This is a genomic window from Pseudovibrio denitrificans JCM 12308, from assembly GCF_001310815.1.
Lineage (GTDB): Bacteria > Pseudomonadota > Alphaproteobacteria > Rhizobiales > Stappiaceae > Pseudovibrio > Pseudovibrio denitrificans.
On record NZ_BAZK01000008.1, the window covers coordinates 1 to 113,334 of the forward strand.

108 protein-coding genes and 10 pseudogenes are annotated in these 113,334 nt (G+C 53.9%); 65 read left to right on the top strand and 53 right to left on the bottom strand.

The annotated features are described in order from the left end of the window. Positions 1–218: pseudogene (locus JCM12308_RS11600) on the bottom strand (TRAP transporter substrate-binding protein); the annotation flags it as partial. A 696-nt stretch (positions 219–914) separates the two neighbouring features. Here JCM12308_RS11600 and JCM12308_RS11605 point away from each other — a divergent pair. Both JCM12308_RS11605 and JCM12308_RS11610 read left to right on the top strand, forming a co-directional pair. Next, positions 915–2,015: an NAD(P)/FAD-dependent oxidoreductase gene (locus JCM12308_RS11605; protein ID WP_054783832.1), complete on the top strand. Its 1,101-nt coding sequence runs from the start codon at positions 915–917 to the stop codon at positions 2,013–2,015. Positions 2,016–2,032: 17 nt separating this feature from the next. Further along, positions 2,033–2,386, top strand: coding sequence for a RidA family protein (locus JCM12308_RS11610; RefSeq protein ID WP_054783833.1), 354 nt, complete (start codon positions 2,033–2,035; stop codon positions 2,384–2,386). 52 nt (positions 2,387–2,438) lie between these two features. Here the strand turns inward: JCM12308_RS11610 and JCM12308_RS11615 are convergent, their stop codons facing one another. After that, on the bottom strand, positions 2,439–2,735 hold the full coding sequence (locus tag JCM12308_RS11615) for a hypothetical protein (protein ID WP_054783834.1): 297 nt from the start codon (positions 2,733–2,735) through the stop codon (positions 2,439–2,441). 128 nt (positions 2,736–2,863) lie between these two features. Beyond that, positions 2,864–3,172: a hypothetical protein gene (locus JCM12308_RS11620; protein ID WP_054783835.1), complete on the bottom strand. Its 309-nt coding sequence runs from the start codon at positions 3,170–3,172 to the stop codon at positions 2,864–2,866. 906 nt (positions 3,173–4,078) lie between these two features. Here JCM12308_RS11620 and JCM12308_RS11625 point away from each other — a divergent pair. Next, positions 4,079–5,653, top strand: a complete 1,575-nt coding sequence (locus tag JCM12308_RS11625) for a Re/Si-specific NAD(P)(+) transhydrogenase subunit alpha (RefSeq protein WP_054783836.1) — start codon at positions 4,079–4,081, stop codon at positions 5,651–5,653. A 13-nt stretch (positions 5,654–5,666) separates the two neighbouring features. Further along, positions 5,667–7,100: an NAD(P)(+) transhydrogenase (Re/Si-specific) subunit beta gene (locus JCM12308_RS11630; RefSeq protein ID WP_054783837.1), complete on the top strand. Its 1,434-nt coding sequence runs from the start codon at positions 5,667–5,669 to the stop codon at positions 7,098–7,100. Positions 7,101–7,182: 82 nt separating this feature from the next. On the opposite strand, the gene JCM12308_RS11635 is transcribed toward JCM12308_RS11630, so the two are convergent. From JCM12308_RS11635 to JCM12308_RS11645, 3 genes are all read right to left on the bottom strand, one after another. Then, positions 7,183–7,575, bottom strand: coding sequence for a hypothetical protein (locus JCM12308_RS11635; protein WP_054783838.1), 393 nt, complete (start codon positions 7,573–7,575; stop codon positions 7,183–7,185). A gap of 172 nt (positions 7,576–7,747) precedes the next feature. Further along, the gene (locus JCM12308_RS11640) at positions 7,748–8,641 is read right to left on the bottom strand and encodes a DUF5666 domain-containing protein (RefSeq protein ID WP_054783839.1); all 894 of its coding nucleotides are present in this window, start codon (positions 8,639–8,641) and stop codon (positions 7,748–7,750) included. After that, a complete protein-coding gene (locus JCM12308_RS11645) occupies positions 8,638–9,387 on the bottom strand; it encodes a DUF6502 family protein (RefSeq protein ID WP_208978483.1) in 750 nt (249 codons plus the stop codon). The genes JCM12308_RS11640 and JCM12308_RS11645 overlap by 4 nt, the downstream gene beginning before the upstream one ends. A gap of 220 nt (positions 9,388–9,607) precedes the next feature. On the opposite strand from JCM12308_RS11645, the gene JCM12308_RS29710 reads away from it, so the two are divergent. The 4 genes and pseudogenes from JCM12308_RS29710 to JCM12308_RS11660 all read left to right on the top strand — a co-directional run bounded on the left by JCM12308_RS29710 (position 9,608) and on the right by JCM12308_RS11660 (position 13,346). Then, positions 9,608–10,048 (top strand): AMP-binding protein, encoded by a 441-nt coding sequence (locus tag JCM12308_RS29710; RefSeq protein ID WP_208978484.1) that lies wholly within the window; start codon positions 9,608–9,610, stop codon positions 10,046–10,048. Next, positions 9,937–11,244 (top strand): AMP-binding protein, encoded by a 1,308-nt coding sequence (locus JCM12308_RS11650; RefSeq protein WP_208978485.1) that lies wholly within the window; start codon positions 9,937–9,939, stop codon positions 11,242–11,244. Before JCM12308_RS29710 ends, JCM12308_RS11650 begins: the two co-directional genes overlap by 112 nt. After that, the gene (locus JCM12308_RS11655; protein ID WP_054783840.1) at positions 11,244–12,566 is read left to right on the top strand and encodes an FNR domain-containing protein; all 1,323 of its coding nucleotides are present in this window, start codon (positions 11,244–11,246) and stop codon (positions 12,564–12,566) included. Before JCM12308_RS11650 ends, JCM12308_RS11655 begins: the two co-directional genes overlap by 1 nt. After that, positions 12,559–13,346 (top strand): annotated as a pseudogene (locus JCM12308_RS11660) (enoyl-CoA hydratase-related protein). The gene JCM12308_RS11655 and the pseudogene JCM12308_RS11660 overlap by 8 nt, the downstream one beginning before the upstream one ends. Before the next feature lie 58 nt (positions 13,347–13,404). Here JCM12308_RS11660 and JCM12308_RS11665 read toward each other — a convergent pair. Continuing rightward, the gene (locus JCM12308_RS11665) at positions 13,405–14,304 is read right to left on the bottom strand and encodes a LysR family transcriptional regulator (protein ID WP_054783841.1); all 900 of its coding nucleotides are present in this window, start codon (positions 14,302–14,304) and stop codon (positions 13,405–13,407) included. A 130-nt stretch (positions 14,305–14,434) separates the two neighbouring features. Between JCM12308_RS11665 and JCM12308_RS11670 the strand changes: the two genes are divergently transcribed. From JCM12308_RS11670 to JCM12308_RS11680, 3 genes are read left to right on the top strand one after another with little or no spacing between them, the layout of a single operon-like run. Next, entirely contained in the window at positions 14,435–14,980 is a 546-nt protein-coding gene (locus JCM12308_RS11670) for a carboxymuconolactone decarboxylase family protein (RefSeq protein ID WP_054783842.1), read from the top strand. Between the two features lie 51 nt (positions 14,981–15,031). Next, the gene (locus JCM12308_RS11675) at positions 15,032–15,496 is read left to right on the top strand and encodes a nuclear transport factor 2 family protein (RefSeq protein ID WP_054783843.1); all 465 of its coding nucleotides are present in this window, start codon (positions 15,032–15,034) and stop codon (positions 15,494–15,496) included. A gap of 14 nt (positions 15,497–15,510) precedes the next feature. After that, complete coding sequence (locus JCM12308_RS11680; protein ID WP_054783844.1) at positions 15,511–16,128, top strand: pyridoxamine 5'-phosphate oxidase family protein; 618 nt, start codon at positions 15,511–15,513, stop codon at positions 16,126–16,128. A 50-nt stretch (positions 16,129–16,178) separates the two neighbouring features. On the opposite strand, the gene JCM12308_RS11685 is transcribed toward JCM12308_RS11680, so the two are convergent. After that, the gene (locus JCM12308_RS11685) at positions 16,179–17,159 is read right to left on the bottom strand and encodes a LysR family transcriptional regulator (RefSeq protein ID WP_208978486.1); all 981 of its coding nucleotides are present in this window, start codon (positions 17,157–17,159) and stop codon (positions 16,179–16,181) included. A 29-nt stretch (positions 17,160–17,188) separates the two neighbouring features. Between JCM12308_RS11685 and JCM12308_RS11690 the strand changes: the two genes are divergently transcribed. From JCM12308_RS11690 to JCM12308_RS11720, 8 genes are all read left to right on the top strand, one after another. Next, positions 17,189–17,818, top strand: a complete 630-nt coding sequence (locus JCM12308_RS11690) for a TRAP transporter small permease (protein WP_208978487.1) — start codon at positions 17,189–17,191, stop codon at positions 17,816–17,818. 1 nt (position 17,819) lies between these two features. Beyond that, complete coding sequence (locus JCM12308_RS11695) at positions 17,820–19,118, top strand: TRAP transporter large permease (protein WP_008550834.1); 1,299 nt, start codon at positions 17,820–17,822, stop codon at positions 19,116–19,118. 95 nt (positions 19,119–19,213) lie between these two features. Further along, a complete protein-coding gene (gene dctP, locus JCM12308_RS11700) occupies positions 19,214–20,218 on the top strand; it encodes a TRAP transporter substrate-binding protein DctP (RefSeq protein WP_054783845.1) in 1,005 nt (334 codons plus the stop codon). A gap of 145 nt (positions 20,219–20,363) precedes the next feature. Next, complete coding sequence (locus JCM12308_RS11705) at positions 20,364–20,693, top strand: (2Fe-2S)-binding protein (protein WP_008550871.1); 330 nt, start codon at positions 20,364–20,366, stop codon at positions 20,691–20,693. Beyond that, positions 20,686–21,900, top strand: coding sequence for an FAD-dependent oxidoreductase (locus JCM12308_RS11710; RefSeq protein WP_208978488.1), 1,215 nt, complete (start codon positions 20,686–20,688; stop codon positions 21,898–21,900). The genes JCM12308_RS11705 and JCM12308_RS11710 overlap by 8 nt, the downstream gene beginning before the upstream one ends. A 196-nt stretch (positions 21,901–22,096) precedes the next feature. After that, positions 22,097–22,972: an NAD(P)/FAD-dependent oxidoreductase gene (locus tag JCM12308_RS11715; protein ID WP_208978489.1), complete on the top strand. Its 876-nt coding sequence runs from the start codon at positions 22,097–22,099 to the stop codon at positions 22,970–22,972. Beyond that, positions 22,927–23,211, top strand: a complete 285-nt coding sequence (locus tag JCM12308_RS32255; protein WP_280138374.1) for an NAD(P)/FAD-dependent oxidoreductase — start codon at positions 22,927–22,929, stop codon at positions 23,209–23,211. Before JCM12308_RS11715 ends, JCM12308_RS32255 begins: the two co-directional genes overlap by 46 nt. 35 nt (positions 23,212–23,246) lie before the next feature. Beyond that, the gene (locus JCM12308_RS11720; RefSeq protein WP_014290435.1) at positions 23,247–23,597 is read left to right on the top strand and encodes a RidA family protein; all 351 of its coding nucleotides are present in this window, start codon (positions 23,247–23,249) and stop codon (positions 23,595–23,597) included. A 33-nt stretch (positions 23,598–23,630) separates the two neighbouring features. Here the strand turns inward: JCM12308_RS11720 and JCM12308_RS11725 are convergent, their stop codons facing one another. Beyond that, positions 23,631–24,239: a TetR/AcrR family transcriptional regulator gene (locus JCM12308_RS11725; protein ID WP_008551248.1), complete on the bottom strand. Its 609-nt coding sequence runs from the start codon at positions 24,237–24,239 to the stop codon at positions 23,631–23,633. Positions 24,240–24,522: 283 nt separating this feature from the next. On the opposite strand from JCM12308_RS11725, the gene JCM12308_RS11730 reads away from it, so the two are divergent. The 4 genes from JCM12308_RS11730 to JCM12308_RS11745 all read left to right on the top strand — a co-directional run bounded on the left by JCM12308_RS11730 (position 24,523) and on the right by JCM12308_RS11745 (position 27,827). Continuing rightward, positions 24,523–24,885 (top strand): hypothetical protein, encoded by a 363-nt coding sequence (locus tag JCM12308_RS11730; protein WP_054783846.1) that lies wholly within the window; start codon positions 24,523–24,525, stop codon positions 24,883–24,885. A gap of 131 nt (positions 24,886–25,016) precedes the next feature. After that, a complete protein-coding gene (locus tag JCM12308_RS11735; protein ID WP_008550965.1) occupies positions 25,017–25,694 on the top strand; it encodes a response regulator transcription factor in 678 nt (225 codons plus the stop codon). A 22-nt stretch (positions 25,695–25,716) separates the two neighbouring features. Next, entirely contained in the window at positions 25,717–27,087 is a 1,371-nt protein-coding gene (locus JCM12308_RS11740) for a sensor histidine kinase (RefSeq protein WP_208978490.1), read from the top strand. A gap of 95 nt (positions 27,088–27,182) precedes the next feature. Continuing rightward, positions 27,183–27,827 (top strand): DJ-1/PfpI family protein, encoded by a 645-nt coding sequence (locus JCM12308_RS11745; protein WP_054783848.1) that lies wholly within the window; start codon positions 27,183–27,185, stop codon positions 27,825–27,827. Positions 27,828–27,861: 34 nt separating this feature from the next. Here JCM12308_RS11745 and JCM12308_RS11750 read toward each other — a convergent pair whose 3' ends face one another. From JCM12308_RS11750 to JCM12308_RS11760, 3 genes are all read right to left on the bottom strand, one after another. Then, positions 27,862–29,856: a copper amine oxidase gene (locus JCM12308_RS11750; RefSeq protein ID WP_054783849.1), complete on the bottom strand. Its 1,995-nt coding sequence runs from the start codon at positions 29,854–29,856 to the stop codon at positions 27,862–27,864. 116 nt (positions 29,857–29,972) lie between these two features. Further along, a complete protein-coding gene (locus tag JCM12308_RS11755; protein WP_054783850.1) occupies positions 29,973–30,941 on the bottom strand; it encodes an AraC-like ligand-binding domain-containing protein in 969 nt (322 codons plus the stop codon). Between the two features lie 274 nt (positions 30,942–31,215). Continuing rightward, the gene (locus tag JCM12308_RS11760) at positions 31,216–32,109 is read right to left on the bottom strand and encodes a LysR substrate-binding domain-containing protein (RefSeq protein WP_054783851.1); all 894 of its coding nucleotides are present in this window, start codon (positions 32,107–32,109) and stop codon (positions 31,216–31,218) included. A gap of 155 nt (positions 32,110–32,264) precedes the next feature. Here JCM12308_RS11760 and JCM12308_RS11765 point away from each other — a divergent pair. Next, positions 32,265–33,116: pseudogene (locus tag JCM12308_RS11765) on the top strand (TDT family transporter); the annotation flags it as partial. 120 nt (positions 33,117–33,236) lie between these two features. Here the strand turns inward: JCM12308_RS11765 and JCM12308_RS11770 are convergent. Then, positions 33,237–34,130 (bottom strand): MurR/RpiR family transcriptional regulator, encoded by an 894-nt coding sequence (locus JCM12308_RS11770; RefSeq protein ID WP_050773947.1) that lies wholly within the window; start codon positions 34,128–34,130, stop codon positions 33,237–33,239. Positions 34,131–34,273: 143 nt separating this feature from the next. Here JCM12308_RS11770 and JCM12308_RS11775 point away from each other — a divergent pair, with 143 nt between their 5' ends. The 7 genes and pseudogenes from JCM12308_RS11775 (at position 34,274) to JCM12308_RS11805 (ending at position 42,245) form a co-directional block, all read left to right on the top strand. Next, positions 34,274–35,104, top strand: a complete 831-nt coding sequence (locus tag JCM12308_RS11775; protein WP_054783852.1) for an N-formylglutamate amidohydrolase — start codon at positions 34,274–34,276, stop codon at positions 35,102–35,104. Between the two features lies 1 nt (position 35,105). Beyond that, positions 35,106–35,615 (top strand): TRAP transporter small permease subunit, encoded by a 510-nt coding sequence (locus tag JCM12308_RS11780; RefSeq protein ID WP_008551036.1) that lies wholly within the window; start codon positions 35,106–35,108, stop codon positions 35,613–35,615. After that, positions 35,612–36,937, top strand: a complete 1,326-nt coding sequence (locus tag JCM12308_RS11785; RefSeq protein WP_054783853.1) for a TRAP transporter large permease — start codon at positions 35,612–35,614, stop codon at positions 36,935–36,937. The genes JCM12308_RS11780 and JCM12308_RS11785 overlap by 4 nt, the downstream gene beginning before the upstream one ends. Before the next feature lie 139 nt (positions 36,938–37,076). After that, a pseudogene (locus tag JCM12308_RS11790) lies at positions 37,077–38,131 on the top strand (TRAP transporter substrate-binding protein). A gap of 130 nt (positions 38,132–38,261) precedes the next feature. Then, a complete protein-coding gene (locus tag JCM12308_RS11795; protein WP_054783854.1) occupies positions 38,262–39,659 on the top strand; it encodes a glutamine synthetase family protein in 1,398 nt (465 codons plus the stop codon). A 35-nt stretch (positions 39,660–39,694) separates the two neighbouring features. Beyond that, positions 39,695–41,076, top strand: a pseudogene (locus JCM12308_RS11800) (aldehyde dehydrogenase family protein). A 5-nt stretch (positions 41,077–41,081) separates the two neighbouring features. Continuing rightward, complete coding sequence (locus tag JCM12308_RS11805; protein WP_054783855.1) at positions 41,082–42,245, top strand: iron-containing alcohol dehydrogenase; 1,164 nt, start codon at positions 41,082–41,084, stop codon at positions 42,243–42,245. Positions 42,246–42,323: 78 nt separating this feature from the next. Here JCM12308_RS11805 and JCM12308_RS11810 read toward each other — a convergent pair whose 3' ends face one another. The 8 genes and pseudogenes from JCM12308_RS11810 to JCM12308_RS11845 form a co-directional block, all read right to left on the bottom strand. Further along, positions 42,324–44,129 carry an aminopeptidase P family protein gene (locus JCM12308_RS11810; RefSeq protein WP_054783856.1) on the bottom strand — a complete coding sequence of 602 codons (1,806 nt, stop codon included), beginning with the start codon at positions 44,127–44,129 and terminating at the stop codon, positions 42,324–42,326. Between the two features lie 11 nt (positions 44,130–44,140). Further along, complete coding sequence (locus tag JCM12308_RS11815) at positions 44,141–45,157, bottom strand: ABC transporter ATP-binding protein (protein ID WP_054783857.1); 1,017 nt, start codon at positions 45,155–45,157, stop codon at positions 44,141–44,143. Continuing rightward, positions 45,154–46,149 carry an ABC transporter ATP-binding protein gene (locus JCM12308_RS11820; RefSeq protein ID WP_054783858.1) on the bottom strand — a complete coding sequence of 332 codons (996 nt, stop codon included), beginning with the start codon at positions 46,147–46,149 and terminating at the stop codon, positions 45,154–45,156. The genes JCM12308_RS11815 and JCM12308_RS11820 overlap by 4 nt, the downstream gene beginning before the upstream one ends. After that, positions 46,149–47,022 (bottom strand): annotated as a pseudogene (locus tag JCM12308_RS11825) (ABC transporter permease). Before JCM12308_RS11825 ends, JCM12308_RS11820 begins: the two are co-directional and overlap by 1 nt. Beyond that, positions 47,019–47,960: an ABC transporter permease gene (locus JCM12308_RS11830; protein ID WP_008550998.1), complete on the bottom strand. Its 942-nt coding sequence runs from the start codon at positions 47,958–47,960 to the stop codon at positions 47,019–47,021. Before JCM12308_RS11830 ends, JCM12308_RS11825 begins: the two are co-directional and overlap by 4 nt. A 187-nt stretch (positions 47,961–48,147) precedes the next feature. After that, the gene (locus tag JCM12308_RS11835; RefSeq protein ID WP_008550886.1) at positions 48,148–49,725 is read right to left on the bottom strand and encodes an ABC transporter substrate-binding protein; all 1,578 of its coding nucleotides are present in this window, start codon (positions 49,723–49,725) and stop codon (positions 48,148–48,150) included. Between the two features lie 414 nt (positions 49,726–50,139). Continuing rightward, positions 50,140–50,775 (bottom strand): maleylacetoacetate isomerase, encoded by a 636-nt coding sequence (gene maiA / locus JCM12308_RS11840; RefSeq protein ID WP_054783859.1) that lies wholly within the window; start codon positions 50,773–50,775, stop codon positions 50,140–50,142. 88 nt (positions 50,776–50,863) lie between these two features. Beyond that, positions 50,864–51,364, bottom strand: a complete 501-nt coding sequence (locus JCM12308_RS11845) for a MarR family winged helix-turn-helix transcriptional regulator (RefSeq protein ID WP_164845297.1) — start codon at positions 51,362–51,364, stop codon at positions 50,864–50,866. 310 nt (positions 51,365–51,674) lie between these two features. Here JCM12308_RS11845 and fahA point away from each other — a divergent pair, with 310 nt between their 5' ends. From fahA to map, 11 genes and pseudogenes are all read left to right on the top strand, one after another. Continuing rightward, positions 51,675–52,943, top strand: a complete 1,269-nt coding sequence (gene fahA / locus JCM12308_RS11850; RefSeq protein ID WP_014290457.1) for a fumarylacetoacetase — start codon at positions 51,675–51,677, stop codon at positions 52,941–52,943. Positions 52,944–52,958: 15 nt separating this feature from the next. Further along, positions 52,959–53,909 (top strand): MBL fold metallo-hydrolase, encoded by a 951-nt coding sequence (locus JCM12308_RS11855; protein ID WP_008550826.1) that lies wholly within the window; start codon positions 52,959–52,961, stop codon positions 53,907–53,909. Between the two features lie 310 nt (positions 53,910–54,219). After that, positions 54,220–55,842: an FAD-dependent oxidoreductase gene (locus JCM12308_RS11860; RefSeq protein ID WP_054783860.1), complete on the top strand. Its 1,623-nt coding sequence runs from the start codon at positions 54,220–54,222 to the stop codon at positions 55,840–55,842. Beyond that, positions 55,839–56,048 (top strand): DUF2783 domain-containing protein, encoded by a 210-nt coding sequence (locus tag JCM12308_RS11865; protein WP_014290459.1) that lies wholly within the window; start codon positions 55,839–55,841, stop codon positions 56,046–56,048. The genes JCM12308_RS11860 and JCM12308_RS11865 overlap by 4 nt, the downstream gene beginning before the upstream one ends. Before the next feature lie 19 nt (positions 56,049–56,067). After that, positions 56,068–56,610: a VOC family protein gene (locus JCM12308_RS11870; protein ID WP_054783861.1), complete on the top strand. Its 543-nt coding sequence runs from the start codon at positions 56,068–56,070 to the stop codon at positions 56,608–56,610. 94 nt (positions 56,611–56,704) lie between these two features. Beyond that, entirely contained in the window at positions 56,705–57,754 is a 1,050-nt protein-coding gene (locus JCM12308_RS11875; protein ID WP_008551120.1) for a TRAP transporter substrate-binding protein, read from the top strand. Positions 57,755–57,789: 35 nt separating this feature from the next. Continuing rightward, positions 57,790–58,263 (top strand): TRAP transporter small permease, encoded by a 474-nt coding sequence (locus JCM12308_RS11880; RefSeq protein WP_008550866.1) that lies wholly within the window; start codon positions 57,790–57,792, stop codon positions 58,261–58,263. Between the two features lie 4 nt (positions 58,264–58,267). Continuing rightward, a pseudogene (locus JCM12308_RS11885) lies at positions 58,268–59,583 on the top strand (TRAP transporter large permease). Positions 59,584–59,768: 185 nt separating this feature from the next. Continuing rightward, positions 59,769–61,019 (top strand): NAD(P)-binding domain-containing protein, encoded by a 1,251-nt coding sequence (locus JCM12308_RS11890; protein ID WP_054783862.1) that lies wholly within the window; start codon positions 59,769–59,771, stop codon positions 61,017–61,019. Between the two features lie 81 nt (positions 61,020–61,100). Continuing rightward, a complete protein-coding gene (locus JCM12308_RS11895; protein ID WP_008551251.1) occupies positions 61,101–61,307 on the top strand; it encodes a ParD-like family protein in 207 nt (68 codons plus the stop codon). Next, positions 61,304–62,083, top strand: coding sequence for a type I methionyl aminopeptidase (map, locus tag JCM12308_RS11900; RefSeq protein ID WP_054783863.1), 780 nt, complete (start codon positions 61,304–61,306; stop codon positions 62,081–62,083). The genes JCM12308_RS11895 and map overlap by 4 nt, the downstream gene beginning before the upstream one ends. A 28-nt stretch (positions 62,084–62,111) precedes the next feature. Here map and JCM12308_RS32260 read toward each other — a convergent pair whose 3' ends face one another. The 6 genes from JCM12308_RS32260 to JCM12308_RS29730 form a co-directional block, all read right to left on the bottom strand. After that, positions 62,112–62,642, bottom strand: a complete 531-nt coding sequence (locus JCM12308_RS32260; RefSeq protein ID WP_208978491.1) for an isocitrate lyase/PEP mutase family protein — start codon at positions 62,640–62,642, stop codon at positions 62,112–62,114. Then, positions 62,642–62,965 carry an isocitrate lyase/PEP mutase family protein gene (locus tag JCM12308_RS32265; protein WP_208978492.1) on the bottom strand — a complete coding sequence of 108 codons (324 nt, stop codon included), beginning with the start codon at positions 62,963–62,965 and terminating at the stop codon, positions 62,642–62,644. The genes JCM12308_RS32260 and JCM12308_RS32265 overlap by 1 nt, the downstream gene beginning before the upstream one ends. Positions 62,966–62,983: 18 nt before the next feature. Then, on the bottom strand, positions 62,984–64,255 hold the full coding sequence (locus tag JCM12308_RS11910) for a TRAP transporter large permease (RefSeq protein WP_008550816.1): 1,272 nt from the start codon (positions 64,253–64,255) through the stop codon (positions 62,984–62,986). 9 nt (positions 64,256–64,264) lie between these two features. Further along, the gene (locus tag JCM12308_RS11915) at positions 64,265–64,771 is read right to left on the bottom strand and encodes a TRAP transporter small permease (protein ID WP_054783864.1); all 507 of its coding nucleotides are present in this window, start codon (positions 64,769–64,771) and stop codon (positions 64,265–64,267) included. A 166-nt stretch (positions 64,772–64,937) separates the two neighbouring features. Then, complete coding sequence (gene dctP, locus JCM12308_RS11920; RefSeq protein WP_244271889.1) at positions 64,938–65,708, bottom strand: TRAP transporter substrate-binding protein DctP; 771 nt, start codon at positions 65,706–65,708, stop codon at positions 64,938–64,940. Further along, positions 65,618–65,926: a hypothetical protein gene (locus JCM12308_RS29730; RefSeq protein WP_208978493.1), complete on the bottom strand. Its 309-nt coding sequence runs from the start codon at positions 65,924–65,926 to the stop codon at positions 65,618–65,620. The genes dctP (JCM12308_RS11920) and JCM12308_RS29730 overlap by 91 nt, the downstream gene beginning before the upstream one ends. Positions 65,927–66,515: 589 nt before the next feature. Here JCM12308_RS29730 and JCM12308_RS11925 point away from each other — a divergent pair. Together JCM12308_RS11925 and JCM12308_RS11930 are read left to right on the top strand one after the other, a co-directional pair. Further along, entirely contained in the window at positions 66,516–67,661 is a 1,146-nt protein-coding gene (locus JCM12308_RS11925) for an NAD-dependent epimerase/dehydratase family protein (protein ID WP_054783865.1), read from the top strand. Between the two features lie 18 nt (positions 67,662–67,679). Continuing rightward, a complete protein-coding gene (locus JCM12308_RS11930) occupies positions 67,680–68,741 on the top strand; it encodes a glycosyltransferase family 4 protein (protein WP_054783866.1) in 1,062 nt (353 codons plus the stop codon). Here the strand turns inward: JCM12308_RS11930 and cyoD are convergent. The 5 genes and pseudogenes from cyoD to JCM12308_RS11955 form a co-directional block, all read right to left on the bottom strand. Beyond that, positions 68,710–69,009, bottom strand: a complete 300-nt coding sequence (gene cyoD, locus JCM12308_RS11935) for a cytochrome o ubiquinol oxidase subunit IV (RefSeq protein ID WP_008550819.1) — start codon at positions 69,007–69,009, stop codon at positions 68,710–68,712. The genes JCM12308_RS11930 and cyoD overlap by 32 nt on opposite strands. A gap of 9 nt (positions 69,010–69,018) precedes the next feature. After that, entirely contained in the window at positions 69,019–69,627 is a 609-nt protein-coding gene (gene cyoC, locus JCM12308_RS11940; RefSeq protein WP_054783867.1) for a cytochrome o ubiquinol oxidase subunit III, read from the bottom strand. Then, positions 69,624–71,618: pseudogene (gene cyoB, locus JCM12308_RS11945) on the bottom strand (cytochrome o ubiquinol oxidase subunit I). Before cyoB ends, cyoC begins: the two are co-directional and overlap by 4 nt. Beyond that, positions 71,612–72,538, bottom strand: a complete 927-nt coding sequence (gene cyoA, locus JCM12308_RS11950) for a ubiquinol oxidase subunit II (protein WP_208609168.1) — start codon at positions 72,536–72,538, stop codon at positions 71,612–71,614. Before cyoA ends, cyoB begins: the two are co-directional and overlap by 7 nt. Before the next feature lie 168 nt (positions 72,539–72,706). Then, positions 72,707–73,132: a nuclear transport factor 2 family protein gene (locus JCM12308_RS11955; protein WP_054783869.1), complete on the bottom strand. Its 426-nt coding sequence runs from the start codon at positions 73,130–73,132 to the stop codon at positions 72,707–72,709. A gap of 357 nt (positions 73,133–73,489) precedes the next feature. Here JCM12308_RS11955 and JCM12308_RS11960 point away from each other — a divergent pair, with 357 nt between their 5' ends. Then, the gene (locus tag JCM12308_RS11960; RefSeq protein ID WP_054783870.1) at positions 73,490–74,878 is read left to right on the top strand and encodes a cytochrome P450; all 1,389 of its coding nucleotides are present in this window, start codon (positions 73,490–73,492) and stop codon (positions 74,876–74,878) included. Positions 74,879–74,971: 93 nt separating this feature from the next. Continuing rightward, a complete protein-coding gene (locus JCM12308_RS11965; RefSeq protein WP_054783871.1) occupies positions 74,972–76,693 on the top strand; it encodes an amidohydrolase in 1,722 nt (573 codons plus the stop codon). Between the two features lie 31 nt (positions 76,694–76,724). Here the strand turns inward: JCM12308_RS11965 and JCM12308_RS11970 are convergent, their stop codons facing one another. Both JCM12308_RS11970 and JCM12308_RS11975 read right to left on the bottom strand, forming a co-directional pair. Then, a complete protein-coding gene (locus JCM12308_RS11970; RefSeq protein ID WP_054783872.1) occupies positions 76,725–77,501 on the bottom strand; it encodes an alpha/beta hydrolase in 777 nt (258 codons plus the stop codon). Positions 77,502–77,644: 143 nt separating this feature from the next. Beyond that, a complete protein-coding gene (locus JCM12308_RS11975; RefSeq protein ID WP_208978494.1) occupies positions 77,645–78,139 on the bottom strand; it encodes a hypothetical protein in 495 nt (164 codons plus the stop codon). 342 nt (positions 78,140–78,481) lie between these two features. On the opposite strand from JCM12308_RS11975, the gene JCM12308_RS11980 reads away from it, so the two are divergent. The 5 genes from JCM12308_RS11980 to JCM12308_RS29745 are packed head-to-tail and all read left to right on the top strand — an operon-like array spanning position 78,482 to position 82,049. Next, entirely contained in the window at positions 78,482–79,582 is a 1,101-nt protein-coding gene (locus tag JCM12308_RS11980) for a patatin-like phospholipase family protein (RefSeq protein ID WP_054783874.1), read from the top strand. Then, complete coding sequence (locus JCM12308_RS29735; RefSeq protein ID WP_208978495.1) at positions 79,575–79,718, top strand: hypothetical protein; 144 nt, start codon at positions 79,575–79,577, stop codon at positions 79,716–79,718. The genes JCM12308_RS11980 and JCM12308_RS29735 overlap by 8 nt, the downstream gene beginning before the upstream one ends. Positions 79,719–79,744: 26 nt before the next feature. Further along, entirely contained in the window at positions 79,745–80,473 is a 729-nt protein-coding gene (locus JCM12308_RS11985; protein WP_208978496.1) for an alpha/beta fold hydrolase, read from the top strand. Between the two features lie 23 nt (positions 80,474–80,496). Next, on the top strand, positions 80,497–81,369 hold the full coding sequence (locus JCM12308_RS29740) for an MFS transporter (RefSeq protein ID WP_208978497.1): 873 nt from the start codon (positions 80,497–80,499) through the stop codon (positions 81,367–81,369). After that, positions 81,294–82,049, top strand: a complete 756-nt coding sequence (locus tag JCM12308_RS29745; protein WP_373282360.1) for an MFS transporter — start codon at positions 81,294–81,296, stop codon at positions 82,047–82,049. Before JCM12308_RS29740 ends, JCM12308_RS29745 begins: the two co-directional genes overlap by 76 nt. Positions 82,050–82,091: 42 nt before the next feature. Here the strand turns inward: JCM12308_RS29745 and JCM12308_RS11995 are convergent, their stop codons facing one another. Next, a complete protein-coding gene (locus JCM12308_RS11995; RefSeq protein ID WP_008551103.1) occupies positions 82,092–82,565 on the bottom strand; it encodes a RidA family protein in 474 nt (157 codons plus the stop codon). Positions 82,566–82,946: 381 nt separating this feature from the next. Here JCM12308_RS11995 and JCM12308_RS12000 point away from each other — a divergent pair, with 381 nt between their 5' ends. Together JCM12308_RS12000 and JCM12308_RS32270 are read left to right on the top strand one after the other, a co-directional pair. Beyond that, positions 82,947–83,669, top strand: a complete 723-nt coding sequence (locus JCM12308_RS12000) for a serine hydrolase domain-containing protein (protein WP_164845298.1) — start codon at positions 82,947–82,949, stop codon at positions 83,667–83,669. Continuing rightward, positions 83,666–83,929, top strand: coding sequence for a serine hydrolase (locus tag JCM12308_RS32270; protein WP_128647385.1), 264 nt, complete (start codon positions 83,666–83,668; stop codon positions 83,927–83,929). Before JCM12308_RS12000 ends, JCM12308_RS32270 begins: the two co-directional genes overlap by 4 nt. Here the strand turns inward: JCM12308_RS32270 and JCM12308_RS12010 are convergent, their stop codons facing one another. The 3 genes from JCM12308_RS12010 to JCM12308_RS12020 are packed head-to-tail and all read right to left on the bottom strand — an operon-like array spanning position 83,930 to position 86,381. After that, on the bottom strand, positions 83,930–85,111 hold the full coding sequence (locus JCM12308_RS12010) for a pyridoxal phosphate-dependent aminotransferase (RefSeq protein WP_054783877.1): 1,182 nt from the start codon (positions 85,109–85,111) through the stop codon (positions 83,930–83,932). After that, positions 85,108–85,842 carry an SDR family NAD(P)-dependent oxidoreductase gene (locus JCM12308_RS12015; protein ID WP_054783878.1) on the bottom strand — a complete coding sequence of 245 codons (735 nt, stop codon included), beginning with the start codon at positions 85,840–85,842 and terminating at the stop codon, positions 85,108–85,110. The genes JCM12308_RS12010 and JCM12308_RS12015 overlap by 4 nt, the downstream gene beginning before the upstream one ends. An 8-nt stretch (positions 85,843–85,850) precedes the next feature. After that, positions 85,851–86,381: a 2,4'-dihydroxyacetophenone dioxygenase family protein gene (locus JCM12308_RS12020; protein ID WP_054783879.1), complete on the bottom strand. Its 531-nt coding sequence runs from the start codon at positions 86,379–86,381 to the stop codon at positions 85,851–85,853. A gap of 113 nt (positions 86,382–86,494) precedes the next feature. Between JCM12308_RS12020 and JCM12308_RS12025 the strand changes: the two genes are divergently transcribed. Then, complete coding sequence (locus JCM12308_RS12025; RefSeq protein WP_054783880.1) at positions 86,495–87,262, top strand: IclR family transcriptional regulator; 768 nt, start codon at positions 86,495–86,497, stop codon at positions 87,260–87,262. Positions 87,263–87,497: 235 nt separating this feature from the next. On the opposite strand, the gene JCM12308_RS12030 is transcribed toward JCM12308_RS12025, so the two are convergent. The 9 genes and pseudogenes from JCM12308_RS12030 to JCM12308_RS12070 form a co-directional block, all read right to left on the bottom strand. Then, positions 87,498–88,814, bottom strand: coding sequence for an HlyD family type I secretion periplasmic adaptor subunit (locus JCM12308_RS12030; RefSeq protein ID WP_008551075.1), 1,317 nt, complete (start codon positions 88,812–88,814; stop codon positions 87,498–87,500). Beyond that, positions 88,807–90,531 (bottom strand): type I secretion system permease/ATPase, encoded by a 1,725-nt coding sequence (locus JCM12308_RS12035; protein WP_008551128.1) that lies wholly within the window; start codon positions 90,529–90,531, stop codon positions 88,807–88,809. Before JCM12308_RS12035 ends, JCM12308_RS12030 begins: the two co-directional genes overlap by 8 nt. 79 nt (positions 90,532–90,610) lie before the next feature. Continuing rightward, the gene (locus tag JCM12308_RS12040; protein WP_054783881.1) at positions 90,611–90,964 is read right to left on the bottom strand and encodes a hypothetical protein; all 354 of its coding nucleotides are present in this window, start codon (positions 90,962–90,964) and stop codon (positions 90,611–90,613) included. Between the two features lie 1,026 nt (positions 90,965–91,990). Then, positions 91,991–93,303 (bottom strand): annotated as a pseudogene (locus tag JCM12308_RS12045) (TRAP transporter large permease). 5 nt (positions 93,304–93,308) lie between these two features. Further along, entirely contained in the window at positions 93,309–93,842 is a 534-nt protein-coding gene (locus JCM12308_RS12050) for a TRAP transporter small permease (protein WP_008550825.1), read from the bottom strand. Positions 93,843–93,906: 64 nt separating this feature from the next. After that, on the bottom strand, positions 93,907–94,854 hold the full coding sequence (locus JCM12308_RS12055) for a TRAP transporter substrate-binding protein (RefSeq protein ID WP_306303342.1): 948 nt from the start codon (positions 94,852–94,854) through the stop codon (positions 93,907–93,909). Between the two features lie 64 nt (positions 94,855–94,918). Next, positions 94,919–96,160 (bottom strand): NAD(P)/FAD-dependent oxidoreductase, encoded by a 1,242-nt coding sequence (locus JCM12308_RS12060; RefSeq protein ID WP_054783882.1) that lies wholly within the window; start codon positions 96,158–96,160, stop codon positions 94,919–94,921. Continuing rightward, a complete protein-coding gene (locus tag JCM12308_RS12065) occupies positions 96,157–97,296 on the bottom strand; it encodes an enolase C-terminal domain-like protein (protein ID WP_054783883.1) in 1,140 nt (379 codons plus the stop codon). Before JCM12308_RS12065 ends, JCM12308_RS12060 begins: the two co-directional genes overlap by 4 nt. A 5-nt stretch (positions 97,297–97,301) precedes the next feature. Continuing rightward, positions 97,302–98,993, bottom strand: a complete 1,692-nt coding sequence (locus tag JCM12308_RS12070) for a thiamine pyrophosphate-binding protein (protein WP_054783884.1) — start codon at positions 98,991–98,993, stop codon at positions 97,302–97,304. 206 nt (positions 98,994–99,199) lie between these two features. Between JCM12308_RS12070 and JCM12308_RS12075 the strand changes: the two genes are divergently transcribed. The 10 genes and pseudogenes from JCM12308_RS12075 to JCM12308_RS29770 all read left to right on the top strand — a co-directional run bounded on the left by JCM12308_RS12075 (position 99,200) and on the right by JCM12308_RS29770 (position 106,628). Further along, positions 99,200–99,898, top strand: a complete 699-nt coding sequence (locus JCM12308_RS12075) for a GntR family transcriptional regulator (RefSeq protein ID WP_054783885.1) — start codon at positions 99,200–99,202, stop codon at positions 99,896–99,898. 129 nt (positions 99,899–100,027) lie between these two features. Continuing rightward, the gene (locus tag JCM12308_RS12080; RefSeq protein ID WP_054783886.1) at positions 100,028–100,789 is read left to right on the top strand and encodes an aspartate/glutamate racemase family protein; all 762 of its coding nucleotides are present in this window, start codon (positions 100,028–100,030) and stop codon (positions 100,787–100,789) included. Between the two features lie 3 nt (positions 100,790–100,792). Beyond that, positions 100,793–101,623: a pyrroline-5-carboxylate reductase gene (gene proC, locus JCM12308_RS12085; RefSeq protein ID WP_054783887.1), complete on the top strand. Its 831-nt coding sequence runs from the start codon at positions 100,793–100,795 to the stop codon at positions 101,621–101,623. Between the two features lie 125 nt (positions 101,624–101,748). After that, positions 101,749–102,100: pseudogene (locus JCM12308_RS31515) on the top strand (ArsR/SmtB family transcription factor). Positions 102,101–102,113: 13 nt separating this feature from the next. Beyond that, a complete protein-coding gene (locus JCM12308_RS12095) occupies positions 102,114–102,620 on the top strand; it encodes an SRPBCC family protein (RefSeq protein ID WP_054783888.1) in 507 nt (168 codons plus the stop codon). A 644-nt stretch (positions 102,621–103,264) separates the two neighbouring features. Beyond that, positions 103,265–103,417 carry a hypothetical protein gene (locus tag JCM12308_RS28285; RefSeq protein WP_164845299.1) on the top strand — a complete coding sequence of 51 codons (153 nt, stop codon included), beginning with the start codon at positions 103,265–103,267 and terminating at the stop codon, positions 103,415–103,417. Positions 103,418–103,748: 331 nt separating this feature from the next. Beyond that, entirely contained in the window at positions 103,749–105,194 is a 1,446-nt protein-coding gene (locus JCM12308_RS12105; protein WP_208978500.1) for a methyl-accepting chemotaxis protein, read from the top strand. After that, on the top strand, positions 105,173–105,457 hold the full coding sequence (locus JCM12308_RS29760; RefSeq protein WP_208978501.1) for a hypothetical protein: 285 nt from the start codon (positions 105,173–105,175) through the stop codon (positions 105,455–105,457). Before JCM12308_RS12105 ends, JCM12308_RS29760 begins: the two co-directional genes overlap by 22 nt. A gap of 143 nt (positions 105,458–105,600) precedes the next feature. Then, positions 105,601–106,056, top strand: coding sequence for a hypothetical protein (locus JCM12308_RS29765; RefSeq protein WP_208978502.1), 456 nt, complete (start codon positions 105,601–105,603; stop codon positions 106,054–106,056). After that, the gene (locus tag JCM12308_RS29770; RefSeq protein ID WP_208978503.1) at positions 106,014–106,628 is read left to right on the top strand and encodes an agmatine deiminase family protein; all 615 of its coding nucleotides are present in this window, start codon (positions 106,014–106,016) and stop codon (positions 106,626–106,628) included. Before JCM12308_RS29765 ends, JCM12308_RS29770 begins: the two co-directional genes overlap by 43 nt. Positions 106,629–106,713: 85 nt before the next feature. Here the strand turns inward: JCM12308_RS29770 and JCM12308_RS12115 are convergent, their stop codons facing one another. The 6 genes from JCM12308_RS12115 to JCM12308_RS12140 form a co-directional block, all read right to left on the bottom strand. Beyond that, positions 106,714–107,355 carry a LysE family translocator gene (locus JCM12308_RS12115; protein WP_054783890.1) on the bottom strand — a complete coding sequence of 214 codons (642 nt, stop codon included), beginning with the start codon at positions 107,353–107,355 and terminating at the stop codon, positions 106,714–106,716. Continuing rightward, positions 107,356–108,813, bottom strand: a complete 1,458-nt coding sequence (locus JCM12308_RS12120; protein ID WP_083417262.1) for a radical SAM protein — start codon at positions 108,811–108,813, stop codon at positions 107,356–107,358. It abuts the gene before it with no gap. 473 nt (positions 108,814–109,286) lie between these two features. Next, the gene (locus JCM12308_RS12125) at positions 109,287–110,141 is read right to left on the bottom strand and encodes a methyltransferase domain-containing protein (RefSeq protein WP_054783892.1); all 855 of its coding nucleotides are present in this window, start codon (positions 110,139–110,141) and stop codon (positions 109,287–109,289) included. Between the two features lie 181 nt (positions 110,142–110,322). Further along, entirely contained in the window at positions 110,323–110,613 is a 291-nt protein-coding gene (locus JCM12308_RS12130; RefSeq protein WP_014290134.1) for an SCP2 sterol-binding domain-containing protein, read from the bottom strand. A 116-nt stretch (positions 110,614–110,729) separates the two neighbouring features. Further along, complete coding sequence (gene fghA / locus JCM12308_RS12135; protein ID WP_054783893.1) at positions 110,730–111,566, bottom strand: S-formylglutathione hydrolase; 837 nt, start codon at positions 111,564–111,566, stop codon at positions 110,730–110,732. Between the two features lie 129 nt (positions 111,567–111,695). Then, the gene (locus JCM12308_RS12140; protein WP_008550872.1) at positions 111,696–112,805 is read right to left on the bottom strand and encodes an S-(hydroxymethyl)glutathione dehydrogenase/class III alcohol dehydrogenase; all 1,110 of its coding nucleotides are present in this window, start codon (positions 112,803–112,805) and stop codon (positions 111,696–111,698) included. A gap of 260 nt (positions 112,806–113,065) precedes the next feature. Between JCM12308_RS12140 and JCM12308_RS29775 the strand changes: the two genes are divergently transcribed. Then, a complete protein-coding gene (locus JCM12308_RS29775; RefSeq protein WP_208978504.1) occupies positions 113,066–113,317 on the top strand; it encodes a hypothetical protein in 252 nt (83 codons plus the stop codon). Positions 113,318–113,334: the final 17 nt, after the last annotated feature.

A 113,334-nucleotide genomic window follows, 5' to 3' on the forward strand; every position in this document is an offset into this window, starting at 1 on the left:
CGCTGTGTGCCAAGCTGAGCGTTTGCGAAGATGCGCATTTTCACATCGCCGCCGGAAAGCTCTTTCACACGCTTTGCCATGAACTCCAGAGAGATATGTGCCGGATTGTCAGTCGGCAGGTTGTGGCTGACTTTCAAGGTCTTTGCTTCTGCAACAGTAGCGCCCACCATAAGAGCAGATGTAAGCACAGCACCAATTAAATGAGACTTGCGGAACATTCTTCTAAATTCTCCCTTGAAGTACACAGACAAGAAGCATCTGGTACGGAATTCCCGAATTACGAAATGAGACCGAACTTCCCCTCGGCAACATCTCTTGCTGGTATTTCTGACCAATTTCATTAAAAGGTCAACCAAAATATCAGTTCTAGGTGTTGGCACTGACAATTGGTCGCGCCTCTGACAAACTTGGGATTTTAAATAGAATAAAGATGACGTGGATCACATAAACTACAGCCTTTCTATGCGATCTATGTTGTTTATGTATTTATTGCTAGATAAAAGCTACCCGAAGCACCAACTCGCCCCTATACATCACCTATAACTTCATAAAACTTAGCAATCACTCGTATTATTTGCAGATCAATTACCAAACACTCGGTGCAATCCATCTGGAAATTGCCGACCAATACCCACTTAGATTTCGAGAAATTCTATAAATAGGTCGACCAAATGATATGACCAGTCTGTCTCTCGTTGTGCTGATAGGCAGATAGATTCGGAAATTCAGCGCAGATTCCCTCTCAAAATAATTGGCTGACCAATATTCAAGATAGCCTAACCTCTGGCAGTGCGCAGGCCTTGGCAATTGTATCAGGGACAATATAAGGGTGCGTAAGATCGGTTTTTCCTCGCATCCCCTCACCAAATAGGAGATATATCAGCTTTCTGATTTATCCCTTTGTGAGGCTTTCCATGACACAGCATTGCGATTTTCTGGTTATCGGCGGCGGCATTGCCGGCATCAGCGCGGCCTCACAACTGGCTGAGCACGCCAAAACCATTGTGCTGGAAATGGAAGAGGTGATTGGTCACCATTCCACCGGGCGCTCTGCCGCAATCTTCATTCGCAACTACGGCAATGCAGTCATCCGCGCGCTCAACGCTGCCTCTGAACCAACCCTCATGAATCCGCAAGGCATTTGCGACAGCACCGTCCTTTCCTTACGCGGTCTGCTGATGTTGGCAGAAGAGGGCAAGGAAGATCAACTGGAGACCTTTGAAGAGGACGCCGTTGGTCTGGAAACCCGCAGCGCAGAGCAAGCGTTGGAGATGGTACCAATCCTCGATCCGGATAAAGTCTCCTCCGCCCTTTATGAGCCCAATGCCTTCGATATCGACGTGGATCGGCTGTTTCAGGGCTACGCCCGCCTGCTCAAATCCCGTGGCGGAGAGATCGTGCTCTCCGCGCCAGCAACAACAATTGAGCGCGTCAATGATCTCTGGCAGGTCACCACACCCAAGGGCGTGTTTACTGCACCTGTTCTGATCAACGCTGCTGGCGCGTGGGCAGACAAGATTGCAGAGCTTGCGGGTGTTGCCACTATAGGCCTGACCCCCAAGCGCCGCACCGCAGCCATTCTGCCCCTGCCAGAGGGCGTAGACAGCAGCAACTGGCCTCTGTTTGAAGGCGCAGCGGAACCGTTTTACGCCAAGCCTGAAGCGGGCAAGCTACTCGTTTCACCCGTCGATGCTGACCCAGTTGAGCCGCATGACGCCTTCGTGGACGACATGGTGCTCGCAGAAGGGCTTTATCGTTTTGAAAATGCCGTCAACTTCCCCGTCACACGCGTGGAACACAGTTGGGCCGGCTTACGCAGCTTCGTTGATGACCGCAGCCCCGTCGTCGGCTTTGCACCGGATGCAGACGGCTTCTTCTGGCTCGCCGCTCAAGGCGGCTATGGCATCCAGACCAGCCCGGCGCTTTCCCGCCTCACCGCAGACCTCTGCCTCAATCGCCCCCCCGAACTGCCGGAGGAGATCGTGGCAGCTCTTTCACCACACCGTTTTACGTAAAAGCATAGGACTACCCCATGTCTGACATCACCCGTCTGAACAAAGGCCCACGCATGAGCCAGGCCGTCATTTACAACGGCATCGTGCATCTTTCCGGTCAGGTCGACACCAACGGCAAAACCGCCGCCGACCAGACCCGCGCCATTCTGGCGAACATCGAAACCCTGCTGGAAGAAGCCGGTTCCAACAAATCCCGCATCCTGCAAGCCACCATCTGGCTAAACGATGTTGCTGACTTTGACGAGATGAACTCCGTCTGGGACGCATGGGTTGACCCACAAAACCCACCAGCCCGCGCCTGCGGCGAATGCAAACTCGCCCTAGACAGCCTCAAAGTAGAAATCCTCATCACAGCAGCAATAGCTGCCTGATTGGTGGAACGCTGATCTCAGAGAGAGGGACTTGGTCTTTCTCTCTGAGGGTTCATAAACGGCCATCCGAGTAAAGCTCCAGAAGTGCGAGGAGGGTGGCGTAGAGCCAGATTGTGACAGGCAAGCCGAGGGCGTAGAGGATGCTTGTTGTGAGAAGTCTGGCAGATGCCTGCCTGAACGCGGTATCCTGATTGCGCCAGAAAGCAGGCGTTAGAACAGCGAGCTTATGGCTCTTTCCGAAAGAGTGCTTTCGCAGCAGGTCATATTCTGGCTTCTGAGTAATCTTGTAAAAGGTGAAGAGGCTGCCGATGCAGATCAGGAAGATGCCAATATAGAGCGCGGCGTCCATTTCTTGGTTTTCTCCCTGCAGCCAGTTATCTCTGAGAGCCTATTCATCGATCACATTCCGTTCAAACAGAATGCCACATGCTTGGAGGAGGGGGATAAGTTCTTTCTCTCTGCGGGGGAAGGAAGCGATTAGGTAACTTCCGCCAAAATCTCCAAATCCTGTTGAACTCTGCGAACTGTGCGAGTTGCCCTACTTGTAGTATCTTGTTGCATCCCCATGCCCATATAGTCTCGTTCGATATCGATCAGATAACTGATGACTTCGTTTTCAGAAGCGCCTTGACGCAACCGAGCTACAGCTTGCATCAGATAGGTGTCATATTCGTCAGCGAACGACTGTTGATCCCATTGCTCATCTGAATCTAACAACCCAATCGGATCCCACTCTGCCCACCCAATGTCACGCAGTTTAGATAAGCTGATCTGTGTTCGTTTCATTTTTAGACCTGAAGTAATCTCGGTTTCTTATAGTACTGTCTCTTTGACCCCAGCATAGCGCTTCTCGCTTAGTGCGATCTAGCTAGGCGGCATATTTAGCTGGTGAATTTGTGCGATATTGGCGCGAAGCAACCATCAGCAAAGCGCAGCCTATCAAGGTACGGTGGTGAAAACCTACCGTGGTGGAGCGGTACGCCACCTTCCTAAAGGTCTTATTTTCAGCCAGATTTCACATTGCAACGCATAAAAACGCAAAATTTTGCATAGTAACGCACAGAATAACGCAGGTGCGCATGTGCTGCTTCGTGATCTACACACAGGGTTGCTTCTATGTCAGGTTGTCGCATCCGCCGAAGTGATAAACTGGTATATCTAACTTCTACTAGAGACCAAGATATAAATATATTTCAGTTAAACTGCCACTTTGGGCACAGTTTTCCTCTTCCCACCTTAAGAGCAAATGCAAGTATAAACCGCAATAAACTGCCGAAAACGAGGTTTATACTCACCGTCGCTCTTATATATGTGAACTATATTGAGATTCATTCAATTTCACTTATCCACCTCGTTCTTTAGTTTGATCTCAAACACTTGGGTAAAGGTTTCATTCTGGCGTTCAGATAGTGCTTTACCCTACTGGGATTTGAACGGGGTCCATTTTAAAGATGAAGGGATTCCGAAGTTTTTAGGAGAGACTTGCAGTTTACGCCAAGGAGCTTAACCTGCCTTGCGAACGAGATTGCTCAAAGAGATTCCTTTGGTCAGTTCGATAAAGTTTAGGGCCTTTGGTGCATTGCACAAAAACGGAACCAGCCACTACGCTGGGAAAGAGAACAAAAACGATTGGAACAGTTGGTAACGAGCGATTTCTGCTGGAAACCTATTTAACAGGCAAGAGGTTAGAACATGATCATAGGGGCTGCCAAGGAAGTCCTTGACGGAGAACGTCGGGTCGCGTTGACGCCGGACAGCGCCCGACAGCTGCAAAAGCTGGGATACGAGTGCGCTATTGAATCCGGTGCAGGTGAAGCTGCAAACTTCTCAGACAAAGATTACACAGAGGCTGACGTAAAGGTTGTTGCAGACGCAAAAACGCTCTGGGAAACCTCTGATATTGTTATCAAAGTCCGTCCGCCCGAAACTTCTGAACTGGAACTGACGCACGAAGGACAAACCGTCATCAGCTTCTTCTGGCCAGCCCAGAATGGTGAGCTCCTTCAACAGTTTGCCGATAAGAAGGTGAATGTGCTGGCGATGGATATGGTGCCGCGTATTTCTCGCGCCCAGAAGATGGATGCCCTGTCATCCATGGCCAACATTGCCGGTTATCGCGCTGTTATTGAAGCGGGTAACAACTTCGGTCGCTTCTTCACCGGTCAGATCACCGCTGCCGGTAAAGTGCCACCAGCCAAAGTGCTCGTCATCGGTGCTGGCGTTGCTGGCCTTGCCGCAATCGGCGCTTCCACATCTCTGGGCGCAATCACTCTGGCCTTCGACGTTCGCCCGGAAGTGGCTGAGCAGGTCGAGTCCATGGGCGCTGAGTTCGTTTATCTGGACTTTGAGGAAGAGCAGCAGGACGGCGCCGCCACAGGCGGCTATGCTTCTGTTTCTTCACCAGAATTCCGTGAAGCACAGCTGGCGAAGTTCCGCGAGTTGGCACCGGAAGTCGACATCGTCATCACCACCGCGCTGATCCCAGGCCGCGATGCGCCTGAGCTCTGGACCGAGGACATGGTCCAGTCCATGAAGCCGGGTTCCGTGATCGTCGACCTTGCTGCTGAAAAAGGCGGCAATTGCAAACTAACCAAGATGGACGAGAAGATTGTCACCGAAAACGGTATCACCGTCATCGGTTACACTGACTTCCCATCCCGCATGGCAACGCAGTCGTCTACGCTTTACGCAACCAACATCCGTCACATGATGACTGACCTGACCCCTGAGAAGGACGGTCAGATCAATATCGACATGGAAGACGATGTGATCCGCGGTGCAACGGCAACCAAGGACGGGGAAATCACCTTCCCACCGCCAAAGCCGAAAATCGCTGCGATTGCTGCCCAAAAGCCGAAGGAAAAAGCACCAGAGATGACACCGGAAGAACGCCGTGCAGCTGAAGTTGCGGCCTTCAAAGACCAGACCAAGAAGCAGGTTGCTCTGCTTGCTGGTGGCGGTGCACTGCTGCTGCTCGTTGGCCTTGTTGCGCCTGCTAGCTTCATGCAGCACTTCATCGTGTTTGTTCTGGCTTGCTTCGTTGGCTTCCAGGTTATCTGGGGCGTTGCGCACTCGCTGCATACTCCGCTGATGGCTGTCACCAACGCAATTTCTTCCATCGTTATCTTGGGTGCACTGTTGCAAATCGGGTCTGGCAGCTGGCTTGTCATTCTCCTTGCTGCTGTTTCAGTCTTCATGGCTGGTATCAACATCTTCGGTGGCTTCCTCGTAACCCGGCGCATGCTCGCCATGTTCCAGAAGTCTTAAGGGGGCCGGTACTATGGAATTTGGTTTCACTACCGCCGCTTATGTTGTTGCGGCTGTTCTCTTCATTCTGTCTCTGGGCGGCCTTTCCGGCCAGGAAAGCGCGAAACGTGCTGTATGGTACGGTATCGCGGGTATGGCACTGGCAGTTGTTGCCACGCTCATCGGTCCGGGTTCCGGCCTCTGGCTGCTCTCCGTCATCCTGATCGCTGCTGGTGGCGTGATTGGTTACTACGTGGCACAGCGCGTACAGATGACCGAAATGCCTCAGTTGGTTGCGGCTATGCACTCGCTGGTTGGTCTGGCTGCTGTGTTCGTTGGCTTTAACGCTGATATCGAGCTTGGCCGTGTTCTGGCAATGGACGATACTGCACGTAAGGCTCTGGAAGGTTTTGCTGCGGTGCTGGCGAAAAAGACCAGCGTCGAAGTTTCCATTCTTCGCGTAGAAGTCTTCCTCGGCGTGTTCATCGGTGCGGTTACCTTCACCGGTTCTGTCGTTGCATTCGGCAAACTGGCAGGTAAGCTTAACTCCAAGGCGATTAAACTGCCAGGCGGCCATGCGCTCAACGCAGGTGCTGCGATTGCTTCCATTATTCTGGGCATCATGTACTTCAACGACGCAGGTATCTGGACTCTGATCCTGATGACCCTGCTGGCATTCTTCATCGGTTACCATCTGATCATGGGTATCGGTGGTGCAGATATGCCTGTTGTTGTGTCCATGCTGAACTCCTACTCAGGCTGGGCAGCTGCAGCGATTGGTTTCTCTCTCGGCAACGACCTTCTCATCGTTGTGGGTGCGCTCGTTGGTTCTTCTGGTGCAATTCTCTCTTACATCATGTGTAAGGCGATGAACCGCCACTTCGTCTCCGTTATTTTGGGCGGCTTTGGTAACACCTCTGGCCCTGCTCAGGAAATCGAAGGCGAGATGGTTCCAACCGATACCGACTTCGTTGCAGAAACGCTTTCTGAAGCTGACAGCATCGTTATCGTACCGGGTTACGGCATGGCTGTTGCTCAGGCACAGCAGTCCGTTTCAGAGCTAACCAAGCGTCTGCGTGACAAAGGCAAGAACGTCCGCTTTGCAATCCACCCGGTTGCAGGCCGTCTGCCAGGTCACATGAACGTTCTGCTGGCTGAAGCGAAAGTGCCTTATGATATCGTTCTGGAAATGGACGAGATCAACGATGACTTCCCGGATACAGATGTTGTGATCATCATCGGTGCAAACGACATCGTGAACCCGGCTGCTCAGGAAGATCCAAACTCCCCAATCGCTGGCATGCCAGTTCTGGAAGTCTGGAAAGCCAAGCACGTGTTCATCTCCAAACGTGGTCAGGGCACCGGTTACTCCGGCATCGAGAACCCACTGTTCTACAAGGAAAACTCCCGCATGTACTACGGCGATGCGAAGTCTTCCATGGACGCCCTGCTCGGCAAAATCAGCTAAGCTGAACCAGAGCTGAAATAAAAAAAAACCGGAGTGTGTTGAACACTCCGGGGTTTTTCTTTTAGCAAAAGAGAGACGAATTCTATTTCACTTGCATCTTATAGTTATCGTGAAGATAGCGCAGCGTGCTCCGGTTTGCATACTTCGGCATAGAGTACTTCGTCGAGAACTCATCCGGACCGCGATAACCTCTCTTTGGCGTATAGATAATATCTACGCCTTTGAACTTTTTGCCTTTGCACTTGCCTTTTTCAGGTACCCAAACGCTTCGAACAATTTTTACGGAGCCGTGCTTCGGTTCTTTTTTGAGTTTAACCTGAGCAATCGGGCCTGAACTGCACAATTGACTATTGTAATAAAAGTGCCTGTTCACAATCGTAGATCTGTTTGCACGAACATCACCAGAGTGGTCTTCAGCCATCGCAACGCTGGTTCCGGCAAGCAAAAAAGCAATTCCAGCAATTTGCCTAATCATTTCAATCCCCCAACAACATCATTTAGTTGCTTAATCTCATTTGCTCTCCGCAGAGCAATAAAGAGCCAATGCCCGCAGTTTTAGTCAAGCACAACCGTATGGGGTAGATATACGCATGTATATGATATCGATCAGGAACGCGTAGTTCTGGTGCAACGCGTTCCTGTATCTCTTACTGACAGCCTAGCTTCTCAAGCAATTCCGGACTCGCGTCAGCTGTGGAGTCACCGCCGAGCTTACCCTCATAACCGCAGAGGCGGACTTTGGCGGTTTCGTCGATCATGTCGGGTTGATCGGTGAACGCGACCATGCCGGAGCCTAGGAGGGTGTAGAGGCCCTTTGAGGTTGGTGGAGACAGGTAGCCTTCTGCCTGAACCAAGCCGACCTTACCGTCAAAGATACCGGTTTCGAGCGAAGTAGCCCTGATGCTGCCGGCTTCAGGAATGCCGGTCACCCGAATAACATCACCAGATTCCACGTGCTGCGGAATGATGCCCGCGATCAGGGTGTTCCCGATCTGAGGTACATTGCTGGCGCCGACAGAAAGGTTGCTGCCGATGATCACTGCGGACTGGCGTGGTGGAACCACTTCAACCCGTGTTGCGACCACATCTTCGTCCTGCCAGAGACCACTGATCGCGACCCAGTCGCCTTGCTTCACAGTGGTCGCAATGGACAGCGGAACATGGACAGCTGTTCCCATAATTTCAAAGGTTCTGCCGGTCTCATCTGAGCTGATTTCTGAGACTGGACCAATGATTGGCAGAATACGGCGGATGCTTTGGGCTTCCCAGTTTGCACCTGTCAGATCAGCCACAACGGCGACCGTATCACCCGGCACCAACTGTGCGGCGGTGAGTGGGCCAAGTTCGTTTTTCACCGGCAGATCATCCGGGAAGGTGATCCGCTGCTCGTTGACGATAATACTGCCAAGGCGTGTGATCGTACCGACAATGCCGGTCCCCAAAATACCGCCTTCACGCTCCTCTTCTGCATGTCCTGCAGCTGGAGCGATTAGAAAACTGGACGCAATCAGAGCGGAAAGTGTGTGCCTCCAAACCATCATGCAGCCGCCTCATCAGAGGACGGCTTTTTTGGAAGGACGTAGGCCCCAAAGGCAAAACGGCCATTTGCGGTCTGTTCCGCATCATTCATCTGCATCTCCCTCGCCAGAGCGTTGACTTCTTCCAAAAGCATCTGGGCTTTCTCTTGCGTCAGCCTGTTCAGCGTCTCCACTGACTCATCAGATAAATGTGAGTAGCGCAGGATTCGATCAAAATTGAGGGAGGTTCCTTCAGGAGCAATTAAGTTGTGGGTAGCCGCTGTCAGGTGGGTGGAAAGCGTCGCCTGATAGGCCGCGACCTGTTCTGCACTTCCAGCAGCCGGAAGTAAGGCGTGAGTCAATAAACGATAAAATCCGTCATCTACTTCCGTAACGACACCTTGCTCAATAAGCGCTTCCAGAACGGTTCCCGGCGCCATATCTGCACGCGTCAAACGCACCAGTTCATCAAAGCCCGGTTCCTTTTCGCTCCCGTGCCGAGGCAGGTCGCGCGGCGTGCCTTCGCTGCTTTGAAACTCGGGCGCTGTGGCCCAGTAGCTGATGGCGAGCGCTGAGGCATTGACGGATTTCTTAAGAGATCCGCCGTTTTCGTCGGTTCGTAACCGCTTGACATCCTTACGATGAATTCCGGTCTTCAGGCTGACCCGGCTGTCTGTCGTTTTGCCTGGGGTTTCCTCCAGTGCGGCTTGCAGCAGGGCGCGTTTCAAGGCCTCGGTCGCTGGCCCGATTGTGACGCCACGCGCCACCATGCTTTCGCCAGCGGGGCAAGAAGCGCTGTGAGGGCAGTCTCAAAAGGGTCTGTTTGCTCGGGACTCATTTCCGTTTCCTGTGCTGTCCAGTTCTCTAATCATTACACCAAAATTTTTCATCCTACGAATTCGTTACTGCCAGTTGAACACTTGTTATACTCAAATGGGAATTTTTCCCATTATCTAGAATGAGTGTTTATCACCATAAGAGGGACTCGCCATGCGGGATATTGCTGCAGATTATCTAGATGACATTCGGCCAGTGTTTCCGGCCATGCCAAAACTGGCAGGGGTTGCGCCACGCAATCCGCTTCTGTCGGCATTGAGCGATTTTGATCAGGAACGTTTTCTGGAATTTGGATGGGGACCAGAAACCGCGCCACGCTTTCCAACCATCATTTCCGCAATGAACCACTTTATGGCTGCACAGCCAAATGCCATCGCCGCTGAGTATCAGGGAGAGAAGATCAGCTACGGTGCATTGAACATTGCTGCCAACCGGCTGGCCAACACGCTGGTTCAGCACGGTGTAAAGCGCGGAGACGCCGTTTGTCTCTACCTGCACCGTTCCATTCCAATGATCGTGGGCATCGTCGCCGCCCTTCGTGTGGGCGCTGCGTACATTCCCCAGCACGTAGCGTTGCTCCAGAAAAGACGCTGAGCCACATCGCCAATATTACGGGCGCTAAAGTCATCCTGACACTGCGCGAGTTGCGTGAGCAGGTGCCGGTCGCAGAAGGGCAAACGCTCATTTCCATTGAAGATGTGATGAAAGATGACGCACTGCCAACCATGCCACCATTGGGAGAGCAGTACAAAGCTCAGCCTGATGACCTTTGCATGATCCTGTTCACCTCTGGCACCACAGGTGTTCCAAACGGCGTTCAGGTCACACACAAAAACCTATGTAACATTCTACAAACCGGACCGGGTGACCTAGGCATGCGTCCGGGGTTGCGGGTGGGCCAAATTCTCTCCATCGCCTTTGATATGGCGGCCTGGGAAACTCTTGGCGCAATTTCCAACGGCGCAACGCTCGTCATTCGAGGCAAGAGCATTCAGGAGACAGCCGAGAAAGTAGATGTGTTGATCGCAACACCGTCCATTTTGAACTCTCTTGACCATTCCCGTTGCCAGCAAGTGCAGACCGCTGCTGTTGCCGGTGAACCTTGCCCACGTCCTCTTGCAGATGCATGGAGCAGCTTCTGCCGGTTCTATAACTCTTGCGGCCCGACAGAAACCACCATCATCAATACGGCAGAACCGCACTATCCGGGCAAGGAAGTACTGTCCATCGGTCGCCCGACACCAAACAACACAGTCTACGTTCTGGATGAGAACCTGCGCCCTGTTGCCATTGGTGAAAAGGGTGAGATGTGGGCTGGTGGTGACTGCGTGACCGCTGGTTATCTTGCTAATCCGGAACTGACACTGGACCGGTATCGTCCAGACCCGTTCCGTCCTGGCCACATGATGTTCCGCACAAAAGACCTTGGTCGCTGGACCAATACCGGTGAGCTGGAGCACTTCGGGCGGGTTGATGATCTGGTGAAAATCCGTGGTTTCCGCGTGGAGTTGGATGGGGTCTCCAACACACTGGAAGCAACTGAAGGCTGTGATCAGGCCGTCACGCTCAAGTTCGACAGTCGCAATCTGGTGGCCTTTGTCAGCCCTGCGAATGTGAGCACAGAAGATGCCGCTCAGTCTGTGAAAGACAAACTTCCTTACTATTGCAGTCCAACGCTAATCCTCGCCATGGATGAGCTGCCTCGTACACCACGCGGCAAGTTGGACAAGCGCCTGCTGTTGAAGCTGGCACAAGACCATATTGACGCTCAGGGTGTGGAGTTAAATTAATGACCATTGAAGCAACAGCTGCCGAAACGCGCAGCTACAACTGGCGCCGTGTTACCCGCCATCCATCCTTGATGGAATACAACCGACTTGTCGTGCTCGTCGCGGTGGTCAACATTGCAGTCTTTATCGCAGGCTTGCAGGATGGTCGCTGGTTCTCTGAAACCGGCTTTGCGCTTGGCGCCATTGCAGATATGGCGTTGATCAACCTGTCTCTGGGCATCCTGATCCGCCAGCAACGGGTGGTGAATGCTCTGTTCTGGCTGGCAACCCGCGTTCCAACCAGTTGGCCACTTTGGATCCGCTGGGGCGCGGGCAAAGTGTTCCACTTTGGCGGACTTCATTCCAGTAGTACCGTATCTGGCACAATCTGGTTTGGTTTCCTGCTTTACGCGATGGTGGCAAATCGTATTGAGGGTGCAGCTCTGCCATCTGATCAGACGCTTGCTTTGAGCGGTGCCATGGTTGCACTGATGGTTCTGCTCATCATCACAGCACAGGGTGGTTTCCGGGCGCGCTATCACAACACCTTTGAAAAGGTACATCGCTTTGTAGGCTGGACTGTTCTGGGTCTTTTTTGGGCACAGACGGTCTCCATCACGCAAGACACAGGTGGCGTTCTGCTGGAAACTCCAGCCTTCTGGATGCTCTGCCTGATCACGCTTTCCATCGTCTCCCCATGGCTGACACTGAAGCGTGTGAAGGTGGATGTTGTTAAGCCATCCAACCATGCGGTTCTGGCGAAGTTCAACTACGGAGACACTCCGTTCCCGGGCAGCTCCAACGCCATCAGCCACACACCGTTTGGTGAGTACCATGCCTTCGCCAATATCCCATCTCCGCATGAGCCGGGATATCGCCTCGCGATCAGCCGGGCAGGGGACTGGACCGGTGAGTTTATTGAAAACCCACCAAGCCATGTTTGGGTGAAGGGCATCACCACCTCTGGTGTGGCTCGTATTGAAGTGCTGTTCAAGAAGGTGGTCTACGTGGGAACGGGCTCTGGCATTGGTCCTATCGTACCGCATTTGCTTGCAGGCAAAGTGCCGAACAAGGTGATTTGGTCGACGCGCAACCCGCGTAAAACCTACGGCGATGCTTTCGTTGATGAGATTATGTCCAGCACGGAGGATCCTGTGATCTGGGATACGGATGCTCAGGGGAAGCCGGACCTGACAGCTCTCACGATGAAGGCAGTACAGGAGAGTGGGGCGGAGGCCGTGATTGTGATCTCCAACCAGAAACTGACCCGCAAACTCGTTCATGACATGGAAAGCCTCGGCATTCCTGCCTATGGCGCAATCTGGATAGCTGATCATGTATGAAACCATCGAAACATCTATCGAAGGGCGCGTGGCAACCATCCGCTTCAATCGTCCCAAAGCTCTGAATGCGCTGAACTCCAAAGTGCTTGAAGAAGTGCTGGATGCGGCGACCAAATATGACGCCGATCCGGCGATTGGGTGTCTGATCCTGACCGGAAACGAGCGAGCCTTTGCAGCTGGTGCTGATATCGCTGAGCTCAATGAGCAAGACTATGCCAGCATGTATGCCAGCAACTTCTTCACTGGATGGGATCGCTTCGCCGCGCTCCGCATTCCGAAGATTGCTGCGGTTTCCGGTTATGCTCTTGGTGGCGGCTGTGAAGTTGCATGATGTGCGACATCATTCTGGCAGCTGACACGGCCAAATTCGGCCAGCCAGAAGTGAAGATCGGCTGTATTCCGGGCATTGGTGGGTCTCAACGCCTTACCAAGCTGGTCGGCAAAGCACGGGCGATGGATCTGATCCTGACGGGCCGTATGATCGATGCCCAAGAGGCATACGACATGGGCCTCATCAGCCGAAAGATCCCGGCAGAGGAGCTGCTTTCCGTTGCAAAGGAAACGGCTGAGACTATCGCAGGTTATGCAAGAGACATCACCATGATGGCTCGGGCTTGCGTGAATGCAGCCGATGAGAACTCGCTGGAAAACGGCATCCGCTTTGAACGGCAGATGTACCATGCGTTGTTTGGCTCTCCCGCTCAACAGGAGGGCATGACTGCCTTCCTTGAAAAGCGTAAGCCAAACTTCAATGAGCAGGCTAAGCTGGAAGACGCTTAGAGCTCAAGAAAACGCCCGGGTGAGAGAGGGTTACCCCGGGCGTTTTTTTTCTGGTGAACTATTCGCCAATGAAGGGATTGTCCCGCAATCGCTTGGCAGCAAAATCCACGAAGGACCGCACCTTCGCACTGGCACGCCGGCCTTCCATGTAAACGATATGGACCGGGAGTGGATCGGGTTCATACTCCTCCAACGCCAGCTGCAACGCTCCATTCGCCACATCTTTCGCCACTTGGTAGGATAGCAGACGCGTAATCCCGGCACCTCCCGTGGCGGCCTGAATGGCGGCGCAGTTCTGGTTGCAGCGCAGGTGAGGTTTGATCTTCACCACCTCGGATTTCTCGCCAGAAAACTTCCATTGATTGCTGGTTTCCACCGCAGTGGGCTGGATGATTTTGTGGTCTGCCAGATCAGAGGGGGTTTGCGGCACTCCGTACTCCGCAAAATACTCAGGAGCGGCACAAATCACACGGCGGATGCTCCCCACGCGAGTGGCATAGAGGCTGGAATCCTGCAGGTTCCCGATACGGATGGCTACATCCAGATTGTCTTCTACCATATTGACGATGCGATCATAGAACACTGCATTGACGCTGACTTCCGGATAGAGATCCAGATACTGAGTGATCAGAGGGACGATGTATTTTTGCCCGAACAGCACGGGTGCTGTGATGGAAAGCTCACCGATCGGCTTGGCAAAACTGCCCGTCACCGCCGCTTCCGCCTGTTCAACGCTTTCCAGAATACCTTTCACGTCACAAAGATAATGCCGGCCCGCATCGGTCAGGCGGACATGGCGGGTGGTTCGGTTGAACAATCTTGTGCCAAGGGACTGCTCCAGCCGGGCGACGGAGCGTGTCACCGCAGGGGCGGAAAGGCCAAGCTTTTTGCTGGCTTCAACGAAACTCTCCCGCTCAGCCACCTCCACAAAGACCTGCATTGTTTCAAGTTTGTCCATATCAATCCCGCAATCACACTCATTTATTACGGCAAGTGTAATAGTGAATTGCACAGAAGCCCAATTATTTCCTTTCAAACATTGGTTACATGAAGACCATCATCCGGTTTCAATAATAAGGAGATAATCAATGTCACGCATTTCTACCCCATCCTCCATCGAAGCCGCTCCTCAGGAGTCTCGGGCTTCCCTTCAGGCCGTTAAGTCTCAGCTCGGCTCCGTGCCGAACCTGTTCCGTATCGTTGCCAACAGCCCACAAACCCTGGAAGGTTACCTTGGTTTGAACGGCGCGCTTGGTAAGGGAACTTTGCCCGCCGCAACACGAGAGCGTATCGCTCTGGCCGTGGCCGAGCTGAATGGCTGTAACTACTGCCTCTCCGCACACACCTACCTTGCATCCAACCTTGCCAAGCTCTCTGAAGACGAGATCGTCAAGAACCGCAAAGGCAGCTCAGAGGACGCGAAAGCCGCTGTTGCTGTTGAGTTCGCGGTCGCCGTCGTCAAGAACCGCGGTCAGGTTTCCGATGCTGCTGTGCAGGCTGTACGCGATGCAGGCTACTCTGATGCAGAGCTCGTTGAGATTGTTGGTCATGTGGCCCTGAACACGCTGACCAACTACATGAACGAGGTTCTGGGAACGGAAGTGGACTTCCCAGCCGCTAAAGAACTTGCCTGATATCACAGGCAGGTGGGGCCCAAACCACCTGCCACCCTTCCGGAGATCGTCATGACCAGACCACCACTCCCACCGTTCACACGGGAAACAGCCAGCGCCAAGATCCGTGCGGCGGAAGATGGCTGGAACTCAAGGGATCCGCAAAAGGTTGCTTTGGCCTACACGCCAGACTGCCAATGGCGGAACAGAGCCGAATTCGTAACCGGTCGCCAGGAGATTGAGCAGCTGCTCACTCGCAAATGGACCCGAGAGCTCGATTACCGCCTTATTAAAGAGCTATGGGCCTATGAGGGTGACCGCATCGCCGTTCGCTTTGCCTATGAGTATCATGACGACTCCGGACAGTGGTTCCGTGCATATGGCAACGAAAACTGGGAGTTCGCAGAGGACGGCCTGATGAAGCGCCGCATTGCGAGCATCAATGAGCATCCGATCAAGCCGGAGGAGCGCAAGTTCCATTGGCCGCTCGGTCGCCGCCCGGATGATCATGCCAGCCTGAGTGATCTGGGTCTTTAACTGGAGGAACCCCCATGTATTCCAGTGATATTGCCTTTACGCCCACCGTCAAATCCATCCAGAGCCGCAAAGGCTCGCGCCGTGGCTATGCCAGCATGGAAGAAAGCGGTGGCTGGAAGACCGAAGTCACCGACGATCTGGCTCAGTACATCGCCGCGCAGCGCAGTTTCTTTCTGGCAACCTCCAATGCGGATGGTCAGCCCTACATTCAGCACCGTGGCGGCCCAATGGGCTTTCTCAAGGTGCTTGATAATCGGCGCCTTGGTTTTGCGGATTTTCGCGGCAACCGGCAGTACATCAGTCAGGGCAATCTGGAGGACAATTCCAAGGCCTTCATCTTCCTGATCGACTACCTGCAAAAGACCCGCATCAAGATCTGGGGCACGGCCAAAGTCATTGAAGACGACCCTGAGCTGATCGAGCAACTGATGCAGTACGACCAGCCTTATCGCGCCGCGCCGGAACAGGCGATCATCTTCACCATTGATGCGTGGGATGCCAACTGCCCGCAGCACATTCCTGTGCGTGTGGATGCAGAATGGGTGAGATCGGCGCTGGAAGAAAAAGAACAGAAGATTGCAGAGCTGGAAGCACAGATCCAGAAGCTGCAAAGCGCCGTACAACCTAGTTGAACAAGAATAGCGGGTGGGCAACCTCACCCGTTACTGCGTATTCCCGAGACTTATCTGGCCCTAATATCGGGAATACGCACTATCTCTTTTCTATTGTGGGCCACCATAAAAATCACCCACTGCTTCTTTTCAATCTCTGTCACCGCCGCAATCAGCTTTGCAGCGAACGCATCCGCCAAAGCAGACGCCGGTCGTTGGGATGGCAGCAAAATAGAAATCGCCAAAACCACCTTTGGTGCAAACGGACGAAACACGAGTGAGCTGTGTTCCCGGGCCGTGTTCAGATAGCCATCCGCTGTCATCGGGTCACAAATGCAGTAGCACAGGCCATCTTCCACCAGCTTCAGAGCAGGCAAAAAGTTACGCAGCTCAAAGCGTTGGTTGAACTCCGCTCTCTGGTCCTCAAAGGCCATCCGCGTGGACACGCAATTGGGATGCATCTCCGGCAGTGTCGCCAATGGTTTGCCGGAGAGGTCTTTGGCCTCGATAATCTCTTTGCGCGCCAATGGATCATCACTCCGCAGGGCGCAAATGCAGTTGAGCAGGAAGTCATGGGTGAACAGCGCTGTGTTTGGGGCAGGGGTCTCCGCCAGACCAACGTCATATTGCTGAGAGGCCACCCACTCCTCAATCACGTTGGAGCCACGCATCATCAGCGAGACCTTCACATCTGACTTGTCCTGCACGAACTCGGAGATCAGCTGCGGTACGAGCACCTGAGACGACGCTGGCATGAATGCCACGTTGAGCCGTCCCTGTTGCAGGGAGCCAATCTCGCGCATGGTCCGTGTTGAGCGCGCCAGACGATCCAGAATGGCTTCTGCCTCTCCCAAAAAGAACTGCGCTTCCGGTTTTCGGATCAGTTTGCCGCGCTGCCGCTCAAACAGCTCGATGCCCAATTCCTGTTCCAGATTGGAGATCAGAGAACTTACCGCAGGTTGCGTTCTACCAAGGGTACGTGCCGCTTCAGAGATGGAACCGGTGCGCATCACTTCACGAAATGCCTGCAACTGTCGAAAACTCAGGTTCATGTAACTGCCTGTAATTGTGAGGCAATCACATGCCCCATAATTTTTTTCTATACATCAATAGATTAAATCATTTTGATTTTATAGGTCAAAATCGAAATCTTCCCCGGAACAGCACTGCGGACATCTACTTAGGGAGGATTGCTGATGGATCGCTTTATGAGCCTGCTGCTGACGGGCTGATCTGCCTTGTTGCATTGGGCCAGTTTGTACAGGTGATCACGCGATACTTGCTTGAGATCCCAGTCCTGGGGCTGGAAGAGAGCCTGCTTTACCCAACAATGTGGCTTTACATGGCCGGTGCGGTGAACGCATCGCGCGAAAACAGCCATATCCGCGCCAACGTTCTTGAGATCTTCCTCAAAACACCAAAACAAGTAGCCGTTCTCGCGCTCATCGGCGAAGCGCTGAGCCTCGTCATCGGCTGCTGGCTCACCTACTGGGCGTGGGACTTCACCAAATACTCCATACGGGTCTGGAGAGAGAGCCCAACCCTCTACATCCCAACCTTTTACGTGGATGTGGCGTTGATTACCGGCCTTGTGCTGATGATGGTCTTCACCGCAATCCAGCTTGGCCGCCACATCTATCAGGTCGCGACAGGCAACTACCCACCATCAGCCACACATACAACAGAATCCCAACAAGAGGAGCTGGCCTGATATGGTTGAGATTGCACTTCTTTCCGTTGCAGTTCTCGTTATTCTGCTCACTCTTGGCGTGCCGTTGCCCTACTGTTTTGGTGCGGGCCTGATGACCATGTACTTCGCTGGCGACGTCATCATGAAGGGCAACATGCTCTGGGGCTTCCAACAGCTTGGCAATCCGGTTCTGCTTGCAATTCCGCTGTTTGTTCTGGCGGGCACGATCATGAGCGTCAGCGGCATTGCCGCCAGTCTGCTCAACTTCGTCAACATCTTCATCGGCCATCTGCGCGGTGGTCTGGGCGTTGTGGCAACTGTGAGCTGTGCGCTCATCGGTGCGATCTCCGGCTCTGGCCTCACCGGTGTGGCCGCGATTGGTCCGCTTCTCATTCCTGAAATGGAAAAGCAGGGCTACCCACGCGCTTACGCCACTGCACTCATCGCCAACGCTTCTCTGCTTGGCCTACTGATCCCACCAAGCGTGACCATGATCGTCTACGGCTGGGTGACAGACACATCCATTCTTGCCTGTTTCCTTGCAACGCTTGGCCCGGGCCTGCTGATCATGTCCAGCTTCTCTGTTGTGAACCTGCGTCTGGCGCGCAAGTTTGACCTGAAGCTGGAAGACCGCCCGCGTGGCAAAGCCTTCGTGCAGGAAGCCAGCCATCGCGGTTTCAAGGCAACCCCGGCGCTGCTCATGCCCGTCATCATCCTTGGCGGCATCTACGGCGGCATCATGACCCCAACTGAGGCGGCGGCTGTTGCGGTGATCTACGCAATCCCTGTTGGCTTCCTCATCTACCGTGGTCTGGATGCTAAAACATTTCTTGGTGCAGGCAAAGAAGCTGCGACTTCCGTTGGCGCAATCATGCTGATGATCCTGTTCTCCATGATCCTTTCCCAGATGTTCGTTCTGGAAAGCGTGCCTCAGGAGCTGGTGGAAGCCATCTTCTCCATCACTGAGAACAAGATTCTGTTGCTGATCCTCATCAACATCCTGCTCTTCCTTGTGGGCATGGTGGTGAATGACGTGACCGCGATCATCCTGATTGCTCCGCTGCTTCTGCCTCTCATGGAAGCCATCGGCATCAGCCCGATCCAGTTCGCAGCGATCATGGGCGTGAACACTGCCATGGGTGGCGTGACCCCTCCATACGCTTCGATCCTGTATCTGGGCGCACGCATCGGCAAGGTGCCGGTCACACAAGTGATCCGCCCGGCCATGATCCTGATCCTGTTTGGCTATCTGCCAGTGGTGTTCCTGACCTCCTTCTGGTCAGACCTGTCTCTCTTCATTCCCCGGCTCTTTGGTTACTGACCCCATCACCAGACAAGAGCCCAAAGCGAGCTGTGGGAGCAGCTCCAATAACAGCAACCTCAGTTGCGATTGAAAACAAAACACAGAGGTGAACTATGATTTTGAAGGCATTGAAAACGACCCTTGCGCTGGCAACCATCATTGGTGGTGTAAGTGCAGCATCTGTCGCCCACGCCAAAACACTGAAGATCAGCCACATCCGTCCGCAGGGTGCAACTGTTGATCTGGAAGTGAAAGACCTTGCTGAAGAACTGAAAAAAGCAACCAATGGCGATCTGAAGCTGAAGATCTTCGCAGCAAGCGCACTGGGTGATTACACCACTGTGCAGGAGCGTATTTCCGTTGGTGCAATCGACATGGCTGTGCAGCCGGCAGCAACTGCTGTTGAGCGCAAAATGCAGATCAGTGCTTTCCCATATGTGGCAGAAAACTGGGAGCAGGCGCAGAAGATCTATGGTCCGGGTGGTGCAATCCACGACGCGATGAAAGAGCTTTATGCCAAGCAGGACATCACCATGCTGGCAGCGTATCCGGTGTATTTCGGCGGTATCGCGCTGAACCGTGACGCTGTTGCTCCAGGTAATCCAAATGCAGACAAAGGCATCAAGGTTCGTGTGCCTGGCATCAAAAGCTTCCAGCTGACCGCAGACGCACTGGGTTACATCAGCTCCCCAATCCCATTCTCTGAAGCCTTCACCGCTGTGCAGACCGGTGTTGTTGACGGTGTGGTTGGTTCCGGCGCTGAAGGTTACTACGCCTCCTTCCGTGATGTTGCGAAAACCTACATCCCGGTGAACACGCACTTTGAAGTCTGGTACCTGATCATCAACACTGAGCGTTTTGAAGGCCTGGATGAAAGCTCCCGCAAAGCTCTCGTAGAAGCTGCGAAAGAGTTTGAAGCCAAGCGTTGGTCCAAAGCTGAATCCGATCAGGGTGCATTCGAGCAGAAACTGGCAGACTACGGTGCAACCATCGTCAGCCTTTCTGATGATGAGTTGGCAGCAGCGGCCAAGAAAGTACGCGCAGACGTATGGCCTCAGATCCTGAACGATGTTGGCGCTGACTGGGGTCAGTCCATTCTTGAGAAGATCAAGAACTAAGCACTCAGACCGCTAGGTCTCCAATCGGATCAGGCAGTCTCGTTCCCCCACCGGCCCCGACCCCGGTGTCATCGAATTGCCTGATCCGCCCGGTTTTGGAGGCGCTTGCCTCCCAATTGAAATGTGCCAGTAAAAGGCAGGTCCAATGTTTCGCTCACTGCGCAAAACCGAGACCCCGAATGTCTCCATCACCATAAACGGGCAGGCGGTTCAGGTAGCTGAAGGCTCCAGCCTTTGGGCAGCCATGGCGCTTTCCGGCACAACGCAAACCCGTCTGGCCTCCGTCTCCGGCGACCAACGCTCCGCCTATTGCGCGATGGGCGTGTGCTTTGAGTGCCTTGTTGAGATTGATGGCATCCCCAACCAACAGGCCTGCCTCGCCAAGGTTTCTGAAGGAATGGAGGTTCGCAGCCAGCTGCTGACCGAACAGTCCATTGCTCCACTTGGTTCAGATGAGGGAGCGCAGCATGACTGAGATTTTTGACCTTGCCATCATCGGCGCCGGCCCCGGCGGCATGTCTGCCGCTTTGCAGGCCGCAGAGTTTGGCGCCTCCGTTGTGGTTCTGGACCGGAAGGCGACACCCGGCGGCCAGATCTACCGCGATGTCACACAGAGCCCTCTGCTGGATCCATCCGTTCTGGGTGTTGAGTACACTGAGGGCGCAGAGCTGGTGAACGCCTTCCTTGCCGCAGACATTGACCGCCACCAGAACGCAGATGTCTGGCACATTGGCGAGAATGGCGAAGTTCTCTATTCGCAAGACAACCAGACCCGCCGCCTTGTCGCCCGCGAACTCATCATCAACCCCGGCGCTATGGAGCGTCCGTTCCCAATCAAAGGCTGGCATCTTCCCGGTGTGATGACCGCTGGCAGCGCTCAGGTGATGTTGAAATCGGACGGCATGGTGAAAGACGGTGCCATCTTCGCAGGCACAGGCCCGCTGCTGTACTTGATCGTCGCCCAATACCTGCGCCTCGGCGTCACCGTCAACGCCGTCGTGGACACAACACCAGCTGGCGGTATTGGTCGCGCTCTGCAGCATCTGGGCGGTGCGCTGAGCAAACCAGCTTACCTCATCAAGGGCCTGAAGCTCCTTAACGAGATCCGCAAAGCTGGCGTTCCGGTCTTTCGCCACGCATCCGAGCTGAGCGTTCTGGGAGAGAGCAAGGCCGTCGGCCTGCAGTTCAAACAAGACGGTCGCACACACTCCGTCAACGCTGACCACATCTTCCTGCATCAGGGCGTTATTCCCAACCTCAACATGACCCGCGCCCTGGGTATGGACCATCACTGGTCCGAGCAACAGCTCTGCTGGACCCCAACACTTGACGACTGGGGCCAGAGTTCCATCCCACACATCGCCGTGGTTGGTGACGCCGCTGGCATTCAGGGTGCTGAAGCAGCTCGGCACGCAGGTCGTCTGGCTGCGCTGCAAGCCATGCACAAACTTGGCAAGGTGAATAAGTCGGATTTGGGGAGCATGAGTGCGGACCATTTGAAGGCGATGAACGCATTCAAAGCCTTCCGCCGTTTTCTGGACGCATACTACGCGCCTCCAACACAGCAACGCATTCCAACGCAAAATTCAACGTTGGTATGTAGATGTGAGGAACAGACCGTTGGTCAGCTGCGTGCCGGGTTTGAGCAAGGTGCGAAAGATCCCAATGCTCTCAAGCCTTAACACGGTGCGGCATGGGGCCGTGTCAAGGCCGACAGTGTGGACATACGGTCAGCGAGCTGCTGGCGGACTGGCAGAGCAAGCCTGTCTCAGAGGTAGGCTACTACCGTCTGCGCTCCCCACAAAAACTGCTAAGCATCGAAGAACTCAGTCATTTTCAAGAAGTGCAACCTGCACCAAAACCAGCCGAGGTGTCCGCATGAATTTTGATGCACTCATCATCGGCGGCGGAATCCATGGCAGCGCAACGGCCTATCACCTTACAAACGCTGGCATAAAAGCTCTGGTGCTGGAAAAAGACTACGTTGGCCGCCATGCCTCCGGCGTAAACGCAGGCGGTGTACGCTTGCTGGGCCGCGACTTTGCAGAAGTCCCCCTCTCCAAAGAGGCTATGACACGCTGGCAAACGCTGGATCAGGAGCTGGATGCCGACACGGGCTTTCGCCGTCGCAGCCTGATCAATATCGCAATCGATGATGCGGATATGAGCAAAATCAGCAGTCGCATCAATCAACTAGCGGAGTCGGGTTATGATCACGAAGTTCTGATCGACCAGCAGGAACTGCGCGAACGCCTGCCTCATGTAGCCCCCAACTGCGTTGGCGGTGTCGTCTCCGAGCAAGACGGTTATGCCATCCCCTACAAAGCAACAAGCGCATACCGATTAGCAGCTGAGCGCGCAGGCGCAATCTTTCATGAAGGCGAAGCCGTTCAATCTCTACGCCAAATCGGCGACAACTGGCAGATCACCACGGACAGGGCAACCTACAACGCAGGCATTCTCATCAACTGCTCCGGCGCTTGGGCAGACAAAACCGCTGTTCTGATGGGCGACAATGTGCCCCTCTCGCACAGCGCGCCCATGCTGATGATCACCGCCCGTATGCCACACTTTGCCGGGCCAGTGGTCGGAGCGATCTCAAGGCAGCTGTCGTTTAAACAGTTTGAGAATGGAACTGTCCTCATCGGCGGCGGAGCAAGGGTTTTGCAGACCGCGACAACAACCGAACAACGCTGGACTACAAGAAACTGGCGCTTGCTGCCGAGACGACTAAGACCTTCTTTCCTATCATGAAAAAGGCCGTCATCAATCGTATGTGGGCTGGATTGGAGGCGTACATGCCAGACAATCTTCCGGTGATCGGCGCCGGAGTGAATGCACGCAACGCCTACCACGCCTTCGGGTTTTCCGCGCACGGTTTCCAGCTCGGACCAATTGTGGGGGATGTTCTCACTCAGTTGGTCACCACTGGCAAATCCAGCTTTGATCTAACCCCGTTCCGCATTGATCGCTTTGAGCGCAAGGTGCTCTAACTCTTCAATTTTCCAAGACAACAGGAAGTATACCAATGACCATTGAACGCGTGGACTCCAACCACCGCATGAGCAAGATCGTCAAGCACAACGGCACCATCTATCTGTGCGGCCAGACCGCTGCTGATAACCCAAGCTGGGACATCACTGAACAAACCCGGCGCTGTCTAGCAAAGGTTGATGCTCTGCTGGAACAAGCTGGCAGCGATCGCAATAAAATCCTCTCCACCACCATTTATGTGCGTGATATGAAAGACTTCGCGGCGATGAATGCAGTTTGGGATGCATGGGTTGCTGATGGTGAGAAACCAGCGCGCGCATGTGTGGAAGCGCGCATGGCTCGTCCAGACATTCTGGTTGAGTTCACTGTGGTTGCTGCGCAGTAAGATTAAGCTGAGCCCGTGGTAACTGCGGGCTCTCTACTTCTGGACGAGGCCTTCCACCATCACTTCCCAAGATGCCAGAAAGCGACGCTCCACCTCGTTATTGGTGCCCTCAAGACGGCTCAGGATCAGAGTTCCTTCAAACAACTCAACGATGGCTTCAACGATATGCGTTGCATTCGCTTTGCGGATCACGCCGTTTTCCATTCCCTCGACAATCTGTTCGCTGATACGGCTGCGAAGCAGACCGAAGAACTTCTTCAACACCACACGTGCAACATGGTGCTTGTAAAACTCCACCCAGATCGCCGTCAGTTCTGAGTGCGTTCCAAGGTAAATCAATGTGGTCACACAGATGGAACGGATGCGTTCCAGCACGTCGGCATCAGACTCTGTTTCCTCCTTGATCTGCTCAACAATCTCGTCATCGCACATCTGCAGATACTCAGCCAGGATCTCATCCTTACTGGCGAAGATGGAACCGATGCTTTGCTGGGAAAGCCCGGTTTCCTTAGCGATATCCTTGAAGGTGGTGTTGAAATAGCCGTTACGCGCGAAACAACACAAAGACCCTTGAAGAATGATCATGCGATCATCCTGCAGTGCAGCCGGAATATCCTCTCTGCTTTGCTGGGGGCCCTTCATAAACGCTCTCCAAAGTCTCGGTCGCAACAAGCTTCTGGTCGCAATACGGCTGTTTTCGGCGATTCAAGGGAGACGCTAGCATGTAATCATAGCCCCCGCGCCGGATGATCACGGGCAAGGTTGATACGCTTTTTTCCCGTTCACTAAGCTGAAAGCTTCCTTTGATTTGAGTTTGAGGAATTTATGCAAGCTTACAAACTTGTAAAATTGGTGTCCGGCAGCTGAAAAACTGGCGGGCTACTTCTTGGATGTCCCGGCAATAACGCCCCCAAGGAGATACACTATGAAAACAATCAGTATTTTGATGAGTTCCGTTCTTTTAACTGTTGCTTCAACTGGTTTTGTCGCTGCTGCTGGCACATCTGCCCCGGAGGTCGACCTTCAGATCAATACACCTTTCATTGTTGCCGATGCCCGTTCCGTTCAGGAAGAACACCGCGCTGAGAAAGCAGGATCCTGCAAGGATTATGATGACTCTTCCGAACACGGTGAAGGGCATGATGAACGTAACGAACACGACGACCGTGATGAGCACGATCGCTACGATGATCATGACGAAGATCGCAACCACGACGATTGCGACCGCCACGATGAAGAAGTTGAGCGCGAGCACGAACACGAGCGTTCAAGCCGATCCCACGGCTAATACTTCCCGCGGGTAGTCCCCAACACCGCCCGAGGAAGTGCGCATCAACGTTTCCAGACGTTGATGCGCTTTCTTGACCGGATCAACCGGTTCGTGCAAACACAATGTACTGCAGTTACTCAGAGTATCTTATGCGCATTCTTTTGCTGGAAGACGACATCGAAATTGGAACATGGGTTGAAGACGGCCTCTCCAAGGCTGGTCATGTGATTGATTGGGTCAAAGACGGCCACGATGCGTTTTTGAATGCAACCACACGCGAATATGATGTTATCGTTCTGGACCGCATGACACCGGGTCTTGATGGCCTGTCGGTTCTGAAAGCACTGCGCTCCACAAACAACTCTGTCCCCGTCCTGTTTCTCACCGCACTTGGTTCCGTCGAAGACCGGGTTGAAGGGTTGGACGCTGGCGGAGATGACTATCTACCCAAACCCTTTGCTTTCTCAGAGCTTTTAGCACGCGTTTCCGCGCTTGGTCGCCGGCCCAGCACCAACTCAGGCGAAACAACAAGCTGCCTTGAAGTGGAGAAGTTCCAACTCAACTTGTTAAAGCAGCAATGCACCCGAGCAGGACAGCCAGTTCCGCTCAATGCAAAAGAGTTCCGTTTGTTTGAAACCTTCATCCGCAACAAAGGCCGTGTGTTGACCAAGAACATGCTGCTGGAGAAGGTTTGGGACATGAACTTTGACCCGACCAGCAGTGTGGTAGAGACGCATATCAGCCGACTGCGCAGCAAAATCGAAAAGCCGTTTGATATAGAACTCATCCGGACCATTCGTGGGGCAGGGTACATACTGGATGATTAGGTCGCTCAAACACCTCTGGCAAATGTCCGCCTTACGTCAGGCCTTTGCGCTGACATTGGTGTTTTTGGGCGTGCTGCTGACAACAGGTTTGCTGGCAAATGTTTCCATTCGCGCGAACCTCAACCAAACCATCGACAATGAGCTTCTGGACAAGTTTGATCAGATCAAGACTGATCTTTCTCGTGGAGCAACCTATCAGTCGATTGCCGGCTCTTATCAATCGGAATCCGAACATTTCAGCGTCGATGAGTTTATCAGCTTCAAGTCTGATGCCGGCAAAATCTACGGCTATCCGATCCCTGACCTTTACGGTGAAACCGGCTTCATAAACCTCGCGCCCTATTACTTTCATGAGGACGAAGAGGATGAGGAGAGCGGCGAGCATGCTGAATCTGAGACCAGTTGGCAAGCCTATGTGGGCCGTGTTCCCGGTGGCACGCTTGTTGTGGGAGCCAGCCTGCGGGCACGAAATCAGCTGCTGAACACGCTGCCTTATGCCTTCTTGTTCAGCGGCGGTGTGATGATGCTGATCACGCTTGGTGGTGGCCTCTGGTTTGGTTGGCGGGCGCAGCGCCGTCTCTCCAAAATCACGCATGCTCTCGACCAGATCGCAGCTGGTGATCTGACAACCCGGATCGCCCCTCAGGACTGCAAGGATGACCTCGATATCCTCTCTGTGAAGCTGGATGACACTACGCGGAGGCTCGCAACAACGCTGCAGCAGGTCAGAGACCTTTCCGTCAATATCGCGCATGATCTGAAGACTCCTCTCACACGGCTCAGAGCTCAACTGGAGCAGACGCAGGAGCAGAACCTGAGGGGTGTCAGCGACGCTGAGGGTGTCGCCGCTGCACTGAAGAAAACGGATGAACTGCTCGAAGTCTTTGATGCATTGCTGCGCATTTCGCGCATCCAGTCAGGTGAAAGAAAGAAGCAGTTTCAGCCGCTTAAGCTAGATACGCTGGCAAATGAAGTCGCTGAGATTTATCAGGCAGTCATTGAGGAAACTGGCAGATCATTTGCTCTGGAGATCAAAGAGGCGGCTACGATCAATGCTGACCGTGTGCTGCTCATTCAGGCTTTTGCGAACCTCATCGAAAATGCTCTCCGCCATACACCACAGGACGCTAAGGTCACCCTTTTTGTATCAGGCAATACCATGGGCTTGAGGGACAATGGCCCCGGTATTCCGGAGGAGTTCTATCCGCGCGTGCTTGAGCCAATGTTCCGAATGGAGAAAAGCCGCAGCACACCGGGCGCAGGGCTGGGGCTGGCACTGGTGAAAGCCATCGCGGACTTGCATCAGGCTGAGTTGATCTTGTCTGCACCGTCTTCAGGCTCCGGCCTCAGTATCAAGTTTGTTTTAGCAAACGAGCAAACAGGAGCAAACTGACTCAATCACGGTTCAAACTCGAACTGATTGCCAAACAGTTTGCTCAGTGCGCCATGTCATCTTTCACACCAAACATTTTGGAGAGAGGTGTACTCATGAGCAGCAAGATCCTTCTGATTACCGGTGATTTTGGTGAAGATTACGAAGTCATTGTTCCCTTCATGCTGCTGAAAGCCATTGGATATGAAGTGCATGTTGCCTGCCCCCAAAAGCGGGAGGGGGATACAGTTGCCTCCTCCATTCATGACATCAACAAAAACTACCAAACCGTGACAGAGTGGGAAGGGCACCGCATCAACATCAATGTGGCTCTCGACCACCTCAACCCTGCTGATTACATCGCGCTGGTTCTCCCCGGAGGTCGCTCCTGCGAATACTTACGCACCTATCCGATTGTGCGGGAGGTGACTGCGCATTTCATTACGGAAAACAAGCCGATTGCATCCATTTGTCGGGGTGTTCAGATCCTGCTGTCCACGGGCCTTTTGAAAGGCAAAACCATGACCGGCAACTTTGTCTGCGAGACGGAGGTCCAGATGGCGGGCAACACCTATGAGAAGCTGAACTATGAAGGTGTGGTGGTCGATGGCAACATCGTTTACGGCGTGGAGTGGCACGGCCTCTGGGCCTGGATGCAGGCATTCATAGAAAAGCTTGGTGTATCCATCGAGCTGCCGCCTAAGGATGGTCGCGTAAAACCCATTCCCGGAGAAGGCTACACCTATAAAAGTCTCGGTTAGAGCACCGTATTTTTGATGCTCTAACCGATTGGTATCACTTAGCTGTTTGCATCAGCAACCGGATAGTGAGTGCCGGGTTGCGTGGGAAGAAGTTCATCGGCTGGATATGGATGGTCTTCCACTCCGTAGACATGACCGGCCAGTCTTCCATACGCGGTACATGATGGAAGCCTGCGGTGAACCAGGTGACCACGTCCTTGTTCATCAAGTCGCGATCCTGTTTCACCCATTCGGCCAGACCATCAGAGCCGTCTGAACCCATAGCCAACTCACCACCAGCGTAGCGCTCTTTTGGATCGTAAGCCGTGTTCCATACGCTGTACTCGATGTAACGGTTGCGTACGAATGGTGCATCGTTCTCAAAGTCAAACGGTGCGTAAGACACACTGCCGTGGTGGATCATGTAGCCCGGCTTGTGACCAAGATATCCGTCCACGTTTCCGTTCATCACCATAAAGGCTTTCGGCTTCATGGAGCTGAGGCGGAAGCGGCCTTCCATCTCGCTTTTCACCGGTGTGTTCTTCACCGTCCAAAGTGAACGGCGTGGGATGTTGACCGGAGGCTCACCACCAACAATTTCCTGAACCATCATTGTGTTATCTGGTCCATCGACATCAAAATCGAGGCGGAAGTTGAAGTAGTGATCGTGGAATGGGGCCACGAGATATGGCGCAATGAGCGACCCATATTTCGTATCTTCTGCAGCAGTTGGATCTGTTAGAGTTTTCGAGGCAACACCCTTCACCGCATCAAGACCAGATGCGCCCACTTTCAGGTAGATGGTGCCATCTTGTTTGAAGCGATAGTCGATCAGGTAATCATAGTTGCCCACTTCAGAGGCCGTGCGGATGACCAGTTCTGTTTCTGGGCGACCTTCAGCCGGAACGAACTCTGTTTCTGACTGGGCAAACACCTCAAAATGACGCCATGCCGGGTTTCCGATATCCCGCTCAAAGATGCAGATTGCGTCAGGGATCTCCAAAGGCTGGCCCATATCATCATGGATGAGGGCAGGGAGGAAGGTCGCATAATCCGGGCAATCCACGTTCTTGCGCAGCGGTGTGAGGAACAAGCCAAAGCCATACTCGCCGCTGTCCATATAGGTGCGCCAGTACCAGCCTTCCGACGGGTCCATATACGGCACAAACACCTCAGAAAGCGATGCCTGATAGAGCACGGAGCGCCAATTGTTGCCATCATTGGCTTTCACTTGCGACAGAACGAGCCCGGGGCGTTTATCGACGCGGTAGCGCATCTTCCAGATGTCCCAGGTGATCTCACTTCCATCGATAGAGAAGTTCGGGCCACCTTCCTGACGCAAACGCGCCGGATTGGTTTTGGCTCTCAGTGCCGTGCGTTTGGCAACTTCATCTTCGTTATAGCCCCAATCATCCTCAGGCAGTGGAACTGCGCCTTCGTCCAGCACATCCAACACTTTGCGCTCGGAAAGTTCCACCACGGCCACCAGCCCCTCAACCGGTTTGGCGTAGAAATTGGAACTGGTTGGGTTCACGTAACAAGGCACCTTCATCAGGCGCTTGCCTTTCTCGGCATCACTGAAGAAGTTGCCTGCCGTTAGCGGAAGGCAGAATACGTCGTCTGGCGTCAGTCCACGCTTCGCGAGACCTGCGACCATGCGCTCATCTCCCAACGCGATCTCCATGGCAGACATGAAGTCCGCCAGCATGATCATCGGCTGGCCTTCCATCGCGGAAGTGCTCTCAACAGTGCCTTTGGTGATGTTCACCACGGCCTGATGGAACTTATCGTTTTCCTGAAAATGCACCGTTGCTCTGCGATCAAGGCTCCCATCCGTCGCATTGCTGAGCACAGCCTGCTTGTGTGGTTCAAGAAGCTCAATCAGCGGGTAAAGAGTTTTGTCGCTGGCGATACTCGCTTCAATCAGCGTCGCGCGAACCGCGTTTAGCTCATCTCCCGTCAAGCCGTCCAGTGGATGCAGGTCAGCAGCGTAAGCCGCCGATGTGAGCATCGAAGCGGCGACGAGCCCCCCCAACAGTTTTGAAGTCATTGGTTCCCTCCCAGTGAAAGGGGAGATGAACCCTCCAGCGTCTTCTCCCCCAAATTCCGTCCAGTTAAAGCTTAGGCGAGCAACGATCTGTGAGTCTGCGCATCCTGTGCAATTTACTAGGCATATCGTTTCAGAGCTGGTTCCTTCTGCCGGATCTGCTCAGCAAAGTTGCGCGGTGACATGCCAACTTGCGCTCGGAAGACGCGGTTAAACGTCGACAAATCACGGAAGCCAAACTCGAAGGCGAGTTGTGAAATTCTGAAGTCTTGTCTGGAATGCAAACGGCGGGATAGCTCCCGTTTAAAACGCCCGACACGTACCTTGGCGATCTGCTCGTTACAACTCAGGCCATGTTCCCGAAAGAGCCGGTAAATACTGCTCCGCGACATGCTGGAAAGCTTTGAGAGCTCATCGATATTGAAGTTCTCTTCCAATGCGTTGTCATGAATAAGCGAGAGGAGGAGTTGTAGCTTGTCATAGCCCTCCTGCAAGGTGCTTGTGTCTTCTTCCAGAAACGTTGCACTCACCACATCATGGAAAGCCCCTGACAACAAATGCTGCTTCTGGCTTCCAGGCTGAGCGGACAACAGCATGTTCAGGTGCGCGTTGATCAGTTGGCCAGCTCCAGATACAGCCGAGATTTTGCGCCCGCAGGCGTAGGTAGAGTTGAACTGTTTATGCAGCAGATGGCGAGGGATATGGATAGAGATCTGATCCGATCCAACCTCCCGATTGGCGCGGAAGACTGAGGACTTTACTGAATCAATCAGCGTCATATCACCGGGGCTAGAGAGCAGAGCCGTCTGGCCGTTTTGCTCCAGCTCGGCTTCGCCGCGTAATTGAAGGATCAGGAAGTAATAGGCCTCTCCATCCTTGCTGATATCGGAAGGGCCACGGGTAATCTCTCTGGCATTGTGCGTGACACGGGCGCAGTCTACATCCCCCAGATTCAGCAGCGAGGCATTTCCGGTTACGCTGCCAGTCTCTGTATTGGTGACAAAGTGACCGCAGATTTCAGTCAGCCGTGTGTTCCATTCATCCAGCTCAAATCGACAGGATTGATCTGAAGGTATCTGAATACACACTGGCGCCTCCCCTTACCAAGGGGAATGCTAGAAAGAATCTAAACAGCAATCAAGTCAGATATATGCATTTTCCTATAAATGACAGAAATAATCGGTTTTACCAGCGAGCTCATCATCCGGTCACGTAATAGATTACTCGACTGTATTCATATGATAATACTAGCTATTTCAGCATAAAAATGAGACTTAGCAATCAAACCAAACGACTACTTCATTTATTTTCAAACGATGCTTAATTGCAATTCCATGCGATAGAAGACTACCTATTTTGTGGTCACTCACGTCCCAACGCCCAGTTATGGGCGTACTCCTTGAAGGACTTAAAGACAGGGCTCTGGTACTTCTCAGTGTTGTAAACGAGAGAGAACTGGCGGGTCATCTTGTGTTGGAGGGGAAGGATCGACAGGCGACCATCCTGAACAGCTGCACTGACGGAGCGTCTGGAGAGGACGGCCAATCCAAGCCCTGCAATCACTGCATTCACGATCGCCGTTGTGCTGTTGAGTTCAAACGCCTCAGTCCAGTCGTCCAGCTTAGACCCGACTTCCGTCAGAAAATACTCACGCGTCCCTGATCCCGGTTCCCGGAGCACCCAATTGTTGCCTTCAAGCGCTTCAAGGGCGAGTGGCTCATCAGCATTGGGGCATTGAGAGGGTGCACAAATAACCACCATCTCGTCAGTCATCCATGGTTCCACCTTCAATCGCTTATCGCTGATCTTTGCTTCGATGAACCCGAGATCCAACTCAAAATCCAACAGCATTCGGCAGGTTTTGGTGGAGTTGGAAAGGCTCAAGGATTGATGAAGATATCCGGTGTTTTTGCGGAAATCACCGAGCAAGGTCGGCAGCAGATGATTGCCGATCGTGTAACTGGACCCCACACGCAAATTACCGTTGGTTGCATCCTCGCCCTCAAAGATCTGAGAGATCGCTTCTGCCCGGTCCAACAACTCATCAGCCAGAGGCAGCAAACGGCGCCCTTGCTCGTTTAAGATGAGCTGCTTGTTAGCCCTGTCGAACATCTTACGACCCAGCTGCCGCTCTAACTCCGCAAGCGCCATAGAGATGGCAGACTTGGTCAGGAATAGTTTTTCAGCAGCTGCGGTGATTGAGCCTTCCTGAGTAATAGAAACAAACACTTTAAGCTGACGAAGCGTTATATTCATTCCAATGATACGCCTGTAATTGGGATCACATCATAACGTGTTCAATTTATCTGAACATCCTATTCAATATATTCAGATTTTCAGGACATATCAAATCAGCTAGGAACTTGAGTTGCATAATTAGGTTTTTCACCCTCAGGTTACTGGCATTTTCCATGGATACTCTTCGCAGCAAACTGGCACACGTTCCGGCTCCGCTTGGAGGCCTCGCGCTAGGCATAGCAAGTCTTGGCTGGTCACTGGAAAATGCAGGCAACTTTGGAGGTGCCCTACAACTCACAGGCGCATTGATCTCCGGTGTTTTGCTGGTGCTGTTGCTTGGCAAGATCACCCTTGCACACACTGCTATTTTTGAGGATCTGAAGCACCCAGTGGTTGGCAGTGTCCTGCCTACAACGGCCATGGCGCTGATGATCGTTTCCTATGCCATCGCGCAGTATAGTTTCGCTGTCGGGCAATTGCTTTGGCTGCTGGGAATCGCACTCCATCTCACATTCCTGTGTGCCTTCACATATCATCGGGTGAAGAACTTCAACCTTCAGCACATGGTACCAAGCTGGTTTGTTCCGCCGGTCGGTATCATTGTTGCGGCGGTTTCATTTCCGGGCGGGGTGTTTGAAGGATTTGCCAATGCGTTGCTTTGGTTCGGTCTGGTTGCTTATGCCATCATGCTACCGATGATGCTCTATCGGCTGATCTTTCATCCGGAAGTGCCGGATGCAGCAAAGCCAACCATTGCTATTTTGGCTGCCCCCGCGAGTCTCTCGTTGGCAGGCTACCTGACACTCACCCCAAGCCCATCTCCGATCATGGTTGCGGTTTTAGGTGGTATTGCAGTTGCGATGACAGCATTGATCTATCTGTCCTTCCTGCGCTTGTTCCGCCTGCCATTCTCTCCGGGGTTTTCAGCCTTCACCTTCCCGCTGGTGATTGGCGCAACGGCTCTTTTCAAAACCGTAACGTGGATGGAAAGTCTTGGCGCGAATGCCAGCCTTGTGGCACAAATCAGAGCACTGGCACACATTGAGCTATATGTGGCCGCAGCAGTCGTTCTTTATGTGAGCTTCAAGTACTTGACATTCTTCGTACCAGCTGATGCCAGCACGCGTCACAGAGCAGCAGCCCAACTAACTGGACTTGCTGAACATCTTGGTTTTGTCGAACAGGCTCTCCAGCGTATTCATACGCTCCTTGGTGATCTCCCAGGTGGAAGTCGTCATCGCTTCGATCATGGCTTCCAGAATGAACATGATCACCACGGTGCTATCCCAAGCCGATGGCGCTTCAATGCGGGCGTTGAACACATACTCTGCATTGACCGCTGCTGGTGACGTCCACTGATCTGTAAACACAATCACCACAACGCCTCGTTCCCGAGCCAGATCCACAAAACGCAGAATGTCGTGCTCATATCGGCGGATATCAAACACAACCACCACATCTCCCTCTTTCATGTTCAGAAGGTAATGCGGCCATGTGTTGGAGTTGGAAGCAATGGCGATCACATCATCGCGGATCACCTGCAAGTGCGTAAAGAAGTAATCTGAAAGTGCGCGGGTGATACGGCCCCCAACAATGTGGACAGCACGTTCACGATCTGTGAGCAAACGCACTGCCTGATCGAAGTCCTGCGGGTCAATTTGCTGTAAGGTTTGTTTCAGATTGTCGATGACAGCGTCTGCAAACCTGTTCAGAATATGTGCATCAGGTGCATTTCGGGTCCAGCGTTCCTGTTTGGAGATCGGGTTGGAAATGGTCTCTTCCACCTCTGATCGCAGAGCTGCCTGTAACTCAGAAAAGCCTGCGAAACCAATCTTTTGCGCCATTCTGACAACAGTTGGACCAGAAACATTTGCCGATTTTGCAAGCTCCGAAACACTGCCCAGTCCGCTGACTGGATAATTTGCAAGCAGAGAGACTGCCAACTGGCGCTCTGCACGAGTTAACCCATTAAAATGTCCGCGTAATTTTTCTGCGACGGTCTGTTCATTCGGGTCTCGCACGTCTCTCACCTGCCTCATGTATGTATATTTGCCTAGTTTTTAGGCTTTGTGAAACGTTCCATTCAGATTAGTCTCTTTCGAAACGTTTCTTTCAGAATCTCTTTTACGAATAAAAAGACTGAAAGTACAAGGAAAAACAAGATGCATCGGGGGGACTGTTCTTGTCTGAAGTCAAAATTGACCAGATAGAATCTGTTGGCAACGACATTGTTGAAACGATCAATACAGGAGGAGCAGCTCCGATTGTGTTGGTCTGCGAACACGCATCCAAGTTTATTCCTGCATACCTTGATGGCCTTGGTCTAAGCGAAGAAGCTGCAAGCAGCCATGCAGCCTGGGATCCGGGAGCTCTGGCAGTCGCCGAACTCCTCTCCACCAGACTGAACGCACCCCTGGTCGCTCAACGAGTATCGCGCCTCGTTTATGATTGTAACCGCCCACCGGAGGCCCCAAGCGCCATGCCGGAAAAGAGCGAAATCTTTGAGGTGCCGGGCAATGTCTCTTTGAGCGATGAACAGCGTCTGGACCGGGTCAACAAGTATTACCGTCCCTTCCAAGCCGAAGTGAAACAGGCGATTGATGCCAAACAGGCCTCCGGCCAATTGCCGGTGATGATCACCATCCACTCGTTCACCCCGGTTTACAACGGCAAGAAACGCGCCGTGGAAGTGGGTGTTCTGCACGACAGCGACACACGCTTTGCTGATGCGCTGCTGAACGCACTGTGCCCGTCAGATCTCTACGACATACAAAGAAACGAACCGTATGGGCCAGAAGACGGGGTTACGCATACCCTTGTTTCTCAGGCACAATCCCGCGGCCTGCTAAACGTTATGATTGAGGTACGCAACGACCTTATCGCTAAACGAGCAGACCAGGAGCAAGTTGCAGAGTTGTTGGGAGAGGCAATTCTGCAAGTCCTGCCACAGTTTAGCGCTGAAACAGCTGTGAGCGGGCAGGGGGCAACAACAAAAGCAAGGGCAGCAGATTAAAATGCCAAGGGGAATAGTTGTTTTCGTCAGATGGGTTGACTGGATCAACAAATATGTTGGCCGGTTTGCCATGTACCTCATCTTCGTGATGCTGGGAGTGCTTTTGTACTCCTCCATCGCCAAGACCTTTTTCGCACCACCACTCTGGACGCTGGAAACAGCGCAGTTCACCATGGCCGCCTACTACCTGCTGGGTGGCGCATATTCCATGCAGACGCAATCCCACGTGCGCATGGATCTGTTTTACGGAAGCTGGTCTCCACGACGTAAGGCCATTATGGATGTGATGACCATCCTGCTTCTGATTTTCTACCTCATCTTCCTCCTTTATGGCGGCCTTTCCTCATTGGAATACGCCATCAAATACAGCGAGGAAAGCTATTCGGCATGGGCGCCACCGATGGCCCCGATCAAAGCCGTAATGTGTTTTGGAATTTTCTTGATGCTGCTTCAGGCAATCGCGACGTTCTTTAAGGACTTGGCCGCAGCCCTTGGGAGACCTGCGCCATGAGTTATGAACTGATCGCCATTTTGATGTTCTCCAGCATGATGCTGATGCTCCTCACCGGGCAACGCGTTTTTGCTGCAATTGGTTCCGTTGCTGTTATCGCCGCTCTGCTTCTGTGGGGTGATGGCGGCTCCGAAATTGCCTTCTCCGCCAGTATGAAGCTGATGAAGTGGTACCCGCTCCTCACGCTGCCACTGTTCATTTTCATGGGCTATATGCTCTCTGAGTCAGGCATTGCGGAAGATCTTTATAAGATGTTCCATGTCTGGACAGGTGGCCTGCATGGTGGATTGGCCATCGGCACAGTCGGCCTCATGGTGATGATTTCCGCCATGAACGGTCTGTCTGTGGCCGGTATGGCCATCGGTGCAACCATCGCTCTGCCAGAACTGCTGCGACGCGGTTATGACAAGGTGATGGTGACCGGTGTTATTCAGGCTGGTTCTTCACTGGGCATTCTCGTGCCGCCAAGTGTGGTTTTGGTTCTGTACGGCATGATCGCCCGCCAACCAGTGGGCAAGCTGTGGCTCGCTGGCGCTATTCCGGGTCTGCTGCTGGCGGGTCTGTTTATCCTGTACATCGTCATCCGCTGCCGCCTTCAACCAGAACTGGGGCCAACCCTTTCTGAGGAAGAGCGCAAGGAGATCACATGGGGTGAAAAGATCAGCCTGCTGAAGGCTGGTGTGATCCCGCTGTTCATCTTCTTTGCAATGACAGGCCTGTTCTTAATGGGCGTGACCAGCCTTGTAGAAAGCTCCGCAGTTGGCGCAACGGCTGCAACACTAGCGGCATGGTTCAAAGGACGCCTGTCATTTCACCTACTTCACATCACCACTGAAAAGACACTGCAGATCAGCTGCATGTTCATGTGGATCATCCTGGCCGCACTCGCCTTCGGCGCTGTGTTTGACGGTCTGGGTGCTGTGCGGGCGATTGAGAACTTCTTCGTGGGTGATCTGGGCCTTAGCCCATGGGAGATCCTTCTGCTGATGCAGCTCTCCTACATCGTGATGGGCATGTTCCTGGATGACACCGCCATGTTGGTGATCGTGGCACCACTTTACGTGCCACTGGTGAAAATCCTCGGCTTCGATCTTGTCTGGTACGGCGTGCTTTACACCATCACCTGTCAGATCGCCTACATGACACCGCCATTCGGCTACAACCTGTTCCTGATGCGCGCCATGGCGCCGCCTGAGATCTCTCTGACAGACATCTACAAATCCATCATTCCATTCGTGGCAATCATGGTGTTTGGCTTGGGTCTGGTGACGGTCTTCCCGCAAATCGCGCTCTGGCTGCCGAACCTTTATTACGCACGCTGACATAAGGAGACCTTACCAGCGTAACCATTGAAGTAATGCAAGAATTCCGGATGGAGACAGATAAAAATCACACCCCTCGCAATAAAAAGTCCACCGGTACTGAGGGATCCAGAAATTCATATTCCAAGGGGAATTGAGTATGACGAATAGACGTGATTTTCTTAAGAAAGCCGGTTTGACAACCGTCGCAGCTGCTGGTGCATCTACCTTGCAGCACCGGCTGTTCATGCTGCGGGCCGCCCAATCAAGTGGCGCCTTCAGACATACGCAGGTGCAGCGCTTGCACAGCACGTGATCAAGCCATCCATTGATGCCTTCAACAAGGCAGCAAATGGTGAGATGGAAATCGAGCTGTACTACGCTGACCAGCTGGTACCAACCGGTGAACTTTTCCGCGCCATGCAGCGCGGCACCATTGATGCTGTGCAGTCAGATGATGACTCCATTGCAGCACCAGTAGATGTATCTGTTTTCGGTGGCTATTTCCCGTTCGCTTCCCGTTACAGCCTTGATGTTCCAGCCCTGTTTAACCATTGGGGTCTGAAAGAGATCTGGGAAGAAGCTTATGGCGAAGTAGAAGGCGTTAAGTGGCTTTCCGCTGGTGCATGGGATCCTTGTCACTTCGCAACCAAAGATCCGATCCGCAGCCTTGCAGACCTTAAAGGCAAGCGCGTCTTCACCTTCCCAACTGCTGGCAAATTCCTGACACGCTTCGGCGTTGTTCCGGTCACCCTGCCATGGGAAGACATTGAAGTTGCAATGCAGACCGGCGAACTGGACGGTATTGCGTGGTCCGGTATCACTGAGGATTACACTGTAGGCTGGGCAGACGTGACCAACTACTTCCTCACCAACAACATCTCCGGCGCATGGGCTGGCTCTTACTTCGCAAACGAAGAGCGTTGGAACGAACTGCCAGACCACCTGAAGACTCTCTTCAACCTGTGCATGGACAGCTCTCACTACTACCGCCAGCACTGGTACTGGGCAGGGGAAGCGAAGCTGCGTACGCAGGGTGAAAAGCTGGAGCTGACCTCTATTCCTGATGAAGAGTGGGCAACCGTTGAAGACGAAGCGCTCAAGTTCTGGGACGAGATTGCAGCCAAGTCCGAGCGCAATGCGCGCGTTGTTAAGATCCTGAAGGAATACAACGCAGCAATGGCAAAAGCCGGACGTCCTTACCGCTACGGTTAAGCTGATTATCCAAGAACGGTCGGCCCGGCTCCGGGCTGACCAAGCCACACAGTGAGTAAGCAGTGTCGGTGATGCCATGCAGGAGAGGCGAGGGCATCCGCCGCTTTAACAGGGTCCTCGGGGAACAGGTATGTTGCGAGAAGAAACCAAAAAGACACGTAGAACCGGAAAACTGACCCTCGACGAGCTTCACGAGCTGGTCGATACCGGTGAGATTGACACAGTGATTGCAGCACAGGTGGACATGCAGGGCCGCCTGATGGGCAAGCGTTTTCAGGCAGAATTCTTCGTAAACAGCGCCTGGGAAGAGACCCACAGCTGTAACTATCTGCTTGCAACCGATATGGAGATGGCCACTCCGGACGGCTACAAGGCCACAAGCTGGGAAGCAGGCTATGGCGATTACGTCATGAAGCCAGACCTTGCCACCTTGCGCGTTATTCCGTGGCTGGAAGGCACCGCACTTGTTCTGTGTGATGTGCTGGACCACCACACCCATAAAGAGGTTCCACATTCTCCACGCGCCATTTTGAAACGCCAGGTCGACCGTCTTGAAGGCATGGGCATGACCGCGAACATGGCAACCGAGTTGGAGTTCTTCCTCTTTAAAGAGAGTTTTGAAGAAGCCCATTCAAAGGGTTACCGCGGAATGTCTCCGATTTCCGCCTATAATGAAGACTATCACATCTTCCAGACCACTAAGGAAGAGAACGTGATGCGCGCCATCCGCAACGGCCTAAATGGAGCTGACATTCCGGTCGAATGTTCGAAAGGTGAAGCGGATGCTGGACAGGAAGAGATCAACGTCCGCTATTCCGATGCGCTGACCATGGCTGACCGTCATTCCATCATCAAAAACGGATGTAAAGAGATCGCCTGGCAGCAGGGCCAGAGCGTGAGCTTCATGGCCAAATGGAACTATGATGCAGCTGGCAGCTCTTCTCACGTGCACCAGTCTCTGTGGGGCAAGGATGGCGAGTCGCTGTTCTACGATCCAGCTGGTGAGTATGGCATGTCCAAAATGATGCGCCATTATCTGGCAGGTCTTTTGAAGTACGCTGATGCGATCACCTACTTCCTCGCGCCAAACATCAACTCCTACAAACGCTTTGCAGCTGGCACGTTTGCGCCGACCAAAGCGATCTGGAGCATGGACAACCGCACTGCGGGTTACCGCGTGTGTGGTGATGGCACCAAAGCTGTGCGTGTTGAGTGCCGCGTTGGCGGAGCAGATCTGAACCCATATCTGGCGATGGCCGCTCTTTTGGCTGCTGGCATTGATGGCATCGAGAAGGAAATGGAACTGGAGCCAGAGTTTAGAGGTGATGCCTATGGCGGTGAAGGTGCACGCGAAATTCCAACAACCCTGCGCGATGCCGCAGTTGCAATGAAATCCTCCGAAATGCTTCGCGATGCCTTTGGTGGCGATGTAGTTGATCACTACGCACATGCCGCCAAGATCGAGCAGGATGAATATGACCGCCGTGTAACTGATTGGGAGGTTGCACGCGGATTTGAACGGGCCTGATGTGAACAGCAACTGCTGTGAATGATGAGTTGACCATGACAAAAACACTAAAATGTATTTCGCCGGTAGATGGTTCTGTGTTTGCAGAACGTCCGGTGGCAAGCCAGAAAGAAGCAGAAGCCGTCATTGCCAGTGCCAAGACTGCGCAGAAAGAGTGGGCAGCACGCCCACTCGAAGAGCGCATCAAGTTGGTGATGGCTGGCGTTGCTAAGATTGGTGAACAGAACGACGAAATCGTTCCGGAACTTGCAAAAATGATGGGCCGTCCGGTTCGTTATGGCGGCGAGTTCGGCGGCTTTAACGAGCGCGCCTCATACATGGCAAAGATCGCGGAAGAAAGCCTGAAGCCGATCATCGCGGAAGAGAGCGACAACTTCGAACGTCGCATCGAGAAAGAGCCTCATGGCGTCATTCTTGTGATCGCACCATGGAACTATCCATACATGACCGCGATCAACACAGTGGCTCCAGCCTGATCGCCGGTAACGCCGTGATCCTGAAGCACGCGACCCAGACTCTTCTGGTTGGCGAGCGCATGGCCAATGCCTTTGCTGAAGCCGGTGTTCCGGCAGAAGTGTTCCAAAACCTGTTTCTGGATCACGACACCACGTCTCACCTGATCGCAGGCCGCAATTTCGGCTTTGTGAACTTCACCGGCTCCGTTGGCGGTGGCCGTGCAATTGAGACAGCTGCTGCTGGCACTTTCACTGGTCTTGGCCTTGAGCTGGGTGGTAAAGATCCGGGCTATGTTATGGATGATGCAGATGTTGAGGCTGCGGCTGAAACTCTCATCGATGGCGCCATGTTCAACTCCGGCCAGTGCTGCTGTGGTATTGAGCGTATTTACGTGCACTCTTCCAAATACGATGCATTTGTGAAGAAGGCTGTCGAGATCGTTTCAGGTTACAAGCTCGGCAGTCCGCTGGACGAGGAAACCACCATTGGCCCAATGGCACATGTTCGCTTTGCGGATGTCGTGCGCAAGCAGGTTGCAGATGCGGTTGAGCAGGGCGCGAAGCCAATGATCGACGCAAGTCTCTTCCCGGAAGATGATGGTGGTGCGTATCTGGCTCCGCAGATCCTCGTGGACGTAAACCACGACATGGAAGTGATGCGCGAAGAGAGCTTTGGCCCAGTGGTCGGCATCATGAAAGTGGAGAGTGATGAAGAAGCGATCCGCCTGATGAACGACAGCCATTACGGCCTGACAGCCTCTCTTTGGACCCAAGACCCTGCACGGGCAGCGAAAATAGGTGCGCAGATCGAGACAGGTACTGTCTTCATGAACCGCGCTGATTATCTGGATCCGGCACTCTGCTGGACCGGCTGCAAAGACACAGGTCGCGGTGGTGCTCTCTCTGAGATCGGTTATCAGAACCTGACCCGTCCAAAATCCTACCACCTCAAAAAGGCATAAGAACAATGACGTTGACAGCAAACTGGAGCTACCCAACCGCAATCCGCTTTGGTGCCGGACGCATTAAGGAACTCGCCGAAGCTTGTGCAGCTGCAGGCATCAAAAAGCCTTTGCTTGTAACCGATAAGGGCCTGGCAAACCTGCCGGTTACCGCAAGCACTTTGGACGTGATGGAAGAGGCTGGACTTGGCCGTGCCATGTTCAGCGAAGTTGACCCAAACCCGACTGAAATCAACCTGGAAGCAGGTGTTGCAGCTTTCAAGGCTGGCGGTCATGACGGTGTCATCGCGTTTGGTGGTGGCTCCGGTCTTGATCTGGGCAAACTGATCGCGTTCATGGCGGGTCAGACCCGTCCGGTCTGGGATTTTGAGGACATTGGCGACTGGTGGACCCGCGCGGATGCGGATGCGATCTATCCAAATATCGCAGTTCCAACAACGGCTGGTACCGGTTCTGAAGTTGGCCGTGCGAGTGTGATCACCAACTCAGAGAGCCATGTTAAGAAGATCATCTTCCATCCGAAGATCCTGCCAAGCGTTGTGATCTGTGATCCTGAGCTGACTGTTGGCATGCCGAAGATGATCACCGTGGGCACTGGCATTGATGCGTTTGTGCATTGTCTGGAAGCGTACAGCTCTCCATTCTACCACCCGATGTCACAGGGTATCGCGCTGGAAGGCATGCGTCTTGTGAAAGAGAACCTGCCGAAAGTCGTTGAAAATCCAAATGATATCGAAGCACGCGGTCACATGATGAGTGCGGCAGCCATGGGCGCAGTGGCCTTCCAGAAAGGTCTCGGTGGCATTCACGCGCTGGCTCACCCGGTTGGTGCGGTTTACAACACTCACCACGGCCTGACCAATGCTGTGATCATGCCGACTGTGTTGAAGTTCAACCGTGGTGCAATTGAAGAACGGATCGAGAAGCTGGCGGCTTATCTTAATATCGAGGGCGGTTTCGATGGCTTCTTTGATTTTGTTATGAAAATGCGGGCGGACATGGGCGTTCCGGAGACCTTGAGTGAGCTGGGTGTTGGCACTGACAAGATCGACGTGCTGGCGGAAGAAGCGATCAAGGATCCAAGCGCCGGTGGCAACCCTGTAGAGCTGACGCTGGAGGCCGCGAAAGCTCTGCTCATTGAGGCCATCGGAGAGCAGGTTTCCGCCTGATTTCCTGTTGAGCACCAAATGCTTAGCCCCGCAGAGTTTCTAGCTCTGCGGGGCTTTTTTATGCCTCAAAGGCTGCGTTTATTCCGGTAGTTCGGTACAACGCATCAGATAGTCATAGGCGTCCGGGCTCAGTTCTGGACCAAGAACTCGTTTCAAATCAGCATTGTAGTCGCCAAGCCATTTGATTTCAGCGCGGGTGAGATCAACCATATTGAGCATCTGCGGCTCAATCGGGATGTAAGAGAGGTTGCGGAACGCGAGGAAACCATCGTCTTCCTCAACGATCTCAAAGAGGTTCTCAATCCGGATACCGTATTGATCTGCAACGTAATATCCCGGTTCAATGGACATCACCATACCAGCGACCAGATCCACCGGATTGTATGGTTTGCCGATACGCTGCGGTTGCTCATGGACGGAGAGGAAGTGACCGATGCCGTGGCCGGTGCCGTGGTCGTAGTCCAGACCCAAATCCCAAAGTGGGCGGCGGGCGAAACCATCGATGTGATGGCCTTGCGTGCCTTTCGGAAATCGCAGAGATGCCAGCGCGACAAAGCCTTTGAAAACAGCGGTGTAGGCGCGTTTGAACTCCTCTGAAGTTTCCGTAAACGCAAAGGTACGCGTCGCATCGGTCGTGCCATCCTGATATTGCCCACCAGAATCCAGCAGATAGGTATTCTCTGGCAGGATTGCCGTGTTGGACGCTTCCGTGGCTGCGTAATGGCACATGGCGGCGTTGCCAGCGGCAGCGGAGATGCTTCTAAAGCTCGGATATACAAAGTCTTTCTGGCGTTGACGCTCCATCAGGATGCGTTCTTCCGCTTCCAGCTCATGCACCGGATCTTCTGCTTCAGCACGCTGCGGGACTTCCCGTTTCAGCCAGGCGGAGAACTCTGTCCATGCGATACCATCTCGTATATGGCAATCACGCAAGCCTTTGAGCTCACTCTCATTTTTCTTCGCCTTGGTGAGAGTAACGGCTCCCGGTTTCATCAGGGGAACACCGCCAGCAGCCTGAACGGCGAGGCGGGTGGCGACAGGGGAGAACATCGGATCGATGAGAACCTGCGTTCCTTTATCCGTCATTTTCTCCAGAGAACTGATGAAGCTGGACGGGTCTGCGGTTTCAACATTCTCCAGCTCATACTCGCTCAAGTCATTGGAAAGCTTACGGGAAACGACGAACCAATTGGCGGAACCATCATCCTTCAGCAGGAGGAATGAATGCGGGATCGGGTTGAACTCAACATCATCACCGCGCACGTTTAAAAGCCAGGCGATGTTGTCTGGTTGGGTTTCCACCAGCACTTTTGCACCTGCATCTTTCAGCTGCTTGGCAATCTCGCAGCGTTTCTCCAAGCTGGTTTTGCCAGCTTTTTCAAGGGAATACGGTGTGATTGGCGAGAGTGGTTTTTCCGGTTGGTCAGCCCAGACTGCATCAATGAGGTTGCTGTTGGTGGCGACCAGTGCGGCGCCTGCATCTTCTGCTCCGCCCGCAAAGCGATCCCACCAGGCGGAGGGGATAAGCATCGGGTCAACGCCGATTTGCTGACCGGCCTTCATATTGGCGGAAATCCAGTTTTCCAGTGGTTCATCAAAGATATGCTGGTAGGAGAACAGATCACTGCTGCATTGGTTGCGCACCTGCACGGTGTAGCGACCGTCAACGAACATAACCGCTTGATCTGCCGTGATAATCGCCAGACCTGCGGAGCCAGTGAAGCCGGTTGCCCATGCCAGTCGCTCATCATGCGGGGCGCAATATTCCCCCTGATGCTCATCAAACCGGGGGATGATGACTCCGTCCAGCCCCTTGTTCTTCAACTCGGTGCGGATGAGGTTCAAGCGGTCTGTGGTTGTCTCAAACTTCTGATTTTCCAACATTTTCTGCTCGACTATTTGATGGGGTTCGTCGCTGATAAAAGAGCTTCGGCATGATGACAAGCCACTCTACCCAGCTCATCCATTGCCCTCAATCTGGGAATTTCACTCTGACACCGGCCAGATGCATGGGGACATCTGGCATGGAACGCGCAGCCCTTGGGTACATTGAGCGGGCTGGGCAGTTCGCCGGAGATTGACGGGCGAGTATGGCGTTTGTCGGGATCAAGAGAAGGTGCTGCTGCCAGAAGAGCTTTGGAATAGGGGTGTCTTGGGGCGTTGAAGAGCTGTTCGGAGTCTCCGATTTCAACAATTGATCCCAGATAAATCACTGCAACTCTGTGGGATACATGGCGCACAAGTCTTAGATCATGGGCCACGAACAGGATCGTCAGGCCCAGCTTTTCCTGCAGTTCCAGCAGCAGGTTCACCACCTGCGCCTGCACGGAAACATCCAGCGCTGACACCAGCTCATCTGCCACAAGCACCTCCGGCTCAACCGACAAAGCGCGCGCAATGGCAATGCGTTGGCGTTGTCCTCCTGAAAACTCGTGGGGGAGCTTATCCGCAGCATCTTGCGGCAGGCGGACCAAATCCAACAGCTCGGCTATGCGGGTTTCGATCTGCTCGGGAGGGCGCATGTTGTGAACGCGCAGGGCTTCGCTCAGCACTTGCCGCACTGTCATGCGGGGATTGAGGGAGGAGTAGGGGTCCTGAAACATCATCTGGACCTTGCGGTTATACTCCCGCAATGCACCGGCATCTTTGGCGGCAACCTCTTGCCCATCATAGCGAATGGTGCCTTTGTCAGCCTCATAAAGACGGGCCAGACAGCGCGCTAAAGTGGACTTTCCGCAGCCGGATTCACCAACAATGCCAAGGGTTTCACCCCGTTTCACCTCAAGGCTTACCCCATTAAGTGCTTTGACGATGCGTTTTTCTTTGCGTTGAATTGCGTCGAAGAGGGTTCTTTTGAGCGGAAAGTGTAAATGCAGGCCCTCAACTTCCAGAACCGGAGCTTCATAGATCATGCCAGCACCTCCTCACGAATGTCTGCCGTGAAATGACAGGCCGACGAAATTCCATCCCCCAAAACCGCCAGTGGTGGTTTGGTACCAAGACACACATTTTCTGCCTTGAGGCAGCGCGGTGCGAAAGCACATCCTTTGGGCAAGGCATCCAGTGCCGGTGGTGTGCCGGGAACAGAGTACAGTGGTGTGCGGGGGGGAATGTTTTCTGGTACCGACTTCAGCAAGCCGAGCGTGTAAGGGTGCTGAGGCCGTTTCAGCACATCGCGGACAGAGCCGGTTTCTACCAATCGACCAGCGTACATCACTGCCACGCGATCACAGGTTTGCGCGACCACGCCCAGATCATGGGTCACCAGCACAATCGCCATGTTGAGGTTTTTGGCCAGTGACAGCAGCAGCTGAAGGATCTGATCCTGAATGGTCACGTCCAAGGCTGTGGTCGGTTCGTCCGCGAGCAACAATTCTGGATTGGACGCCAGCGCAATGGCGATCATCACCCGTTGGCGCATACCGCCGGAGAACTGGTGCGGAAAGTCCTTAATCCGGGACGCCGCGCTTGGAATGCCGACCATGTCCAGCAGCTCAATGGCGCGGGCTGTGCGGGCACGGCGGTCCAGATCCGTGTGAGCCTTCAGGTTCTCCTCAATCTGCAAGCCAACGGTAAGCAGCGGGTTGAGAGACGTCATAGGCTCCTGAAAGATCATGGAGATCTGGCTGCCACGCACAGATTGCAGCTGCTTGTCCGTGCGGGCCAGAAGATCCTCACCCTTCCAGTAAACACTGCCCTCTACCGTCCCGTAGTCACGGGCAAGGCCGATGATAGAGCGCTGGGTGATGGACTTGCCGGAGCCGCTTTCTCCCACCAGACCAAGCACTTCACCAGCACGCACATCAAAGGAGATGCCATCAACAGCACGCAAAACGCGGCCCTTGCTGTGAAAGGTGGTGGTGAGATCGCGAACCTGGAGCAGGCTCTCGTTTTGGTTGGTCATCACGATGCCCCCCGTGGTCTGAGAACATCGGCAAGGCTGTCACCGACAAGTGAGAACCCGAGCCCTGTCAAAACAATCGCGATCCCCGGCATCAGGCTCATCCACCACGCCGTGGTGATGAAGTTGCGGCCTTCTGCGATAAGCACGCCCCATTCCGCTTGCGGTGGCTGCGCACCAAGCCGAGATAGCCAAGAGAGGACCCAAGCAGGATGGCGAGCGCCATATCGGTCATCCAATAGGTGATCAGCGGTGTGGTGGCGTTGGGCAGCAGATGCCGGAAAATGATGCGGGTGGAGGAGTAGCCCATCACCTTTCCGGCAGAGGCATAGTCATTGGTCATCTGCGTCATGATTTCAGCGCGGGTGAGGCGGGCATAATAGACCCACTGTACCAGCGTCACCGCCACGTACATGTTGGTCAGTCCCGGTCCCAGAACCGCTACAACTGCAATGACCAGCACCAGAAACGGGAAGGTGATGGTGACGTCGACCAACCGGCCAAACAGCACATCAGCAATGCCGCCGTGATAAGCGACCAGCGATCCGACAATCACGCCAATCACCATGGCAAAGAAGGTTGCGAAAAACGCAATCTGCATATCCACCTGATACGCCCAGATGACTCGGGAAAGCGTGTCGCGGCCCAGATTGTCCGTGCCAAACGGATGGGCCCAGCTTGGTGGTTGCTGAATGGCCATGAAGTCAAAGGCATTGGATCATACGGCGCAAACGCCCATGGGAACACGGCAAGCAGGATGGATGACGACAGAATGAAGAAGCCAAGCAGGAAGCCGGGGCGCAGCAGCGCCTTCACCCGTGGGTGGAGCTTTTTCTTCTGCTGTGTAGTGGCTTGAAGGGTATCGAGTTGGGTCATGACAGGCGCAACCTCGGATCAAGCCATGCCTGCACCATATCGGTGAACAGAAACACGAGAGAAACCATAACGGCGAAGGTGAGCGTGAGCCCCTGAATCAGCGGGTAATCACGGGCAAAAATCGCCTCCAGCATCAACCGGCCAAGGCCGGGCACTGCAAAGACGGTTTCCGTCACCAGCGTCCCGCTCATCAGGTTGCCGATGGAAAGGCCCAGCAGGGTGACGGTGGAAATGAGCGCGTTGCGCAGAACATGTCGGCCTAAAATGACACTGCGGGACAAGCCTTTCGAACGGGCAAACTGCACATACTCCGCATCCAGCACCTCAATCACCGCTGAGCGCAGGTTCCGCATGATGATGGCGGAGGTGTAAAGGGCGACCGTCAAGGCAGGCAGCATCAGGTGGTGCAAGTGCTGCAGGAAGGTTGTGCCGTAACCACCAACCGGAAACAGGCGTAGGGACGCAGCCAGAAAGGTGAGCAGCAGCAGGCCGATGTAAAACACAGGTGTTGAAAGGCCCACCTGAAAGCCACTGCGGATGGCAATGTCGAGCATGCCGTTCTTGTTGAGCGCAGCGACAAAGGCCAGAGGGCCGGCAATAAGAATAGAAAGGCAAACCGCATAGATGGTGAGGAATGCAGTGACAGGAATGCGCTCCAGAATAACTTCCAGAACAGGGGCTTTGAGGAGAATGGATGTGCCCATATCTCCGGTCAAAGTGTTCTTTACAAAATAGAGGAACTGCATGGGCAGCGGTTCATTTAACCCGAGTTTTTGGCGGATGAGTTCCAGCTGAGCTTCGGTGGCTTTGGCATCGGCCATGGCAATGGCCGGATCCCCTGGCAGCATACGCACCAGCAGAAAGATAACGACCATCACAAGAAGAAAGGTCGGAATGATCTGCAACAGGCGTGACACCAGATAGGAAAGTGACGACATTCCTGATCCCTAGTAGAGGCTTAACAGTGAGAGCCGAAGCGCCGGAGTAACGGGATTGACGCTTCGGCTTTCCGGATTGCATGGGGCAGGTGGTCTGGTCCTGCCGTGTTTGAACAGACCAGCCCGCCCGGTTCAAATTGCACCCGGCCAACCTGTTGACGCAGGCCGGGCACACCCAGAGGAGGAGTTATTTTGCAATCCACGCCGAGGAGAACTCATTGTTCCCCAACGGTGTCTGGAGATAGCCGTTCACGTTGGCAGACAGCGCAACAGCAAATGGCGTTTCATAGAGGAACAGTAGCGGGGCCGCATCGCGGTAGATTTCCTGCATGCGCTTGTACTGCTCGCTGCGCTTTTCCGGGTCGATCTCGGTGTTGGAGGCTTCGAACAGCGAGTTGAACTCCGCATTGTTCCAGCCAGTCCCAACAGCCTTGCGGGTTGGGTAATAGCCGAGCCAACCAGCAACCTGTGCCGGATCGTTCACGTCGTTCACCCACCCGTAGGTGTGAACATCAAACTCGCCGGAGCGGTTCTTTGCGCCGCGGGTCGGGTTATCAACCTGCTCCACTTTCACGTTCACGCCAATAGCGCCCCACATCTGCTGAATGGCGGCAAACAGAGTTGCGTCATCTGAAGAGCCAGCAAGGGTGGTCAGAGTGATTTCTGCGCCTTCCAGACCAGATGATTTAGCCAGTTCTTTCGCTTTGGCAGGGTCGTATGGGTAAAGCGGACCGCCATCATGTGCCAGCTGAGTGGTCGAGGCCATCAGCGGTGATGTCATGGACTTGCCGGTGCCATGGGTGATCAGCTGAACCAGTGCGCCCTTGTTGGTTGCGTAGTTCAACGCCTGACGCGCTTCTTTGGTGGCCATTGGATTTGGTGAGCCATCCGCGCGGGTTTCACGAGCGTTGATTGGGGCGTAGATGATGCGGGTGGATGGGAACAGCTCCATGTTGATCGCAGGATCTGCCTTCAGCTCTGCCACGCGGGAGAATGGCACGAACTCAGCGCCGTTCACTTCACCCGCCTGCAATTTCAGGATACGGGTCGCATCATCCGGGATCACCACAAAGCTGACTTCATCCAGATACGGCAAAGGCTTGCCATCTTCGCCCTGACGCCAGTAATGCGGGTTAGCGGAGAAGGTCATGGTGCTGCCGCGGGTACGGTCTTTCAGCGTGAAGGGGCCGGAAACCGGTGTGCCCGGCGCGAACAGGGCAGTTGCTTTTTCCTGATCATTGGCACCTGGAGCAGCCTCAAACGCGGCCTTGGACACGATCGCGGTGTTGAAGGTTGCCAGAATGGAGATGATAGTCGGATCAGGGTTCTTCATGGAAAGCGTGACACCATTCTTGGTCTCAGTGATGCTTTCGACAGAGCCCAGCAGGCCGGACCATGGACCGAAGTCCGGATTCACGGCACGTTCCAGTGAGAACTTCACGTCTGCCGCAGTAATCGGGGAACCATCGGAAAACTTGATGCCATCGCGCAGGGTGATGGAGATGGTTTTACCATCCGCAGAAACCTCGTAACCGGACGCCAGACCCGGCACAATGGTTTTGCCATCTGCCTTGGTGCGCAGAAGAGTGTCATAGAGGTTTGTGACCATCCAGATATCTGGGTTACGGTCGGCATACACCGGATCAACCAGATTGGAATCATCATAGCGGGCGAAGGTGAGCGTGCCGCCACGTTCTACGGCCTGAGCCGAATTGATGGCGAGCATCGACACGCCTGCAAGCGCGGCAATCAATAAAGTCTTCATGATAGTCCCCTCAATTGATACACGCCGGGCCTGCTTATTATTTTATGATGCATGGTGGCGTGCAGGTGGTGGCCTCTCCCAATAATTCCATTAGCCACCGGTGATATATCAGTATTATCTCTGATATATCTCTGTTTGCAAGAGGCAAAACTCATTAAAGAAAAATTTTCATGACAACAAATCTATGCAGAGAGATAGTTTAGAAGTGAAATATTGCTGAAATTACAGTTTCACTGAGAGAAACTTGCGCTGAATATTGCAGTAATTCTTAGAGCGGCTTCCGAAACTCTCGGGACCAAACAATTGATTTATTCTGGAATGAGTGCCCTGAAACGCAAAAACGCGGCGCAGGAATAATTTTCCAACACCGCGTGAAAAATGAACGCCATTCATTAAACAGAGGGAGATTTTCCCTCAGGCATCCTGTTTTGGTTCGGCCTTCTGAAAGGCTTCCAGCTGGTCAGCTTCTTTGACGATGGCATTGATGCGCGTCAGGTGAGAGCGGTCCACGCCCCAGCGATCCGCATTGTAGACCTGCGGAATGAGGCAGATATCGGCCAGCCCCACTTGATCTCCGTGACAGAACTTGCCGCTCTGCCCGTCCGCCAGCAACTCTTCAAAGGCGTTGAGGCCCTTCGCGATGAACTCACGCATCCAGTTGACTTTGACCTGATCGTCTCCGCCAGACAGTTCCACGATGCGCTGAACCACACCCAGATTACAGACCGGGTGGATGTCCATGGCGATGGCATGGGACAGCGTGCGCACGCGGGCCCGTTCGCGGGCGGTGGCAGGCATCAGGGCAGGGGATGGGTGCAGCTCATCCAGATACTCTATAATGGCGAGAGACTGAGTCATCATATCGCCGTCCAGATCCAGTGATGGCACAAAGCCTTGCGGGTTGCGTTTGAGGTTGTCCGCGTCTTTCTGCTCGCCCTTGAGCAGATTGACGGTCACCATATCATAGCTGAGGCCTTTCAGGTTCAGCGCAATACGCACCCGATAGCTCGCAGAAGAGCGCCAGTAATCATATAAAGTAATATTGCTCATCGTATTGGCGCCCCCTCCCAGAGCTCAATTCTCTATCTTGCGCGGAACCCTTTGCCAGAACGCTCTCTCACGTTTCAAAGGTTCCACTTCAGGACCCGTTGGCTGCCTCGGCGCTCATATCCCCAATGAGCGCTTCTGCGTTTTTCTGCACCTTTTCCATCAGGGTCAGAAGAACCGCCTGTTCTTCTGCGGAAAGGTTCTCAGTCAACGCAGCTTCCACATCTCGGACCAACGGAATGACATCATTGAAAACGGCAAGACCTTTTTCGGTCAGACGCAGCACGGACTTGCGGCGATCCTCTCCGTCAATATCGCGGCGCAGGAACTCCTTTTTGCGAAGGGCCTGAACAGCGCGGCTGACATTCACCTTGTCCATACTGGAGCGCTCAACAATCTCTGAAGCAGACAGCGCCTGATTGCGACCCAGGATCGCCATGGTGCGCCACTCAGATACGCTGAGGCCATACCGTTCCCGATAAACACTTGAGACAGCAGTACTAACGGCTGTGCCAAAAACACGAACCTTGTAGGGAAAGAACGACCCAAGCTGGAAGTCTTCCTTATCCATCGTGTTATTCGCAGTCACCATCATCACGTCTCGTTGGTTTAAAATGAAACTATTGCACATAGATACTTGCACAAATATCCTGATAGTATCAATTGCAACTATATGTCAAGACCATCAAACGGCTCACTGATATATATCCCAAAGTAGAATAATCAGCTATTTTTAGCCATTTTGCAGCATTTTAGCCCGCATTCTTACGCTTAGGGAATTTGTTTTGGCGGAAAATGTTATTGACAAAGTTACAAGTGAAACTATTCTGAGATTAGATAAATTACAGATTGCCTGAGTCTGGGAGGACTTTGCTGCGATCTTCAATTGCCAAGGATGTGTTATGACGAGTTGGATCGAGAGTGCGAATGCAGCGCACTGCCATTTCCCAATCCAGAATCTTCCCTACGGTGTGTTTGCCAAAAACGGTGAAGAGCCACGGTGTGGCGTTGCGATCGGGGACATGGTTGTTGACATGGCTGTGCTGGAATCCGCCGGTCTTCTCAATGCAGGCGGTTCTGCCACCGTCTTCGACAAGCCAGCCCTCAATGACTTCATGGGTCTTGGCAAAGCGTCCTGGGACAGCGTGCGCGATCAGCTGACTGCTCTGCTTTCCAAAGATGGCAATGATGCTCTTTCCGGCAACGACATTCTGAAGGCAAAAGCGCTTGTGCCAATGAGCGCGGCGCAGATGTACCTGCCTTTCGCGGTTTCTGAATACACCGACTTTTACGCCGGCAAGCAGCATGCCATGAACATTGGTACCATCTTGCGCGGCGCTGAGAATGCACTACCACCAAACTGGTTGCATATCCCAATCGGATACAATGGCCGCGCCTCAACGGTCGTTGTATCCGGTACAGATATTAAGCGCCCACTGGGCCAGACCAAAGCCCCAACCGCTCAGGTGCCATCCTTCAAGGCTTGTGCACGCCTCGACATTGAACTGGAAATGGGCGCCGTTGTCGGCACGCCAAGCACCATGGGTCAGCCGATCACCGTGCAGGAAGCCGACGACATGATCTTCGGTTACGTTCTGCTCAATGATTGGTCCGCCCGTGACATTCAGGGCTGGGAATATCAGCCGCTTGGTCCGTTTCAGGCAAAAGCATTCGCGACCTCCATCAGCCCATGGGTTGTAACGAAGGCCGCTCTGGAATCCTTCCGCACCAGCACACCGGAGCGTGAAAAGGAACTTCTGCCTTATCTTAATGAGCCGGGTCCGATGATCTACGACATTGAGTTACAGGCCTACATGCAGCCGGAAGGCGCGGACAAAGCCACACTGCTCTGCCACACCAACTACAACCGCATGTACTACTCTGCGGCGCAGCAGCTGACACACCATGCCATTGGCGGCTGTAAAATGAACACGGGCGACCTGCTCGGCTCTGGTACCATCTCCGGCGCAGACAAGGCTGAGTTTGGTTCCCTGATGGAACTCACATGGGGTGGCAAAGAGCCAATCACTCTGGACAGCGGCGAAAGCCGTACGTTCATCGAGGATGGCGACACCCTGACGCTGACAGGCTGGGCGCAGGGCGATGGCTTCCGCATCGGCTTCGGCGAATGCACCGGCAAAATTCTGCCAGCTCCAGATTTCAAAGCTTAATTTAGGATAGTGACGATGGCTAAAGCATTTGCATCCAGTGGCGACATGGAAGCCAAAAAGATCTCCTTCACCGAAGTTGGACGCGATCTGTACGCGTTCACCGCTGAAGGTGATCCAAACACCGGCGTTATCATTGGTGATGACAGCGTCATGGTGGTTGATGCGCAGGCAACTCCTGTCATGGCTCAGCTCGTGGTTGATAAAATCCGCGAAGTCACTGACAAGCCAATCAAATACGTAACCCTGACCCACTACCATGCCGTGCGCGTGCTGGGCGCTTCCGGTTACGGCGCCTCCGAAATCATTGCTTCTGAAAAATGTGAGGGCATGATTTATGAGCGCGGTCAGGAAGACTGGGACTCCGAGTACGGTCGTTTCCCGCGTCTGTTCTCTGCAGCGGATTCCATTCCGGGCCTTACTTGGCCAACCATGACCTTCAAGAACCGCATGACCATCAACATGGGCAAGCGCAAGGTTGAGCTGATGCATCTGGGCCGTGCCCACACCGCTGGCGACATTGTTGCATGGGTTCCGGACGAAGGCGTGATGTTTACCGGTGATATTGTTGAGTACCACTCCGCTTGTTACTGCGGTGACGGTCATTTCAAAGACTGGGGCAACACCCTCGACGCGATCAAAGCCTACAATCCAGATGCAATTGCACCAGGCCGTGGTGATGCGCTTGTGGGCAAAGAGATGGTCAACAAAGCCATTGAGAACACTCGCGACTTTGTTGAGAGCACCTATAAACCAGCCGCCCGCGTGGCAGTACGAGGCGGCACGCTAAAAGAAGCATGGGACGCAGTGCGTGCAGAATGCGATCCGAAATTCGCTGACTACGCAATCTACGAGCATTGTCTGCCATTCAATGTCGCACGCGCTTTTGACGAAGCCCGCGGCATTGAAACACCACGTATTTGGACTGCAGAGCGCGACCGCGAAATGTGGGCAGCATTGCAGGGCTAATATGAAGGGACTTAAGCCAGCTGACAGCGCTTGGCCTGTCAACGAAGCTTAAGTCCAACCCACTTGGGAGCCTTGAGGAACAGAGTAAATCCATAACAGAGATTGGATCTTTCCTTCGCAGAACAATTCTTACTCTGTTTGTGAACGATCGATACTGCTGGCTCCCAACATTGACGAAAAACCTCGCAGGCGAAAGCCGCCCCATATGCGTCAGAGCGCCGGATGGCCCCAAGTTCCAGCCGGCTCTCCAAAGTTGATTGATGTTTTGCCGGATGCTGGCTGAGGCATCACACTTGCTGGGAGGCAGCGTATGACGAAAAAAAAGATTTTCGAAGTTCCGCTATATCCATATGTCCGATCACCGGATCAGGATGCGGAAAAGGCAGTGCGCCATAAGGTTGTTGTGGTGGGAGCGGGCCCGATTGGTCTGGCCGCAGCAATTGAACTGGCCATGCAGGATATTGAAGTTGTTGTTGTCGATGACAACGACAAGGTGAGCTGGGGTTCTCGCGCGGTTTGTTATGCAAAGCGCCCGCTGGAAATCCTCGACCGTATCGGCTGTGGTGATCAGTTTGTCGACAAAGGCGTCCAGTGGAACGTGGGCAAGGTGTTCTTTGACGAGCGTCAGGTCTATCAGTTTGATCTGCTGCCGGAAGACGGTCACAAGCGTCCGGCTTTCATCAACCTGCAACAGTATTACTTTGAAGAGTATCTGGTTGACCGGGTTAAAGAACTTCAGGCACAGGGCAAGCCAATTGAGATCCGTGGCAACAACAAGGTTGTTTCCGTTGATCAGGGCAGCGACTTTGCAACTGTTGAGCTTGAAACACCGGAAGGCAACTACTCCGTTGAAGCGGACTGGGTGATCGCTTGTGACGGGGCTGCCTCTCCAATCCGTGCCATGATGGGTCTGGACTTTGTGGGCCGCATCTTTGAAGACAATTTCCTGATCGCCGATGTGGTTATGGAAGCAGACTTCCCGACAGAGCGCTGGTTCTGGTTCGACCCACCATTCAACCGCGGTCAGTCCGCTCTTCTTCATAAGCAGCCAGACAATGTGTGGCGCATCGACCTTCAGCTGGGCTGGGATGTCGACAAGGAAGAAGAGAAGAAGCCGGAAAACGTCATTCCGCGCCTGAAAGCTATGCTGGGCGAGGATGTAAACTTCGAGCTTGAGTGGGTTTCCATCTACACCTTCCAGTGCCGCCGTATGGAACAGTTCCGCAAAGGCCGTGTGATCTTTGCTGGTGACAGTGCCCACCAGGTGTCTCCGTTCGGTGCCCGTGGTGCAAACTCCGGCCTACAGGACACAGACAACCTGATCTGGAAGCTGAAACTGGTGATGGACGGCACTGCGCCAATGAGCCTGCTGGACACCTATGATGAAGAGCGTATCTACGCTGCGGATGAGAACATTTTGAACTCTTCCCGCTCCACCGACTTCATCACACCGAAATCTGCTATCAGCCGCGTGTTCCGCGATGCTGTTCTGGACCTCTCCGAGGCTGCTGAATTTGCACGTCCGCTGGTGAACTCCGGTCGTCTGTCCGTTCCGGCCACCTATGACGGATCTTCGCTGAACAGCGATGACTGTGCTGGCATGCCGGTGCGCTCCCGTCCGGGTTCTCCGGCAGCAGATGCACCAACGGCAAATGGCTGGTTGCTGGATCAGCTGGGCAACAAATTCCAGTTGCTGGCAATCAACGCGGATGTGCCGGACACTGTAGACGTTGGCGGCATCACCATCTCAGCGCTGCGTGTGAACGCGACAGATGAGATCAGGGATCGTTATCTGGGAGATAAGTCTTCCGCTGTTTATCTGATGCGCCCGGACCAGCACGTGGCTGCCCGTTGGGAAACCTATGACGGCGCAAACGTTGCGCAGGCTCTGAACCGCGCTATCGGCATTTTTGAGCAGGAGGCCGCACAATGAGCCATCTGAATACAAAAGCAAACATCGCCAAACCGGACGAGTTTTATCACGATCTTCTGGTTCTGCATGAAGGACGCTCTGAGAAGGAAAGCGAAGCGCTCAACGCCAAGCTGGTCCTCATCCTCGCCAATCACATTGGTGATGCAGATGTTCTTCGCGAAGCAATGGACCTGGCTGCCAACACACAGGGAGGAGGCGAGGCTTAATCGCCTCGGTTAGAGTCTTATGAAAATTGAGCAAATTCACCACGTTGCTTACCGCTGTAAAGACGCAAAAGAGACTGTTGAGTGGTACACCAAAAACCTCAACATGGACTTTGTGCTGGCGATTGCAGAGGACAAAGTTCCTTCCACACACGAACCTGACCCGTACATGCACCTGTTCCTTGATGCAGGCAACGGCAACGTGCTGGCGTTCTTTGAACTGCCAACAAAGCCGGAAATGGGCCGTGATGAGAACACACCAATCTGGGTGCAGCACATTGCATTCAAGGTGAAGGATCGCGAAACCCTGATTGCCTTTAAAGAGCAGTTGGAAGCCAACGGCATCGACGTGCTGGGTGTGACTGATCACTCCATCTTCCACTCCATCTACTTCTTCGATCCAAACGGACACCGCATCGAGCTGGCTTGTCCGGATCCAGCAGAAGAAGAGAAGTTGAAGCGTCTCGATGCTGTGAAGTGGGACATGCTGGAAGAGTGGAGCCGCACCAAGAAAGCGCCAAAACACGCTGACTGGCTGCACGCAAAAGAACTCGGCAAAGTCTAATTTTTTAAGACGACCTGCCTGAGGGGCGGGGACTGGGAGGTTCCCGTTCTTCATCTGACAAAATAATTTTATTGGCATCTTAAGGGAGGGAGCCATGGAATTCTTGAAGACGAAAGTTGCTCGCCGCACGCTGCTTGGCATGGCAACAGCTGCCATGTTGGCGCCAACTGCATTTGCAACTGCTGCATACGCTGAAACAAAGCTGGTTCTTTCCAGCTGGCTACCACCACGCCATCCGATTGTGGTCAACGCAATCAAGCCGTGGGCGAAAGAAGTTAAAAAAGTTACTGATGGCCGCGTGTCCGTGCGCGTTCTGGCAAAGCCAGCCGGCGCACCACCAGCCCACTTTGACATGGCTGCCGACGGTGTTGTCGACATCACCTACGGCCTGCACTCCTTCACCAAGGACAACCGCTTCCAGCGTTCCCGTATCGGTCAGTTCTCCTTCCTGGGTGATGACGCTGTTTCCGGTTCCAAAGCATTCTGGGATGTTTACGCAAACGATCTGGATGCACAGGCTGAGCACAAAGGCACCAAAGTTCTTGGTCTCTTCGTTCATGGCCCAGGCGTGTTCCATAACAACGTGCGCAAGCTGAACACTCCAGCTGACATCGAAGGCCTGAAGATCCGTGTTCCGGGCGGTTACATTGCTGATCTGGCAAGCGATCTGGGCGCATCTCCTTTGTTCATGCCATCCGGTGAAGTCTACGAGACCCTGTCTCGCGGCATCATCGACGGCGTGACCTTCACTTATGAAGCTCTGACAGCGTTCAAACTGCTGGATCACGTGAAGTACTCCATGCGCGTTCCTGGCGGCATCTACAACACCACATGGTTCCTCGTCATGAACGAAGGCAAATGGGGTGAGATCTCCGCTGAAGATCAGGCTGCAATCATGGCGATCTCCGGCGATGCGTTTGCTGAGCGCGTTGGTAAGGCATGGAACGGTGCTGACGAGAAAGCAATCGAGCGCATCAACAAAGCTGGCATCGAAATCTATGATGCATCTCCTGAAATGGTTGCGGCCATCAAGGAAAAAGCGGCTGCTTATGAGACCGAATGGGCAAAAGCAGTTGCAGAAGACGGCTTTGACGGCGCTGCTGCTCTTGACAAGTTCCGTAAATCTACAGGCGTAGAAAATTGATCGGGTCTAACAACAGGTCCGGGGGCGCATCGCGGGTGCGCTCCCTCGCCAACCTCATTGAGCTTGGCCTTGGAATATGTTGCGCGTTACTCCTCGCGGGTCTGACTGGCCTTACAGTCGTTGATGTGGTTGGCCGTTACTGGTTCAACGCTCCTGTTCGCGGTGCTTTCGAAATCACCCAGCTCATGCTTGGCGCTCTGGTTTTCGCAGCTCTTCCGCTGACAACCTCTCGTAAAGAACATGTTGAAGTGGACATGATCTACGGCATGGTTCCACCCGTCATGCAATCAGTGATGAAGGGCATAGCCTGGTCTGTCTCCACGGTCACTCTGGTGATCCTCTCCTGGCGACTGGCCGCTCATGCTGAACGCCTGATGGAAGATGGCGCTGTGACCAATGCTCTGGACATTCCACTGGCACCCCTTTCCTGGATCGCTGCTGTCTCTGCGCTGCTGAGCGCCTGTTACACCTTCGTATTCTTCAAAAAAGCATTCCGCAGAGGTTTTTAAAGTCATGTTTGAGTCCCTTCTCGGCTTTGCAGCTCTGCTCGTCCTCATTTTCCTGCGCGTGCCAATCGCGTTCGCCATGATCTTTGTCGGCGCCATCGGCTTTGCTGGATGCGCGGATGGTCCGCCACATGGTCCGTTGTCAGTACCGTTGGTTTTGAAACCAGCCTGTCTTACTCGCTTTCCGTTGTTCCACTGTTCATCCTCATGGGCAACCTGCTCACCATCTCCGGTGTCAGCCACGGCCTCTATGCTGCTGCAAACCGCCTGCTGGGCGGCGCGCGCGGAGGCCTTGCCATGGCATCAGTTGTGGCGTGTGGTGGTTTCTCTGCGGTTTGCGGATCGTCTCTGGCAACGGCTGCCACCATGTCCAAAGTGGCCATGCCCTCTATGCGCAAATACGGCTACGCGGACAGTCTTGCCTCTGGCTCCATCGCAGCTGGCGGCACCCTTGGCATTTTGATCCCGCCATCTGTGGTGATGATCATCTACGGCCTGCTGACAGAATCCGACATCGGCAAGCTGTTCATCGCGGGTGTTATTCCGGGCATTCTGGGACTCTTGCTCTATATCGGCGCCATCTACGTCGCCACGCTACTCAACCCGTCTCTCGCTCCCAAGGCTGAAGGTGTTGAACCGTTCAGCAAAAAGGAACAGCTTGGTGTCTTCGCCGTGCTTGGCCTGTTTGCTGTGATCATGGTGGGTATTTACGGCGGTTTCTTCACCCCGACTGAAGCAGCTGGCATCGGCGCTGGTACGTCGTTCCTGATCGCGCTGCTCATGGGCGGCATGACCATAAAAAACCTCTACCACGCCATGCTGGAGAGTGCCCGCACCACGGCCATGATCTTCATGATCATCATCGGCGCGGAAGTGTTTTCCAACTTCGTCAACTTTGCAGGCCTGCCGGATACGCTGGCAGAATGGGTGCTGGACCTTGAGCTGAATGCCTACATGGTGATCCTCGGTATTGTGCTCATCTACATCGTGCTGGGCTGTGTGTTGGAAAGCCTCTCCATGATCCTGCTGACCGTGCCGGTGTTCTACCCGCTCATTCTGGAGCTGGATTTCGGCCACGAAATGCTGGCAGATCCGGAAGCTGTACTGATCTGGTTTGCCGTAATCGTTGTGGTGGTGACGGAGATCAGTCTGATTTCACCTCCCGTTGGCCTCAACGTGTTCGTGCTGCGCAACGTGCTGCAGGATGTGAAACTCTCCACCATCTTCAAGGGCGTGTTCCCGTTCTGGGTTTCCGACCTTGTCCGCCTCGCGCTGCTGATCGCGGTCCCCGGCTTCTCACTTTGGCTTGTTGGAGCCATGTAGGTCTGAGGGATCTTTGATCATCGCAAAGGGGAGGGCATCAGCTCTCCCTTTTTGCTTTGAGGATCGAGCGGCTCAAAGAATTTCATCGAACCACTTCACTCATCTCGCATCCTAACAATCCCAAGAACGGGCAATTAACCCGCAAGGCCCATAGTACCCGCAACCATAATAAGGCTGAGGGTTTCATGGCTCCTAACATCGCCATTATCGGGGCTGGCCCAACCGGGCTCACAGCAGCGATTGAACTCAAGCGTCGCGGTATCATTCCATCTTTGTTTGAAGCGCGAAACTGTCTGGGCGGACAGTGGGCCTATGAGGTCCTCACCGACGAGCCGGTCGACGTTCGCGATCCGCAGAGCCAAAGCGTCTACTCGGCCATGTACCCCAAATTGCGCGCCAACCTGCCCAAACGCGCCATGCAGATCAGCGACTATAAACTGCCGGAAGAGCTGGAGCTGTTTCCGGGCCGCGTTCAGGTGCTGGACTACATCGACGCCACCGCCAAAGCCGCCGGCATCTCAAACCTCATCGAGTTCAACACGCCAGTGCAACACGTAGAAAAAGCTGGCGATGGCTGGCGTGTGACCACGGAAGGCACCCAACGGATCTTCACCCATGTAATCGTGGCGACGGGCAAGGACAGCTACCCGAATATAGCCAAGATTGACGGATTGGAGAGTTTTGAGGGCTCCGTCACCCACTCCCAGTCCTACCGTCTGCCGAACCTTTATGAGGGCAAGCGCGTTGCTCTGATCGGCGCTTGCGTTTCCTCCGAAGACATCTCTTTGGACCTGAGTCCGCACGCCGAGCAGGTCTACATCTGCGGCACATTTCCTCCCAACGGACACAAGTGCTATGTGCGCAATGGCCTTTATGGGCAGAGCCTCAACATCAGCCAGCATGACCGGCCCGCACGCGTGGAAGGCAAGAACATCTACCTACAAAACGGTGAGGTGCTCTATGACGTCGATGCCATCATCCTGTGCACCGGCTACATCTACGACTTCCCGTTTCTGAAGGGCTCCCTGAACGACATTGAGCTGAGCGGTTGCTCCATCGGCCCGCTTTACCTCAACATGTTCTATCCATCCGACCCAACACTCATTTTCCTCGGCCTGCCACGCTTTACGGTGCACTTTGCCAGCATCCAATTGCAGAGCGTCTACTGCGCCAAAATCCTGAGTGGGGAGTTGGAGCTGCCTCCGATTGAGGAGATTAAAGCAGAAGTCGCCAATGGCGGCTGCGTGCTGCAAAAAGATCCGGCCAATTTGGAGGAATACCACAACAGCGTGTTCGAATGCTTTGCGCGCCTGAGTGATATGACCGGCGAGCCTCATCTGGATTGGAAAGGCTTTTTGAACACGCTGAACGACCATAAACGTCACTATCAGCAGGATTATCGCCAGTATCCTTTCACATATGACCTGAAAGAGTAGAACGCACCTCTCCAAAAATCTCCTCTTGCCTTTATGCGATTCATATACGATATGTATATTAAACGTATAAGGAGCCTTTCCATGGGCATTGTCAAAATCTCTGATGACCTGCACGAGGAAATCAGAAAAGCGAGCACCGTCATGTCTCGCTCCATCAACGCACAGGCAGAGTTCTGGATCAAAATGGGTATGCTTGCCGAGCTGAACCCAACCCTGACTTATTCTGAGCTGGTGCAACAGCAACTGAAAGCCTGCAAACTCGCCCCGCCTGAGGTGATTGAGACATGAGCGCGATTATCATCAAAAACGCCGATGAAATCGACCTGATGCGTCAATCCGGCAAGCTGCTGGCTCAGGTCTTCAAAATGCTGGAAGATGTTGTAAAGCCCGGTGTTTCCACGCTGGAGATCAACGATCGCGTTGAGGATTACATCGTCAACGAGCTGCAAGCCCGCCCAGCTAGCAAAGGCCAATACGGCTACAAGTTCGCGCTCAACTCTTCCATCAACGAGGTGGTCTGTCACGGCATCCCGGATAAGAACCGCAAGCTGAAAGCCTCAGACATCATCAACGTTGATATCACATTGGAGAAAGACGGCTTCATCGCAGATTCCAGCAGTACCTTTGTGATGCCCGGCGCCTCTCGCAAAACGCAGAAGCTGGTCAAAACCACCTACAAAGCCATGTGGGCTGGCATCAAAGAAGTACGCCCCGGTGCGAGACTGGGGGATGTAGGCGCCGCCATTCAGCAGACCGCAGAAAAAGCAGGCTACTCCGTGGTTCGCGACTACTGCGGCCACGGCATTGGCCGCGACATGCACGAAGGCCCATCCGTCATGCACTTCGGCAAACGCGGCACCGGAACCCTGCTCAAGGAAGGCATGACCTTCACCATCGAGCCCATGATCAACGCAGGCACTGAACTCACCGTGACCAAAGAAGACGGCTGGACCGTAGAAACCCTCGACCGCCAACTCTCCGCCCAATGGGAACACACCGTGCTGGTCACAGCCGATGGTTTCGAGGTGCTCACATTGCGGGAAGGGGAGAAGGTGCCGGGGTAGGGGACCTGAGGCTCTCGCCTCTTCTCACCTAATGCCGATACCGTTCCTCAGCTTCGTAATAGGCATCGAAGCCGACGGCTTTTTGCAGGTCTTCGAAGCTCATGGCTGGCTCGGGGAAGATGCCTTGCTTCATTTGAGACAAAGCATCCTGTTGAGCCTTGATCATGGCCATGAGGCCGGTGAAGGGGTAGGTGGAGATGGCGTAGCCCAGCTCTTGCAGTTCAGCAGGCTGAAGGAACGGGGTGAGCCCGCCTTCCAGCATGTTTGCCATTTTTGGACCCTCCACCTCATCGCAGTAACGCTTCATTTCTTCAACGGTTCGCGGTGCTTCCACGAAGGTCATGTCCGCGCCGATCTCTCGGAAGGTTTTGGCGCGCGCAATGGCTTCATCCAGACCATGTTCAGCGCGGGCATCTGTGCGAGCAAGGATGAGAATGTCGGCACCTTCATTTTTGGCATCAACCGCAGCCCGGATGCGCATGAACGCCTCATCCCGTTCCACCACGTGCTTGCCCTTTGTGTGACCGCAGCGTTTGGGCGCAACCTGATCTTCAATCATTACGCAGGCCATGCCTGCACTGGCATAGCTTTAACCGTGCGTTTGACGTTGAGCGCGTTGCCGTAACCCGTATCTCCATCTCCAATCACCGGAATGCTGGTTGCAGAGGCGATGTTGCGGGCCTGATCAACCATCTCGGCATAGGAGATGAGGCCAGCATCGGGTTGCCCAAGGCGGGAGGCAGAAACACCAAAGCCGCTCATGAAAGCAAGAGGAAAACCTGCCTGCTCAATCAAGCGAGCGGAAAGGGCATTCCAGCAGCAAGGGGTTACATTCAGTTCGCCGCTCTCAAACAGAGCCTTGAGTACCTGTGCTTTTGACATGGTTGAGCTCCCCAGTTCCTAGGTGTTGTAAGGGATATACAGGGCAAGCCCTTGCCAAAAGTAAAGCAAGGCCGCTGTTGCCAGCATCATCAGCGCAAACGGCCATGCACCCTTGGCAACCTCTGACAGTTTTGCGCCCCCAACGGCTTGAATGATAAAGAGGTTCATTCCCACCGGCGGTGTGATCAGCGCAGTCTCAATCAGCACCACGAAGAAGATGCCGAACCAGATCGGGTCGATGAACATGCCTTCCAGAGCCGGGAACAACACGGGCACCATAATCAGCAACATGCTGAGGGATTCCAGGAAGAACCCGACAATCAGCAGCACCAGACCAACGGCAAGAATGAACATGCCGGGCTCAGAAATGTTGGAGGTGAGCAGTGTGGAGATATCCTGCGGCAGGCGGTAAAGCGTGATCGCGTAGGAGAAAACCTTGGCCCCTGCAATGATGAGGAACACCATGGTGGTGGTCTTCATGGACTTATAGGTGGCTTCCTTCATCTTCTCCAAGTTCATGCGCCCCATGGCGAATGTGATGATGAGCGCCATAACAAAGCCGATGCCTGCGCTTTCAGAAGGTGTGGCGATGCCCATGTAGATGGAACCGATGATGGACGCAGCAAGCAACAGAGTTGGCAGCGCCATGAAAGTTGCCCGGCGGCGCTCCTCCCAACTCGCCTTTTCCACCCGCTCATAATTGCTGTTAAAGCGGGAGTAGAGCATGCCGTAGACGATGAAGACACTGGCAAGGAACAGGCCCGGCCCGATCCCCGCAAGGAAGAGTTTCGGGATTGAGGTTTCTGTCACGATGCCATAGAGGATCAACGGAATAGACGGCGGTATAAGAATACCCAGCGTGCCACCAGCGGCCAGCATGCCCAGCACAAACGGGCGCTCATAACCGCGAGAAGTCATCTCGGGGATCGCTACTGTTGCAATGGTCGCTGCGGTGGCAACAGAAGAGCCGGAAACGGCAGAAAACAGGCCGCAAGACAGAATGGTCGCTACGCCGAGCCCACCCGGCCAATGCCCGACCCAGCTTTGCACGGCCGCAAACAGATCTTTGCCGACACCGCCCTTCAGCAGCACGTTGGACATAAGCAGGAACATGGGCACGGCCAGCAGCTCGAAACTGTCCATGGAGCCATAAAGGCGCTGCGGTACGGCGTTGAGCGGCAGCGGAAAATACCAGAGCAGGAAGACACCGAGCGAACCAAGCGCGAATGCGACAGGAACGCGGAAAACCAAAAGCAGCAGCAGGGCTGCAAGAATGAGAAATGCAGTCATCTGTTGCCCCTAAATCTCGTGTTCCAGAGTGTCATCGGCTGGCACGCCATCGCGCCAGATCTTCACCGCTTCGGCCATGGCTTGCAGGCCGAGCAAGGCAAAACCTACCCAGACCGAGGCGTGGGTGAACCACTTGGGCAGGGCGAGATAGGTGTCTGTGGTGTGGCCGCGCAGCAGTGACTTGTACCAGAGACCATAGCCGTACCAGACAGCCGTGATGCAGAAGATCAGGATCACCAGAATAGAGAAGGTCTCGACCACCTTGCGCACCAGCGTATCCGGGCGGCGGAAGGCCACATCAATCACAATCATCTCACGGTGTTTGAGCGCAAAGGCGCCCGCCAGATAAGCTCCCCAGATCTGACCGATACGGGAAACTTCATCCACCCAAACGGTTGGGCTGTTGAAGACATATCGCGCGACGACTTCGTAACAGATGAAAAAACCAATTGCGAAAAACACCCAGGCAGCAAATTTGCCGGTGAATTCGGAGATGTAATCTATGAGCTTAATCACGGCTGAGCACCAAACGGATTTGCCGGAGAGCTGAACTGCACGGGCTGAAATGATCTCTGTGTGCAGCCGTCTCCCTCAAATAAAAGGGGATCCAACAGATTGGATGGGCAGAAAAGGAGCCAAACGGCTCCTTCTCCAGATTTAAAATGATGAAGGCAGGAGAGCCTTACATGCCCTTGGCAGCATCGATTGCCTGCTGTGCAACAGGGCCTGCTGCTTCCACAAAACGGTCCTGAACAGAAGCGGTTGCTTCTACCCATTTGGCACGTTCCTCATCGCTCAGGCGGATCACGTTGATCTTGTCCGCAACGCTTTCAACCAAGGCGTCTTCGCCAGAGTACACCTCTTCACGCAGCTGTTTTTCGACTACTGCAGCAGCATCCAGAATGATCTTCTGGTTCTCTTCAGAAAGGCTCTCGAAGAAGTCGTTGTTGATCACCGCAACAAACTCGATGGCGAAGTCATAGGAGAGCGTCATGTTCTCCATCACTTCATAAAGCTTGCGGCTGGTAACGCCGGAAGTGCCAGTCATGCCCACATCAACAGCGCCCTGTTGGTACGCGAGGAACTGCTTGGAACCGGACATCAGTGTTGGGGCACCGCCCAGAGCTTCCACTGTCCAACCCAGAACTTTGCCGTAAGTTCGAACTTTCTGACCTTTAATGTCTTCCGGTGTTCTGATCGGATCGCCATTGTTCAGATAGATGTTACGGCCATAAGCCTGCCACCACAGAACGCGGGCACCGGTTTCTTCCAGAACCGCTTTATCGAGAATCTCACGCATTGGAGATCCGTTGGCAGCAGCAGCGCGAAGGTGTGCTTCATCGCGGAAGAAGAACGGCAGGTTTACGATCTCAACGGCCGGAACAGACCCGGCGAAGCGGCCAAGAAATGCTGAACCAGCTTCAATTGCGCCAGAACCAACAGCTTCTGGCACTTCCTTATCCTTAAACAGCTGAGCAGACGGGAAGAGCTGAAGCTCAGTTCGCCATTGGACTTCTCTTCAATGATTTTCTTAAAGGCGTTCCAGTTCTTGCCCAGACTGTGGGTCTCAGGCAGCTGCAAAGTAACGCGAATTGTTTCAGCAGCCATTGCAGTGACGCTGGTTAAAGAAAGCGCGGCAGCGCCCAGCATTGAAATCAGTTTTACTCTCATTGGTGTCCCTCTCCCAAAACAAATTCACTGAAATATGAGATATATTAGAGAGTGTTTTTTGAAGAAGTACAGGCCGTTATTGCTGAGAAAATGTAATTATATTGTCTAGATCTCTTCCATAACGCAACTTTGCATCGGCTCTGCATGTGATCCGCGCCTTTAGAAAAGACGTAGCGGACCGTTACGTCTCTCTGGAAATTTTGCGAGAACTGAATCTTGGTGAGAGACGTGAAAATCACGTTGCGGGCAAGACGAAATATTTCGGTGAAATGAAACAAAATTAGCCAGAGTTATGAACATTCCGCGTGCGGCACGCCGATTGAGGCTCTCATCTATCAGCCTCTCAGTAGCCTTTTGCCCTTGATTTTATGGAGATGAAGCCTTCTGGCGCACGTGCTTATCTAGCCTGTGTTTGGACTGCGCATTGTGACCACCTGAAAGAGTTGGGGCTAATCATACAGGGCCTGTTTTGCCGGATCAGGGGTTCCAGAACAGCAATGCCATTGGGTTCATCAGTCTGTACCAATAGGATGCTACCTCACCTTGAACTGGGTGTGTCGGCGGGAAGGGCGATTTCGTGGGTAAAGTTATGGTACTGGGCGGCGACGGTTTTTGCGGCTGGCCTACGAGTCTTTTGTTCTCCAGCCTTGGCCATGATGTCATCATCGTCGACAATCTGTCCCACCGCAAAATTGATGTTGAGCTTGAGGTCACCTCGCTCACGCCTATCCAGCCGATCAGTGAGCGACTGGCGACCTGGGAGGAGCTGACGGGCAAATCAATCCGCTTTGCCAACATCACGCTCGGCGTGGATTACGACCGTTTTTTGCAGCTGCTGAAAACGGAAAAGCCGGATGCCATCATCCACTTTGCGGAACAGCGGGCTGCGCCGTACTCCATGAAATCCTCATGGCATCGGCGCTATACGGTCTCCAACAATCTCAACGCCACCAACGATGTGCTGTCCGCGATAGTGGAAGCGGAACTGGACCCGCATCTGGTACATCTGGGCACCATGGGGGTGTACGGCTATAGCACCGTGGGCTGTGAAATCCCAGAGGGGTACTTGCGCGTTCATCTGGATGTGAACGGGGATCTACGGGAGCAGGAGATCCTTTATCCCACAAGCCCGGGCTCCATCTACCACATGACCAAGTCACAGGATCAGCTGTTCTTCCAGTTCTATGCCAAGAACTATGGACTGCGGATTACGGACCTGCATCAAGGTATTGTCTGGGGCACACAGACCGAACAGACTTCCCTGGATGAACGTCTGATCAACCGGTTCGATTACGATGGCGACTATGGCACTGTCCTCAATCGGTTCCTCATGCAAGGCGCAATTGGATATCCGCTGACGGTGCATGGAACGGGTGGGCAGAAGCGGGCATTTATCCATATTCAGGATACCGTTCGCTGTGTTCAGCTGGCGGTCGAAAATCCACCTGAACGGGGAGAGCGGGTCAAAATTCTCAACCAGATGACCGAGGTGCACCGGGTAAAAGATCTGGCCGAGATGGTCGCTCAAATGACCGATGTGGAGATCGCGTATCTGGATAATCCCCGCAAGGAAGCAGCTGAAAATGACCTGATGGTGGCCAATCATCAGTTTCTGGAAATGGGACTAAAGCCGATCACGCTCAGCGACCGATTGCTTGAGGAAGTGACTGAGATAGCGCGGAAATACTCTGATCGCTGTGACACCACCAAGATCCCCTGCCTGTCTCTCTGGTAGCTCTGCAGGGATTGGTTGATGAAGATCGTTATCGTCTCCGATGCCTGGCATCCCCAAATCAACGGCGTTGTCCGCGTTTTGGGCATTACACGCCGTGAACTCACGGCGCTGGGACATGAGGTCATCCTGATCACGCCGGATCAGTTCCACCAGATGCCGTTGCCAACCTATCCCGATATCAAGCTAGCGCTGTTTCCCTATTACAAGCTCTCCAAGATGCTGCGGGCGCTGAAGCCGGATGCGCTGCACGTGATGACAGAGGGGCCACTGGGGTGGGCGGCGCGGAAATATTGCCGGCGCAACGGGCATAAGTTCACCAGTTCATGGCTCTCCAAGTTCCCCGAGTATGCTTCCATGCGCACAGGCTTGCCAACCGCATGGTTTTATAAGTGGCTGATAGCCTTTCACAATCAGGCCGCCCAGACCATGGTCACCACGCAGACAATGGTGGAGGCAGCCCGCACTATCGGCATCAGGCGGGTGGTGCGTTGGCAACGAGGTGTGGAGCTGAAGAACTTTCGGCCCATTCCTTCTGAGGTGTTTGCGGACTATCCCAAACCGGTGATGCTTTATGTGGGGCGGATTGCGCCGGAGAAAAATCTGGAGGCCTTTCTGGACCTCAACCTTCCAGGCACCAAGGTTTTGGTAGGAGATGGGCCTGATCTCGCTTCTCTTTCCAAGAATTATCCAGATGCGGTGTTCACGGGCGCGAAGACGGGAGACGATCTAATTGAAGCGTATTGCGGGGCTGATGTGATGGTGTTTCCGTCCAAAACGGACACATTCGGGCTCGTCAATCTGGAAGCGATGGCCTGTGGTATCCCCGTGGCAGCTTACCCCGTGACGGGCCCGAAAGACATCATTGGCGATGCTCCAGTCGGCGCGACTGATGAGAATCTGGCCATTGCCATCAAACGGGCTTTGCCAATGAAATCAGAGGATTGCATTGCTCACGCCAAAACCTTTTCGTGGGAACGGTCCGTGCAGGATTTTCTGGCAAACCTCGTGAGCTTCTCTGAAAAGCAGCCTCATGAGACTAAGGATGTCCTCACATCATCCGCTCGTAAAGATCAAACATAATCCAGAGCGTACCACCAACCATCAGGAAGATGAGAACACCGGCAAAACTCATGGCCAGCACGTTCTCAATGGGCGTTCTGCTGTCGATGCCGAGGAAGTAATGCAGGTGCACGCCCACCTGCACCAGCGCGCACAGGGCGATGATGCCGAAGGTCAGCTCAACCGGGAAGGCCATGGTCCAGACGGCGGCGAAGGGGATCAGGGTGAGCGCCAGGGCGAGGATAAAACCGGTGATCAGCCTCTTTGCACTGTGAGATTGCGGGTGCATCTTGCTCTCCTAAATAAGCCAGCCGGGCATGTAGACGATTGAGAAAATGCCGATCCAGACGATGTCCAGGAAGTGCCAGAACATGCCGAGGCGGTGGAGACGGGATTTGACGGGAGAGGTCAGGCCTTTGATGAGGATCTGGAAGATCATCACCAAGATCCCGATCATGCCAAGGCTGACGTGTGCCCCATGTGTCCCCACCAATGTAAAGAACGCAGTGAGGAAGCCACTGGTCTGCGGTCCCGCACCGGATTGGATCATGCCAACAAATTCAACCACTTCCAGCGAGATGAAGCCTAAGCCAAGCACGATGGTAACAATCAACCAGAACACGGCCTGACTTTTATGCTCCCTGACGGAGGCCAGGGAGGCGAAGCCAAACGTTACGCTGGAAAAGAGCAGGAACACGGTTTCGCCAAAGACGTGCTTGATATCAAACACCTCAATGGGCAAAGGTCCCGTGGCTGTGTTTTGAAACATGACCACGTAGGTTGCAAACAGAAGCGAGAAGATGATCGCATCTGTCATCAGGTAGAGCCAGAAGCCCAAGTCTCTGATGTCTAAGGTTTCTTCCGTCGGGCCGGGAGAGCCGGTGGTTTTAGGGCTGTATGTGTTCATGACCAGAAATCCCCCGGTGCTGGTTTCTTTTCCTCCAATGCCTTGATACGAGCCTTTTCATAGGCCTCGATTTCGGCTGCAGGATGATCTGATAGGTGTGGTCTTGCGAGCTGCGAGTTATCAAACACGCCAGCACACCAAGGAAGCCAAGAGCCACAAGCCACCAGATGTACCATGTGACCGCAAATCCGATGAGGAACCCAAGGCCGCCGAGGAACACACCAATGCCGGTGTTGCGGGGTAAGTGGATATCCTCATACTCCTTGGCAGGGGCATAAGCCACGCCGCGTTGCTTCATGTCCCAGAAAGCGTCTATGTCCTGAATATCGGGGATCTTGGCAAAGTTATACTCCGCTGGCGGCGATGCAGTTTGCCATTCCAGCGTCCGGCCATTGTACGGATCACCAGTGATATCACGGTTTTTCTCACGATCACGAATGCTGACGTAAAGCTGCATACCCTGGCAGACGATGCCGATCAGAACGCTCAGCGCACCAACCGCTGCCACAATCAGGAACGGTTGCCATTCGGCTACATCGTAACGCTCCATGCGGCGAGACATACCCATAAAACCAAGGGCATAGAGCGGCATAAAGGCAAGGTAGAAGCCGATAATCCAGAACCAGAACGACCGTGCACCCCACTTTTCATCCAGTTTGAAACCCGTCGCTTTCGGGAACCAATATTGGAAGCCAGCGAAGTACCCAAACACTGCTCCGGGGATCAGCACGTTGTGAAAGTGGGCGACGAGGAAGGTGGAGTTATGCATCAAAAAGTCGGCGGGGGGGATTGCGAGGAGGACGCCGGAGACGCCGCCGAGCACAAAGGTCACCAGAAAGCCGATGGTGAATAACATGGCAGGGTGGAAGATGATCCGCCCCTTATACATGGTGAACACCCAGTCGAATATCTTTACGCCCGTCGGCACGGCGATGATCATGGTCACGATGCCAAACACCGCATTCACATTGGGACTGGAACCCATGGTGAAGAAGTGGTGCAACCAGACAGAGAAGGACAGAACGGTGATTACCGCCGTGGCGTAGACCAGCGACTTGTAACCAAAAAGCCTTTTCTGCGAGAAGGTTGCCACAACCTCAGAGAAGACGCCGAAGGCGGGTAGAATGAGGATGTAAACTTCCGGGTGGCCCCAGATCCAGATCAGGTTGGCATAGTTCATCATGTTGCCACCTGAATCATTGGTGAAGAAGTGGAACCCTAAAATACGGTCCAGACCGAGCATAGCTGCAACAACTGTCAGCGCCGGAAATGCGAAAGCCATGAGGAGGCTGGTGCATAAGGTGGTCCAGGTGAACAGCGGCATCTGCATCAGGCGCATTTTGGGCGCGCGGCACTTTATGATCGTGACGACAAAATTAATACCCGTCATCGTGCTGCCAACACCACTGACCAGCAGCGCCCAGATCCAGTAATCCACGCCAACGCCGGGACTATACTCCGCACCCGAGTAGGGGGGATAACCGGTCCAGCCCGCCGTCGAGAACTTGCCGATCACCAGTGAGACCATCACCAGCGCAGCCCCGGCTGCGGTGAGCCATAAGCTGATGGAGTTCATGAATGGGAAGGCCACATCGCGCGCGCCAATCTGCTGCGGCACAACGATGTTGATCAGGCCCGTCAGGAACGGCATGGCCATGAAGAAAATCATGATTGTGCCGTGAGAGCTAAACACCTGATCGAAGTGCTCAGGCGCAAGATAGCCATCGTTATTCAACGCCATGGCCTGCTGCGAGCGCATCATCAGCGCGTCCACAAAGCCGCGCACCAACATCACCATGCAAGGGCGATGTACATGATACCAATGCGTTTATGATCCAGCTCGTCAGCCATTCTTCCCAGAAATACCGCCACTTACCGAAATATGTGACCAGCAGAAAGACGACCAATCCACCCAGAACGGTGATGGAAGCACCGCCAAAAGCGATGGCGCTGTAGAAGGGGAGGGAGTCGAATCCTAATCTTCCTAGCATGGTGTATCCCCCTCACAAGCTGGCTGGGTCGTCGCTGGCGCATGTCTGCGCAGGGTGGTCTCGGGCCGGCGGGCATACTTTTTCAGGATCTCTTCAAACAGGCCCGGTTTGACCCATGAGAAGTACTCCACCCCGTGGGCAATGCTGGGCTGGGCGAGCTGATCGTATGTCACCGTGGAGAGTGGTTTGGACTGCGCTTTGGCATTGGCAACCCAGTCCTGAAACTCTTCTTCTGTCATCGCCACTGCGTCGAAGAACTGCATGGCAAAGCCATCGCCACTGTACTGCGTGTTGCGGCCACGGAAGCGTCCGGTTTCATTGGCTTTCAGGTTCAGCTCACTGGTCATCCCCGCCATGGCATAGATTTGTCCCCCTAATGCGGGAATAAGCAGGGAGTTCATGACTGTGTCTGAGGTCAGCTTCATACTGACGGCTTTATCAACGGGGAAGGCGAGTTCGTTGACGGAGGCAATGCCGAGGTCCGGATAGATGAAGAGCCACTTCCAGTCCTGCGCGACCACCTGCACGTTAATGGTATTTTCTGGCGTTGCGATCTTCTTATAGGGGTCAAGCTTGTAGGAATAAGTCCAGACCAGATAGCCAAGCGTGATGATGATGGCGGCAGGAATGGACCAGACGAACACCTCAATAATGGTGGATTTGTGCCATTCCGGCTTGTATTCACCCGTCCCGCCTTTTGCGCGGTAGCGCCAGATGAACCAGAAGACCATGAAGTAAACGGGAATAACCACAATCAGCATGATGAAGAAAGCGGTGTAAAGCAGATCCCGCTCAATAATGGCGATGGGGCCTTTGGGGTCGGCGACAGGAGAGGTCTGCAAGCCACATCCCGCCAACACAAGCAGGAGGCCCAGCAGAGTTATTCCCCTTAGACAAGGTTTTGAAATGAAATGTTTCATCGTATTCCCGCGCAGGATTGGTGACCTAACGGGAATATTTCAAGGGGTGGGGGATTACAGAATATTTAAGGTCACGGCCTCACGGCCTGAGACCCATGAGATTTCAGGAACCAATTCTTTGAGGGGAGCACAGAGATGGTTATCAATTACTCCCCCGCATCCTTCAATTTATCCAGCAGTCTTTGCAGGTGCTTTAAGGGCTTCCAGCATTTCTGCCATTTTCGCCTGCACCATGGTCACCGCTTTAAGGGGGCGCAGCATGACCTTGAAATCATCGATCAGGCCCTCTTCATTCCAATGGATCATGTCGACACCGTTGATGAAGATGCCGTCGACTTCTGTCTCAAACTCCAGCACAGCATTGTCGCCGCAATCCAGAATGCGCACATATTTGAAGCTCTTGTTGACGCCAAGCACCTGAGCCGCGCCATAAAGATACATGACAGTGATCTGCTGCCCCCGTTGCGGCGTGTGCACCACCGGGCTGTAAAACACGCAATCCTTGGCGATCAGGGCAGACAGTTTCGCCAGATCCTTGCCGCCCTCCAGCATATCCAGCCACTTCTGCAGGTTTTCAGAGTAGTTCGTCGACATCCGTTTATCCTCCCCAGCTGCTGCCTTTATTCCCCAAGCGCAATGACGGGATAGGCAGAGCAACACCAGTCAAGCCCATATTGACGTAATGGTCAACCTAGCCGGAGGGGCGGGAATAAGTGCGGGCTTGCTTGAGGATTTATGAAGAGTAACCGGGATTTTTGCGCTGTTTCCTTAGCTCGGCATTAGAGAGCTAAGTGTTAGAAAAATAACAGGAAAGATTGTTTGCGTGGACTTTGAAAGGTTTATGCGTTTTTTGCGTTTTCTGGCGTTTTTTTGTTTTTCATGACCCAGAGCAGAAAATGAACGGACAAGGCTGCCACGCGATAGATATGTACCGCAAAAGAAGCAGCATACATGCCTGAACCAATCCTTTATCGGCCTCCGGCACCAACGCCCTGCAAACCGCTCCGAGGTCTGCGACTGTTTCGCGTGTTCTGGGCGCGCAATGTTTTAAACCTTATCCCCGAGGAGTTCTTCAACAGTCCGATCGAGCGGGTCTATTTTACCCGCCGACCCTGTTACCTGGTCAACGCGCCTGATCTGGTGAATGAGGTGCTGGTTGAAAAGCGGCTGTCGTTTCCAAAATCGGATGTGATGGTGGATACACTCAAACCGGTGATCGGGGAGAGCACGATCATAGCCAGCGGCCCGAAATGGGAAGAACAGCGTGAGATGATTGCGCCGGTGTTTTCTCACGTGGGTGTGCGCAGTGCCTTCAAGCATATTCAGGACGCCTGCAACGAGTTTCTGGCTTATCTGGATAAGGCGGCTGAGTTCGGAAAGTCCATCAGCCTGCGCGATGAGATGAGCCGTCTGACCGCTGACATCATCTTCCGCACCATCTTTTCACATCCCATCGACAGCGTGCGCGCCCGCAAGGTGTTTACGCAGGCCATGCAGTATCAGGCAATCACCACAACATGGGCACGCAAAATGATCCTGCGGGGGACCGGTGAAGGGCCTAACCGCCCCATGCCAAAGGAAGCGGAGATCCTACGCGATGAAATCCGTCTGCTTCTGACGGATCTGGTGGATGAGCACACCGCTGATCGGTTCGGCCAGCATGATGACATGTGCCAGCGCCTCCTGGATGCCCGCCATCCCCAAACCGGTCTGCCCTTCAGCAAGGAGCAGCTGGTGGACCATATCGCCACGTTCTTTTTGGCCGGTCACGAGACCACCTCTGCCGTGCTCAACTGGGCGTTCTTCATCCTCTCCCAGCGGCCAGACTATTCTGAGCGCATCCGGCGGGAGACAGATAGCATCACAAACGGGGAAGTGCTTGAGTACAAGCACCTGTCCAAGCTGAGGTTCACCCGCAACATCTTCCGCGAAACCACGCGGCTCTATCCGCCCATCGCATTCCTCTCCCGTATGGCGGTTGAGGAGACGACTATTGGCGGCCACAAAATCCCGCGAGGGGCGCTGATCATCATTTCACCCTGGATCGTTCACCGGCACCGCTCCTACTGGCACCATCCCGATCACTTTGATCCAGACCGCTTTGAGCGCGATGACGATCCGATGACCGGGGCGTACATGCCATTTGGCATTGGGCCGCGCGTGTGTGCCGGAGCCAGTTTCTCAACGGTGGAGGCCACTTCTGTGCTGGCTGGTGTGACGCGTCATTATAACTTCAAGGCAGAAAAGCCGGAGGAGGTCTTTCCGGAAACGGGAATTGCGCTGCGGTCTCAGTCCGAGATCCGATGCAAGCTCATCAAGCGCAGTCATATGACTCATTAGAGGCGCAAAACCTGCGAAAAGCCCGAAACTATCGGGTGGCGTCCCTGCCAATTATATGCATCATTCCGTAAGGGTAAGAAGGAGGAGGTTGGTATGCGTTGGATTGCTGGGCTGGTCATTGTCATTGTAGGTGCCGCTGCTGGCTACTACTGGTATTCTCTGCCGCCAGAATATCCAACCAAGTACATCATCACCGCCGACCGTATTCTGACAATGGACCCGGAGCGCCCGCAGGTGCAGGCCATATTGGTTGATGGCAACGAAATCATGGCGTTAGGTGACGTGCGCCAGCTGGAAAATCAAGACAAAGCCAAGCTTATCCGCCTCAAAGGCACGTTGATCCCCGGCCTGATTGAACCGCATACCCACCCGATAGCCGCCGCTTTGCTGGCCGCCGCCACCGATATCAGCGCCTTCAAGTACGACAGCCGTTCGCAGATTATGAAGGCCCTTGAGGAATCGGCGGATGAATACAGCCTGACTCCATGGGTGCTAGCCTATGGCTGGGATCCGATCGCGATCAAAGACCTTTCCCCGCCAACTTTGGCAGAGCTGGACGCCATCTCTCCTGACAAGCCCATGCTGGTTCTGACCCAGATGATGCATGAGGCCTACGCCAACTCAGCGGCCCTGAAGGAAGCGGGCATTGACCCGAACCGCGGGCCAATGCTGCGCGAGCTGGAAGAGATCAATCGTGTTGTTTCCGCAATTCCGGCTCCCTCCGATGAGGCCGTGGAACTGCTGGTGCGCAAGAAGTATACGGACTACGCCAAGGCCGGTTACACCAGCATCGGCGTGACCGGAGCCGTGGGACGTCACCCCAATCCGGTGGGCCTGTTGCAGCGTATTGGACTGGAGGACAACCCGCCGGTCCGGACCTATCTCTATCTGACGGAAGATCAACTGCCCAACTGGCGCTTTGGCGGAGACGACCGCTTCACCATTCTAGGCGCCAAGTTCTGGCTGGATGGTTCTCCGTTCACCGGAGCAGCCGCCACCTATCACCCCTATGAAACCTCTGAGCTGGTGTTGGAACGGCTCGGCCTCTCCTCAGGACATCACGGCGAGCTCAACATGAGCGATACGGACCTGATTGAGAAACTGCGGGAAGTGCATAAAAAGAGCGGGCAGGTGGCCATGCATGTGCAGGGCGAGCGCGCCATTGATCAGGCTTTGATGGCCATCGCCACCATTCAGGCAGAAGACCCGCGCGATGACATCCAGCACCGGCTGGAGCACAACGCATTGATAACCCGCGAGCAGATTCAATGGGCGACTAATCTGGGTGTCTCCCTTGGCTTCTTCGTGGATCACATCACCTTTTATGGCGACCAGCTGGAAGACCTGTTCGGCAGCAACCGCATGAACCGTTATATGCCCGTGCGCGATGCCAAGGATGCAGGTGCCGTGGTCACCTTCCATGGAGATCATCCCGCAACGCCCATGAACCCCATGGGCACGGTGGAGACCGCCATGTCCCGTACCTCCCAAAGCGGAAACACGGTTGTTGGTGCTGATCACGCGGTGACGCTGGAAGAAGCGCTGCAGGCGATGACGGTTGATGCGGCCCGTCAGCTGGGGCAGGAAGATACGCTCGGCATGATCGCCGTGGGTATGAAGGCTGACTTCACCCTGCTCAACGGCAATCCGCAGGTGATGCGCCCGGAAGGCCTGCGCTTGATCCGCCCAACCCTCACCATCCGCAACGGCCAACCAGTGGACACCCGTTTCGTCAGCTGGTTTGACCCGGAACTGGCCATCAAGGCTGTCTGGAAGATGCTGATGGGAGATGAGACGGAACCAACCAGCACTTAGGAGGCAGATTGGTTTAGGGGGCGCGTAGACCTCAAAGGTTTCGGCTCAGCCAGTCGAGTATCTTGGCGGCTGTCTCTGGCCATTGCTCATCAAACTGGATGTAGTGGCAAGCTCCGTCGATCACGAGGAACTCTGCTGTTTCATAGCGCTCAGCCATCACCCGCGCGGTGCTTGGTGGCACGGCCTTGTCCTCGGTTCCTGAGATGAAGAGCAGGGGGCATGTGACCTTGTCTGGGTCTACAAACGTGGTCTGGTGGAGGTCATACATCCAGAAGAAAAACTCAAACAGCACCCGACCGGACTCGGAGCCAAGACGCGCATGGATGTCACGTTGCATCTGGGGTGACAGCGTGTTGAAGCCATACTTCACCAGCAGCTCAAAATCCTGTTCCACTGCCTGCTCCCAGAAGGCGCCTGCTGATATGAGCAGCTTCCCGAGATCTCGTTCTTCCTCCGTGGTCGGCAGAGTCCCGTTCACAATGCTGCTGTTGAGAAGAACGCCCGCTTTGATGGCATCCTCAGCAGCCAGCAGCTGCGCAATCAACCCACCGATCGAGTGGCCAACTACAACCGGCGCCTCGCCAATCTCGTCTATGGCCTGCCGGGCATCCTCCACATAATCAGCGATGCTTAACCCGGTGAGCTTAGCATCCCGTTCCGGTCCGGATGGCAGGTCATGATGTCGGTAAGTGAGGCTGTGGCAGGTATATCCGGCAGCCTCAAGGGACACCTGCACATTCTCCATCGACCACGCCGCAGCATTGGTGCCAGTCAAAAGCAGGACTGGAGGCAGAGAGCTGTTAGACATCCGAAGCTCCTAAAGAATGGGGCTCCAATTAGAGCCCCACCCTCATCGCTCTATCAGCTCAGGCTCAACGAAGTGTAAGCCCGGAACTCGCAATTTAACAACAGCATGCCGCTGCAGAGAGCAACGGCTGCCAGATCAAGTCGTCAGCGTTTTTTTGTCGCCCGCAAAACCTTCGCCACAACCTGTTCAGCAAACACTTCGTGGTTTGCGACTGCTGTGCCGATCCTCGCGTCTTTGACAATGACTTCTTTTGTCCGCGCATCAGTAACCGTCACCATGCCCGACATGGAGGATGCACCAGTCCCGAAGAGGATGTCATACCCCATATTGGAAATGAAGAAGCTCTGAATTTTGACGTCAACGTTGACCCGTCTCGGACCATGCAGCTCTTTCAACTTGGTCTGTAGGGCCTTCTTTGTGACCTTAACGATTACGTCTTTATCGTAGTCAACGCCCAGAACATTGTTCAGCCCCTCAAATTTCCAATCGCCCGTCACGGTCACCTTTGAGACCTTTACTTGGGCTTCTTCAATGTCTTTCGCCGTAATGGTCGTTTGGCAGGCTGCCAGTGTAAGCCCGAGCAGAGCGAGTACGGCTAGATTCCGCAGGTTCTTCAGCTTCTGTACAAAGCTATACAAGTATTTGTTTTTCATTGAGTTATGACTTCATTACATCAAGGCAGATTTCGTAAGGAGCCATAGTGTCAGGAGAGGCTTGCGTCTGGGTGATTGCAACCGCCTTCTGGTTTTCGCCGGAGAGACCACGAAAACGCCTCGCCGCCACCTTCTCAAGACCGCATGATTTTTGAGCAAGCTTTATGCTTTCTTTGGAGGTTCGCGCCTAAGCTTCATCCGTGAGGTGGGCTTTATCGGGCCGCTCATCATCACGTCTGTTCTCTGGTTTGGGTGAGAAAGCGCTCTTTCTCTGCCAGCTGGGGTGCGCCGGGGGGAATGCAGGAAACCCTGTCGGAAGGACGGTAGATGACACAAGGAATTGGCCTTGTCATGCAAGGCGGTGGAGCTCTTGGAGCTTATGAGGTTGGTGCCCTGACCCGCATTTATCAGGCGGGATATGTGCCGGAGATCATCACCGGAACCTCCATTGGTGCCCTCAACGCTGCTGTCATCGCCGCCCCCAAGTTCGGAGACCCGATCGAAACCCTGCACGCTCTTTGGGAACACCTCAGCCATGCGCCGGGCTTTGTCTGGCATTCCAGCCAGAAACTGCTGCGCGCCAGCATGGGCCACCCACGTTTTTTCAAGCTGCATGCACCCTCTTTCATGGCCGAGAAACGCCCCAGCATCTACGACATCACACCCGCGCTGGAGACCATGGAAAAGTTCATCGACTTTGAACGGCTCAACAGCCCGGAAGCGCCGCGACTGGTGATCACGGCGACCAATGTGGCGACGGGGCAGATAGAGCGGTTTTCCAACCGAGATCACTACATCACCTCCAAGCACATCATGGCCAGTGGCAGCCTGCCGCCCGGCTTCCCGCCCATTCAGCTTAACGGCAGCTATTACTGGGATGGCGGGCTTTACGACAACACGCCCATCCGCTCTTTGCTGCGTATTCTGGATGATCATCAGATCTCCCATATGCCGATTTTCCTGATTGAGCTGTTCTGCCCGGAAGGCATCATTCCCACCACCGTTGAGGAAGCCGTCTACCGCATGACGGAGCTGGTGTTTGAAGACAAATTCTGGCTCATGCTGGATGGTGACAAGTCCGCCCAGCATTACTCCCATATGCTTTATGATCTGGACAAACTGGTGCCAGAAGACTCGCCCATTCGGGACTGCGAGCACTACCAGTCCCTCATGAAAATGCGCGCGCTCTCTCACATCATCACCGTCAATGCAGAACACAATGCGCTGACTGGTGTGGTGGATTTTGAACCCAAAAGCATCAACGAACGCATCAAGACCGGCTATCTGGCCGCTGATGACGCGTTGATCAAAAATGCTGATCGGATTGAGGCCATTCTCAATGAAAAGCACGAAGGCTACATGACGGAATGTACTCATTCGCACCACACGCCGGGTTCGAAGAAAAAAAAAAGAGGTGCTCATGAGTGAGATTGATGAGCGCAAGTACGACAGCGGCGCCTATGAGAACAAGTGGTTTGAAACCTCTGACGGCATCAAACTGAACTACCGCGTCTACGGCAATGGCACCTCACAAAAGCCAGCCATCATGCTCTGCCGGGCCTGACCCGCTGTGCCCGCGATCTGGACCCCATGGCTGCACAGCTGAGCAAGACCTACAAGATCTACGCGCTGAACCTGCGTGGGCGGGATCTGTCGGATTATGACCCCGACTACAGCAACTACAACACCACCGTTTACATTCGCGATATCTACGAGTTCTGGAAGTTCACCGGTGAGCAACCCGTTGTTCTGCTTGGCTCCTCCCTCGGCGCACTGCTGGCCATGCTGATGGTGGAAGACCATCCGGACATGCTGGCAGGCACCATCCTGAACGATCTGGGCGCCACCATCGAGTTTGCCGGCATGTCCCGCATCTTCGGCTATGCCGGACAGCTGGAGGATGAGGACGAACTCAGCGCTGTTGTTGAAACGGTAAAAGAGCATGTGGGCAATCAGTTTGTGAACCTGCCCGATGACAAGTGGGAGCGCATGGCGCTTTCCATGTTTGGTCTGAAAGACGGCAAGTGGCACCACCGCTATGATGACAATCTGGGCGTCGCACTCATTGAGAACAAAGAGGCCTACCGCGATCTTTGGAAGGCCCATGAGCGGGCGGCAGAGCTGGACCTGCCGATCCTTTCCATTCGCGGAGAGCTTTCAGACGTCACATCCGCTGAAACGATCCGCTCCATGAAAACCATGGCACCGCGCATGCAGGCCGTGGGCATTCCTGATCGTGGTCACTGTCCAATTCTGGATGAACCAAAATGCCTTGAGGCCCTTGAAGGGTTCATGGGGCAATTTGAAAACCGTGCCTGAGCCGTACGAGAGTGGAGGCGAGCATGGCCCGCAAACATCTGGTTCTGTTGAATATGATCGGGGCACTTGCTCTGGTCATGATCGACCAGACGGTGCTGGGCGTTATCCTGCCTTCGCTGCAGCGGACCTTTATGTTTGGTCCAGTGCATCTGCAATGGTCGGTCAACGCCTATCTGATCGCACTGGCTTCCATGCTGATGTGTGGCGGCTGGCTGGGCGACAAGTTCGGTTACTTTACCTCGCTGCGCATGGGTTTGGCGCTGTTCACCGCCGCCTCGCTGGCCTGCGCCTATGCCCCAACCGGTGAGTTCTTCATCACCGCCCGCGTGTTTCAAGGGGCAGGCGCGGCACTGATGCAGCCCGCCGCCACTGCGCTAGTGTTCTCAGCGTATCCAGCGGATGAACGCGGTAAAGCGCTGGCTCATTATGTGGGGGCTGGATTGTTCTTCCTGGCTTGCGGGCCTTTGGTGGGTGGGCTGTTGGTGGAGTTTTTCTCGTGGCGCGTTGTCTTCCTGCTCAACGTGCCCATTGGGCTTGCCGTGCTCATCATGGCCTTTGCCATTGGCAAGAGCAAAACCAACAAGGATACCGGCAGCTTTGATTTTCAGGGCGCGATCCTGTTCGTGATGGCGCTGCTGGTTTTCACCGTAGCCGTCCAACTGTTTGGAGATTATCGCCTGTCACTGGGCGAAGGGGTGGTCTCAGCCGGGTTTGTTATCCTTGCCTGTTCTCTTCTGTTTGTCCGCAGGCACCGTGTGCCCATCCATTCATTCAGTTTTCGCTGTTTGAGAACAAGGTCTATCTGGGGTGCTGCCTGTTGTTGTTCTGCATTCCGTTTGCCCTGTTGGCACAGGTGGTATTTGGTGCGGTGTTCCTGCAAAACGTGCTCAGCCTGACGCCGCTTGAAGCCGGTCTCTCCATGTTGCCCGTGGTACTGACGATCATCGTGTGTGCGCAGTTTGGCGGGCGGCTGGTGGGCAATATCAAGTTCCGCAATCTCGCGGTTTGCGGGAGTCTGGCCATGGGCATCGGCTTTGCAACACAGGCGCTGGTCATTCACTTCAATAACCTGTGGCTGCTGTTCCCCGGCATGATCCTGATGGGGGCGGGGCTCGGTTTTCTGATCAGTACTGTTTCAACAGAAGCGCTCTCCCACGTTTCCTTGCTAGCCCGTGCCCGCGCCACGGCACTGCTGCAAACCTGCAGGCAGGTGGGCGGTGTGTTTGGAATTGCCTGTGTGGGCGCGCTCATCAACTGGCGGGAAAAAACCATGATCTCCGCCGCTGCGGAACTGATGGAACCCAACGACAATGACCGCGAGCTTTTGCAGCTGCTGCTCTACAAGTTCATGGGGGATCAACCTGCCGCCGCCGCTTTGCTGCACGAACGCTGGCCGCAATCCCTTTACATCCTGAAGGCCATCAGCAGCCGAGCTCTGGCGGATGCTTATATCTTCAGTGCCGTTGTTTTGCTTGGCGCGGCTGTCATGTCGCTCTGGGCCTTCAAGGGCCACACGCCACGGCAAAGGCCACAAGGCCCCGAAGGCCCACCGCCGATGAACTCCGCGAATGATTAGAGGGAAGCTCCTGCCAGTGGACTTGGCAGGAGCAGGACACCATCAGCTCTGCGGGATCGCAAGCGTGGCATCAATTTCAAACAGCATGCCGTCCAGTGCCAGACGATCCACCGGAATAAGCGTGCTGGCGGGTAGGTGTTCACCAAACAGCTTGGAGATCTGCTCGCCGATGGCATGGAGCTTGTCTTCTCCGTGACCCGCCACAAGCACCTGAATCTTCACCACGTGCTCAGGCTTTCCGCCGGACGCTTCGATGGCCTTGCGCAGATTGTCAAAGGCAAGTTCAGCCTGTTTGCCCACGGTTTTGCCCAGCACGTTGCCCTCTTTATCGCCGCTGAACTGACCGGAGATGTAAACCGTCTTTGCCGATGAAGGCGCGACAACAACCTGCGAAAAGCCCCATGGGCTGGTATCGACAATGGTCGGCGGGTTGATGCGTTCCAGGCCTTCCGCCTGTGCCATACCGGCAGCGGCAATCATCAGGGTTCCAATGGATAAAGTGGCAAGTCTTTTCATAGTGAACTCATTCTGTTCTTTCACCGAAACATGCGAGGTTTCGGTTTCACAACAGGGCTTGTAAGACCTCAAGCTAAGTTGAGGTCAACAGCAAATTTTCGCTTTTTGTGGTGACGATAACGCGAGTGAACCAGAGAATTGCAACCTGACGCATTGGTGCCATTTTCGTTGCATAGAGCTTTGACCCAAATTAATCGTCACAGACCAATCTCTCATTCATCTTCTTAGGCGTATGCTCTGGGCGTGGCCTGAGTTATGTGCGACAGCTCATGTGAGAGACTGACGGAAACTGATTTTAAAAGCGGATTCTTGATGCATTTAAGGATATTGGCAGGTTTGGCGGGAGTTCTGGCGCTCAGCGGCTGTGAGGAGGCAAAGCCCTTGCAGCGTGAAACGCCGCAGGACGAAATCATTACAGCTTTAGACAAGCACGCCAAGGATATCCAGCGCGGCAACCCTGAAACCAGCCTGAGTGTGGCCGTTATCCGTGACGGTAAGGTCGAGTTCATCCGCCTCTATGACAAATCCATCCGCGGTAAGACTGTTGTCGGTGCACAAGAACCCATCTTTGAGGTCGCGTCTCTCGGCAAACCCGTCTTTGCTTATCTGACATTAAAGCTCGTGGATCTGGATATTCTGTCGCTGGAACGTCCACTTTATCAGTATGCACCAGACCTGTTTGAAAGCGCTGATCCGCGCCTGAAGCGCATCACCGCCCGCATGTTGCTTTCCCACACCTCTGGCCTGACCAACTTTGACGAAAAAGACCCGCTGAAGCTGCGGTTTGATCCGGGCACGGAGTTCACATACTCCGGCTCGGGTTATGCTTTACTGCAGCAGGTTCTGGAACGCAGGACAGGGCTGAACCTTGAAACGCTGGCCCGCATCCATGTGTTTGAGCCGCTTGGTATGACCTCCACCAGCTTCCTCTGGCAACACGCTTATAACTACCGCATCCGCTTTGGCTACGACAAAGACGGAGACCGGATTACCGGCAAACGCAAGCCAACGACCGGCAATGCGGCGTGGAGCCTGCACACCACAGCGGGGGATTACGCTCGTTTTCTGGCAGCGATGATGGATGAGGCGTGGAGCCGGAAGTGAAGGAGTGGATGCTGAGCAAACACAAGACCATCACGGGCAAGATCAGTTGGTCTATGGGTTGGGGCATTCAGGCGACCAAGCCCAACAGCTCCATCTGGCATTGGGGCAGCAATCCGGGCTATCGCTCCTACACGGTGGGTTATCCGGAGGAAGATCTGGGCATCGTGGTTCTTTCCAACAACGAAAAGTTGTTTGAAGGGATTGAGCCGCTCATCCTGCACACAATAGGAGGGACGCTGCCCTCCTATCACTGGTTCTGATCAAGCGATTTCCCGCGCTTTGGCAAGGAATGGTGACAGCCGCTCCAACGCCTCGTTGAGCTGCTCATCCGTTTGCGCAAAGCACAGGCGGAACCAACCCGGTTCTCCCACGAGGAACGCATCCCCCGGTGCGAGACCAACTTTGGCTTCTTCAATGAGCATGCGGGCATAGGCGATGGAATCTGTGACACCGTCCACCTTGAAGTAGGCGTAAAACGCGCTTTCCGGCACCGGACACGTCACCCCTTCATGAGCAAGCAGGCCATTGCACACCAGATCCCGTGCGTGCTGATAGTTCTTTGCCATCTGCGCGACAAACTCTTCGCCCTGTTCCAACGCTACCACGGCAGCCCGCTGCGAGAATGGCGGGGCGCTGGCGATGGAGAACTCGGCAATCTTCTCAACAACCGGTGTCAGGCTTGGCGGCAAGGTGAGCCAGCCCAGACGCCAGCCGGTCATGGCCCATGTTTTGGAAAAGGAATTCACCACGATCAGGCGATCTTCCGGTTCGGACACCTCAAGGAAAGACGGCGCTGCCTTGCCAGAGTAAACCGTGCGAGCATAGACCTCATCTGAGATCAGCCAGGTACCCCGCTCGCGCAGCACCTCCATGATCCGCGCGATCTCATCCTTTGTCAGCATGAAGCCGGTTGGGTTGGACGGGGAGTTGAGCAGCACCACCTTGGCGCCCTTCGCCGTTTCTAAAAACGCCTCCACATCCAGCGACCACTTGCCGTCTTTCACTTCCAGCGCATGGGTGATCGTGCGTGCGCCCTGAAGCTTGGGAATGGAGAGCAGGTTCGGGAAGGCAGGCGTCAGCGTGACAACCGTATCGCCTTCTTCCAGCACGCTCTGGAAGGCCAGATTGAGCGCGTTGCCGCCGGAGACGGTCACTGCAATGCGGTCGACACCGATGGACTTGCCATAAAGCGCGCTCATGTAGCTTGAGATCGCATCGCGCAGATAAGGCCGTCCCAACCCTTCCGCATAAAACGTTTCGCCCGCGGCCAGAGACCGGGCTGCTTCGTCACAAATGAATTTTGGTGTAGGGATGTTTGGCTCCCCAAACCACAAAGGAATAAGGCCCTCAACGCTCATGGCCGCATTGGCCAACTCTCGCGTGATGGATGGAGGAACCTGAATTGCACGGCTTTCCAGCCCCTGTTTTGCTTCAATAGTCAATATGTCGCCCGTCCGCCCGAAAGGTCAAACACTGCACCGCTGTTGAATGTGCAGGCGGAGGAACTGAGCCACATAACAAGCTCGGCTGCTTCTTCCACCAGCCCCAATCTCTTCATCGGTGATTTATCAATCATGATCTGCACAAACTCAGGCGTCATCTGGTCCAGAATGTCTGTTTTGATAGCCGCCGGAGCGATGCAATTTACTCGTATATCAGTTTCTGCCAGTTCTTTTGCTAGAGATTTCGTCAACCCAATCACGCCAGCCTTAGACGCACTGTAAGCTGAGGCATTCGGAGTTCCCTCCTTGCCCGCTAACGAGGCCATGTTGATGATCCGCCCGAAACCACGGTCTTTCATATGCGGCACAATCTGATGGCAGAGGTGGAAGGTGCCACACAGGTTGACCTCCACAACACGCGCCCACTCTTGCGGGTCATAGTCTGCCAGCGGAACAGTGGAGCCCGCAAATCCTGCATTGTGGGAGAGAAAGTCAATCTGCCCGCATTGCGCAAGCGTCCTGGCAAACGCAGCCTCAACTTGATCCTGCTGACTGATATCGACGCGGCAGAAAACATGAGGGAAGGGCAGGTTCTCCGGTACTTTCAGGTCCCAGATAGCCACCTGAGCCCCCGCCTTGTGATAGTGCTGAGCGATCTCTGCGCCAATGCCTTTGGAGCCGCCGGTCACCACGGCGACCTTGCCGGAAAAATCATAGGAAATATCGGTCATAGCAGCACTCAGCGGATGAAGTTCTTCACGTAGTCTGCGCCAAGGCCGACATCTTCAAAGTGCTTGCGGCACATATCGATTTTGGTGAAGACATCCTCATAGCCAAGGTGATTGCCATGCGGGTCCACGTAGTACATGACACCGTTCACCTGAAAGTAGGTGATCATCTCTTCGACATCATCGGGCACCACAAGCGTGTGGGTTTCACCTGGTGGTTCAAAGACATACCCGCCTTCACGTGCTTCCCAGTCATGTTCCAGATAATGCCAGCGACCTTTCAGTACAAAGCCGTGCACCGCGTTGGCATGGCGATGGCGGGAGAGCACGCCGGACTTGGTCACTTTCAGCAGGTTCATCCAATAGCCCTGCGAAACATTGAGACAGAGCGGGCGGAAGTAGACGTTTTCTGTCTGCTTGACCCACATGCGGTCATCGTCCTGAGACAAAGCATCAGGCACCACAATTTCAGGTAGAGCATCTGGTGGCATAGGGTGTTGATAGGGGATGCGGGGGTTTTCGTCTTTTTCGACCAGCGGCATTGACAGAGTCCTTATACGTCCATATTATGGACATTCATTCACTATATGAACAACGATATGCGTATAATTCTTTATGTCAACGCCGCAGCCATGTAGCGCTGGAAAGGACATCTATGAAAGCGCCGGTGCAGGGCACGCAGAGTTTTTCGCGGACAATCCATTTGCTTAATTTGATCTCCCAAGCCAAAGCACCACCCTCCCTGCCACAGCTGAAAGAAATCAGTGGCTTAACACGGCCGACGCTGTATCGACTGCTGGCTTCACTGGAAGCGGAGGGGTTGATTGAGCAGCGCGGAGACCAGCGTTATCAACTGGGTGTGAGACTGGTTTCGCTCGCGCGTAAGGCACTGGCTGAAAACGACATTCGAAGCCTTGCGAAGGATGCGTTGCTTCACCTGCGGAATCAAACCGGCGAAACCGTGCATCTGGCCGTGCCCAGTCGGGATGAGCTGATCTACATCGATAAGATCGAGTGTGAGGAAACGGTGCGCATGGCCTCCACTATCGGCACCCGCGTGCCCATGCACTCCAGCGGCGTCGGCAAAGCTTATCTGGGAGCGATGAACCCAGAGGAAGCCGAAGCCCTCATTCAGCAACTGGATATGGCAAAGATCACAAGCTTCACCAACACAGATCGTACTGTGCTTTCCGCCGTGATCCATAAGGTGCGGGAAGCTGGTTACGTGTTTGATGATCAGGAGAATGAGGAAGGCATCGTCTGTTACGGGGCGGCCATTTTGGATGAGATGGGCAAACCAGCAGCAGCGATCAGCGTTTCCATTCCGCTTTACCGGCACACCAAGTCGGAAGAACATTACGTCAAACCGCTTTTGGCCTGCATCGCGAATATTTCTCAGCGGCTCGGCTATCGACCTTCCTAAAGCATCACAGAAAACGAAAGAGCCCGTGTAGTGCTCGCACAGGGCGGCGGCGAGGCACTACACGGGTCTTCAACGCCCGGAATTAGGGATCCGGGCTCTCGGGAGGAGGGTGCTGAAGCAACAAGAGCGGCGGTTGCTTCAACCTCTCACCATCACACTGGGATCTATGGCATTAGAGGCATATCTGTGCGAACACCCATCATTCGCAGATACACTCGGATCAATCCCAGGTGAATCAGGTTTCTCTCATCGCATGCGCGATCTGGTCCATCATTGGCTTAACCAGATAAGACAGAACGGACCGGTCTTCTGTCTTGATGAACGCCTCAACCGGCATGCCCGGAATGAGAGATTTTCCGTCCAGACGTTCCAGCTCATTCTCCGGAATAGCCAGCTCCGCCAGGTAGTAAGTGCTGCCTGTTCTTGGGTCTTCAACCAGATCAGGCGAAATGGTTTTTAACCGTGCTTTCAGCTCCGGTGTGGTGCGCTTGTCAAAAGCAGGCAGGCGAATGGTTGCTTCCTGATCCGGGCCAATCTGGTCCACATCCACGGGCTGAACCTTAGCTTCCACGATCAGCTGGTCTTCTTCCGGAACGATCTTCATCACCACTTCGCCGCCCATGACGACACCGCCGATGGTGTGAACGGCCAGATCGAACACCTTGCCGTTTTGCGGCGCGCGGATTTCTGTGCGCCTGAGTTCGTCCTGCGCAGCAATGCGACGTTCTTCCAGCTCGGAAATCTGAGCCCGTGTCTGCTGCAGTTGCTCCAGATTGTTGGAGCGAAGCTCTTCATCAGCCTGCAGGATCATGACCCGCCGCTCGCTGATGGCTTCTTCTGACCGGGCAATCTGAGCAATGATGCCACCCAGCTCACCTTCCAGAGAGCTGCGCTCGCGCTGGAAGGCCATCACGCGGGACTCGGTCACCAGTTTCTTCTTGCGCAGGGACTCAAGCCCGCCCAACTCGGCATTGACCAGATCCACTTCAGTCTGCTTGGCATCCCGCTGGCGGATCAGGCCGCCGATCTGCTTTTCAAACTGGACGATCTGGGTTTGCAGTTGCTCCCGCTTGCTCAGATGATTTTTCTGCCGCGCTTCCATCATGTTGCGCTGGGTTTCTTCAATCATCATCAGATGCGCACGGTGCAGCGGGCTCTGCGCACGTTTCTTGAAGCTGATCTCTTTGCGCCCCTGAATCTCAGCAGTCAGCCGCGCTTCCTGCGCATAGAGCTCATCAAGCTGATTGGTCAGAACCGCAAGGTTGGAACGGGTGAGGGTATCATCCAGCCGCAGAACCAGATCACCAGCCTTTACGAAGTCGCCGTTCTTGACGAGGATCTGGTTGATGATGCCGCCGTCACGGTGCTGCACGGTCTTGGTGCTGGTCTCCACCACGATGGTGGCAGGAGCAACAACAGCGCCGGAGATCTCAGTTACGGCAGACCATGTGCCACCACCCAATATCAGAAGGGCCGCAAGATAACCACCAACCCGCAAGTGACGGGAGATGCTGGCGCCGAGATCGTAGGATTTATCGGTGTTTCTAGCCATTTAACACGACCTCCTGCGGCTTGCGAAGCGGGGCGATCACCTGCTTCATGATCTTGTCTTTTGCACCCAGAGCGTCTGCTTCACCCTCATTCATGACGAGGATCTGATCCACAGCAGAGGTGGCCGCCGGACGGTGCGCCACCACGATGACGATGGAGCCACGCTCACGCATGTCGTGGATCGCGTTGGTCAGTGCAGCTTCACCTTCTGCATCCAGGTTGGAGTTTGGTTCATCCAGCACGATCAGGAACGGATTGCCATAAAGCGCGCGGGCCAGTGCAATCCGCTGACGCTGACCACCAGAAAGGCCATTGCCCGTTGCGCCGATGACGGTGTTATAACCTTCTGGCAGGCTCACAATCAGGTCGTGAACGTTCGCCATACGGGCCGCTTCAATCAGCTTGTCGCTGTCCTGGTCCGGCTTGAACCGCTGAATGTTCTCCGCAATGGTGCCGTCAAAGAGCTGAATGTCCTGCGGCAGGTAACCAATGAAATCACCCCGATCCATTGCACTCCACTGATCCAGCTCAGCACCATCAAAACGGATGGAGCCTTTCAGCGGATTTGTGATGCCAACCATGGCTCTGGTCAGCGTGGATTTACCGGACCCGGAATGACCAATGATGCCCAGACCGTCGCCTGCTTTCAGCTCCAGAGACACGTTTTTGACAAACGCTTCCTTGGCAGCAATTGGACCACAAAACAGCCCTTCAATCGAAACGGATTCCTGCGGGAACGGAATGGAGACCCGCTGTTTTGGCTTCACCTGAGAGGCAAAGATTTCTTGCAGCCGTGCGATGCCAACTCTGGCAGCCACGAACCCGCGCCAGTTGACGATGGCCATCTCAACCGGAGCCAGTGCACGGGCGGTCATGATGGACGATGCGATCATAACACCGGCGGAGACTTCCTGCTGGATCACCAACCACGCGCCCAGACCAAGGATGCCGGACTGCAGCATGAACCGCAGGGTCTTGATCATGGTGGTGAAGATGTTGGAACGATCAGACGCTGCCCGCTGCCGGCCAAGGAAGACATCATTGTTGTCTTCCCACCGGTCACGCAGGTGGTCGATCATGCCCATGGCCTCAATGCTTTCCGCATTGCGCCGACAGGCTTCAATCAGAGTGGTCCGCTTGTTCGCTTCAACCGCTGTGTTTGCAGCCGGACGACGAGATGACAACTCGTTCAGCGCAATAAGAACACAGATGAGCAGCGCGCCAATCAGCGCGGTGGTGCCCAGAAGCGGGTGGAACAGGAACACGATGCCCAGATAAAGCGGCATCCAGGGCATATCGAAGATAGCAGATGGGCCGGAGCCGGAAAGAAACTGCCGGATGGAGTCCAGATCGCTGACAGGTCTGGACCGCTCGCCTTCAGCCCCCAGCACCAGCGGAACGCGAGTGGACGCCTCAAAGGCAAGGCCGGTCAGTTGCTCATCAACATGCTGGCCAACACGCAGCAGCAGCCGGTTCCGCAAACCATCGAGAATTCCGTAGAAGATATAAAGCACAGCCACAAACAGGCTGAGAACAACAAGGGTTGGCACGGAGCTGCTGGACAAGACGCGATCATACACCTGCAGCATGAACAAAGGGCCCGTCAACATAAGCAGGTTGATCAACATGCTGATGCCACCGATACCCCAGAATGCCCGGTAGAGTTTCCGGAATGCCTCTGAAATGTAGGATGTATGTTCTTGTGATTGTTTACCCAAAATAGCCTCCAGCCCGCTGTTTCCTTGCTGGGTTGGTTCGGGCGCCACACCCAAGCTCGTGGCGCCCGAACACTACTGATTACATCAGCATGTCATCAGAACCGTAGTCTGTTGCACCTTCCAGAACAGGAGCGTCTGCAGCAGCAACTTCTACAGGGTCAGATGCAGGGTTAAGGGCATCATAGATGTCCTTCGCACCTTCAGCGATATTGGTGATGACGTTGACTACAGCAGTAACAGGGTTGGATGTGGCAACCCCCACGGCTATGTCCACAACAACGTCAACAACAGTGTCAACCACAGCTTCAAAAACGCCAGCGATCTTCTTGCCGAGCTCAGGCTCGCCAAGAGCTGTAGATACGCCTTCAATAACCGCGCTTACGGCTTTGGTTACTACGTTTGCGATTGCTTTAAATGGATTCCACCAGCCCATGTCTTTATCCCTTTCAGACAATAGTTAGATGCGTTTCACCGGTCCCGAAGCAGGCTCCGAGAGTCAGTGAGGTTGAATTGTTGGAGTGATACCGCTGGCAGGAGGTCCTTCAGATGGCTACACTTGTGGTGATAGCTACAAAGGGTCCCAACCCAAGTCGGTTCTCTATGTCAGGAAAGTCCCTGGGCGCACTCGAACACTGCTAATGCCGCATTCAGAATGCAAGTCTACACTACGAATATACGTCATAGCCTAGCCTCCCAGCTTCGCTAAATGCTCATAACAAGCATGCCTCATAGCGACAAACGTTTTGAGTAACGTTTAGTGTCACCCAACGAACTTCAGTTACCTGAAGCATTGATCAAATCCCTATGCATAAATTGCAGATTTCTCATCATACCACTTTGAGTACACAATACTGATACGATGCAATCTGCCAGTTACACGCCCCCATTTTGGGAGGTGACCTGATCTGAGTTCAATATTTCGCCCCAATTGAGGCGGAAATGTGGCAAGGCTTTTTATACTTTTAGATCTAGAATAAATGTTATCCAAATGTTTAGTGCAATTACAACTCTAGGTATTACTTAAATATCAAAATTTTTATACTTAGGGTATATTTGTTTTATCTTACATAAAAATTTATCGATAAAAAAGACATTACGTTTGAGTAAGTTACCATAACACTTGTGATGCATGTCACACTCATATATCTGTCAATACAAAAAATATGAGACTGGCACTCATTTTATGGTGAAAATATATCACAAAGGTGCCGTTAAGGTCATATATTTACCTTAAAAGTGACCGCACAACGGCAAATCGAGGCGATCAAACTCGATAATAGTGTCAGGCGTGGAGCACAAATCCGTAAATCTAGAAATGAGAAAACCTGCATTTGTGCGCACTTAATGGTTTAACCAAATTTGACGATTGAACCTCTGATTGCTTACTCTAAGTAAATACCCCGACCTACTTTCGTAGACCGGGGCATCGTTCAATCAGCACTAAGGGAAGGGGCGTCAGCTAGCCCCCGGGCCTGCTGCGGATGTTCTCTGGCAGCCATGTGGCGACCTCAGGGAACGCGATGAGCACGAAGACCATCAAAACCATGATCAGGAACATCGGGAACGCAGCACGCGCGATGAAGCCCATCTGGTAATTGGTCATGCCCTGCAGCACGAACAGGTTGAAGCCGATAGGCGGCGTGATCTGCGCCATCTCAACCACCACCACGATGAAGATACCGAACCAGATCAGGTCAATGCCTGCCTGACGGATCATTGGCTCCACCACAGCCATGGTCAGCACCACAGAGGAGATGCCATCAAGGAACATGCCGAGGATGATGTAGAACACCAGCAGTACCATGAGCAGCTCAAAGCGGGACAGCTCCAGCGTTGCAATCATGTCCGCGAGCCCACGTGGCAGGCCGGTAAAGCCCATGGAAAGGGAAAGGAACGCCGCACCGGCAAGGATCAGCGCGATCATTGCGGAGGTGTAGGTTGCGCCCATCAGGCTTTCCGTAAAGCTCTTCCAGTTCAGCGAGCCTTGAGAAGCCGCCAGAATGAGACTGCCGATCACACCAAAGGCCGCTGCCTCTGTCGCCGTGGCAAAGCCAGGTACATGGAGCCTATCACCACCAGAATGAGCAGGATCACCGGCAGCAGGAAGCGGGTATTTGCCAGCTTCTCAGAAAAGCTCATGCGTGGCTCTTCGGTTGGGTTCCACTTGGAGGACACACGAGAGGTGATCGCCACATACGCCATGAACATGCCAGCCAGCACGATACCCGGCACAATGCCCGCGAAGAACAGCTTGGAAATGCTCTCGTTGATGGTCACACCATAAACGATCAGCGTCAGGGACGGCGGGATCATCAGACCCAGCGTTGCTGCACCAGCGAGCGTTCCGATGATCATCTTTTCCGGATACTCACGCTTGCGCAGTTCTGGAATGGACATCTTGCCAACGGTGGTCAGCGTTGCAGCTGAAGACCCGGAGACCGCTGCAAACACGGTACAGCCCACGATGTTGGTATGCACCAGACCGCCCGGCAGGCGAGCCATCCACGGGGCAAGACCGCGAAACATGTCTTCCGAGAGACGCGTTCGGTAAAGGATCTCGCCCATCCAGATGAACAGAGGCAGAGCCGTCAGTGTCCATGAGGAGGAGGAGGACCAGATGGTCGTCAACATCACGTCGCCAACAGGGCGGGTGGTGAACAGTTCCATACCGACCCATGCCACACCCATCAGTGCCAGACCGACCCAGACGCCGGTGCCAAGCAGGGTGAACATGACAAACAGGAACAGGATGATGATACTAATATTTTCCATTGCTCTTATTCTCCCGCAACTGCTTCTTCAAGTTCCGGCGCAACACGGTGCTTGCCAGTGAAAATGAGTTGAAGCAGATGATCTGTAAGAGCAATCGCCAGGATCGCGGCACCGATGAGCATGAAGCTCTGTGGCATCCACAGTGGTGTTCTGTCCTGGCCCTGAGAAATGTCGTTAAACTTCCACGACCAGTAAACAAACCGCTGTGCGTAGTACACGAAGTACCACATGGTTGCCGTGCCGATGGCAAAGCACCAGATTTCCAGCAGGCGCTGTGCGGTCTTGCCCAGCATCTGGTGTAGAATGGAAACTCGAATGTGAATACCCTTGTTCAAGGCATTTGCGAACGCCATAAAGCTGGCCGCAGCCATTGCATAGCCAGCATATTCTGCAGCACCGGGAAAGACTTCTCCGGTCCAGCGAGCCAGCATTTGCATAACGATGAGCCCAAGAATGGCGATCAGACAGAGCGCTGAGAGAACTCCGGCCGTCTTGTAGATCCCATCAAGGCCCAAGCGCAGTGCGCGTGTAAGCTTCATTGTTCTCCCCCTCCAGAAAAAGAAAAGCCGGGGCCGCGCACGGCGGCTCCGGCCAAAGAACGAATTACTTCATTGCTTTGAATGCATCGACAACAGCTTTGCCATCGTCGCCAGCAGCTTCCAGCCACTCAGCAGTCATGGTTGCGCCGATTTCCTGAAGGTCAGCCTTCATCTGGTCGCTACCTTTTTCAACCTTCATGCCGCCTTCACGCAGGCCATCAAGGGTGAAGTTTGTGTAGTCGATAGAACGCTTCAGACCATCAGCTTCTGCAGTTGCCGCACATGCCTGAATGATGCCTTTGTTCTTTTCAGAAACACCAGCCCAGACATCAGAGTTTACGAGCATGTAGTTGCGTGGCAGCCATGCATCCACTTCGTAGAAGTAGTTGAGGCTTTCCCAAACTTTACGGTCGTAACCAGTTGCGCCGGAGGAGACCATTGAGTCAGCAACACCGGTTGCGAACGCCTGAGAAATCTCAGCAGCTTCAATGGAAACTGGCAGCATGCCTGTCAGCTCAGCAAGACGCGCAGTTGCGGTGTTGTAAGAGCGGAACTTGATGCCTTCCATGTCAGCAACAGAGTTGACTGCGTTTTTGAAGTACAGACCCTGTGGTGGCCATGGCACGGAATACAGCAGGGTCAGGTTCTGTTCGCCAAGAACCTTCTCAAGAGCTGGCTTTGCTGCAGTCCAGAGCTTTGCCGCATCATCAAAAGATGTTGCAAGGAATGGAACGGAATCCACGCCGAACAGGGCATTTTCGTTCTGGTGACCGGAAAGCAGACGCTCACCAATTGGCACCTGACCGGTCTGAATTGCACGCTTGATGTCACCGCCCTTGAACAGGGAGCCGCCTGGGTGCGTGGTTACTTCGATTTCACCGCCGGTACCAGACGTAATACAAGCTGCAAATTCTGCACCTGTTACAGAGTGGAAGTTGGACTGAGTATGCCATTGGCAGATCCCACTTCTCAGCAGAAGCGGCAGTTGCCCCCAACGCCATAGCGGAAACACTCAAGGTAACCAGTAGACTAAACTTCTTCATATGTACTCTCCTCCAAGAAAATTAGTGATGCCCTCAGTTAAATCTCTGCGGATCGTAAGGGCTTATATCGTTATTGGGGCGTTTTCCGCTGATCAGATCAGAGACCAGCCGCCCGGTTTTTGGACCGCCCGTCAGGCCGATGTGGTGGTGTCCGAACGCTGCATAAACACCGCTCTTGCCCACTTCACCGATGAGGGGGAGACTGTCCGATGGCGCAGGGCGGAAGCCCAGCCATTCCTCTTCGCTTGAGGCTTCCAGATGTGGGAAGCTCTCGCGAACCTTTTTCCGTAGTAGAGCCAGAGGTGCTTTGGAGGCACCAGCTTCCAGCCCGCCAAACTCTACAACACCAGCGCAGCGCAATCCTTGTGCCATTGGTGTTGCCACAAACTTGCCGGAGGCAACCATGATTGGTTGGTTCGGCTGTTCGCTCGGGTTCTTAAATAGAATGTGGTAACCGCGCTCAGCTTCCAGCGGCACGTTGATGCCAAGCTTCTTCATCAAAGGCTTGGACCAGACGCCGGTTGCCAGTACCGCACGATCACATTCAAAACGTCCTTTGTCGGTCATGACGGCTGAAATTGAACCGCCCGACAACTCAAAGTCCTTCACCTCGGCTTGCACAAACGTGCCGCCCATTTCGGTGAAGACTTTTACCAGATCCTGCACATAAGCGCCCGGGTCCTGAATGAACCCGTGATCGCGCATCAAAGCCAGCAGCTTGATGTTTTTGCTCAGGATTGGTTCCATCTCGTGAACTGCGTCACCTTCAATCAGTTCCGGCACAAAGCCGGCATTGCGGCGCAGTTCCCAGGTGTACGCATCTGCTTCAAATGCGGCTCTGTCGTTGTAGGCAAAGCTGTAGGTGCTTTCCTGAAGCCACTTTTCAGCACTGGTTCCGTCCACCAATGCATGGTGCTGATCTACACTGTCGCCCACAATCGGGGTCAGGCCCTGCGCAATGCGGCGGGTTTCCTTATCCGTTGCATGTGACAGATAGCGTGTCAGCCAACCCGCCAGCTTCGGCAGATAACTCCAGCGCAAAAACAGCGGGAAGTTCGGATCCAGCAGCAGCTTTGGGCCTTTCAGGATAAGACCCGGTGCTGTGACAGGTGCCACGGAGCAGCTTGCCAGAACGCAGGCATTGCCGAAGGATGCCCCCATGCCAGGTTCGCCCTTGTCGATGAGGGTCACATCATGACCCTCACGCTTCAACCATAAAGCTGCTGAAACACCTACAATTCCTGCGCCGATGACAACGACATTATTTTTATTCATGCAGCCCCCATCACCGCACTCTTGGAAATCGCATAGCGCTCGACTTTTTCCAGATCCGGCCGCCCTCCCAAGCCTGCCGTTTGCGGAACGATTACATCGCCGCCTCTGGTTTCAAATGGCGTTTCCATAAGGTCTTCTACTAGGAAGTATTTTGCCTGATAAAACTCACAAGCTAAAGTGATTTCTGGCGTTGCAGCAATCATATGCGTTCCGGCAAGGTGGGCGAGACCGGATTCAAACATGTCGCCGCCATAGGCGCTCATACCAGCAGTTGCAGCCATGCGGGCCACGGTTTGTGCCCGAGTCAAGCCTCCGGTCTTCATTATTTTGACTGAAACACCGTCAGCTATCCCCATCTTAATCGCGGTCAGCATATCCTCAGGTCCAAAGATGCTTTCGTCCGCCAAAAGCGGCACATCGATGGAATTTCGGATAGTTGCCATAAGTTCCCGAAGGTTATGAGCAACCGGTTGTTCGATAAAATCTGGTTGAAAAGTCGCAATGTCGCGAACGCACGCTAGGGCAGAATCGTGGTGCAGGCCCTGATTGTAATCCACGCGAATGGAAAACTCAGGATAGTTCATGCGTAGGTGCTCCATACGCATCATATCAAACTCATGTCCCTTGAAGCCGGTTTTGAGTTTAATGATGCGCACGCCATCCTCTTTCAAACGCTCCATCAATGCCAGATCACGATCGAAATCAGGATCAGCAATAGAGCAGGAAAGCGGAATGGTATCCCGGCATTTACCGCCCAGAAGCGCCCAGACCGGCAATCCGGAGATTCGGCCCTGAAGATCCAGCAGGGCAGATTCCAGCGCCGCTTTTGCTTCCGTGCAATGTGCCACCGCCTTTTGAGCATCCTTCATGATCGTGGCACGTTCACCAATGGTGCGGCCCACAACGAGCGGACGGATGTAACGGTCTAGCGCTGCAAAGCTTGCTTCAGCAGAGCCGGTGAATACGGACCAAGGGGATGCTTCCCCCCAGCCGGTTTCACCTCCCTCCGCCGTTAAGCGGAGGATGATGATATCTACGGCATGCTCAACGGAGCCGATGCCATGGTCGCGGCGGGCATTGACGGGCAACTGTACGTGCCAAACATCCATGCCGGTGATCTTCTGTTCTGCATTCATGGCTCTTATCCCATCCAGCGGCGTACAGGTGCATTTGCTTCTTCAAGAGGCTGGGTCACAACATCAATCAAGGTTGGACCATCATGTTCAATCGCCTCTTTGAGCACGCGTTCCAGATCATCCGGGTTTTCAACGCGCCAGCTCTTCACACCATAAGCCGCAGCAACAGCAGCCTGATCTGTGCGGTTGAAGTCTACGTTGTAATAGCGTGCATCTGTGTCCGCATACTGGCTCGCTTTGATCCAGCCGTAGTTGGAGTTGGAGAACACGATGTAAGTGATTGGGGCGCGAGAGCGACACACGGTTTCCAGCTCACCACAGGTGAAGCCGAAGGAGCCATCACCCATCATGGCAACCACTTTGCTGCTTGGGCGGCCATACCATGCACCAAGCGCTGCAGAGAGCGAGTAACCCAGCGCACCATGCGCACGGTTGGTGATGAAGTGGCGACCAGACTGTGGCAGCTGATAGTACGCAGAGAAGTAAGGGCAGGAGGTGCCAGGGTCAGAGATGACGGTCGCATCCACCGGCAATACCTTCATCATGGCATCAATCACACGCTCCGGACGGATCGGCGCTTCACCACTCTGAGCCAGTTTGTTGAAGATCTCGAACTTACGCTTCTTGATATCCGCAACAGCAGCAGCGCCGCCAAAGGTGTCTGCACCCTGATCACGCTTATCCAGAACAGCGTTGACCTGCTCCAGAGACAGTTTCAGGTCACCAACAACTCCAACTTCCACTTCGTAGTTCGCACCGATCACCATCGGGTCATTATCAAAGTGAACCACACGAGTTTTAGCGGATGGGGCTTCCCAGCGGGAGGTGGTGGTGGAACCGGCACGGGCGCCCATGAACACCACGAGATCCGCATTCGCCATCGCTTCCCACGTCTCATCCGTACCACCGTTGGAGCCAACAACGCCAACACAGTTTGGATGGGTTTCCGCCAGCGAGCCCTGACCGGAGATGGAAGTTGCGACCGGAATATCGAGACGGGTTGCCAAACGATCCAGCTCTTCCATTGCGCCTGCAATCACAACGCCGCCGCCACATACGATCAGAGGCTTCTTCGCAGACAGGATCGCATCGACAGCCGCTTCTGCAGCACCCGGAGCCGGAGCCTGACGGTAAGCTGGATAAGAGGTGAGCTGCTGATCGGCCCAGATATCAGACGGATCAACGGCATCATACTGAATGTCGTAGGGCAGGCCGAGGTGTGCCGCACCGGAACGACCGGTTGTCATGGCGCGGAAGGCTTTACGAACCATACGGGGAATGTGATCGGCACGCTTGATCACGGTGTTCCACTTGGTCAGCGGACGCATCAGCGCTTCCTGATCCACTTCTGTCAGCGGGTACTTGCCGTAGGACGCGACAGAAATGTCCGTTGTAATGCCAAGCACCGCATAGGAGCTTTCAGAAGCTTCAATCAGACCCGGCAGAATGTAGGTTGCGCCACCACCGGATGGCCCCTCACACACACCCGGACGACCAGTCACTCGTGAATACGCATCCGCCATGTAAGTGGCGCAGCGCTCATCACGGGTCAAAACGTGGGTCATCTTGTGATCAAGCTTATACATCGCGTCATAGAACGGCAGAGTTGTATCGCCGCAAAGACCGAAAATGTGCTGAACGCCCTGAGCCTCCAGCATTTTTACCATGGCTTCGGCACCATTCATCTTATTCGTCACAGTGTCACCTATCAGACCCGTCCCACCCGTTAAGCAGGCAATTTACTAAACCCGAAGAATGCAGAATCGATTGCACTCAAAATTGTATACAGCACCATATTCAATATTGAGCGCAGGTCAAATGGAATGTACAGTTCGCATATGACGTGGTAAGTGCTGAGCCGATTTTTGGGGCCTGCAGCGGCAGGATTGAGAGCGATTTTGGAATGACAAAAGCTGATAGCAACGTGGACCGCATCTACGAAAAACTACGGAAAATGGCGGCCTATTTTGAATTTAAGCCAGACGCCCGTATCAACGAGAGCGCGTTATCCACAGAGTTGGGTGCAAGCCGGACACCACTGCGCGAGGCGTTGAATCGACTCGTGGCAGAAGGCTTCCTCACGTTCCAGAGTGGCCGCGGCTTCTTTTGCCGCCCGCTGAGCCCGAAGCTTATTCTTGACCTTTATGAAGCGCGTGTCGCTATCGAGACGGAGATTGTCCGCCTTGTTTGCCGCCGGGCCAGTGATGAAGAACTTCAGGATCTGATGGAGTTCCTGAAGTCCACGGAACCGGACTACGACAGCTGCGAAGACCCGATGGAGCTTTTGAGCATGGACGAGGCGTATCACATGCGCATCGCCGCTCTGTCTCAAAGCAACGAGCTGGTCCGCATTCTGGAAAACCTGAATGACCGCGTGCGCTACATTCGTCTTGTCGACCTGAAGTACCTGCGCGGCAAGACCCCTGTTTCCACGCAGGAGGAAGCCCAGCTTTCAGCCCACCGTGTGGTGCTGACCGCCCTGATCAACCGGGACGAAGACAAAGCGGTTTCCACCATGCGCCATCATATTGAACGCCGCCGCGACGAGGCCACCGAAGCCGTGCGCATCGCCTATTCGCAGCTCTACGTTCCAGCCGATTAACGCGTACTCCCGAAGGCGCTTTTTGCTTTCGGGGGGAGGGTACGCGGAAAACCAAGAGCAAAGCAGCCTGAGAATCCCCAATACTCAGGCTGCTTTGATCCCCCAAATTTAAGGAAGAGGTTTTGAATTATGTCCGTTGAGTATGGAGGCAAGACCGTATTTGGTGCCTCGGTCGGCATTCTCATGCTGGAGACCAAGTTCCCGCGTATTTACGGCGATATTGGCAATGCGCAGACATGGCCGTTCCCCGTGCATTACCGCGTGGTACGCGGCGCGACCCCAAACAAGGTGGTGCGCAACGACCCACGTGAGCTGGTGAATGAGTTTATTGAAGCAGGCCGCGATCTGGTCCGTATGGGGTGTGACGGCATCACCACCAACTGCGGTTTTTTGGCACTCATTCAGGATCAGGTGAAGGAAGCCCTTGGCGTTCCTGTTGCCACCTCTTCTTTGATGCAGATCCCAAGCGTGCAGCAGCTTCTGCCAAACGACAAACGCGTTGGCGTCATCACCATTTCCAAAGAAACGCTAACCAAGGAGCATCTGAAAGCAGCTGGTGCGCCAGAAGATACAGTGATCGTTGGTACGGATGGCCTGCGCAACTTCACCCGCGAAGTGCTGGATGATTACGACGCCATCAACTTTGAAGATGCCCGCCTTGATCTGCTGGATGCCGCCGCTGAACTGGTGACCAAGAACGAAGGCATCGGCGCAATTGTGCTGGAATGCACCAACATGGTGCCTTATGCAAACGACATCCGCAAACTCACCGGTTTGCCGGTATATTCCATCTACACTTTCGTGAACTGGTTCCAATCCGGTCTGGTTCCGCGTAAGTTCCCGCTGGAACTGGATGACCCGCGTTTGAATTTAGCGACCTACGGAAATTAATCGATGTCCAAGCCTAGTCAGATTGAAGAGATAAACACAAACGGCCTTGTTTTGCTCGGCTGCGGAAAGATGGGCTCGGCCATGCTGAAAGGCTGGCTGGAAGCAGGCGTTCTGCCTTCCAGCACCACCGTGATTGACCCTTATCCCTCTGACTGGCTCCGGTCACTGGAAGATCACGGCCTGAACCTGAACAAGACACTGCCAGCAAACCCGGCAGTCTGCATTCTGGCCGTGAAGCCGCAGATGATGGGCGATGCAACCCCTCAGGTGATCGCCCTGGGTGGCGGCGGAACCGTGTTCATTTCCGTTGCAGCTGGCACAAACTTGAGTACGCTTCTTTCACTGGTGGGAGAAGGCAGCCCGATCGTACGCGCCATGCCAAACACGCCGGCAGCCATTGGCCGCGGCATCACCGCGCTCATTCCAAACAGCCATTGCTCAGATGATAATCTGGCCATGGCACAGGAACTGCTCGCTGCTGTTGGTCAGACTGTGGTGCTGGAAAATGAAGGCCAGATGGATGCTGTGACAGCCGTGTCCGGTTCCGGCCCGGCCTATGTGTTCCATCTGATTGAGTGCCTTGCCAAAGCAGGTGCTGAGCAAGGCCTGCCAGAAGAGCTGGCTATGCAACTGGCAAAAGCCACCGTTGGCGGTGCAGGGCAACTGGCAGAAGATGCGCAGGATAGCCCATCTCAATTGCGCATCAACGTGACATCTCCAAACGGCACAACAGCCGCTGCCTTGGATGTGCTTATGAATGAAGACAACGGCATGCCACCGCTCCTTTCCCGCGCTGTTGCAGCAGCCAAAAAGCGTAGTGAAGAGCTGGCTTAAGTTCTTCTGATTTCACCGAGTTTAAAAGCCCCGCTTTCCATCTGGACGGCGGGGTTTTCTTTTACTCTCACGCAGCTGCTAGAATTAGGCTTGACCAACTTTGATTCTTATATAACCATACGGTTATGCAACAACTAAACCAGACATCCCAGCCCCAAAATCTAGATGCCGTGTTTGCAGCACTGGCCGATCCCACCCGCCGCGCGATCCTGACACGGCTTGCGGGTGGGGAGGCTCGGTCAACGAGCTGGCTGAGCCGTTTCGCATGAGCCAACCCGCCGTCTCAAAGCATCTGAAAGTTCTGGAGCGCGCAGGTTGGTTGAACGCGCCATAGACAAACAGCGCCGCCCGGCCCGGCTCAAAGCCGCGCCCATGCGTGAGGCCGTCAAATGGCTGGAAGAGTTTAGTAAGTTCTGGTCAACCAGCTTCGATCAGCTGGATGATCTTCTGGAGGAATTGAAGAAATCCGAGAGTTGAGGAGGGAATGGGAATGAGAGAAGTACCGACCTATGTTTTGGAACGCACCTTTAACGCCCCACGCGAGCTGGTCTGGCGTACGTGGACTGAGCCGGATCTGGTCTCCCGCTGGTATGGCCCAAACGTGGAGAGCATTCCGCACAAGATGGATGTGGAGCAGGGCGGTCTCTGGCTGCATGAAATGAAGTGGGGCGACAACTCCAACTACCAGCGTGCCGAGTACATCGAAGTCTCCAAGCCCGAAAAGCTCGTCTGGCTCCATTCCAATGCTGATGAGAACTGGGAGGTCGCAGGTAATCCCATGATGCCTGACTGGCCACGCATCCTGCTGACCACCGTGACTTTCGAGGAAAACGGCGACCAGACCAACCTCCGCCTTACATGGGTTCCCCATGACGCCACCGAAGCCGAAATCACCTGCTTCGAAGCTGCCATCAGCGGCATAAACAAAGGCTGGAACGCCGGTATGGCCCTCCTGGAAGACCTCCTCGCCGAGCTTCAGAGCGAAATGCAGACTTAGAGCACCTTCGCCAAGCAACTAATTTGGGCTAAGCTTTCAATTGGTGACAAGCTAGCCCACTTAGTGGCTATCATTTGATTTTTTGTCGTAAACTACATTCTCAATCAAAAATTTCTTGTACTCATCTTGGACTAACCGATGAAGTTAAACTCAATTGAGAAATTTGAAGAGGGGCGAAAGAAATACGGGAGATGGCTGGGTTATGCACACTGAGCACCTATCATTCCTACGCAAATTATCGGTGGAACAACAAGACAATCTTAAATTTGCTTATCCTCTCTATACTCCTCATAGTCTTACCTTCCATTTTTTCAGTTCACCTGATGAAATATGAGACAATTCAATACCTTGTATCATTTTGTCTCAAAACTTTTCCAATGTTCCAATCACGCTTTTTCGCGCTGCAGAGGTTAAGTTCATATAGTGCAAGTCACTTCGCAATAGCCAGCATTTCCACTTTACTGCTCACCATATCATTCACTCTCATACTTGTTTTCGGATATTTAAAACATTGGAACGAAAACAAAGCATATCATCGCGTTAGCCACCTGCAGTTCTTAGGTGCGATTGTCTTTTTCCTAGCTGCTTTACTAGCGATTTGGGGAATCTTTATTTTTACACCTGAGGACATAAACCCCGGACGCTTGGGGACTTTCGTTATGTTCGTGGCGCCGTTCTTTTCGTTCTACTGCGTGGCTTTTGTCTTGTTTGTTCCGGGCCTGCTCGCACAACCAATCGTCTTCATGATCAAACTGGTCCATCAGCTCACATTTGGTTTCTACGAAGAGCGTCACTGAACGCCGCGACACCTCCCCGCCGAGCTTCAGGCAAGTTTGACGGCGTAGGGTGGATTGGAGACCTCTCCTCAGCCCCGACCTCTCCCTAAGAGGCGGGGTTTTTCTTTGCGTTGATTGAGGTCTTTTGACGCATAGGTAAGCAGTTTTTACGCAGAAATCTGCCCCATCGGAAATATTATAAGTAATTGTTCTGATTATATTTCTGCATATTACCGAGCGGAATAGATCAAAATTTAATTTGTTATTAGTAAGTCCGCCATACCCCTAAAACTAACAGTGGTATTCTTAGAAAATACCCGCAGCGGAAAATAAGAATATTTATGGGGCACTAATGCACTTTTCCGGTATTAAACTCACCACAAAGATCGCTCTCGCAGTTTCATTTGCCATTGTCCTGACAACTGGCATTCTGGTGTTGGCCGCAGACCTTTTACTCTGGGGTACGCTGAGCGATGAAGTGGACAAACGTCACGACATCAATCTTCGCATTGCGGCGGCGCAGCTCCAGCAGGAGTTCCCATCAGCGACCGTTAAACTGGATCACAACTCCAATGTTTCCAAGATCATCATCAGTGATCCGCTGAAGTTTTCTAATAATGATCTTGTCGATCACATCGGTCACCTGACCGGTGAGACTGCCACTGTTTTTGTGTGGGATGACTCCAACCAGGATTACTGGCGCAAAACCACCAATATTAAGAATAAGGCAGGCAAGCGCGCTGTTGATACGCCTCTGGGCAAGGGCGGTGCTGTTTACCCGATTATCAAGTCCGGAAAAACCTTCCGCGGCGAAGCCAACATTCTTGGCATGGCGTACTACACGCTCTATCAGCCGATCTTTGACAGCAACAACCGTGTTACTGGCATTCTCTATGTAGGCGTTGAAAAATCTCATATTGAGGCACAGGTTGACCACGTCACCTGGAACCTGCTTTACGCCGCTATCGGTCTGGCAATTATCCTAGTTCTGCTGGCCTACTTCGGCTTCAAGATGATGCTGAAACCAATCCCGGCCATGACGTGCGCCCTGCGCGATCTTTCAGAGAACAAGCTGGACATCAAGATTGGCTACTCCGATCGCAAAGATGAGATCGGCGAGATGGCGCAGGCGATTGAAGTGCTCCGCCAGAACAACGTTGAGCGCATTCGCCTGCAGGAACAGAGTGATGAAGAGCACGGCGCTCGCGAGCAGCGTCAGGGCCGGATCGAGAACCTGCTCAGCCAGTTTGGTGCTGAGGTGACTGAAGCCCTGCAGAGTGTTGATCAGCGTTCGCAGGAGATGGAACACACCGCAACCCGCCTGACCGGCATTGCAGAAGACTCCGCGCTTCGTTCCAATACCGCTCGCGATGCCTCTGAAGAAGCTTCCGCCAACGTGCAGACCGTTGCAACGGCTGCCGAAGAGCTGAGTGCGTCCATTGAAGAGATCAGCCGTCAGCTGGGTGAAACCAACCGCGTGGTGGGTGCAGCAACAAGCGGCGCAGAAGAGAGCAGCCAGAAGGTTCAGGCTCTGGACAGCGCAGCACAGAAGATTGGCGAAGTGGTCAACCTCATCCGCGACATTGCTGAACAGACCAATCTGCTGGCCCTGAACGCCACCATCGAGGCGGCCCGCGCTGGCGAGATGGGCAAAGGCTTTGCGGTTGTGGCTTCTGAAGTGAAAGAGCTGGCAACGCAGACCTCAAAGGCGACAGAAGAGATCTCTGCACAGATCTCCGGTATCCAGAACTCCTCCAAGGAGACTGTGGAAGCATCGTGGGCATCAGCGACACCATGAGCGAAGTGAACAAGCACGCGACCTCCATCGCAAACGCTGTTGAGCAGCAGGGCTCTGCGACCATGGAGATCAGCGAGAACGTTCAGATGGCAGCCCAGGGCACCCGCAGCGCGGCGCACAATGTGAGCGAGGTTTCTGTGAAGGTGACCGAGACACAGGAAGCAGCTTCACAGGTGCTGGATGCATCTCAGGCAGTGGCTGACAATGCAGCTCGCCTGCGCAAGACCATCAACTCCTTCATGGAAGACATCCGCGCAGCCTAATCACGCGCAACAATCAAATCAGAGTGGCCGCATTTTCCGAGTGAGAATGCGGCCATTTTCTTTTCTGCTGAAGAAACGATCATCCGGCGTTCACTTGCCCGTTTCTATAACCGACTGTATTAATTGACCTGTTGGGGGCACACATGAAGAAACTCAAATCAAAAATCAAACTGCTCGGGTATTCCTTGCTGGCAAGTGCCAGTGCGATGCTGACGCTGAACTCAGCATCATATGCGGCAGGGCAAGACCTGATCGTTATTGCGGCACCATCCATCAGCGACACCTATGATGACCCGGAGTATGCGGAGCTCTTTCAGGGCATCGTGGACTTCGACATTGCCTACGCAAACGCTGTTTATGGAAACGATGAAGTGCGGATCGTCGTGGATGCACAGACCCGGCCTTACTTTGCAGGCAAGGTGCCGGAGGAAATCATCATCAATGACTATCTCCCACACATCTGGCGCGGGACTACACCGTCATCAACCCAAGCAAACCGGTTCAGTTCCGTTATACACCCGTCACGTTTGAAGGCGATCAGACCGTTGCTGATGAAATGCAGGATGGCTTCAACGCATTTGCAACTGCGAGGGGCCTGAAGTTCGGCAAGACAAAATACATGCTGGATGGCGGCAACATCGTCGACAACCACGCAGGCCGCGTGATCACCACAACCCGTTTTCTGGAGGACAATGATCTTTCCTACGAAGACGGCAAGGCGGTGCTGAAAGAGCTGCTGAATGCGAAGGAAGTCGCGATCCTGCCACCGGATGAAGAGGTGATGGCGCACAGCGATGGCATGGTGATGTTTGCGGAAGAAAACACCCTTATCCTCAATCGCTATGATGAGCCAATGTACTCCGAGATTTTGGAGGAGCTGGAAACCTCATTCCCAGGTATCAAGATCGTAGATGTGGATGCCATGTGGGATGAGACTAATCCGTCCAGCGCGTGCGGTGTCAACGTCAATGCAGCTATGACCCGCAACTTCATCTACATGCCGCACTTTGGCGACAAAAACAGCGACAAGGTGATGAAGACCATTCAGGCCAACACCAGCAAGAAGGTCATTGCGGTGCCTGCCAACTCCGTGTGCAAACTCGGCGGTTCCGTCCGCTGCCTCACCCTGCAGCTGAAAGGCACAGCCGCACAGGCATTCTTGCAGAACTGAACGGCAAAACCCCGCCTCATGGGCCAAGGCGGGGTTTCTTCCAGGCAAGCGGCAACTTGCTAAGACAGCTGCCGCATTGCATGACTCAGAAAAGCTGTCCTAGTGCATCCAGAAGACCCAGCGTTGCGGTGAGCACCAGAAACCCACCGAGTCCCGGCACAATCCAGTTGAACACCTTGCTCTCATCGAAGACCTGAAGAGACAGCTGCCCCAGAAATCCGTAGACCATAAAGCAGATGAGTGCGATCAGGCCGATCGGCAAAAACACGGAGCTCAAGGCTCCGGCATTTGTGGCGATCTCACTGTTCACGAACTGAGGGAACAGTGCCACAAAGAACAGGATTGCCTTGGGATTGAAGAACGCAATCAAAAAACCGGTCTGAAATCCTTCGCTCGCCTTGGAAAGCTGCTTATCCGCCCCGTCCGTTTCCAGCTTAAAGCTACCGCCGTGGCGGATGAAGATGTATCCGATATAGGCGATGTAAAGCGCACCAACTGCTTGCACAGTCAGCAGAACGCGCGGTTCAAGTGACACCACTGAGCGAAAGGCAAAAAACGCAATCAGCGCCTGCCCCAGGGATGCGGTGACATTCCCCAAAGCAGGAGGAACGACACCGTTCACACCACCGCGGGCTCCCTCTGTAAAAGCAAGGGCCATGCTGGGGCCGGGGATAATCGAGACAGAAAAAATCGCGATGCAATACAGGATGAGTTGGTCGACACTCATTTAAATTCTTTCAGTAACATTCTGACGGTTGTTCGCGGTGTTGTCGGAATTGATCACACCGCTATGGATCGCCTCACCAATTTTGAAACCTTCATGGATGTACTCATCAATGACTTTCTGGCCCTCTTCTTTTTTAAGAAGCCGAACGATGTGGCCCATGAACACCTCCCCTAATATGGAAAGACGGTAGTCCTCATCGCTCTCGATAACCAGAGCTTCATCAATCAGGTCCTGCAATGTGGAGAGCTGGGATGCATTAACATCCCCATCTTCGATCATTGCGTGAAGCCTGTCTTTTTTCAAGCCTTGATAGAACAACGGGAACGTCCATAGGGACATATCCTTCTGGTGATGCAATGCCGACTTTCTCAGGTTGAAGCCGAACTCACCATTGCCAATGGCAGCCTTCCAGTGATTGATATCGACGGTGTTCTCAAATCGCACGCCCGGGGCGGAGCCAATGGCCTGCGCACCTGCTGCGATCAGGAAGGTATCGTAATGTGCCGCACCAATGCACTCATTGCCTGGAAGATGATCCAGAACTGTTTGGTCAACCGAGGCCCGGTCTACATAGGTGTTGGTCCCCCGGCGCACCCAGCCCGCTTGTTGCAAGGTGCTGTAAGAATGAAGCCGCATCACCGCCTGCTCTTTATGCGTTGGCACATGCGGCACCTTTTCCCCTTTCACATCAGCAACCAGAGAAGGGGCAGCGCCGGGCGTTAGCAGATAGGAGCTGACGGCATTGATGACCGGGTGTTTCAGAGCATAGCTTAGATCTGCTTCCACATCGGCCAGTGTTTGCCCCGGTAAGCCGGTGATGAAATCAGCATTCACGATCGGGATTTGCCCGGCAACATACTCGCAGAGTTCTTCCACTTTTCGCATGGAACGCGGCAGGCGCACATTGGCTCTGATCTGCGGATTGATGCTTTGCACACCGAAGCTGAGTTTGGTCACCTTGTGGGCGATCAGCTCATCCAGAAAGTCCGGCTTGGTTGTCGAGGGGGCACATTCAATGGCGATCTCGGTGTTGTCATCAATCCCGTCCAGCCCGTGCACATGAGACAGGAGCTTGCCAATCTGGCCGCGTACAAGATCCGGACTGCCTCCACCGATGTGGACGGACCGAATACGCTTTTGCCCATAGGCGGGTGTGATCTGCAGGATCTTATCGAGCTGTTTGATCAAAAGCGCGATGTACTCACGCGCGTCAGCAAAATCTAACGTATTGCCTCCAGAAAATGCACAAAATGAGCATTTCTGCGCGCAGTATGGAATATGGAGGTACAACTGAAAGGTCGTCTGCTCCGTTACCGGGGCAGAGGCGATTGAATGCACGACCTCCGCTTCACTCAACTTCTTGCTGTCCGCCACCATCCAGTAGTCGATCGTGTTCCGCGCCATGTAGTGGAAACGGGTATTTAAAAGACTTTCATCACCTTTACGAAGATCAACCATTCATCACCCAATACTTAGATCAGAAGTTTCGGGTGAGATCCTATTAACGCAGAGGCATATAAAGCAATTATACGAGATATATTATACAGTGAAATAAACTAAACCCCGAAATGACTTAGGAGACACAGAAGAGAACGTAAATCACTAAATAAAAACAAAACTCAAATAAGCAATATGCCTAATATTATTAATAATAGGAGAGCATCGCCGAGCGGACATTTCTAAGCTCATGGCACCTTAGTTACTGGAATGAAACGAAGTGCGACTGCTAAGACTATAAGATCAAAGATCGCGGAATGGGCAATTCAGCGAATGTCGCCAAAGCAAGGAGTATCCGACAGCTGAGAAATGCTTTGGTGTTTCCCAAAAGCGGAACTCGTCACATCCAAACTGAAGACCTACATTCTCCAAAAATCTTCATTTGACAGAAAATGCGCCGATCACCGGACCCAAAAACACGGTGTGTCTTGTGGCTACTCAGCGCCCATCTTTCTGGCGATCACCAGTTGCCCGGTGATTGGGTTACCGTGTTCAAGCCGGATTATCATTTCAGTGCGATCAAGCAGCTCCAGATTGTTTTGCTTGAGCAGGCGCTGGATGTAGTCCAGTGAGTGGGCGTAGCGACAGTGCTTGCCCATTAGGTAGGACTGGCCGTTGAAGTTTTCTTCCGGCTGAACCTCATTTGAGAAAAGAAAGATACCATCAGGCGTCATGCTGCCAGCAATGTGCGAGAACATCTCATCCAATGTACCGTTGTACGGAATAACATCAGTTGAGACGACGAGATCCCAAGGCTCAGTGCGGTTTGCCTTGAGGAACCGCGTGATCTCTTCTTCGTGCAAGACATCGTAGAGCTCTTTCTCTCTCGCTTTCTCAAGCATCTCTGCAGAAAGATCCAAACCAGTTTTGTGAGTGACTTGCTCTTTCAGCACCTCACAGCAAAGGCCGGTCCCACAACCAAGATCCAGCATGCGTTTGAAAGGGCCGAGCCCGAGCGCAGCAAATCTTTCGCCCACTTTCTCTGGAATGGCATACTTCAGGTTTTCCAGAAGACGTTGATCGTAGGTTCCGGACATCTGGCCAAACAGCGACAGAATGTGGGCTTCGGGCATACTGCTAGGCACATCTCTTTTACCAATGGCTGCCAGATGGAGGGCGGCGCCTATGCTGTCTTCGGGGTCATTGCGCAGCATCTGCTCAAAAGCTTCTGCGGCTTCATCGTATTTGCCTGAGGCTTCCAGATCCAATGCATTGTTGAGCTCAAAAAAGTCAGAAATAATATCTGCAACGGGATTAAAGTGATTGTTATCGCCAATATCATTGCCCATGGCTTACGCCTCATGATTTCAGGTGAGCGCAGTTGGCCATAAAACACTTAAGGAGCCACCCCTGCAGTCTGGCTGATCTTCCGAAAACTGTAATCAGTCTGTTGAGAGGTCTTGTTAAAAGGCAAAGAAAAACCCCGCCTCACGAGGAAGCGGGGTTCTCAAGAACAGAAGCTGGGTCAGCTTAGCCGAGGATCTTGCCCAGGTTCATGGCAACCATCTTGTCACCGCCAATCTTGATCTTGCCCATCATCACCGCAGTCATCGGGTTGACGGAACCATCCACCAAGCCTTTGAAGGTCTTTGCAGAACAAGAGATTGTGCAATCTGCCTCTGCTTCTTCTGCGCGCGCACCGTTTTCATCAACGATGATGGAGCCCTCATCCTTGATGTTGAGCGCGATAGACTTTGACATATCGACGCCATCAAGCTTGTCGTTGATTCCGGATACGATCTTCTGGATGAATTCGGACATCTGATCCTCTGGCTGTTTTTCTGTTTCGGGAGGGCAAACCCTCCAAATTATTTCAGCTACTTAACCACTATCTGTGGCGATAACAAGCGCCTCAAAGGTCTAGTATACGTAAACTGCTAGACCAATTCGTCATAGTGCCATGCAATATGGTCCTGCATAAAGGACGCAATGCAGTAGTAGCTGTGATCATATCCGCCGTGCATCCGCAGGGTCAGATCAACGCCTTCATCCCGGCAAGCTTTCTCAAAGACCCAAGGTTTCAGCTGCTCTTCCAGGAAGCCATCCGCAGAACCCTGATCAATCAGAATACGGCCTTTCCAGCCTCGGGACTTAACCAACTCACACGCATCATAGTTTGCCCAAGTGGAGCGATCGTCACCCAGATAACCGGAGAACGCCTTCTCACCCCATGGGCAGTTGATTGGGTTCACAATCGGCGCAAAGGCGGAAACGCTTTTGAACAGGCCCGGATTTTTCATCGCAAGGGTCAACGCACCATGACCGCCCATGGAGTGGCCGGTGATGCCCAGAGCGCTCAGGTCAATCGGGAAGTGCTCTTCCAGAATCTCCGGCAGCTCCTGCGTGATGTACTCTTCCATGCGGTAGTGCTTGGCCCATGGCTCCTGCGTGGCGTTCAGGTAGAAGCCCGCGCTTTTGCCCATGTCCCAGCCGTCATCATCAGCCACATCATCACCGCGCGGGGATGTATCAGGTGCAACGATGATCATGCCCATCTCAGCCGCAGCGCGCTGGCTGCCTGCTTTGGTGACCATGTTCTCCCAGGTGCAGGTGAGACCGGAGAGGAACATCAGGCTTGGGCATTCTTCGCCGTTCAGCGCACGGCGCGGCAGAAACACGGCGAATTCCATTGGTGTGCCGGTGGACTTGCTGTCATGGCGGTAAACGCGCTGCTCGCCATCAAAACAGCGCCAGCTTTGGATCAGCTCAATCATAATAGCTCTCTTACAGCGCATTCCCGAAAAGCGGCTCCGGTTTTCGGAAAAGAATACGCATTAAAATGAAGGTCTAAGCAGAGCATACGTCCGCTTAGACCTTATCAATACGATAACCCGGAATAAGGCTTAAAACGTCACAACCGAACGGATGGACTTGCCTTCGTGCATCAGATCAAACGCCGTGTTGATCTCTTCCAGTGGCATGGTGTGGGTGATCATGTGGTCAATGTCGATCTTGCCATCCATGTACCAGTCCACGATCTTCGGCACATCCGTACGACCACGCGCACCACCAAATGCAGTGCCTCTCCAGGAGCGGCCAGTGACCAACTGGAATGGACGGGTGGAGATTTCCTGACCAGCACCAGCAACGCCGATGATGATGCTTTCACCCCAGCCTTTGTGACAGCACTCTAGTGCCTGACGCATGGTGGTTGGGTGGCCGATACACTCGAAGGAGTAATCCGCACCGCCGCCTGTCAGATCAACAAGGTAAGGCACCAGATCGCCTTCAACTTCCTTCGGGTTCACGAAGTCGGTCATGCCGTACTTTTCAGCCAGATCTTTCTTGGCTGGGTTCAGGTCCACGCCAACAATCTGGTCTGCACCGATCAGACGAAGGCCCTGCACAACGTTAAGGCCGATACCACCGAGGCCGAATACAACAGCCTTACAGCCCGGTTCTGCCTTTGCTGTGTTGATCACAGCACCAACGCCGGTGGTTACGCCGCAGCCGATGTAGCAGACCTTATCGAACGGAGCATCCTGACGGATCTTCGCAAGAGAGATCTCTGGCAGCACGGTGAAATTGGAGAAGGTGCTGGTGCCCATGTAGTGGTGAACTTTCTCACCATTGATGGAGAAACGGCTGGTGCCGTCCGGCATCACACCTGCGCCCTGTGTCGTGCGGATGGACTGACACAGGTTGGTTTTCGGGTTGAGGCAGTACTCACACTCGCGGCACTCTGGCGTGTAAAGCGGGATCACGTGATCACCCGGCTTCAGCGAGGTCACGCCTTTGCCAACTTCGCGCACGATGCCAGCGCCTTCGTGGCCTAAAATGGCTGGGAACAGACCCTCAGGGTCATCACCGGAAAGGGTGAAGGCATCCGTATGGCATACGCCAGTTGCCATAATTTCAACCAGAACCTCAAAGGGTTTCGGGCCTTCTAGCTGAACCGTTTCGATGGAAAGAGGGGCTCCGGCTTTATAAGCGACAGCGGCGCGTGTATCCATATTTTAAACCTATACGTCTTGTAATCGACCCACCGAAAATGGCAGGCCCTCCCCAAAGTTGTTAAATGCGGCGCACACCTCCCGCGTGTCACCACCAAACTTGCACCCACAACTTATAGCGCGCAAAGACGCGAATTGCATCAGCCAATTCAGGAGTTTTGCGTAGAGATGAAAGTTCCTAACAAACAACATTTTTGAGTGCACAGAGTGGACTTCATTGCGCGATTCAATCATTAGATTGTTGTTTTCAGGAGAAAATTATGAGTGGCCTGACCAAGGGTAAGATTCTCGAATTTTTGCAGGGCTATCCAGTTTACCTTCTGGCCCTGACGTTGGCTGGGGTCACCGCTTTTCTTGGCTTCTACCTGCTCGCCATCTTCCCGCCTATCGGCTTTGCGCTCCTTTACATCCTGCAGGACAGGATCCCGCTCACAACGTTCATCCCTTTCATCGTTGCTCCGCCATACCGGCTGCCATCGTCTTCTATCTCATCCTCAGAAAGACGCGACTAAGGCTCTCCATTCCAGCA

What these genes read in the sequence shown, in the direction of transcription:
- JCM12308_RS11605 (WP_054783832.1), top strand. Translation starts at nt 915, where the DNA reads ATGACACAGCATTGCGATTTTCTGGTTATCGGCGGCGGCATTGCCGGC.
- JCM12308_RS11610 (WP_054783833.1), top strand. Translation starts at nt 2,033, where the DNA reads ATGTCTGACATCACCCGTCTGAACAAAGGCCCACGCATGAGCCAGGCC.
- JCM12308_RS11615 (WP_054783834.1), bottom strand. Translation starts at nt 2,735, where the DNA reads ATGGACGCCGCGCTCTATATTGGCATCTTCCTGATCTGCATCGGCAGC.
- JCM12308_RS11620 (WP_054783835.1), bottom strand. Translation starts at nt 3,172, where the DNA reads ATGAAACGAACACAGATCAGCTTATCTAAACTGCGTGACATTGGGTGG.
- JCM12308_RS11625 (WP_054783836.1), top strand. Translation starts at nt 4,079, where the DNA reads ATGATCATAGGGGCTGCCAAGGAAGTCCTTGACGGAGAACGTCGGGTC.
- JCM12308_RS11630 (WP_054783837.1), top strand. Translation starts at nt 5,667, where the DNA reads ATGGAATTTGGTTTCACTACCGCCGCTTATGTTGTTGCGGCTGTTCTC.
- JCM12308_RS11635 (WP_054783838.1), bottom strand. Translation starts at nt 7,575, where the DNA reads ATGATTAGGCAAATTGCTGGAATTGCTTTTTTGCTTGCCGGAACCAGC.
- JCM12308_RS11640 (WP_054783839.1), bottom strand. Translation starts at nt 8,641, where the DNA reads ATGATGGTTTGGAGGCACACACTTTCCGCTCTGATTGCGTCCAGTTTT.
- JCM12308_RS11645 (WP_208978483.1), bottom strand. Translation starts at nt 9,387, where the DNA reads ATGGTGGCGCGTGGCGTCACAATCGGGCCAGCGACCGAGGCCTTGAAA.
- JCM12308_RS29710 (WP_208978484.1), top strand. Translation starts at nt 9,608, where the DNA reads ATGCGGGATATTGCTGCAGATTATCTAGATGACATTCGGCCAGTGTTT.
- JCM12308_RS11655 (WP_054783840.1), top strand. Translation starts at nt 11,244, where the DNA reads ATGACCATTGAAGCAACAGCTGCCGAAACGCGCAGCTACAACTGGCGC.
- JCM12308_RS11665 (WP_054783841.1), bottom strand. Translation starts at nt 14,304, where the DNA reads ATGGACAAACTTGAAACAATGCAGGTCTTTGTGGAGGTGGCTGAGCGG.
- JCM12308_RS11670 (WP_054783842.1), top strand. Translation starts at nt 14,435, where the DNA reads ATGTCACGCATTTCTACCCCATCCTCCATCGAAGCCGCTCCTCAGGAG.
- JCM12308_RS11675 (WP_054783843.1), top strand. Translation starts at nt 15,032, where the DNA reads ATGACCAGACCACCACTCCCACCGTTCACACGGGAAACAGCCAGCGCC.
- JCM12308_RS11680 (WP_054783844.1), top strand. Translation starts at nt 15,511, where the DNA reads ATGTATTCCAGTGATATTGCCTTTACGCCCACCGTCAAATCCATCCAG.
- JCM12308_RS11685 (WP_208978486.1), bottom strand. Translation starts at nt 17,159, where the DNA reads ATGAACCTGAGTTTTCGACAGTTGCAGGCATTTCGTGAAGTGATGCGC.
- JCM12308_RS11690 (WP_208978487.1), top strand. Translation starts at nt 17,189, where the DNA reads ATGCCCCATAATTTTTTTCTATACATCAATAGATTAAATCATTTTGAT.
- JCM12308_RS11695 (WP_008550834.1), top strand. Translation starts at nt 17,820, where the DNA reads ATGGTTGAGATTGCACTTCTTTCCGTTGCAGTTCTCGTTATTCTGCTC.
- dctP (WP_054783845.1), top strand. Translation starts at nt 19,214, where the DNA reads ATGATTTTGAAGGCATTGAAAACGACCCTTGCGCTGGCAACCATCATT.
- JCM12308_RS11705 (WP_008550871.1), top strand. Translation starts at nt 20,364, where the DNA reads ATGTTTCGCTCACTGCGCAAAACCGAGACCCCGAATGTCTCCATCACC.
- JCM12308_RS11710 (WP_208978488.1), top strand. Translation starts at nt 20,686, where the DNA reads ATGACTGAGATTTTTGACCTTGCCATCATCGGCGCCGGCCCCGGCGGC.
- JCM12308_RS11715 (WP_208978489.1), top strand. Translation starts at nt 22,097, where the DNA reads ATGAATTTTGATGCACTCATCATCGGCGGCGGAATCCATGGCAGCGCA.
- JCM12308_RS11720 (WP_014290435.1), top strand. Translation starts at nt 23,247, where the DNA reads ATGACCATTGAACGCGTGGACTCCAACCACCGCATGAGCAAGATCGTC.
- JCM12308_RS11725 (WP_008551248.1), bottom strand. Translation starts at nt 24,239, where the DNA reads ATGAAGGGCCCCCAGCAAAGCAGAGAGGATATTCCGGCTGCACTGCAG.
- JCM12308_RS11730 (WP_054783846.1), top strand. Translation starts at nt 24,523, where the DNA reads ATGAAAACAATCAGTATTTTGATGAGTTCCGTTCTTTTAACTGTTGCT.
- JCM12308_RS11735 (WP_008550965.1), top strand. Translation starts at nt 25,017, where the DNA reads ATGCGCATTCTTTTGCTGGAAGACGACATCGAAATTGGAACATGGGTT.
- JCM12308_RS11740 (WP_208978490.1), top strand. Translation starts at nt 25,717, where the DNA reads ATGTCCGCCTTACGTCAGGCCTTTGCGCTGACATTGGTGTTTTTGGGC.
- JCM12308_RS11745 (WP_054783848.1), top strand. Translation starts at nt 27,183, where the DNA reads ATGAGCAGCAAGATCCTTCTGATTACCGGTGATTTTGGTGAAGATTAC.
- JCM12308_RS11750 (WP_054783849.1), bottom strand. Translation starts at nt 29,856, where the DNA reads ATGACTTCAAAACTGTTGGGGGGGCTCGTCGCCGCTTCGATGCTCACA.
- JCM12308_RS11760 (WP_054783851.1), bottom strand. Translation starts at nt 32,109, where the DNA reads ATGAATATAACGCTTCGTCAGCTTAAAGTGTTTGTTTCTATTACTCAG.
- JCM12308_RS11770 (WP_050773947.1), bottom strand. Translation starts at nt 34,130, where the DNA reads ATGAGGCAGGTGAGAGACGTGCGAGACCCGAATGAACAGACCGTCGCA.
- JCM12308_RS11780 (WP_008551036.1), top strand. Translation starts at nt 35,106, where the DNA reads ATGCCAAGGGGAATAGTTGTTTTCGTCAGATGGGTTGACTGGATCAAC.
- JCM12308_RS11785 (WP_054783853.1), top strand. Translation starts at nt 35,612, where the DNA reads ATGAGTTATGAACTGATCGCCATTTTGATGTTCTCCAGCATGATGCTG.
- JCM12308_RS11795 (WP_054783854.1), top strand. Translation starts at nt 38,262, where the DNA reads ATGTTGCGAGAAGAAACCAAAAAGACACGTAGAACCGGAAAACTGACC.
- JCM12308_RS11805 (WP_054783855.1), top strand. Translation starts at nt 41,082, where the DNA reads ATGACGTTGACAGCAAACTGGAGCTACCCAACCGCAATCCGCTTTGGT.
- JCM12308_RS11810 (WP_054783856.1), bottom strand. Translation starts at nt 44,129, where the DNA reads ATGTTGGAAAATCAGAAGTTTGAGACAACCACAGACCGCTTGAACCTC.
- JCM12308_RS11815 (WP_054783857.1), bottom strand. Translation starts at nt 45,157, where the DNA reads ATGATCTATGAAGCTCCGGTTCTGGAAGTTGAGGGCCTGCATTTACAC.
- JCM12308_RS11820 (WP_054783858.1), bottom strand. Translation starts at nt 46,149, where the DNA reads ATGACCAACCAAAACGAGAGCCTGCTCCAGGTTCGCGATCTCACCACC.
- JCM12308_RS11830 (WP_008550998.1), bottom strand. Translation starts at nt 47,960, where the DNA reads ATGTCGTCACTTTCCTATCTGGTGTCACGCCTGTTGCAGATCATTCCG.
- JCM12308_RS11835 (WP_008550886.1), bottom strand. Translation starts at nt 49,725, where the DNA reads ATGAAGACTTTATTGATTGCCGCGCTTGCAGGCGTGTCGATGCTCGCC.
- maiA (WP_054783859.1), bottom strand. Translation starts at nt 50,775, where the DNA reads ATGAGCAATATTACTTTATATGATTACTGGCGCTCTTCTGCGAGCTAT.
- JCM12308_RS11845 (WP_164845297.1), bottom strand. Translation starts at nt 51,364, where the DNA reads ATGGTGACTGCGAATAACACGATGGATAAGGAAGACTTCCAGCTTGGG.
- fahA (WP_014290457.1), top strand. Translation starts at nt 51,675, where the DNA reads ATGACGAGTTGGATCGAGAGTGCGAATGCAGCGCACTGCCATTTCCCA.
- JCM12308_RS11855 (WP_008550826.1), top strand. Translation starts at nt 52,959, where the DNA reads ATGGCTAAAGCATTTGCATCCAGTGGCGACATGGAAGCCAAAAAGATC.
- JCM12308_RS11860 (WP_054783860.1), top strand. Translation starts at nt 54,220, where the DNA reads ATGACGAAAAAAAAGATTTTCGAAGTTCCGCTATATCCATATGTCCGA.
- JCM12308_RS11865 (WP_014290459.1), top strand. Translation starts at nt 55,839, where the DNA reads ATGAGCCATCTGAATACAAAAGCAAACATCGCCAAACCGGACGAGTTT.
- JCM12308_RS11870 (WP_054783861.1), top strand. Translation starts at nt 56,068, where the DNA reads ATGAAAATTGAGCAAATTCACCACGTTGCTTACCGCTGTAAAGACGCA.
- JCM12308_RS11875 (WP_008551120.1), top strand. Translation starts at nt 56,705, where the DNA reads ATGGAATTCTTGAAGACGAAAGTTGCTCGCCGCACGCTGCTTGGCATG.
- JCM12308_RS11890 (WP_054783862.1), top strand. Translation starts at nt 59,769, where the DNA reads ATGGCTCCTAACATCGCCATTATCGGGGCTGGCCCAACCGGGCTCACA.
- JCM12308_RS11895 (WP_008551251.1), top strand. Translation starts at nt 61,101, where the DNA reads ATGGGCATTGTCAAAATCTCTGATGACCTGCACGAGGAAATCAGAAAA.
- map (WP_054783863.1), top strand. Translation starts at nt 61,304, where the DNA reads ATGAGCGCGATTATCATCAAAAACGCCGATGAAATCGACCTGATGCGT.
- JCM12308_RS32260 (WP_208978491.1), bottom strand. Translation starts at nt 62,642, where the DNA reads ATGATTGAAGATCAGGTTGCGCCCAAACGCTGCGGTCACACAAAGGGC.
- JCM12308_RS32265 (WP_208978492.1), bottom strand. Translation starts at nt 62,965, where the DNA reads ATGTCAAAAGCACAGGTACTCAAGGCTCTGTTTGAGAGCGGCGAACTG.
- JCM12308_RS11910 (WP_008550816.1), bottom strand. Translation starts at nt 64,255, where the DNA reads ATGACTGCATTTCTCATTCTTGCAGCCCTGCTGCTGCTTTTGGTTTTC.
- JCM12308_RS29730 (WP_208978493.1), bottom strand. Translation starts at nt 65,926, where the DNA reads ATGAGAGTAAAACTGATTTCAATGCTGGGCGCTGCCGCGCTTTCTTTA.
- JCM12308_RS11925 (WP_054783865.1), top strand. Translation starts at nt 66,516, where the DNA reads ATGGTACTGGGCGGCGACGGTTTTTGCGGCTGGCCTACGAGTCTTTTG.
- JCM12308_RS11930 (WP_054783866.1), top strand. Translation starts at nt 67,680, where the DNA reads ATGAAGATCGTTATCGTCTCCGATGCCTGGCATCCCCAAATCAACGGC.
- cyoD (WP_008550819.1), bottom strand. Translation starts at nt 69,009, where the DNA reads ATGCACCCGCAATCTCACAGTGCAAAGAGGCTGATCACCGGTTTTATC.
- cyoC (WP_054783867.1), bottom strand. Translation starts at nt 69,627, where the DNA reads ATGAACACATACAGCCCTAAAACCACCGGCTCTCCCGGCCCGACGGAA.
- cyoA (WP_208609168.1), bottom strand. Translation starts at nt 72,538, where the DNA reads ATGAAACATTTCATTTCAAAACCTTGTCTAAGGGGAATAACTCTGCTG.
- JCM12308_RS11955 (WP_054783869.1), bottom strand. Translation starts at nt 73,132, where the DNA reads ATGTCGACGAACTACTCTGAAAACCTGCAGAAGTGGCTGGATATGCTG.
- JCM12308_RS11960 (WP_054783870.1), top strand. Translation starts at nt 73,490, where the DNA reads ATGCCTGAACCAATCCTTTATCGGCCTCCGGCACCAACGCCCTGCAAA.
- JCM12308_RS11965 (WP_054783871.1), top strand. Translation starts at nt 74,972, where the DNA reads ATGCGTTGGATTGCTGGGCTGGTCATTGTCATTGTAGGTGCCGCTGCT.
- JCM12308_RS11970 (WP_054783872.1), bottom strand. Translation starts at nt 77,501, where the DNA reads ATGTCTAACAGCTCTCTGCCTCCAGTCCTGCTTTTGACTGGCACCAAT.
- JCM12308_RS11980 (WP_054783874.1), top strand. Translation starts at nt 78,482, where the DNA reads ATGACACAAGGAATTGGCCTTGTCATGCAAGGCGGTGGAGCTCTTGGA.
- JCM12308_RS29735 (WP_208978495.1), top strand. Translation starts at nt 79,575, where the DNA reads ATGAGTGAGATTGATGAGCGCAAGTACGACAGCGGCGCCTATGAGAAC.
- JCM12308_RS11985 (WP_208978496.1), top strand. Translation starts at nt 79,745, where the DNA reads ATGGCTGCACAGCTGAGCAAGACCTACAAGATCTACGCGCTGAACCTG.
- JCM12308_RS29740 (WP_208978497.1), top strand. Translation starts at nt 80,497, where the DNA reads ATGGCCCGCAAACATCTGGTTCTGTTGAATATGATCGGGGCACTTGCT.
- JCM12308_RS11995 (WP_008551103.1), bottom strand. Translation starts at nt 82,565, where the DNA reads ATGAAAAGACTTGCCACTTTATCCATTGGAACCCTGATGATTGCCGCT.
- JCM12308_RS12015 (WP_054783878.1), bottom strand. Translation starts at nt 85,842, where the DNA reads ATGACCGATATTTCCTATGATTTTTCCGGCAAGGTCGCCGTGGTGACC.
- JCM12308_RS12020 (WP_054783879.1), bottom strand. Translation starts at nt 86,381, where the DNA reads ATGCCGCTGGTCGAAAAAGACGAAAACCCCCGCATCCCCTATCAACAC.
- JCM12308_RS12025 (WP_054783880.1), top strand. Translation starts at nt 86,495, where the DNA reads ATGAAAGCGCCGGTGCAGGGCACGCAGAGTTTTTCGCGGACAATCCAT.
- JCM12308_RS12030 (WP_008551075.1), bottom strand. Translation starts at nt 88,814, where the DNA reads ATGGCTAGAAACACCGATAAATCCTACGATCTCGGCGCCAGCATCTCC.
- JCM12308_RS12040 (WP_054783881.1), bottom strand. Translation starts at nt 90,964, where the DNA reads ATGGGCTGGTGGAATCCATTTAAAGCAATCGCAAACGTAGTAACCAAA.
- JCM12308_RS12050 (WP_008550825.1), bottom strand. Translation starts at nt 93,842, where the DNA reads ATGAAGCTTACACGCGCACTGCGCTTGGGCCTTGATGGGATCTACAAG.
- JCM12308_RS12060 (WP_054783882.1), bottom strand. Translation starts at nt 96,160, where the DNA reads ATGAATAAAAATAATGTCGTTGTCATCGGCGCAGGAATTGTAGGTGTT.
- JCM12308_RS12065 (WP_054783883.1), bottom strand. Translation starts at nt 97,296, where the DNA reads ATGAATGCAGAACAGAAGATCACCGGCATGGATGTTTGGCACGTACAG.
- JCM12308_RS12075 (WP_054783885.1), top strand. Translation starts at nt 99,200, where the DNA reads ATGACAAAAGCTGATAGCAACGTGGACCGCATCTACGAAAAACTACGG.
- JCM12308_RS12080 (WP_054783886.1), top strand. Translation starts at nt 100,028, where the DNA reads ATGTCCGTTGAGTATGGAGGCAAGACCGTATTTGGTGCCTCGGTCGGC.
- proC (WP_054783887.1), top strand. Translation starts at nt 100,793, where the DNA reads ATGTCCAAGCCTAGTCAGATTGAAGAGATAAACACAAACGGCCTTGTT.
- JCM12308_RS12095 (WP_054783888.1), top strand. Translation starts at nt 102,114, where the DNA reads ATGAGAGAAGTACCGACCTATGTTTTGGAACGCACCTTTAACGCCCCA.
- JCM12308_RS12105 (WP_208978500.1), top strand. Translation starts at nt 103,749, where the DNA reads ATGCACTTTTCCGGTATTAAACTCACCACAAAGATCGCTCTCGCAGTT.
- JCM12308_RS29765 (WP_208978502.1), top strand. Translation starts at nt 105,601, where the DNA reads ATGAAGAAACTCAAATCAAAAATCAAACTGCTCGGGTATTCCTTGCTG.
- JCM12308_RS29770 (WP_208978503.1), top strand. Translation starts at nt 106,014, where the DNA reads ATGCAGGATGGCTTCAACGCATTTGCAACTGCGAGGGGCCTGAAGTTC.
- JCM12308_RS12115 (WP_054783890.1), bottom strand. Translation starts at nt 107,355, where the DNA reads ATGAGTGTCGACCAACTCATCCTGTATTGCATCGCGATTTTTTCTGTC.
- JCM12308_RS12120 (WP_083417262.1), bottom strand. Translation starts at nt 108,813, where the DNA reads ATGGTTGATCTTCGTAAAGGTGATGAAAGTCTTTTAAATACCCGTTTC.
- JCM12308_RS12125 (WP_054783892.1), bottom strand. Translation starts at nt 110,141, where the DNA reads ATGGGCAATGATATTGGCGATAACAATCACTTTAATCCCGTTGCAGAT.
- JCM12308_RS12130 (WP_014290134.1), bottom strand. Translation starts at nt 110,613, where the DNA reads ATGTCCGAATTCATCCAGAAGATCGTATCCGGAATCAACGACAAGCTT.
- fghA (WP_054783893.1), bottom strand. Translation starts at nt 111,566, where the DNA reads ATGATTGAGCTGATCCAAAGCTGGCGCTGTTTTGATGGCGAGCAGCGC.
- JCM12308_RS12140 (WP_008550872.1), bottom strand. Translation starts at nt 112,805, where the DNA reads ATGGATACACGCGCCGCTGTCGCTTATAAAGCCGGAGCCCCTCTTTCC.
- JCM12308_RS29775 (WP_208978504.1), top strand. Translation starts at nt 113,066, where the DNA reads ATGAGTGGCCTGACCAAGGGTAAGATTCTCGAATTTTTGCAGGGCTAT.